The sequence below is a fragment of the Salinicoccus kekensis genome (genome assembly GCF_900220995.1).
GTDB classification, from domain to species: domain Bacteria; phylum Bacillota; class Bacilli; order Staphylococcales; family Salinicoccaceae; genus Lacicoccus; species Lacicoccus kekensis.
Window position 1 is genome coordinate 1 of sequence record NZ_OBQF01000007.1, and the last position, 115,343, is coordinate 115,343.

Below are 115,343 nucleotides of genomic sequence, written 5' to 3' on the forward strand. Positions count from 1 at the left end.
AAACGGCTGCAGCGATATTGGACCGCATGGTCCACCATGTAAAGATTTTTAAAATCAAAGGTAAATCATACCGGATGAAACACACTTGAGCTTTCCTCCACAAATTACATTGCCAAAAACCTACATTTTTAGATTGCCGAAAACCTACAATTTTAAGTTGCCCTTGACAGTCATTAAGAAAGCACCTATTTATCTACCAAAAAAGTGAAATAATAGGTGCTTAAAACTATGTATTAAACTGATCCTTTACCGCTAATCACCTGAATGAATGTCATCCAAATTATTTTAAGATCTATCCAGAAGTTATGATTATCTACATACCATAAATCGTACTCAATTTTCTTGCCGTGGTTCATATCACTTCTGCCGTTCACTTGGGCCCAGCCTGTTATACCAGGCTTAACTTCCAAGCGTCTTTGCTGCTTCTGATCATAGTGTTGTGTAATCTGAATAATTTCTGGTCTCGGTCCGACTATACTCATATTGCCTTTAAGCACATTGAGTATTTGAGGCAACTCATCAATGGAATACTTTCTAATGACTTGCCCGATATTAGTTATATTCGGATTATTACCAGAGGCAGTCTTAAAAACAAAATCGTCCGGTACTCTTTCCTTCCAAGCCTCGTAAGGATTTTCATCATTATTAGCATGAGTGCCAATGACTTTATTATCAACTTTCATTGATCTGAACTTATACATCTCAAAAGGTTCATTATTTAAGCCACTTCTTTTTTGTTTAAACAATATAGGACCATTGTCTTCTTTTTTTATCTTATAGGAAGCATACACCAGAACAGGACTTACAGCTATTAGTGCAACAGCGCCTACACTAACGTCCAACACTCTTTTTGAAACTTTGTTCAATAGCTTCCTGAACGTTTTTGATTTTTTCTTTTTCTTCATCACTAAGCTCTGAGTCATTTTTGACACCTCCTATACCATTTGCAACACCTATCACTCTTGTAGGTTTCGAGATTCTGTCTATAATGATTTCTCCGTCCCGTCCCATGATGCCCCCAGCAACCACTATCTCACCATTAATAGTATCTGTTCCAATAATATTATCGAATTCAGAATTCAACCGAGAATTGATATAACCATCCATAATTTCCTGGGATTGCCGGACATCCAGTCTTCGGACCTCATGATTTGATTCTAGTGCTCTTTTTATAAACCCTTTGGAAAAATTACCAATGCCACCATCTAAACAAAGTGCATTATCATTCAATATTTCTAAATAAGATTTCCCAATCACTTTTTCTGAAGAAACAAATGAGACAAGGCAGTCCACTCTTGAATCACTGTCTCCATAGCAAATAAGATCAGGCTCGAAAGTGATTTGCTTCAATGCTTCAACACACACACTTATTTTTTTAGGATTACGACCAAACATATAAACTTTAGCACTTCTCTCAGAAAGCCTCAAAGCAAGTTTAGATGCTATATTACCTGTCCCATAAATTGCTATTGATTTACCTCTTAAATCCCTTTTGAAGTAATTCAAGATGGCTAAATCAGCTGCCTCCATAGTTAAATCATTAGGTTTATAGTCAAGAACAGTGAACGAGGTATCAAGGGCCTCATTGTACAGGGAGACCCCTTGTTTGCTTTCACAATCCGCTATGATTATTTCATCTTTGTCCAAACCGCTTAAAAATTCATCAAGCTTCATTTTAGAAGATATGAGAAAGTTGGAACTTTGATTACTTAAAATAATGCGATCAGGTAGTTGTAGGAATTCTGTATTATGTTTAGCAGTAGTACTAAGTACAGTAAATTTCAATTATGCCACCCTTTCGCTCTTTATTTAAATACTCTGTTTCTATATTATTTCCATAGTTAAATCATCAGGTCTATAATCAATTTTATTTTAATATCAATTCCATCATATTTTGAAGTTGTATCGAGAAAAGTAGAGTGTATTTCTAGTCACTCTGGCTAAGTGGATACATGCCAACCATTTTATCTTTATTTGATATTTGATATTTTCTTTTCATAAAATTGATCCATACTTTCCCAAATTAACTCATTAGAAAAGTTTTCTTTCACATACTTTCTACCTTTTTCTCCCATTTTTTGTTGAACATGAGTATTGTTGTAAAGATAGAGTGTCTTCTCTATCACATCATTAAGGTCGCCTTTTTCCACAATGAATCCTGTTTCATTATTGATTACTGTATCCCTAGCGCCAGTTACATTATAAGTTATAACTGGTGTTTTAGCTGCTTGAGCTTCTATACTGACATTGCCAAACCCTTCTCTAGCAGTCAGAAATAAAAAAACATCTATTAAATAATAATATTTACTCGTGTTCTCAACATGTTCTAGATAAATTATATTTTCATCGTTTAAAATAGCATTATAAGATTCAAGAGTAATAGGATCACCATCCTCAATACTTCCTACTAAAACCAATTGACAATCTATTCCTTGATTTCTTAAATGATTGAAGACATCTATTATATCATCTATACCTTTATCTCTGACAATTCTTCCTATATAACCAAGAGTAAATTTATTTTCATCGTAATTTTTTATACGAATACTGCTTTTATTTAAAGTTGAAGGAAAATCATTTAAATTAATACCGTTACTGCTACCATTCCCTAAAACAACTGTCTTATCTTTTTTTGCTAACTTTAGGTCGATCATTTCTTGTCTGATGCTTGGAGAAATACATAGTACATCAGTAGCTAGGGTGCAACATACTTTTTCCATTAACCATAGAATACTATATTTAAAACCTTTACTTGTTTGTAATTTTAAACCTCTCATAGTATATATTCTTATAGGAACACCGGTAAGGAAAGCAGCTGTTATACCTAAGAGACCAGCTTTAGGTGTGCCACTATTAACAATTAAAGGTTTTTTTTCTTTAAAAAGACCTATTATATTGCTTAAAGAAAGGAAATCTTTTTTTAAACTTATCTCTCTATTCATATCAATACGATATATTCTTTTAGTTTCATTATAATTATCGAGTTCTTTCCCATCACTAGTAAGTATGGAAGCCTTATAACCTCTTTTTATTAAATATTTAATTTGCCCTCTTAATAAAACTAAACTTTTAGGAACTGTCACTAAATGGATAACTTCTGTACGGTTAGTCGAACTCAATTCGTCACCTCTTTTAATAAGGCTTCAATAGTTAACATATTAATACACCAATATTTGTACTGAGATAATAACATGTCAATATATACTCCCTATGTAGTTATAATCTCCAGACAGATTGCCCAGTTTTTAATTCCTTATCTTCAATAATTCCTTTGATATCAAAGACTATTCCATTATCACTTAACAAACTTAAATATTCTTCTTTATTTTCTAAATAATCGTTGTGGGAAACTGCAAATACAAGAACATCACACTCTTCTAGCTGCTCTCTCTCTTTTAATTCAATTCCATAGAAACTCTTTGCTTCTTTAGGATCAGCTTCAACATCATTCACATTTACATTTATGCCGTATTCAAAGAGCTCTTTTATAATTTCAATCACTTTAGTATTTCTCAAATCCGGCGTATTTTCTTTAAAAGTAAGACCCAGAACATTTACTACTGATTCACTATCTAAAATGCCTTTCTTCAGCATTTTCTTTATAATTGTTGAGGCGACAAAAGTACTCATACCATCATTAATCCTTCTACCTGATAAAATGACTTCTGGATGATGTCCAAGCTCTTGTGCTTTATGAGTCAAATAATAAGGATCTACTCCAATGCAATGACCACCCACTAATCCAGGGGAAAATCTTAAGAAGTTCCATTTAGTGCCTGCAGCTTCGAGGACATCTTTCGTATTGATACCTGCTTTATCAAAAATCAAAGCAAGCTCATTCATTAAAGCAATATTGACATCTCGTTGAGTATTCTCAATTACTTTCGCTGCCTCAGCCACTTCTATTGTAGGAGCTTTATGCACACCTGCCTGAACAACAGAACTATAAACATCTGCCACAATATCTAAGACTTCAGGCGTTTGGCCGCTTACTACTTTAGTTATTGTTTCAAATGTATGTATTTTATCACCTGGATTAATACGTTCAGGAGAATACCCTACAAAGAAATCTTCTCCACTCTTTAAGCCAGAGAACTTCTCTAGCACTGGAACGCATTTTTCCATCGTTGCGCCTGGAAAAACGGTTGATTCATATACTACTATCGTATCTCTATTCATAGCGGAGCCGACTGACTCACTTGCTTTAATTAAAGGTGTTAAATCAGGTTGTTTATTCTCATTAATAGGTGTTGGAACTGCAACAATTATAAAGTCCGCTCTCTTTAAATCATTATTATCAGAGGTAAACGTTATATTTGTGTTCATTAGCTTCTCTGATGTCACCTCATTAGTGCGATCATAATGCTCTTTTAATTCATTTATCCGATGCTCATTTATGTCAAAGCCAATAACTTCATGATGATTCCCGAAAGAAACTGCCACCGGTAAACCCACATATCCCAGACCAACTACTGCAATTTTTCTATTCACTGCTCATTCCACCTTTATTTACAATTTAATATTATAATATTCTAGATACCAATCTATAAAATTATCTACACCATCCTGAATATTAGTTTCTGGTTTAAAATTAATATTATTGTACAAGTCCTCAACATTAGCATATGTTTCAGGTACATCACCAGGTTGCAAGTCCATGAAATTTTTCTTTGACTTTTTTCCTAGTCTTTTTTCAATAGCTTCTATAAACTCCATCAGTCTTACTGGAGCATTATTTCCTATATTATAAACTTTGTAAGGCGCATAACTGGAAGATGGGTCAGGGTTAGCACCCGTCCACTCTGGATTCGATTGAGCAGGTTTATCCACTAATTTAGTTATTGCCTCCACGATATCTTCTACGTAAGTGAAATCTCTCATCATATTACCGTGATTGTATACGTCGATAGGTTCATCATTGACAATCGCTTTAGTAAATTTGAATAAAGCCATATCCGGTCTTCCCCAAGGTCCATAAACTGTAAAAAATCTCAATCCAGTTGTAGGTAAGTTATACAGATGGCTGTATGTGTGCGCCATTAATTCATTAGCTTTTTTGGTTGCTGCATAAAGACTTAAAGGATGATCAATATTATCTGAAGTAGAAAATGGTTTTGTCGTATTTGCTCCATATACTGAACTGGAAGAAGCGTAAATTAACTGCTTTACATTATAATGCCTACATCCTTCCAAAATACTTGTAAAACCATTTATATTACTTGAAATATATGCGTGTGGATTTTCTAAACTATATCTTACCCCAGCTTGTGCTGCCAAGTTGATTACTATATCAGGGTTTTCCTTTTTAAATACTTTGTCTATTTCTTCTGAATCTTCTAAATTAATTCGATAATTTATAATCTCATTGTTTAAAAAATATTTCAATCTATCTTCTTTTAACTTTACTGAATAATAGTCATTCATATTATCTATTCCGACTATTTCATGATTCTTTCTTTTGAGACTTTTTGCCAAATGAGAACCGATAAAACCACCTAGCCCTGTTATTAAAATCTTCATATACTTCTACCACCATTCTTTTTCTTTTTTAATAGATAAAAAGCTATGTAACCTATAGGAAACATGAGTATATTTTGAAGTCTTTGAGAACAACTATCTGCTTCTAATTGAGGATGATTTTTCGACATGATTTTTGTAATATTATAGTGTATTGAGTTTTTCAATTTTAGGTGAAGTTTAGGTATCATGTTATGAATCATCTTACGATAATAAGTATAATTCTCAGGAGCATTAAAATATTTGCTTCTTATATTAAAACTGATTCCATCAGGTAAATATTCTACGATTTTTATTGGCTCATTTATACAATAGAAATCATAATCTTGACTGAGAATATAATGTTGATAAGTCGGTGGCATATGTTTATTATTTTTAAAAGTAATAAAAGGATGCTCCTGTATGATATCAGTTTTAAATATAAAACACTTATCCCCTTTTATTTTGTCCCGATATATTAAATCAATCCAGTTTTTTATTTCCTGATGCGGAAGCTCAGTACCTAAAATTTCACCTTTATCATTTTGATCTGTAAATATAATCCCGCACAATTTCTGATTGTTCATAACTCTTTCATAGTATGCGGAAATTTGTTCCAATGCATTAGGCGCCAGCCAATCATCACTATCCAAACACATAAATAGCTTTTTGGTCGCAATATCTTGGCCTTTATTTAAAGCTATGTGTTTCCCTTGATTCTCTTGGTATATATATTTAATAGGAAATTTATTCTCTTTTTTAAATTCTTCTACCAATTCTTTTGTATTATCAGTAGAACCATCATCTACAATAATCCACTCAAAATCTTCATGCTCCTGCCTAACTAGAGAACAATACACACGATTCAACGTATAACCTCTATTAAATGTAGGTGTACATATACTGATCATTTTGATGCTCCTCTTATTGCAGTTATAAATTCTTGATAAACGTCTCGTTTTTCTACACTTTGCTTTTCTTTTTCTAGATTTTTACTTAAATTACTTCTTAATTCTTGGTTGTTTAAAAGCTTGTATATGCCATTTGCTAGAGATTCCGCATTTAAATCTGTTATTATTCCTGTCACTCCTTGATGAAGCTGTTCTTGAACTGTTGGAAAATTGGTACTCACAATGGGTACTTGGTAATATTTCGCTTCATCTAAAGTATTAGATTTACCTTCGAACTTTGATGGATGAACTAGAGCATCACTATTCCTTAATATTTCACCTGTGTTAAAAACAAAACCTTTTAGTAAAATATATTTATCAAGCTTATATTTTTTTATTTCTTTAGCAATGTAATTTTTCATAGGTCCTTCTCCATAAATAAACCATGTAAAATCCACATTTTTCTCTTTAAGTATCCTTGCTGCTCCAATCAAAAGGTCAAAGCCTTTGTCCTTATCTAATCTACTTATAGTCACTAAAATATACTCATCTTTTTTTTCAAAATAATGAAATTTATTTTTTATATTGCTATACATTTTAAACGGCAAAGCATTGTAAAAAGTTATACATTTAAAGGCTTGTTCTGGAAATAATTCTGAAAATTTTTCAGTACATTTATTTGATACTGATAAAACTCTATTTAATTCATTAAAATAATATTCATCAATCTGTAAATTTCTTCTTAAATTTTGATATTCAGTTCTTACCCATCCAACCTTATATTTTGACCTAACAAAATCAACTATATACATCATTGAATGACCACCTGAAGCCCCAACCGCCAAATCATATTTATCAGAACATTCCTGTTTCAAAGAATCTTTATTTTGTTTCCAAAATTCTTGCTTTACCGTAGTAAATGATTTTCTTTTTAAAATAGTTTTGATAATTGTAGAGATAGCCCGGTAAGAAAGCTTAGGATTTTTTAAGAAAGTTTTAACAATATTTGATAATACTCCTCTTTTTTCCATCATGAGTAAGTTTACTTCGGTGCTTCCCGTTCTCAAATTTACATTTTTAGGTAAATATTTTTTAAGTGGAGTTTGTCCGTTTAGTACTAATAAATCTATTTCACTATCTTCTGGGAAATTATGTAATAGTGAAAGTAAACTTTTTTGAGGACCTCCTATGTTAAAGTTATTTAATACAAATAAAATTTTCATAATTAAATCACACAGCTTTCTTCGCTCTTAATCTTAAATTTACAAGAATGTTCTATTAGCTTTGTTTAATAATTTTAGCAGGGTTTCCTGCCACTACTGAATTGGTCTTTACATCATGAATAACTAAAGAACCTGCCCCAATTATAGCGTTATCTCCTACTTCTACGCCTCCTATTACTGTAGCATTAGCTCCAATAAATACATTATTACCGATTTGAGGAGTACCACTTTCCCCTCGCCCTCCAATAGTAACACCTTGATAGATCCTACAATAACTACCAATTTTAGCATTAGGATGTACTACAACACCTAGTCCACTATGAACAAAAACTGTGTCCTTTCCTATACTTACATTCTTCGGTATATCACAGGAAAATATTATTCTATTAACTTTATTTATAACATCAGGTAAAATAGGAATTTTTAATAAATGTAGCTTAAACATTAAATTAACCATTTTGTTCATCAAAGTTTTCTTCATAGTTTTATACCCCTTTTAAATCTTTTATGACTACTCTTGGCCAATACCAATTATTAAATATTAATTGGACGAAAAGTATTGGAAATATTATTGAATATATTGAAGGATTTATATTTAGTAATACAATTTGAATTAATACCGTCACTAATGCACTTATTAAAAAGGATTTATAGTAAGGCAAAGTATTCTTAGTAGAAAGTAATGTAACAAATATATTTTGGTTATTATATAAAAATCTATACATTATTATGATAATTAGAATATGCAAAGGTAACAATTCTTGGTTAGATGCAATGACACCTAATATCATGTCACCAAATATTAAGAAACTGATAAAAGCTAATATATTTATAAAGTAATTAATAGCTACTGACTTCTTGAAGAGATTCAATATTTCCTTATTTTGTCCTTTGACTCTATAATAATTAAATTTAGAAAGATAGGTATTATAGTAACTATTAGAAATAGTTAGTATTAAAGTTATAATTTGACTAACTAAACCGAATTTACCACTAAATTCTAAACTTAAAAAATAAGAAGATAATAAAATTGGGAAATTTAAAATAAGATAGTTAGATACCGACACTACTCCAGCTTTGAAAGTATTAGGTAATAAAGATCGAATAATATTTTTTTGGAATTTAGGTTTAATTTTGCCTTTCAAAATTGAAGTTCTTTTATGAAACTTATAAAAGAACTTTGACAGTATTATTCTGTTAACTATAACCGAAATAAAGTATGCAATTGAAACTCCTAAAATTCCATAGCCTAAGAATAAAAATAAGATGGATAATAATAATTGTGTGAATTTTGCTATAATCAGCGTTTGATTATAATATTTAATAGCTCCTATCCCTTTTAAAAATGAATTCCAAAATGAGAAAGCAATATTTAATATTATTGCAGTCATATACAATGTCCAAGATATTAAAACGATTAATATATCCAACTCATCTATAGAAACTTTGACAATATAAAACGTACCAATAGTAGATAAAACTATTAGAATTATAATACCCATAATATAATAAATAAATTTAATGTTCGAGAGAAGTTTTATAAAAAAACTTTCATTAAATGAATTTTCCTCTTTTACTACATCATAGCCTAAAGACTTAACAGTATCAGCCCCTGACCAAACATAACTTACATGTCTGGAAACAGTGCTCTGAAACCCAAAATCGATTAGCATCGCTAATCCATATAGAGCCGTAAAAGTGTACCACAAGCCTAATTCATTCGGAGTAAGAAAAAAAAGAACAAAAGGTAGCAAGATAGCATTAATCCCTTGAACTAATATATGACTAACATACCCCCAAATTACATCTTTCCTTCCAATATTCATTTTCTCATTCTCCCTTTATTAACTATTAAACTATTTATAAAAAATATCAACAGTAATATAAAGACTTGATTAGTAAGAAAAGCAAGTAAGTTTGTAAAGTTTACCATCATAAATAATCCAATTCTTAAAGTGGCAAATATGTATATATACTTTAAGAAGATGTTCTTTTCATTTTTAGATTTCTTATCTAAAACCATCATAATTAATAATATAATTAAACTAAATATTGGAGCCAGTATGAAACCAAAATACAAGTAGCCTTGACCTATCATTGGTAAGATTTGATCACGAGCTAATCCACCATTGTAAAAGACCACATTGAACATTTCTAAAGCACTTATATCGCTATCGAAAAAAGAATTTATTAACACTACACTGCGAAATATATCATTCATAATTGAATCAATTTTAAATGATGGGTAAAAATCACTTGTTTGTACAGCTATGGCTACATTAGTGATACCTGAAAAGTATAATTGTAGGTTCATATTTAAATCACCTAAGATATCAGTGACAGTACTAGCCTCAGATGCAAAAGTTCTGTCTTTTAATAAAGTTGATATAATTAAGAATAATGTGATAGCAATTGTAGATAAAGTACTTACTATCTTGCGGTGATTTTTATATAATACGTAAACTATAAACAAGCCAGAAATCAAAGGTAAAATAGTACTAAATCTACTTGTACCAACTATAAAAGAAGATATAAAAATAACTATTAATAGCGAATAAAAAAGATATAATGAGCTGTTTGTTTTTTGATATTTTTTATAAAAAACGTTTATAAATGATATAATTACAACTAGTGACCCCAATTGTAATAAAAGCGGAACTATTGATAAGACCTCAATACCCATATCCTTGCTCTCTAATTGGTCTGCAGTAAAGACAAAAGTATATCTGTTTAATAATTCGGGATAAATCATTATTAATCCAAAACAAAATAATAGGTACATCCACCCTGTCACATTATAACTTATCTCTATATTAGGTGTGTTTTTACTTGAATAAAAGTATCGATTAAAAAGTGAAAAGAATATGAATATTAGAACCATCTCATATAACATGAGATTTACGGCAATGCTATAGTTGTTGACATTAGCCAGCATATTCGTGGCCACATTAGTTCCGTCAATTGTTGTGAAAAATGGAGATAGTACGTACCTAATAAACATACATATATTTAATGCTAAAACACCTAAGTAACCAAATATATACTTGGTTATAGAGGGGAAAAAAGCTATTAAAATCCCATAAATTAGTGGTATTAAAAACAATGTATAAGGGACACTATTATTATTTAAAAAAACTATTACTGAGGTAATCACCCCGCATAAAAAAAGAACTATTCTTATAAGTGAGTTAACTTTTATTTGCATAGAGTATTAAATCCTTTTTATCGAAATTGTTGAGCAAACTTTCTACTAAATCATCTATCTCTGCTTTTTCAATTAAAATAGTTTTCCCCCGGTAAATTTTTTCATACGCTTGTTCTGGATGGATCTCATCTTCACCCAAGAGTTCTTCATATAACTTTTCTCCTGGTCTAATACCTGTAAATTTTATTCCTATTTCATCTTCTCTAAAACCACTAAATTTAATCATATTACGAGCTAAATCTACTATCTTAATTGGTTCTCCCATGTCTAATACAAATACTTCTCCGCCTTGGGCCAACGTCCCTGCTTGAATCACAAGTCTTGAAGCTTCAGGGATAGTCATAAAATACCTTGTCATTCTTTCATCTGTTACAGTAATTGGCCCGCCAGCTTCTATCTGCTTTCTAAACTTTGGGATTACTGATCCACGGCTCCCAAGTACATTTCCAAACCTCACCGCAACTAAAGTAGTGTCCTGATTTTCGCCATTTAACGCTTGGATCATCATTTCCGCAAGCCGCTTTGTTGCTCCCATGACATTCGGAGGATTTACCGCCTTATCCGTAGATATCAAGACAAATTTTTCTGATTTAAACTCAACTGCTGCTTCAGCAGTATTCTTTGTTCCGATGATATTGTTCTTCACAGCTTCCTGTGGGTTATACTCCATCAAAGGTACATGCTTATGTGCAGCTGCATGATATACAACGTGCGGCTTATACTCTTCAAACACTTCAAATATTCTTTCACGGTCCTGTACATCCGCTATGATGGGTACGTACTCAACGCTGTTTTTATAAGATTTAACCTCTTCGAGAATCGTGTAAATACTGTTCTCACCATGTCCGACAAGTACAACTTTCCTCGGCTGGAACTTCGTTATCTGTCTGACGATTTCAGAACCGATACTTCCACCTGCTCCAGTGACAAGTATGACTTTATCCTGAACCTGATCTTCAATGCCTTTCGTATCCAGTTCCACTGGTTCCCGTCCGAGCAAGTCTTCCACTTCGACTTTTTTCAAGTCGTTCACTTCCACACTGCCCGACATCACATCATCAATATTCGGCATAATCATCACTTCCACACCTTCAGCTGCAGACAAGTTATGGATATCGTTCAACTCGCTCTTACTTAATGAAGGAATTGCGATGACCACTTTTTCTACTTCATATTTTTTTATTAAACGTTGGATATCATTTCTGTCACCTTCGACCCTTACCCTAGGCGCGAGTTCCATCCTTTGTTTCGCCGGTTCATCATCCACTGCTACAATCGGAATCATATCCATTTGAGGCGTATCCAGCATCTGTTTCACCAACATGGCTCCGCCACGTCCAGCGCCTACAATCATCGTTCGTTTTTTATTCTTATATCTATCTTTTTCTTCTTTGCCGACTATATTACTTCTAGCCACACGCCATGATAGCCTTGAACCGCCTATCAACAGAAGATGCATCATCCATGTGATAATCATTAACCTTGTAAACGACGTCTGGAAAAATATCATCGTCAATATGTATGTAACTATTATTGACGCCGTCACTGCTTTCGCAATCGACATCAGTTCCCTGACACTCGCATACTCCCACGCTCTATGATATAAGTTGAAAACATAAGCAAAGACATGATGACTGATAAGGAGAGTAATGGAGACACCGACAAGCACCGGCCATGTATACTCCAGGAAAAACGGGGCCAAAATATAGTAGCCTAAAAATACGGAAAAAGTCACTATCAGCGAGTCAATCACCAACAGTAATATGTAACGTCCTCTTGCACCCAATCCACAAACCTTCTTTCTAGAATCTTCGAATAATATTACCATCCAGTAGTTTTAATTCATTTTTTCATTTAGCTTATACTATAACATAATATTTGTAAGATATTGCCGGATTCTTAAAATTTTATCACACTCTTAACATTAGAATTTTCTTAAAACGCTTCCACATCTTATCTATATTATATAAATAACTATCTATTCAGAACATGGCTTTTCAAAAATGAAAATGGTACAGTCCTTTTTGACTGTACCATATATACTACTTCTCATTAAACACTAGAATGGGAAGCTATTCAAATTAATATCGTAAACCACCGGCAGAGCCAGATAGGTGAAACCGACAATGATGATCAATGCAATGATATTCAAGCCGAAGCCGGCCTTCGCCATCTCCTGGATTGATATCTTACCCGTACCGAAGACGATGGCGTTCGGTGGTGTACCCACCGGCAACATGAACGCACAGTTCGCAGCCATCGCTGCAGGAAGCATCAGCGCCAGTGGATGGACATCCACAGCCATAGCAAGACCTGCCAGCACCGGAAGGATCATCGTTGCGGTTGCTGTATTCGACGTGAATTCCGTCAGGAACAGGATCATCAGTGCGACGATTGCAATCATGAGTATAATCGGCATGCCTTCAATATTCGCAAGCAAGTCACCGAGCCACGCATCTACACCCGTCTCAACAATTGCCGCTGCAAGTGCCAGACCGCCACCGAAGAGCAGTAGCACACCCCAAGGCAGGTCTTTTGAAACCGACCAGTCGAGTATGCGGCCGTCCTTCCTTTTCGTCGGGATGAGGAACAGGAGCACAGCTGCAATCATCGCAATTGAACCGTCCGTCAGCATCTCCAGGAATGTAAAGTGTTCGAATACGAATCCGCGGAGTATCCACATAGATGCCGCGAAGAGGAATATCGCAAGTACCCATTTCTCCTCTTTCGTTGTCTTGCCGAGCGCTTCATACTCCTGATTGATGATTTTCTTGCCGCCAGGCAGTTCCTTCAAATCATGTTTAAATGCGAAATAAGTCATATAGACCCATGCAATCGCAAGCAGGATGATGACCGTCGGCACACCGATCAGCATATACTGTGCAAAGCTCATGTCATAGCCGAACAGTTCGTTCATCTGACCCGCAAGTATGATGAGCGGCGGCGTACCGATTAGTGTACCGAGACCCCCGATTGTGCCTGCGTAACCGATTCCAAGAACGAGCTGCTTTTCGAACTTCGTCACGTCACCGCCATGCTCCTCGGTCGTGAGCGCGTGCGCCTCCTTGATGATCGCAAGACCGATCGGAATCATGATCATCACCGCTGCAGTGTTCGATACGAACATTGAAAGTAGCGCTGTCGCAATCATAAAGCCAAGCATGATTGTGGCAGATGTCGTTCCGATCGCACGGATAATCGTAAGTGCGACCCTAGTATGTAAGTTCCATTTTTCCATCGCAACTGCGAGCAGGAAGCCGCCGAGGAACAAGAATATGATGTCGGCTCCGTACGCACCAGACACCGTACCGCTGTCCATCACGCCGCCCATAGGGAACAGGAACAACGGCAGAAGTGAAGTCGCCGGGATCGGTATGGCTTCGGTCATCCACCATGTCGCAATCCATAACGCAGATGCAACGACGAAGACGCCGCTCTGGTCCAGCCCTTCCGTATCGAGGAACAACAATGTCAATATGAACAACAGCGGACCGAGGATCAATCCGATCATCTGGAGTTTATTATATGAAGGGTAGCCGGAATACTCTTCCGGTTTGTTCTCCACCGCCTTCTTCATATCCTCCGAACTGAAGAACTTCAAAAGTGACTTCGTACGCCGGGATTCCCGCCATACATTGTCATAACTTTTCTTCACGAAAGACGAATCTTTTTCGCCGAATTTTCTGAAATTTGAATCATGTTTGCGCTTACTCAAAACCGTTTCCTCCCTTATCAATAAAAGTACAATGAGATGAATTTAACATATACAGAATATTTAAGCTATAGTCATTTTTACTCTTTTATATGCCTCTTTTACACCTTTGGAGTTTTGGGTATAGGAGTTGTATTAGCTGAAGGTTAATTCAATCTTTCACGTCAGTGCGGCATGCATGTTTCTTTTGTATATATCCATGCACAATCTGATAAAATGGCAGTGAGATTGAATTTGAAATCGTCCAAAATCAGGAGGTTGATTTTTAATGGAAACATTATTCAAAGCATTGGAAGAGGAATTCGATAATATGGTGGATTTCCGCCGGGATATGCATATGTATCCGGAGCTCTCCCACCATGAGGAAAAGACACCGGAGAAGATTGCACAGTTCTATAAGGATCTCGGTCTTGAAGATGTACGGACGAAAGTCGGCGGACGCGGTGTCGTTGCGACATTAGAAGGCGGCAAGCCCGGCAAGACGGTCGCGCTTCGTGCAGACTTCGATGCCCTGCCGATCCAGGACGCCAAAGATGTCGAGTACAAATCAAAAATTGACGGTGTGATGCACGCTTGCGGACACGACGTCCACACATCAACACTGCTCCACGTCGCAAAAGTGCTGTTCCAGAACAAGGAAGAAATGCCCGGCAAGGTCGTCTTCCTGCATCAGTTCGCGGAGGAAGTGATCCCGGGCGGCGCGAAATTCATGATCGAGGACGGCTGCCTTGACGGGGTTGACGCCGTATTCGGCGCACACGTCATCTCCACCATGCCGTTCGGCAAAGCCGGTGCACTGCCGGGTGCAGCCATGGCAAGCGGGGACACTTTTGAAATCACCGTGCAGGGCAAGGGCGGACATGCCGGCATGCCGCAGCACAACAAAGATCCGCTGACCGTTGCGACTACTTTGTTCCAAAGCTTGCAGACAATCGTGAGCCGTGACACAGATCCACTCAATTCAGGTGTAGTATCCGTTACGACATTCAACACCGGTCAGCCAAACTTCAACGTCATCCCGGACAAAGTCGAACTGAAGGGCACCGTACGTACGCTGGATGATGAGACGCGTGATAATGCAGAGGAACGAATCAAGCAGCTCACTAAAGGCATCGCCGATGCCTACGGCATGAGTGCGGAAGTAAATTATACGCGGGGCTACCCTGTCGTCGTAAATGACGATGATGAGACTGTCCGCATTTTGGAAGTGCAGCGTCAGGTCATGGGTGAAGAGAACGTCATCGACATCAAGCCGCAGACCAGCATGGAGGACTTCGGTTACTACCTGCAGGAGCGTCCGGGCTGTTTCTTCATCGTCGGTGGTACGATGGAAGACAAGGATGATGTCTATCCGCACCACCATCCGAACTTCGATGTGGATGAGCGCGCCATGATCAATATCGGCAAGATCTTTATCGCCACTGTGTTTGATTACAACGGTGAAGAAAAATAAGCTGGTAGAGACAATTTAAAAGATGAGGACAAAAGAAACCCGTGCGTCATACTCCTAGGGGAAAAGCATCTGCGCGAGACTCTCACCTCACGCGATGCCCCAGGAAAGATGACGCACGGGTTTCAGTTTAATTCATTTCTCTTTTTTCGAAAGCTTCCTTCAACAGTTCGAACGATTTGATCTTATCTTCAATGGAATACGTATTGGTGGAAATCATGATTTCATCGGCTTGAGCTTCACGTGCAAGGTCCCTCAACCTGGAGGCGACTTCGTCTCCTGTCCCGGTGAGCATGTTATCCAGTCGCTTCTCCACGTTTTCCTGCTCTTCAGCAGTAAGTTCAAAGTTTTTCGCACCTTCCACACTCGGAAGGCTGTCATTCTCGCTGCTTTCACCGAATGACCGTTCCTTTTCGATACCCCAGATGAGTGTGCTCATCGCAATATCTCTTGCCTGCTCATCACTTTTCGCAACGAATGCAGTGACGGTCACCATCACCAGCGGTTTCTGTCCTTCACTTCTCGGTTTGAAATTATACCTGTACGTATCAAGCACTTCCTGCATATCGCCGGCATTCGACATGAAATAGCCGAAGCAGTAGTTTATGCCAAGCTTCCCTGCCAGTTCTGCACTCTTTACACTCGTGCCGAGCATCCACACTTCAGGCGGAGGATCCGCAAGCGGACTCATCTTCAGCTTATTATCGTGGTTGTCGTGATGGATGTAGCCCATGAGCTCAGAAACACGCTCCTCATTCGCATACACATTCTTCAAGTACTCTTTATTCAGCGCCTCCGTTGCCTCGGCAGGACCACCCGGCGCACGTCCCAGACCGAGGTCTACCCGGCGGGGGAAAAGTGTTCCGAGCGTATGGTAATTCTCCGCCACCTTATACGGGCTGTAGTACGGGATGAGCGTCGCACCCGAGCCGATCCTGATTTCCTCCGTCCTGCTGCCGATGGCGGCAAGCGTCACTTCCGGGGTGCTTGAGGCGAAGCCCGTCATCGCATGGTGCTCGGCGAGCCAAAACCTCGAATAGCCGAGCCGCTCACCTTCCATGGCGAGCCGTATCGCATTCTGGAGGGCATCACTCGCCGTACTCCCTTTGGAGATGGGTGCCTGATCCAATATGCCGAGCTTCATATTATGCACCGATGTTCCCGACGTTTTTGAACGTCACCGTATATTCATCCGCCGTCTCATTGTCTTCCGCTTCATACAGATTCACGATGCCGCTGTAGAAGTTGATGATCTCACCGCGGAATGCGAGGTTCTTCTCCGGCACTTCCACATCGAGCGTCCCTTCATACAGAAGGCCCGCCGTCTCACTGTAGACATCCTTCGTCACATTGAACGACACCGTGATCTCCTCGACATCCCTTGCACCCGACTTCACACCTTCTGCGAAAATCGGTTTGTCCTTATAATCCGTCAGTTCAATCTCTTTGCCGTTCAGTCTTATCTTTTCTGCCATTTCCTCTTCACTCTCACTTATGATTGTCTGTTTTCGATTTCCTGGATGGATACGCTCGTGACAAGGTTCGGGTTGACCAGGAGCCTCTGCCCGCCCCCGAGATCCACGTTGATGAACTGCGAGTTGTCGATCGACCTTGAAAACACCCCGATCAAGCCTTCCACCGCTTCAGGATGTGCGATTTCCGTCGACTCACCGCCGACCATGTGCAAAGTCACCATTTTCTGCGTCATGATTATTCCTCCTTATATCTTCTTATACTATTCATAATACACTTTAAGAGGTCTTGTGAAACTTGAGGGGACTTATCATGTGGATAGGGTTTTTATTTTAATAATTATTAAGGGTTCATAAATTGGTATAGTTCGCGGCCTAATTTTTTATATGTGGAGTAAATATACTTTTTTTGGTATTTTCGTTAAGTTTTTTCACAATTGTTTTATTTGCATTACAGTTATGTTACAAGTGACTTTTTTCAAGTTATCTCTGTTAGTATAAGTCGTGTTGATAATTAATTGTGAATTCTTTCGATAATTCTAAAAACTAAACATAACTTCAGGAGGTACTCCCTTTTATGAAAAAGGTCATCACAGCATTAACAGCAACGGCAGCAATTTCCACTTATGGTCTGTCTCAGGACGCATCAGCGAACAACGGCAACGGGACTTACTCCATCCTCAACGGCGATACGCTTTGGAGCATCGCGCAGTCAAACGGCCTGACGGTCGATCAGCTGAAGGGCTACAATAATCTTTCTTCTGACTTGATCCGTACGGGCAGTGAGCTTAGCCTATCCGCACCTTCCACTCCATCTACATATACAGTGAAGGCTGGCGACACGCTCTGGGGCATCGGCAACAGGCATAATGTTTCCGTTGCGGATCTGAAGGAATGGAACAACTTGTCTTCAGACCTGATCCTGGTCAACCAGACGCTCTCTTTGAAAGGTGAAGTAGAGGAAGAGGTTGAAGTGGTCGAGGTTGAGGCAGAAACCGGGGCAGTTGAAGAGACTGAAGTTGTTGAAGTAGAAGTTGAAGACATCCAGACTAATGTAGATACATATACTGTGAAACCTGGGGATACACTTTACGGCGTCGCAAGCGAATTCGGCATGACATACCGTACTCTGATGTCGATCAATGGACTGGAGAGCTATATCATCTATCCGGGCGATGTCCTGAACGTCAGCGGCGAAGCGCAGGCGGTTGAGATTGAAGCGCCTGTTGAGGCGGAAGAAGCGTCTGTTGAAGAGGCAGCACCTGTTCAGGTAGAAGAAGTCGAAGCAGAAGAAGCTGCAGTTGAGGAAGCTTCTGTAGAAGAGGCAACTGTTGAAGCAGCAGAACCGGCAGCTGAAGTAGAAGTTGTTGAGGAGATTGTAGAAGCTCCAGTAGCTGAAGAAGCACCTGCTCAGGAAGAGGCTGTCGAAGAAGTTGCAGAGGAAGAGCCGGAAGTTGAAGCTGAACCTGTTCAAGAGGAAGAGGTCGAAGTAGAGGTTGCACCTGAACCTATAGTAGAAGAAGCACCTGTTCAGGAAGAAGAAATTGTAGAAGAAGAACCAGCAGTTGAAGAGGAGCCGGCTCAGGAAGAAGTCGTTGAAGAGACTCCTGTAGTTGAAGAAGCACCTGTCGAAGAAGTAGAGGTTGCTGAAGAAGAACCTGCGGTTGAAGCAGAGCCTGTTCAGGAGGAAGTCGCTGAAGAGGTTGAGGAAGCACCTGCAGTTGAAGAAGAGCCTGTGCAGGAAGATGTTGTTGAAGAGGAAGTAGAAGTCGTTGAGGAAGAGCCGGAAGCTCAGCCTGAACCTTCAAACATCACAGGTGATTCATACACAGTTCAGAGCGGCGACACTTTGGCAAGCATCGCAAAGAGAGCCGGCATGAGCTATAACGACATCATGGTATACAACGAAATGGACTCAGTACTGATCTACCCTGGCCTGACTCTTGACCTGGTGGACAACCGCCCGGCAGAACCGGTTCAGGAAGAAGTTGCAGCGCCGGTTCAGGAAGAAGCAGCAGTTGAAGAGACTGTAGAGGAAGTTCAGCCTGAACCGACTCCGGAACCTGTCCAGGAGACAGTCGTCGAGCCTGAACCAGAGCCGGTTGTAGAAGAAACACAGACGCCAGAAGTACAGGCGCCTGCAACTACGACTGCTTCATACGGCACGAACTGGTATCCGCATGGTGAATGTACATGGTACGCATTCGAGCGCCGCGTACAGCTCGGCAAGCCGGTCAGCGGCAGCTGGGGCAATGCATATAACTGGGCGAGCGCAGCACGCTCCCAGGGCCTCGCTGTTAACAACACACCTTCAGTCGGTGCCATCATCCAGTCGAATGCATGGCAGAACGGTGCATACAGCTTTGGACACGTTGGTGTCGTCGAGCAGGTGAATCCGGACGGATCAATCATGATCTCCGAAATGAACTGGAGCAACGGCCTGGGTGGCAAATCATTCAGAACGCTGTCCGCTTCACAGGCAGCAAGCCATAACTTCATTCACTAAGTGATCCACCCCCATAATATAGATGACCCCGCTTACTTCATTGTAAGCGGGGTTTTATTATGTTCAATCGATCGTCCTGATGCGCGCGATGAGCTGATAAGCTTCCAACGGACCATCCCGAGGCACGCGATGAGCTAATAGGCTTTCAACAGACCATCCCGATGTGCGCAATGAGCTGATAGGCTTCCAACAGACCGTCCCGGCGCACGCGATGAGCTAATAGGCTTCCAACAGACCATCCCGTGACTCACGATGAGCTGATAGACTTCCGATAGATTGTCCCGGCGCACGCGATGAGCTGATGAAACAAAGAACGGCCCGCCCCTTCATGAGGGACGGGCCGTTTATTCTCATTTCTATAATAATTCTTTCCTTGAGCTCTTGTTCATGAACCAGCGTATGGTGAGGCCGAGGCCGATCAGGAGTCCGAGGATGCCGAACGCCGGATAGACGATGCCGACCAGTTCCACGAAGCCGACGAAGCTCAGGAAGTAGCCGATGACGGCTGCGATAATCAGTATAATGTAATACTTTTTGGAGTACGGGATGCTGTAGCGTTTCAGGAACGGATACATGACCCCGACCGCCGTATTATAGATCACCAGCAGCATGACGACAGCTAAGATGAGCTGCAGTGCCGGGTGGATGTTATCGGCAAGCGACAGCGTCGGCAGTGCGATTTCATTCACCGTATCCATATTGGATATGAGTGCCGCGTTGATCAAAATCATCAAGATCGTGATGATCACTCCGCCGAGCAGTCCGCCGCGCGCAGCCGCCGTATGGCTCGATGAGTTCGCACCCATGATGGATAAGAAACTGAAGGCTGTCGCGAGTGTGAAGCCTGCATACATCGCCCCGTCCAGGAACCACAATCCGCTCGGTGTCCGTTCCGGCTGTGCCAGTGCGTTTACTTCTTCAAGCGGCACCTGCGGGTTGAAGATGTTGAACAGCGCAATGATGACGACGACCGCAATCAGGAACGGCGTCACCGCGCCGAGTGCCGCGACGATTTTATCGAAGTCGAGCATCAGTGTGATGACGACGAAGAAGACCATGATGAGCGTCCCGAGCCAGTACGGCACACCGAAGCTTTCATTGAATGCGGAACCTGCCCCTGCGAACATGATGACTGCGATGCCGTACAGGAAGAAGACGAACAGGTAGTCGATGATCGTGCCGGAAATTTTTCCGAACATCGTGAATATCGGCGTCTTGTGCGACTCCGCCTGGATGCGGTAGCCGAACTTCGTCGCCTGCCTTCCTATGAATAAGACGATCAGACCTGAAAGCAGTATTGCTATGTAGCTGTACAGGCCGTGGTTGGTAAAGAATTGAAGGATCTCCTGGCCGGTCGAGAACCCCGCGCCGACGATGACCCCGGTATATGCGAATGCTATTTTCCAAATTTCCCTATTCAATTTCATGAACCCCTTTTTGAAAAGATACTTTCCCATTATACCGAGTTTTCTGATTTATGTAAAATCAAGGATTGATATGCAGTAAAAAAAGCAGGCCAAAAGGCCTGCTTCATTTCATGACTGTTGCAAAGATGACCATGTCATCCGCGCCCGTATTTTCAACACCGTGGGAGCCGCCCCGCTCTATCAGGCAGAAATCCCCGGCGGTGACTTTGTGGCTGCCGTCGTCATCCTGGAAAATACCTTCACCTTCCATGATATAGTACCCTTCATAATCGTCATGGTGCGTATGGTAACCGATGCTTGCACCGGCCGGCACTGTCACTTTCACGACTGACTTAAAGGTGGCATGATCCGGGACATCACACTTTTCAATGGCGATGATGCCTCTGCCGCCGTGGAGGTTTTCGATATTGATGGTTTTATTCGTCTTATAAATCATATCATCACTCCCCTATCAGATTCGGCAGGAATGTCGAAATCGCCGGGAAGAAGATGATGAGCAGCACCATGATGCCGATGATGGCGAGGACATGCAGTATATACGGGAGCGTATCCTCGATGCCCATGCGCCTGTCGGTGATGCTGCACCCGGCGATGAGTGAGAGACCCACCGGCGGTGTGATGTTCGCTAACGCGAAGTTCATGATCATCACCATGCCGAAGTGTATCGGGTCGATGCCGTACTGCTGTGCGATCGGCATGAAGATCGGGCTGAGGAGCACAATCAGTGACGTCACTTCCGTGAGTGTACCGAGTATCAAAAGGATCAGTGACACGATCAGCAGGAACATGAGCGGCGAATCCGCGAACTCAAGGAAGAAGTTCGATATTTCCGCCGGAATCCTGTTGGCAGTCAGCACATAAGTGAACCCGCTTGCGAGCGAGATGATGATGAGAATTGTTGCCGATGTCACCGCCGACGACCGCATGATCTGACCGAATTTATTTATTGTAAGCTCCCTGTAGAACATGGCGAGCACAAATCCGTACGCCACGGCGATGACGGCCGCTTCTGTCGCGGTCGCAAATCCCGTGAATATACTTCCAAGTATGAATATCGGCGCAAGCAGCGGCAGCACCGCCTGCCTTGCGATCGTGAAGAATTCTTTTGCACTCACCTTTTCATGGTTTTCCGCACCGAAACCTTCCCTCTTTGCCATGAATGCGACATAGAAACACATGATGACAGTGAGTATTATCCCCGGGATGATGCCGGCGAGGAATAAGTTCCCGATGGAAATGTTCGCCGTGATGCCGAGTATGACCATGGTGATGCTTGGCGGGATGATCAGGCCGAGCACCCCTGCCGGCCCGATGACGCTTGCGATGAAGGAGTTGCTGTAGTTTTCTTCCTTCAATTTCGGCACCAATACAGACCCGACCGCATATGTCGTTGCGACGGTCGAGCCGGAAACCGCACCGAAGAGTGCAGTTGTCACAACAGTGGTCACCGCGGTGCCGCCGGGGAGTTTCCCGAGCAGGGCTTTTGCGAACCGCATGAGGCGAGTCGTAAGGCCGCCCTCGCCCATGATGTTCCCCGCAAGTATGAACAGCGGAATCGCGAGGTAGGAGAAGTTGTCAACCCCTGAAAACATGCGCTGGACGAGTATTTCATTCGATACACCGGTTGAAAACAGCGCGACCACGGTGACGATGCCGAGTATGTAAGCGATCGGCACACCGAGGAACAACAGAAGGAAGAAGGCAATCAGTATCATGATGATCATAAGGCTGCCCCCTCCTCATTCTCCACCGGGTTTTCATATATATCCGTAACGATGAAGAAGATTGCGAAAATGCCGCTGACCGGGATCGCCGAATAAAATGCCGTCATCGGAATCTGCAGTGTCGATGATGTCGAGCCCATCGCAGTCATGGACAGCTTGAAACCGTAATAGATGACGATGAGGTAAAATATGACGATCAGTATATTGACTGCTGCCTGCAGGTACTTCCTGCGTTCTTCCTTGAACCTGCGGACGAAGAATGTGACCGCGAGGTGCATCTTTTCATAAAATGCAAGACTGCTCCCGAGGAATGTCAGCCAGACGATCATCAGCCTTGAAAACTCCTCGGTCCCCGGCATTGAATAACCGACGGCCCTCGTGATGACCTGCAGCAGGACGGTGCCGGTCAGCAAAGTCATGATGATGACGACAACAACCGTCAAAAACCCTGCGATGATTTTCCTCAATTTCATAAAAATCCCCTCCTGAAAAAAGAAAGGGAAGAAATTAATCTTCCCATCCTGATGCCTCACGGTATATATTCATCAATTCTTCGCCGAAGACGTCCTCTTCCCACTCTTCGTATACAGGGAGCATCGCTTCACGGAATGCTTCGGTGTCGACATTGTCGTTGATTTCCATGCCGTTCTCTTCAAGCTCGGCCAGGTATTCATCTTCCATCGCATCATTTTCCGTCTGAACTTCCTCGGAGGCCGTTTCAAACTCCTCCAATATCACCTGCTGGTCCTCTTCGGAGATGCCGTCCCAAGTGTCAGTGTCGGCCACCACCATGACGGTGTTGTAGAAGTGGCCCGTCAATGAAAGATAATCCTGCACTTCATAGAACCTTGGTGCAAGGATGTTCGCAAGCGGGTTCTCCTGTGCATCAAGCGCACCCTGCTGGAGGGCACCGTACACTTCACTGAACGCCATGACCGTCGGCAGCGCGCCGACCTGTTCGAACGCATCCACACGCAGTGCCGTCTCGGCCACACGGATGTTCAGTCCCTGAAGATCTTCCGGCTCGACGATCGGCCCTTCATTGTTCGTGATGTGCCTGAAGCCCCACTCGAGATATCCGATCTGGGTCATTCCCTGCTCCGACATGATGTCGGCCAATGCCTCACCGAATTCCCCTCTGTATGCTTCACGTGCATTTTCAATGTCCGCCCACATATAAGGAAGGTCTTCAATCGCCATCTTCATATCCAGAGCCTGCATACTGCCGACCATGATTGCACCCGACTGCATCGACCCGACCTGGATTTGTTCCAGCATCTCGGTCTCTGAACCCAGCTGGCTGTCCGGATAGATGTCGAACTCGACACGCCCCTCGGTCCTCTCGGAAACATTTTCAGCCACCTGGTCAATCTGATCAGACGCCGGCGTACCCGGTGAGAGTGCGTGGCCGAGCTGCAGCGTGATACTCTCACCCGAACCGTTGTCCTCAGCAGTACCGTTATCCGCGCCTTCTTCACCGCCGTTGCCGCATGCCGCAAGCATCAAAGACATCGCACCGATCAATCCGTATTTTATAATCTTCATATAATAGCCCCCTATGTAATTTTCACGAAACTGTATAACAAAAGATACAGTATAATATTTTTACAGTCAATAGTATTTATGCTATTAAATGAATAAATATAAGTAGTGCCAATTTTTTGATGCAGAAAGTTTCATATAAAAAAACTGCACGCCGGTGATCGGCGTACAGTTCATAATCGTATTCGGTTTTATTCATTCAATAGTCTTTCGACCGCACCCAGCATGGCTTTAGCACCCGCTTCGATATCCTCATCCGAGGAGAATTCCGCCGGGTTGTGGCTGATGCCGTCCTTGCTCGGGATGAAGATCATGCCGGCATTCATCCTGCGGGACAGCGGATTCGCATCGTGGTTCGCCCCGCTCGTGAGCACCTCATATGAAAGGCCATTCTCCTCACATGACTCACGGATGTAGTCCATGATTTTCTCGGACATGTGCGCCGGCTCCTTCGGCGGGTTCTGGACGATGTCCACTTTGAAGTTCTCTTCTGCATACTGCCTGAACTCATTGATGATCTCCTTCAGCGTGGCCATATCGTCGCCCCTCAGATCAATGGAGAACTCGACTTTCCCCGGGATGACGGGTAGACCTGGAGTGTGCCGACCGTGCCGACGTTCGGTGCGCCGTAGGATTTCACGATGCGCTCGAATTCTGTAAGTATCTTCGCCGTATTCATCAGCGCATCATTCCGTTCCTCCATGCTGATGGTGCCCGCATGCCCCGCTTCACCGTGGACCGTCACGTTCATGCGGTTCAGGCTCGCGATGGAGTTCACGATGCCGATGTTTTTATTTTTCGTCTCAAGGTTTTTCCCCTGCTCGATATGGAGTTCCAAATAATCGGTGTAGGCCTCGTAGCCGATGGATTCATCCACCGTCGCTGCAGTCCTGTTGATATTTTTGAGCCAGTCTTCAAAACGCTCCGTCCGCTCGAGCAGGCCGGTGAAGACGCTGCTGCCGACGAGGCCGACTTCCTCTGCGCGGAAGGCGACGACGGTGACGGGTTTCTTAAGGGATACATTATTGTCGAGCAGCGTTGCCGCCACTTCGAGCGCGGTGATGACACCGAGGGCGCCGTCGAATTTACCCCCGTTGTTCACCGTATCGAGGTGCGAACCGATGAGGATGCCTTTGCCCTCTTTCGGGCCGATTGTAGCGAAGCTGTTGCCGAAGGCGTCCTGATGCGTGCGGAGGCCGAGTGCTTCACACTTTTTGATGAACCATTCGTGTGCCTGATCCTCGAAGTTTGAGAATGCCGGGCGCGTCATCCCCTCCCCTTCGTCCGTCACCGAATTCACTTCTTCGAGCATGCCGATCAGCCTTTTTAAATCAATTTTCATGAAAATTCCCCTTCCCTTGTCCTTATGGTGTTGTAACCGCTTTAAACCCCCGCAAATCGGGAATCCGTTTTGACAGCCCGGGTGGAAGTATGTTTAGAATGTTACTTGTGTAGTATTTTTCACAATACTTTTTCCTCAAATCCTCTGTAAGCTCCCAACCCTCATTCACCACAACACTTAAAATATTCTTGAAAATCAATTATAACAAAATTAATTAGGAGATGATCATTTTTGAGTTCCGGACAAAAAGAGGCGATTAAAATAGGATTTGCCTATGTCGGGGTCGTGCTTGGTGCAGGATTCTCGACGGGACAGGAAATCCTTCAATTTTTCACTAACTTTGGAATGATGAGTTTTGCGACGGTGATTCTATCAGCGCTCGTCATCATGTTCATAGGCAGACAGGCAGCCAAACTCGGGCACAGGATGGAGGCGGACTCCCACCTTGGGCCGATCAAACTGTTATTCGGGGAAAGGCTCGGTACTGTAGTGGATTATATTTTAATATTCTTTTTATATGGTGTGATGATCATCATGCTTGCAGGCGGCGGGTCTGCATTCAATGAAAGTTTCGGATTGCCGGCGTGGCTCGGTTCACTGCTTATGGCAATCGCTGTACTGATCACTTTGACGATGAACTTCAATAAGATTTTGACGACACTCGGTGCAGTGACACCTGCGCTGATCATCATCGTCATGGTGATTGCAGCCTACAGTATGTTCAACCCATCCGTACCTTTGAGTGAAGCCGTGCAATACACGGACATAGAAAAGACGCCGACGGGGATATGGTGGCTTGAGGCCATCACATACAGCGGCATCGTGCTCGCAATGGCATTCAGCATATTGTCCATCGTCGGATCACAGTCCACGATGAAGGTCGCAAAACGCGGCGGACTGTATGGCGGAATCATTTTACTTATACTCATGCTGCTGATGAACGGCGGGCTGCTGGCGAAGATTGATGTGACGTCAGCTGCTGATCTGCCGACTTTGATACTTGCAGCGGAGATCCATCCGTTACTGTCATTGGCGCTCACGATCGTGATGCTCCTCATCATTTATAATACGGCTGTGGGCATGCTTTACCCGTTCCTGTCCAGATTCTGGACGCCGTATACGAGGAAGTATAAGATCGCACTGGTTACAAGCGTCACCGTCGGTTATTTCCTGAGCCTGGTCGGCTTCGTCGACCTCGTGAACTTCTTCTACCCGATACTCGGTTACCTCGGCATTGCGATTGCCGTGCTGCTGAGTGCACTGTGGGTGAAGAGCAAGATCACGGGCGGTCTCGACATCAAGCCGCAGGTCAAGGTCAAAGGACCTAAACGGATATAATATAATAGTAGATTTTGAGGATTTGAGGGTGGCCACCAAGCCGAGGGTTTTGGTGGCTTTTTTCTATGCGCGGCGGAGGTGGAGTACTTCACGGGCGGCCGTCCATCGGAGTGATGGTTTTTATTCCACTGTTTCAATATAAAGATGAAGGGGAATACATAAGTTGATATATGTTATTGATAATGGAGGCTGAATATATGGGCAGAATAGAATCGTTTACTACTGAAAGGGTATTGATGGACAGGATCGGACAATTGAAATCTGATGGTCTGTCGGAGGACCGGATGACGGTCATTTCGAATTTCGGGCTTGAGGATACGCGGTCAAGATTTCCAGAGCTCGGGAATAAGACGACGGACGCCGATCCGTGGGAGAAGATCGTTGCATGGTTCCAGGGTGACGATCCGGACAATAAGGTGATCGACACGTTCGAGCTCACCGACCGGGAGAAGGAGGAGTACCGGAATCATCTGGAGGCCGGGCGTATGCTCCTCTACATCGACTATGATGATCATTCTTTCTACCGGTTCACGGAGAGTGATGATACGTATGATTATGATGATCCGGAACGTCCGCGCCGTCCGGTGAAGCTCGGCCACACCGTGGAGAATGACCTTGAGGCTAAGACGCGGGTGCCGGGCACCGATGAAGAGACGCTGCAGCTGCGTAAGGAAGAGGTCGTGGTCGACAAGGATACGCACCAGGTCGGCGAAGTCGTCGTGGACAAGTATACGGACTCTGAGGTCCAGGAGTTTGATGTGCCCGTCGACCGTGAGGAAGTGACGGTCGAGCGCCGGGAGATCGAGGGCGAGCCTTTGTTTGAGGAGTACAGCTATGATGATACAGGCGATGATGAAGGCACCATCCGCATCCCGATCACGAAGGAGCGCATCAAGATTGTAAAAGAGCATGTGGTGACCGAGGAAGTCATCATCCGGAAGCGGATCGTGACGGAGAATAAGCACATCTCGGAAGTCGTCCACCGTGAGAATATTGATGTGACCGAGAAGCGCAATCCGGGTGAAGTTTCTAGTGACTTGGATAAGCGGTTGTAGTTTTGAGTTGGAGTGCGAGGGGTTTTCCCTTCGTGCTCCTTTTTAATTGTGGCTAAAAACCGAAAATTGGGGGTTGAGGGGTTGTGCAGACCGTCATTTCAGGAATGATTCTGTTAAAATGAAATTATTGAAAATAGACTGCAGGAGGACGACATGGCTAAAATCGAATCGTTTCCAAGCCAAGCACTGTTGATAGAAAGAATCGAAAAGCACCTGGCAGAAGGTGTCCCCGAGGAACGGATGACGGTCATCGCCAATACCGACTTGAAGAAAGTGAGATCCGAGTATCCAGGCATCCGGAATGAATCGAAGGATATCGGCCCGTGGGAGAAGTTTATTTCGATCATGGCTGTGAAGAGCCGGGAGGAAAAGGAACTGGATAAGCTCGATGATCTGACCGAGCATGAAAAATACGTGTACCGGAAGGCACTGGAAGATAATCAGACGGTGCTGTATATCGGGGAATGAGAATGGGGCTCCTTCGGGGGGCCCTGTTTTTGTGTGGTGGAGAGTTTGAAGGCATGTGGCTGTTTAGTTAGCCTTGGAATTACATGTTAACTGAACACTTGAGGGGCGTTACTGTTTAGTTAGACTTGGAATCGCATGCTAAATGAACACTTGAGGGGCGTTACTGTTTAGTTAGACTTGGAATCGCATGCTAAGTGAACACTTGAGGGGCGTTACTATTTAGTTAGACTTGGAATCGCATGCTAAATGAACACTTGGAGGCTGGTGCTGCTCACTCGTGATGATATTTAGGGCTGAGTAAGCAAGATTTTGTCTTCCCTGCTCATTCGTGAGGATATCCAGACCTGAGTAAGCAGAATTTTGCTCTTCCTGCTCATTCGTGATGATTTTCAGGTCTGAGTAAGCAGAATTTTGCTCTTCCTGCTCATTCGTGATGATATTCAGGGCTGAGTAAGCAGAATTTTATCTTCCCTGCTCATTCGTGGTGATATTCATCCTCGAGTGAGCAGGTTTTTATATTTGAATGACCATGCCGGTTTCGGCGAGGGTTACATCTTTGAGGCCTGCGGATTTTGCAGTCTGGAGCAGCTCCTCGGTGTTCCCGTAATGCGGGAGATGTGAGAGTATGGTTCTTTTGGCCTGTGACTCTTCTGCAAGAAGGGCCGCTTCTTCTGCGTTCAAGTGGCCGAGACGCTTCGCATCCTCCCCTTCGTAGTGGCTGCATTCGGTGATGAGGACATCGGCGTTCTCTGCGAACTTGGAAAGGCTCTTCTTATAGCTCGTGTCCGCAGTGTAGACGAGTGTTTTCTCTTCGTCGTCAACGATCTTCATCGCATAGGTCTCCACCGGATGCGTGTTCTTGTGGAACGTCACTGTGAACGGGCCGACGTTGAAGGTGCTGTTTTTATTGTAGGCGTGGAATTTATTGAAGTTCGTGTCCTCCACCTGCCTTGCGATATCGTTGTCCGCGGGGCCGTATATATGAAGGCGCTCGTCGGCCTGGTCGATATATGTGCCGATCATGCGGCCGAACATGAATGCGCCGAGGTCGACGGAATGGTCGTAATGGTAATGCGACAGGAAGAGGTGGTTCAGTTCATTCAGCTCGATGTAGTTCTGGACATGCGCGGCCACCCCGCTTCCGGCATCCAGCAGTATCGCGAAACCGTCCTTTTCGACGAGGTATCCGGATGTGGGTTCATTCTTTTTCGGGAAACCGCCCCACATGCCGACGATTGTACATTTCATTGAAGACACTCCTCTACTCATAATGATTGATGTAAATTCATCATATCATGGTATCATTAAGGGATCGAAGTTTTTTATTCTAATAGGTTTGGCTGCGATGAAGTATGACGACTATTTTTAAAACGGAGTGTTGAACATGCAGGTGACTGAGAATTTCATCCGTTATTTACATACGGATACGATATATAAAAGAGGCAGGATGTACTATGTGGAGGGCCGGGTGAATAACCTCACGCACGATGCGGGTTCGGATACGTGGCGGGCGCAGGTCACAGGGAGCCGGACATATAATACGCGCATCGTGGTGCACAGTTCGTATGTCAGGAATTACTGCGACTGTCCGGCGTATGAAGGGAACAATAAATGCAAGCACACATGCGCGACGCTTTTTGCGGTGTCGGTGGCTCAAGCTGGGGCCAGGCATCCTGACACACCGCCCCGCCCTGTTGCCGATGCAGAGACGGACGGGCCGAAGTATCATCCGGCCGAAAACCTGATGCGGTTTTTGGGCGGCATCCGGACGGAGGCGCCGGAACCTTCCGGTTCCAAGGGGTTGCTTAAAGTTGAATTCACACTCAGGACGTATATGCCGGGGTATTATTTCCGGCTGAAGGAGACGTTCAATATACAGATGCGGGTCGGCGAGGAACGCCTGTATGTGGTGAAGGACATCCGTGATTTTCTGCATGCCATCACCCATAACAACGCCCTGATGTTCGGGAAGAACTTCACCTTCGATCCGGAGCTCCATCACTTTTCCGCTGAAGACCAGGTCGTGATCGATAAACTGCTGGAAATCAGGAAGACGGAGATCTTCTATGAGAACAGTGCAGATTATACCCCTGCGCGTAAAAAGGGGAAAGAGATGCTGATCCCTGCGAATATGGCGGATGATCTGATCATGAAGCTCCAGTACGTCGATTGCAAATTTGAAAATGAAGACTTCAAATACGGCCAGTTGAAGGTCGATGACGGCGATTTGCCGTTCACGTTTGCTTTGGACGGCGGGGAGGATGACCATTACCTGTTGAAGATTGCGGACCATTCGGCAGGGTTTCATTATGATGCCTACAGCTGGTATGTGTCGGACGGCACAATGTATAAATTGACCGAGGCACAGAACCGGGCACTCCAGCCATTCACCGAATACCTCGAGGAAGGCATGTCGCCGGATATTCCGATATCGTCCGAACAGATCGGCGATTTCATCTCGGGCACCCTGCCGAAACTGAAGGCCATCAGCAACGTCCGGTTATCCGAAAGCATCGCTGAAAATGTAGCGGATCCGGAGCTCGAGCCGCGTGTGTATGTCGACGGGACGGACTACAGCCTTGAGGTGCGGCTCGAGTACCATTATGATGCCGTCATCATCAATCCTTTCGCGGGCACGGTGGAAAACCATGATTCTGCGGATAAGATACTCATCCGCGATTCCGAACAGGAAGACCGCATCATGGGCATACTCGAAAACTCCGGACTCAAAGTGAGCGATGGCAGGCTGTATACAAATTATGACGATGAGCTGTTCGAGTTCCTGCATGAGACACTGCCGGTGCTTGAGGGTCTCGCTGAGATCTTTATCGCACCTGCCGTGAAATCCATGATACTGCCGGATGCGCCGAAAGGCACGGTCGAGGTGAATGCACCCGGCGGGAACTTCCTTGAAGTGAACTTTAATTTAGAAGGCATCAGTGCGGATGACATCACGGCAGTGCTTGAAGCGGTCAATGAGAAAAGGAAATATGTCCGGCTGCCGGGCGGTGCTTTCGTATCCCTCGAGGATGAGAGCCTGGAGGAAGTGGCGGAAGTCCACCGTTCAATCAAGGATAAATCGACTGTGGATGACGACGGCATGATGACGCTGCCGCTCTACCACGGCATGTTCGTGGAAAACCAGATGGCGGACCTTCAGTTCAACACGCCTGAATTCGGGAAGAATTTCAGGAACTTCATCGAAGCGGTGAAGCGGCCGGAGGAACAGCAGCTTTCGGTGCCTTCCGGGTTGCAAGCGGATCTCAGGGATTATCAGGAGACCGGCTTCAAATGGATGAAGTCGTTGTCCCGCTACGGCCTCGGCGGCATTTTGGCCGATGACATGGGGCTCGGGAAGACCGTCCAGTGCATCACGTATATACTGTCGGAAATTGATGAGGATGTTGGTGAGGATGTGCCCTTCCTGATCGTTGCGCCCGCGTCGCTTGTCTACAACTGGCGGAATGAGTTCCAGAAGTTTGCGCCCGGCTTGAATGTGGCAGTTGCTGCGGGAACGAAGCCTGAGCGCCGGGAAGTGCTTGAGGGGCCGGTGCCGGATGTGTATATCACTTCCTATCATACACTGCGTCAGGATCTGGAGTGGTACGAGGGACGCATGTTCCATACACTGATTCTCGATGAAGCCCAGGCGATCAAGAACTACCAGACCAAGATTTCAAAAGCCGTGAGGCAGATCCAGGCGCCGAAGCGGTTTGCACTCTCCGGCACCCCAGTCGAAAATTCGATGGATGAGCTGTGGGCCGTGTTCCAGTCGGTGATGCCGGGGTTTTTATTCGACCAGAAGACGTTCCGGGCACAGGAACCGGAGACGATCGCGCGGCTTGTTAAGCCCTTTATTCTAAGAAGGTTGAAGGAAGATGTATTGACGGAGCTGCCGGATAGGATCGAGAGCATCCATTATTCCGAGATGAATAAGGAGCAGAAGAAGCTGTATCTGGCGTATCTGAACAGGATTCAGGCGGAGGCGGCGGAATCGCTCGCGACGGAGGGGCTGCAGAAGGGCCGGCTGAAGATTTTAGCGGGGCTTACGCGGCTGAGGCAGCTGTGCTGCCACCCTTCGTTGTTTGTGGATGATTATGCGGGGGATTCCGGTAAGCTTGAGGCGCTGCGCGAGATCATTGAAAATGCGCGGGAAAACGGGCAGCGAATGTTGATATTTTCCCAGTTCCCGAGCATGCTTCGGATCATCCGTGAGAAATTGGAGGCTGCCGGACGGAGCAGCTATTACCTGGATGGACAGACGCCGGGTGCCGAGCGTGTGCGTCTGGTCGAGGCGTTCAATGAAGGCGCTGAGGATATCTTTTTGATTTCCTTGAAGGCCGGCGGTACGGGGCTGAATTTGACCGGTGCCGATACGGTTGTGCTGTATGACTTGTGGTGGAACCCGGCGATTGAGGAACAGGCCATCGGGCGCGCTCACCGCATGGGGCAGAAGAATGTCGTTCAGGTCATCCGGATGATTGCCCAGGGTACGATCGAGGAGAAGATCAACGAGATGCAGCAGGAGAAGAAGGAAATGATCGACAGCATCATCCAGCCCGGCGAGGCGAAATTGTCCTCGATGTCTGAGGAGGATATCCGGGAGATACTGTCGATATAGGTGGTTTGGGGGCTATCTATCGCTCAGTCGGCTTTCCCAGTGAGCGATGGAGAGGTTCTATCGCTCAATCAGCTCTCTCAGTGAGCGATGGGCGGCTTCTATCGCTCAAACGGCTTTCCGAGTGAGCGATGGAGTTAATATAAACAGAAGATAAATTAAAAAATTGCCGGGACTTCATAAACTGAGTCCCGGCAATTTTATTTTTATTATTTTTAGCGGGCGCCGCCGCCTCCACCACCGCCGGCACCGGCACCTCCGCCCATGCCTGTCGCGCCTCCTCCGCCTGAAGCGGCGGCTGAGGAGTTGGAGGATTGGAATCCGCCCTGGCCGAGGCCTTTCGACCAGGATTCGGATGCCAGGTGCGGTCCGTAGTAGTAATACATCATGTTCGGGTAAATCTGACTGCTGTCATCCGGGGTGAGTTTCGTGAGATGTTTCTGTACATCATCGCCCTCCCCGACCAGCACGCTCCAGATCATATGGGATTTGTATAAATCGTCATCCTGATAAATCCGGGTGTAGTCTTCTTTCAGGTAGTTCTTATACTGTGCGAGCTGATCCATCAACGCTTCACCCTTCTCCGTCGGTGCATCGATCGGTGCGGTGACGCCCCACACTTTATCCTCTGTGAAAGTGAAGTAGCCGTTTGCTTCGAGCCAGCGTTTCGAGTAGTACTCGAGTTCGTCAGCAAGCTTGCCGACTTCCTTCGCATGCTTCTTCGACCATTTCCGGAGCTGCTTTTCATCGATACGACCGCCCTCATCTGCCGCGTCAATCAGCATGCGCCAAAGCAGCGCGTCATAACCGGTTTCAAGCTCCTCTTCCTCGAGGTGTACGACCGTCTCCTTGAATGTATAGGAGTACCGGTCCTTCCAGGAAGCATAATCATGGATGGTGATTTCCGGCTTGCCTTTCGACAGTTTCTCACCCTGCTTCCGGTCGATCTCGATTGTGAGTCGCCCTTCATCCATCCACTTCATCAGGTAGGCCTGGAAAATCTCTTCGAAGTAGCTCATCCCCTGGTGCATCAGTACATATGAGATGCCCGCATAATCATCGACAGACGGCGGCGTCCCGGTTTCGAGACCTTTATTCCGCCGTTTCATGGTGGCCCCTGAATCCACATGCCCGCCTTTTGCCTGCCTTCTGGAATACTGGGTGAAAAAGGTGACGACTGCGGCAATAATCGCGCCGATGCCGCCGACGATTGCAGCAATCCATCCGGCACCGAGGCTGCCGTCGTCATAGATCGAGCCGTCCTGTGCTGCGGCCGCCTCGTCTTCCAAAGTCCCGTCATCGGTGACGTCCGTATTGTAGGTGCCTTCCGGGAAATGCATGAGCAGCACGACATCATTGTCGCTGGTCAGTGTATCCCCGGCCGTCCAGCGGATTGCGTCGCCGACCGACACGATATCCCCCTCGAAGCCGAAGCCCCAGAATCGGATTTCCTCATCATCGAGCGGAACGTCGGAAGTCACTTCCATCACGAAATTTTCCGTCGGGATTTCAGTGAACGTATCGAAATTCCAATAAAGCGACTGGCCGTCCTCAAGGTTGCGCACGACGTTCTCCAAAGTGTAGTTCACGACATACGTCTGCTCGCCGTACTCGCCGATGCCCCATACAAGCTCCGTACCCTCATCCGTGTCGAGCACGCCGTAACGGCCCGCCTTATCTTCAAGATCCGCATCCGTGTTCCAGTCCGGCTCCTCGGTGAACCCCTCTACGGAGAAATCCGTGATCTCCACTTCATCCATGTCCGAATCGTTGAACACGATATAATTCTCGGTGCCCTCGGACATATCCGCCTGGCGCGTCTCCGTCACGGTCACAGACCCGTCCTCATTGATCACCACATCCATCTGCATGCTGGTGATTTCGTTGGCCTGCACATTTAAACTGAGCATCAGCACCGCTGCGACAGTGAGCATCATCCCCAAAATATGTTTCATCATTCTTCCCCTTTCAAGATGCCTCTCTTCAGTTTAAATTTTACCATGAAATGAAGGAATACAGTTCCCAAGCTATAAAAATAAATTAACAAAGTATATTTTCATGATAAATATTTTACTCACAATACATTCATGGCCTAGCAGCTTCCTTCCTCCAGGATGTTGTTAAACCATGATTTAAAATGATAGCAATTTAATTTATGTTAGTTTACATAAATTAAAAGAAGAGATATAATTATATAAAGATACCATGGGCGGTGGCATATGTCTCGAAAAGAAAAAATGCTAGAGAAACTTAAAAATAATCCCAAGAATATCAGCGAGCATGAATTTAAGTCTGCTTTGAAGATGTATGGTTTTATATTAAATTCCAAAAAAAAGGAAAAGGTGGTCACCAAGTTTACCGTCACACAAAGCTTCCAACTTCAATTATTCCACAACGCACAGTCAATTTTACAAAACCGATGCGCCTTCATATTATAAAAAATTTGATTCAGGATATTGAGGAAGTGATAAATGATGAAAGCAGTCGATGACTACATGGACCTCAACTATAAATTGAGTGTCATTCCAAAGAAAGATTTTGATGGTACAGAATACTTTGTTGCGATGTATGAGGAATTGAAAGGTTTGGAAGGCGTAGGCGATACCAAAATAGAGGCTATTGAAGACCTGGATATCGCAAAAGAAATCTGGTTTCAGACCATGTTGGAAAATGAAGATGAAATACCTATGCCAAGGAATTATGAAGAACAGAAGCCTGTAAAAATGACGTACAGAATACCTGTTTCTCTTAATGATGAAATTGAAGCTTATATGAAACGTGAGGGTATTTCAAAAAATCAAGCGATTAACCTTTTGGTTTCTAAGTCCCTTTACGAAGAACATTCTCTTCATGAAGAACAAACTATCAAATAATTTAAACCTCTGCAGCTGGACTGAGGTGAACCCAAAAAGTTGAACTCCAAAATTCAATTTTATGGGGACACCCCAGAATGCTGTAGAGGTTTTCTCTTTTAACTGGTTTCAGTTTGGATTCATATAGAAAGCTAGTCTGCCTTCTATCCCTCACCACTTCTCTTCTTCCAGCATGTCCTCGAATGATTCATACGACTTTGAGCTCCGTGCTTCTTCGATAAGGTTGTCAACAGCCGATGCAATCATTACTTTTCTCTCTGCAAACTTCTTCTTCAATTCTTCGCCATAGTACCCTTCTTCGATAAGATCGGATAATATTTCTTCAGAGAAATCATGATGCTTTGTGTTTTTTCCTTGTTCATGCATAAGGCTCATCTCCTTCTTATTTATATTAATTTTACACCAATCATTAGATTATTTGTCGGTTTTAGTCACCGATTTTTTAGCTATTCTAGTTAAGACGATATATTTTATTGATATTCGATAAATATTAATCTGTAATCAATATGAAATTTAAAGAAGTGAGGTGTTTTTTATGAGACAGGTTTCAACGTTATTTTTAAAAGTTGCGGTCATTGCGCTGCGTCTTCCAGTTCTTGCCTTATATATATTCGTCCTTCCCCAGTTTTTCTCGACCGCAACCACGCATGCTGGCCAGGGTGAAACGCTCGGGTTTATCTTCCTTGGTATCTTGATTGTGATGTATATTACGATCATACCGTTCTTTTTTGCGCTGTATCAGACTCTGAAATTGCTGGGGTTTATTGAAAAAGATCAGGCTTTCTCCCGTCTTTCGGTGACTGCACTCAAGAAAATCAAGAACAGCGCCAAAGTGATCAGTATTTTATATTTGGTGATTCTGCCGCTCGTCTATATCGTAGCCGAGTGGGATGACGCGCCGGGTCTGGTACTGGTGGGAATGGTGATGGTCGGAGCTCCGTTCGCCATTGCCGTTTTTGCTTCCGTGCTGCAGAGATTGCTGCAGAGCGCCATTGATATGAAAGAAGAAAATGAACTGACGATTTGAGGTGAGAACGATGGCGATTATCGTAAATATCGATGTCATGCTGGCAAAGCGGAAAATGAGTGTGACGGAATTGTCCGAGAAGGTCGGCATCACCATGGCCAACATATCCGTATTGAAGAATGGGAAAGCAAAAGCCATCAGATTTTCAACGCTGGATGGCATATGCAAGGCGTTGGACTGCCAGCCGGGAGATATTTTGGAGTATAGAGATGAAGAAGAATAAACTATAAAAAATCCCCCTCCAGGACTTGTGTCTTGGAGGGGGATTCAGTCTTGCTGTAAAATTTAGTTCCTATAACTTTACATCAATACGCCAACAACTTCCCGGGTTCTTCAAGTACCCGCTTCAACTCATTCATCGCTTCCTGGGCCATGACGCCGTCTATCACCCTGTGGTCATAACTGAGTGACAACGCCATCCTCGGCTGGATTTCAATTTCGTCGTCATCTGTTGCGATGACTTTTTTCTCGATTCTGCCTATTCCGAGTATCGAGGACTGTGGTGGATTGATGATGGGCGTGAAGAAGGAACCCTGCGCCGACCCTACATTCGAAATCGTTGAAGTGCCATCAGTCATATCTTCAAGAGTGATACTGCCGTTCCTTGCTTTTTTCGCAAGCTCCTGAACTTTCTTTGCCACTTTAAATAATGACTGTTGGTCTGTATCTTTAATCACCGGTACAAGCAGCCCCTGCTCTGTATCTGCCGCAAAACCGATATGATAATGTTTCTTTAATATGATTTCTTCGCTTTTCTCATCAAAAGACGCATTTAAACATGGATATTCCTTGAGTACATTCGTGAGTGCTTTAATGACGAATGACATATATGTCAGTTTTACGCCTTCTGCCTCGAAATCCTTTTTCAGCAGCTCCCTGAGCTCGACCATTTTACTCACATTGACTTCATCAAAATGGGTCACATGTGGAATGGAACTTTTTGAATGGACCATCGTGTCCGCCACTGCTTTTCTGATCCCGTTCAATGGCACACGTCTGACTGTTTCATCCGCTTCGGTTGAAGATTCCCTGACCGCTCTCCCTGCATCCTCTTTCACTTCTGGAACATCTTGTGAGGACTCTTTGTGCTCAGCGAATTTCCTGATATCCTCTTCCGTCACTTTTCCATCATCTCTGGAAGGTGTCACTTCTCTCCAATCTACATCGAGTTCCCTGGCAATCTTCTTGACCCTGGGTGTTGCTCTATTTTCAGTCGCAGGCCTGCTCTGCTGTTTGCTTGCCTCCTTTTCTTCGCCGCCGGTATCCGCTTCATTCGACTCGGTCTGCTGTCCGCCTTCATCCAGAACTGCGAGCACCTCTCCAACCTTGACCGTATCTCCGCGATTTTTATTAATTTTATTAATCGTTCCCGATTCCGGTGCATGCACTTCCGTCACGGCTTTTTCAGTTTGAACTTCAACGATTGTCTCGCCCTTTTCCACCGAATCTCCTTCTGAAACATGCCAGAAAGTGATCAGGCTTTCATCCAGTTTTTCAGATTGGCGGGGTAATGTAATTTCTAAAGTCACAATGATGTCCTCCTTGTTATTGATCCCTCAGCTCAAGCGCTGCCTTAACAATTTTATCCGCCGTCGGTATGATGAACTGCTCCATCGGTCTGCTGTAAGGAATCGGCACATCCGGCAAAGCGAGCCTTTTGACCGGTGCCTCCAAATCGAATAAACCTTCTTCTGCAACGATTGCTGCGATTTCTGCAGATACACCGAACGATTTGTAATCCTCATCTACGATCATTATCCGTCCGGTCTTTTTAAGAGAATTTAAAATCGTTTCCTTGTCCAGAGGGACAATCGAGCGGAGATCGATCAGTTCAGCATCCACACCCTGCTCTTCCAGCTCTTTGACGGCCTGCATGCCGTAGTGGGTGGTCATTTGCATACCGATGATTGTCATATCGCTGCCTTCTTTTACGATATTCGCTTTTCCTAAAGGTACTGTGTATGCCTCTTCCGGCACATGTCCCTGAGAAGTATCCAACTGCTCCATCCAGCCGAGACCCTGCAAAGTTTTATGGAACATGAAGACCACCGGATTATCATCCCGTATGGCAGAAATCATCATGCCTTTCAGATCATAAGGCGTCGTCGGTGCAACCACCTTCATCCCGGGCATGTGACCGAATGTCGCATAAAGCGTCTGGGAATGCTGCGCCGCATCGTTATAACCGCCGCCCACAGCAGTCATCAGCACCATCGGCACCTTCACATTTCCTCCGGACATATATGGGATCTTCGCCATCTGATTGTAAATCTGATCCATCGCCACGCCGAAGAAATCGACGAACATCAGCTCCGCAATCGGCCGCATGCCTTCAGTTGCTGCGCCCACTGCCGCCCCGATCAAAGCTGTTTCTGAAATCGGCGTATCCATGATGCGTTCCGGACCGAATTCTTCAAGCAACCCTTCCGTTGAGCCGAATATACCTCCGTATGCACCGATATCCTCCCCAAGTACAAATACTTCATCATTGTTTTCCATTTCCTGACGAATGCCTTCCGCCATCGCTTTGTTACCTGTCAATAAACGTTTTTTAACTTCCTGCATAATTAATGCCGCCCCTTTTTAGTGATTTTTAAACGAATACATCTTCCAAAGCTTCTGACTCATCAGGATACTCGCTGTCTCTTGCAAATTGATAAGCTGCATCCACTTCTTCACGCACTTTTCCCTCTATTTCTGCAAGCTCATTTTCACTGACCTCATATTCTTTGATGATCATATCACGGTAGATGTTGACCTGGTCTTTGGCTCTGAGTTCCTTCACTTCATCTTCCGGACGGTATTGTTCAGCATCCCCCTGGAAATGGCCGAGATAACGGTATGTCTCAATCTCGATGATGGAAGGTCCTTCCCCTCTGCGTCCACGTTCCACTGCCTGCTTGGAAACGCGGTACATTTCCATCAGGTCGTTCCCTTCCACATAATGACCTTCGATGCCGTATGCACCTGCCCTCAAATCATTTGATGGCACTGCGGTGGAGTTGTCCCTTGGTACGGAAATGCCGTACTTGTTATTTTCAACCACAACTATGACAGGCAAGTCCCAAAGTGCCGCGAGGTTTAAGGATTCATGGAACGACCCCTGGTTCGCAGCGCCCTCACCGATGTAAGCCACTGCTACAGAGTCCTTCCCTCTCTTCTTCGCTGCAAGTGCTGCTCCTACTGCATGCGGCATACCTGCACCGACGATACCGCTGCAAGAAAAATGGACCTCTGGATCAAACAAATGCATATGCCCGCCTTTCCCCTTGCTGAGGCCGGTCTTCTTACCAAAGATTTCTGCAGTCATACGCTTCAAATCCACATCCTTTGCGATGGCATGATGATGTGGACGATGCGGCGATGTGACAATATCGTCCTTCCTCAAATGCACACTGATGCCTACAGCAGCCGGTTCCTGTCCGGTGGATAAGTGCATTTCACCTGGCACCGTCCCCGCCCCGATGTTAAAGACAGGTTGCTTCCCTTCCATATAAACCTCTTCCAGCTTGTCCTCGTAATAGCGGATTTTGTACATGTGCTCATACATCCAGCGCAGCTCTTCATTGGAAATTGACATCATTACTCCCCCTTGTGATATTCAGTCGCTTAAAGCATTAAAGCCGGTTTATAAAAGCGCTTACAATTATACTTTATCAATGAAAGAATATTCAGACAAGAGGAATGTCTCGAATATAAGATATTACCGGATACACGTCTTTAAAATGGAAAGAACCCTGGAATTTAAGTTCCAGGGTTCAATCTAAATCATTTATTTCTCTGTTGGTTTTCTTCTCTTCACAAGGAAGCCAAGGCCGAGTGCTGCAAGGATTGTAGCGAATATAGTGGTGCTCTGTTCCGCCACTCCTGTGTTCGGCAGCATTTCAGATTCTGATTCCTTTTGCTTTTCAGGATCAGCCTGTTCTGCCGCTTCAACATGCTTGTCTGCCTCATCTGGTGAAACCGTCTCTTCTTCCGTGTCTGCAGACGGATGTTTCACTGTGCCTGTTTCTACAGCTGAAGATTCGCTTTCATGATCAGCTGAACTTTCGTCGGTGACAGTGACTTTATTTCCTGAAACCGGTCTTTCATCTTCGGTAACAGGTGCCACAGCAGTGTTGTCTTCGCCTTCAACGCCGTAGACGACCGCATACTGGCTGAAATCTGCGACTTCAAATACCGCATAGCCATCCTCGACCGTGAACTCGACCGCTTCAAGCGTCTCGCCGATATCGCCCAGGTAGTAGACGTTGGAAACGAAACCGTTCGCCGGCAGGTAGACAGTTACAGGGTTCTCAAGGCTATAAATCGAACCATCCTCATCAAGGATCTGGATGTCGTACAAATCATGATCCGCGTCAATCGCATCGGATGGATTGAGCACAGTCACCACTGCGTTTTTGCCTTCAAGCTCATCCGTTTCGCTGAAGATCCTCACGCCTGTCGCAGGATCTTCCAGGGTCGAATAAACTTCCTCGACTTCAGTGATGCCCTCTTCCGGTATCACTTCACCTTCATTGGATTCGACATCCGGTGTGTCTGGGTCTGGAGTTTCATCCTCTGCTTGTTCTTCTGATTCACCTTCTGTGTCCTCTTCAGGAAGTTCCGGTTCTTCAGATTCAGTTGGTTCTTCCGGGGTTTCTGACTGTTCAGGTTCGGTCAGTTCTTCTTCAGAGTCATCTTCTACAGGTTCGTCTTCATCAACTTCATCGGAACCTTGATCAGAGTCCTCTCCTTCTTGTTCAACTGAGTCATCCTCGGTATCTCCGGTTTCCTCATCAGAACTTTCATCTGCAGGTTCTTCGGAGTCCTCACCAGATTTGTCTTCTGCATCTTCCTCAGGCTCCTCGTTATCTGAACCATCTTCTTCAGGTTCATCTGCATCACCTTCGTCGGAATCTTGGTCAGAATCTTCGTCCTCTTGTTCATCTGAGTCATCCTCAGCATCTTCTTCACGTGCATCTTCATCAGATTCTGTCGGCTCGTCTTCTGGATCTTCCTCTGGCTCGTCCTCATCAGAACCGTCTTCTACTGGCTGCTCTTCGTCACCTTCAGTGTCTCCCATTTCTTCATCAGAATCTTCATCTGTGTCATCTTCTGGTTCAGTCGGTTCTTCAGGTTCCTCGGACTCATCCTCAAGTTCTTCGGAGTCCTCATCAGATTCGTCGTCTATGTCATCCTCAGGCTCTTCGTCATCGGAAGCATCTTCTACAGGTTCTTCTGTATCACCTTCGTCGGAATCTTGTTCGGAATCTTCGTCTTCTTGTTCATCTGAATCGTCTTCAGTATCATTCGAGTTTCCATCAGACTCATCCTCTGTATCTTCCTCAGGTTCTTCGTCATCTGAACCATCTTCTACTGGTTCACCTTCATCCGAATCTTGATCAGAGTCCTCGTCTTCTTGCTCATCTGAGTCATCCTCAGTATCTTCAGAGTCCTCACCAGATTCGTCATCGGTGTCTTCTACAGGTTCATCTTCGTCATCTTCGTCGGAACCTTGATCGGAGTCATCGTCTGCTTGTTCGTCTGAATCGTCCCCACTATCTTGATTATCTTCATCAGAACCGTCGTCTGTGTCATCTTCTTCCGGTTCTGTAGGCTCATCTGGTTCTGTCGGTTCTTCAGGTTCTTCCAGCTCCGGTACAAATTCTGAAATCACCAGGTCGCCTTCATGCATCCAACCGAGCGCAATGCCTTCTTCTGTCTGGAGCAAGTAGTAATCGTCATAGTTGTATGTTGCAAGTCTGTTGACATGGAAAGTCTGACCAACCAGGTTGCTTGCATTCGACGTTCTTACGTCAGTGACGCTTGCATAGAGACCTCTGTTGTTTTCATCAACCTGTGCCAAAACATTGGTGGTACCTTGTTCAATCGGCATGGCGATGCTTGGTGTGGTGCGATGATAGTACATATCGTCATAACGCTGGCCGATCAGCTCGATAACATCGTCATATTCGTAGCCGAAGCGGTCGAAGTAATCGTACGGGTCTGGCGAATTTGTTCCTCCTAAATGCTCAGATACAGCAACGTGTGACCACAGTGTACCTTCCCCTGTGTCTTCTGCGCTGACTACAGGAAGCTTATATTTATACAGCAGATTTGCGATGTAATCTGCATAGTTGTTGATGGAGCGTGCAAAATCATGTGCATTATGATGTCTCACTAGTTCCACATGCATATGCATCTCGTTCGATACTGGTCCCGCACCATATGCCAAGTAATCTGTATCTGCGACCTGGATGATATTATTCGCATCTACAAAAGCATGCACAAATGCATTTTCTTGATTCCGAGTCATATAACTAATTTCCTGATGTATAGTCGAACTGTCATTCCCCACATCATGGAGCACGACCCCTTCAGGCTTGCCTACTACACCATTTTCAGGACTCCAGCCATAGTTGGAATAGTAAGCATATGTCGGAAGTCCTTCAATATAATCATACTGAATCGGCGCGACTTCAAAGTTATTCGCAGCGATGTATGCATTGATATCATCAATCGCGTGGGAGAGTGACATCGTGCTCATCGTGCTTGCTGAAAAGACTTCTGTTGCTTCAGCTTCAATGCCATAATCTTCAGCAATCGCGGTAGTCAGCTCATTCATCGTCTCTTCGTCGACCTCGATGTCATCCGCATTCTCTTCTAAAAATGCTGAACGTTTCTCATCGGAAAGGCTTTCAAGTTCCTGCTGGACGGAGTCGGAATCGTATTCGTATGTAGACTCCTCAGGTTCTTCTTCAGCTGCTTGTTCATTTTCTACAGGAGCGTCTTCCTCGATAGTTGCTTTTTCAGGAGCGGCATCTTCTGAAACGACTTCTTCCTCGGCTTCATTCAACTCTTCAGCTTCTTCTGCCGGTTCAGAGACTTCCTGCTCTTCTTCACCTGTTTCAGAAACTATGTTTTCAACTGTTTGTTCAACTTCAGCCTCTTCTGTTGCTTCATCCTCTGCAGAAACTTCTTCAGAGACTTCTTCCTCTACGTCCTCTTCTGCAGCTTCCGCTTCAGATACAGGATCCTCTTCGGCGGTTTCCTCTTGAACTTCAGATGCTTCTGGTTCTTCAGTGACTGCTTCACTGTCTTCTGGTCCTTCAGCCTCTTCCTCAGAAGCTTCCGATTCTTCTACTTCAACTGCAGAATCTTCATCTTCTGTCTCTTCTACATTTTCAACTTCGGCTTCTTCCTCAACAGCTCTCTGATCTGCTACGCTTTCTTCAGAAGCTGCTTCTTCATTCTCTTCCGCTTCCTCAGTCACTACTTCATTGTTTGCAGATTCTTCCTGAGCGGCATCCTCTTCTTCTACTTCAGCTTCAGAACTCTCTTCGAGAGCCTCTTCCTGAACTTCAGGTGCTTCGTCTATTTCTTCATCATCCGCGGTCTCTTCTTCTGTGTCATCTTCAGTTTCCGCATCTTCTTCTGTATTTTCAACTTCTTCTATGTCTTCTTCGGATTCTTCTTCATCAGTGTCCTCATCGGACGTTTCTTCGTCGTCTTTCTCATCTGCCGGAGGTTCTGATTCGTCTTCTTCATCGATGAAATCCAGTTCTGTATCCGGTGTCTCATCCGTTGAGTATTCTTCCGTGTTCTGGGTTGAATATTGTTCATCCTGCTCGATTTCTTCTGCATTCACCACAATCGTAGATGCAAGGAGTCCCGTCGAAACGAGTGTCGGAACGATTAAACGATTTTTGTATTTCATAGTTGATCTCCATTAAAAATTTATCCAATTTCATTGTAGTAGTTTTAAATAAAAAATTGTTGGAATTTACAAAATTTAATCTGATTGTAATATTTAATGGATTTCCACATGTTTAATCTGTTTTATAATATACATATGATTAATAACGCCACGTTTTAAAGGAGGTTTTCCGGTGAGTACTAGAGGCATATTGAATCTAAGTCTCATACTGTTGCTGATTGCAGCTGTGGGTCTCTTCATCATGTACTTCTACGTCCCTGTGTTCCAGACGGCAGGCTACTTGGTCTCAATATCTTTAGGTGTTGTCGTAATACTAATTATGCTGATATTGAACAATTGGAAAAGAAGTTGAATAATTTAACAATAAAAAAAGATGCTGCATATTGACTTTAATATGCAACATCCTTTTTACTTTTTGATGATTTCCTCGCCAATCTCCTGTATGACTTCATCGACCGGACGCTTCGAAAATTTCAGGCCGAGCATGACATGGTCGACTCCCATCTCCTCCAGTTCCTGAAGGTAACTTTTCAAATGGTTGATGCCGGTCTTGAAACCGAGGTGGACCTGCTGGGGTTTATAATCCGGGTCCTCATGGAGGTCGAGAGACAGCGACTGGATGAACGGCTTATGGATTTCACTCCCCTGCCGCCACCTGCCGATGAATATATCCTGCATATCACGAGCCCTCGGATAGGTCATCCACCCGTCGCCGTGTTCTGCGATCCATTCATGCGTCTGCCCGCTGCTGCCGGTGACGAAGACCGGTATATTCCGGAGTGTGGGTTTAGGCAGCATATCCCCGGTCCAGATGTTCACGTGTTCCGTTGAAATCCTCGGCTCATCCTCATTCCACAGCTGCTTGATGACGTGGAACGTCTCCCTGAAAATTTCCGCCCGCCTGGATTTATCCACCCTGTATGCATCGAATTCGAGCGGCCTGTCACCCGTGGCGAGCCCGAGCAGCAGCCGCGAGTCTGAAATCCTGTCGAGGGATGCAGCAGACTTCGCAATGTCGATCGGATGCCTAAACGTCGTGATGATGCTCCCCATGCCGAGCGCGATTTCCTCCGTATGTGCCGCAATATAGCTCTGGAATATCCAAGGGTCATACATCTGCCCGGCATCGCCGAAATTGACCGTATCATTCAGCGGGATGTCACGCGCCCAAAGAGCTGCGAAACCCATCTTTTCAGCAAGCTTTGCCCGCTCGACCTGCACCGCCATATCCATCTTCGGCACACTCTTCCTGTAACCTTCGAGCGGAAACGAAAGGCCGAGCGTCATCTTCCCATCCCCGAGCACTTTATTGAACCCAGGATGTTTTTCCAACTTATGCATACAAGACCTCCTTAGGAAAATAAAAACCGGTGGCTTTGGAAATCCCCACCGGATGTATGTTTAATGTCCTTCCTTCGCCGCGACCATGGATGTGATTTTTTCATCGTTGAATATCTTCCAGGCGTTCTCCTGCATTGCCTCGGCCTGCACTTCGCCGAATTCGCTCCTTACAACATCGAGTGCTGCGGGCATGCGGAACGGACGGTTCTCCGCGTGATGGGCATCGCTCGCCACCACGTGGATCAGGTTGTCCTCGATCATCTTGAGGCCGGTCTTTTGGAGTTCCGGACCGAAGTCACCGGTGATGGAACCTGCAGTCACCTGGGTGATGACGCCCTTTTGTACGAGCGTATGCAGTATCGCCGGATCCTTTGCGATCGGCCTGCAGCGCTCCGGATGCGCGATGATGGGCGTGTAGCCGTTGTCGATAAGCTCATCCAACACCGCTTCATAATACGGCGGCAGTGCATCGAACGGCAGCTCGATCAATATATAATCCGTGTCGTTCAAAGTCGTGCTGAGTCCGTCACGCAGCTCCTCCATGATATGTTCATTGATGCGGATTTCCTGTCCGTGATGGACATTGACGCTCAAGCCTTCCGCTTCAATGATGCCGTGAAGCGTTTCAATTTTAGAAAATACTTTGCCCTTCGGGGTGTAATGGAAGCCTGCGTGATGGTGCGGGGTGATCATGACGTCCGTGATCCCCTGCCCCTCCGCCTGCCTGAGCAGGTCACGTGCTTCCGTCTTTGAAGTTGGGCCGTCATCAGTGTTGATCAACAGATGGTTATGAATATCGATCATTAAATTCAGCTCCAATTTATTTTTTCATTCCCCTCAATGCTACCATGAAAGGTGAAATATTTCTTACGCCACCGCTCGGGTATAGTATATATTATGTATAATAATTCAAAATTTAGAGATAACTATGTTAAAATGGTAATTGTGTATTACATAAATGGAGGTCTGTATATGTGGCATGTGAAAAAGTACGATGAATTGGAGCTTGATGAACTGGAGGAAATCCTGAGCTTAAGGCAGGACACTTTCATACTCGAACAGGAAAGTTTCTTCCGGGATATAGACGGCAGGGACCAGGATGCACTGCACGTCTTCAAGAAAGAGGATGACCGGATCAAGGCATACTGCAGGATGGAAGACGAGGATGACCATACATATATCAGCCGTGTGATCGTCAACCCGGCATACAGGGGCCAGGGCTTCGGAAGGGAAATATTCCGCTACGGCACGGAACTCGCCAAGGAAAGGCACCCGGGCAAGATCATCCGCATTACAGCCATGTCCTACCTGCTCGATTTCTATAAGTCATTCGACTATGAACCCATCTCCGAAGAATACGACATCGCAGGACACAATCACATCGATATGGAGCTCACTCCGTAAAATGAAAATAACGAGAACCGATGAAGTGGCTACTCGCCCACTTACGGCTCTTGTTATTTTTATTTATCTGACTAAAAGCAGTACCGCAAAGAAGATGATCGCGATGATCAGGAATCTTTCCAGTAGCTTGTCCGGCAGCACGCTTGCGTACTTCCCGCCGAGGAAACCGCCGGTGGCAGATCCGATGGATAAGGCAATCGCAAAATCCCAGCTGATCAGGCCGTTCGCTATGAAGACGAATGTGGAGATCGATATGTAGATTGTCACAACGAGCACTTTAAGGCCGTGCATTTCCGCCATTGGGATCTGCGGCACGAGTGCGAGCAGCGTCAGCATGATGAAGAATCCGACACCCGCCTGGAGCGCCCCGCCGTAGATACCGATGAAGACGAAGACGATGAACAGCAGCACGAGTGCGACTTTCGGGTTGAACATGCCTTTCAAGTACCGCTGCGGTTTGATGATCAAAAGTACCGCGAAAATAATCATGAATGTCGCAAGCAGGTTGTCGAACGTGCTGTCGGCAATGTCCACGGCAAGCTGCGCCCCGTATATTGAAGCGATCGTCGTCGGCACCGCGAGTGCGAGCCCGAGCTTCCAGTTAAGATGGCCGTTCTTGTGGAACTGGTACATCGCAAATATGTTCTGGAACATGATTGCGATCCTGTTCGTCCCGTTCGCAACCGTCGACGGCAGCCCGAAAAATATGAGCAGCGGCAGCGTCAGCATCGAACCGCCGGCGGAGATGACGTTGATGAAACCGACGCCGATGCCGACAAGGAGCACTGCGATTAAAGGTATGAAGTCCATATGATTACTTCTTTCTATAATGTTTGTACTTAATCATACCAGTTTGATGTGCTGATTTCATCCGCATTTTGAAATGGAAAAACCCCGGCGCATTGCCGGGGCTGTCATGGTCTTTATTTTGTGAAGTCCACTGTTTCAGCTGGAGTATCCAGGTTCTCCTTGTCATTCATCACCTTGATGGATTCCGGTTCAATCTTCAATACGATGAAGTCCGGATCGTCCTTCGAATCGAAGTACGTCTTGTCCTGATTCTTCCACAGGTCGTCGAGCGTCTCCTGATCTTCTACGATTGAGACTTTGCCGTCGACTTCAAGGAAGCTGTCGTTCGACGTCTCCTCATAGCCAAGCAGCACATGCGTGTTCGGATTCTTCTCGATCTCATCCACTTTCAAAGTATCCTTCGACGTCTTCGTGTAAAGCGTATGGCCGTCATTGTAGAAAATCATATAACGGCTGTTCGGCTTATCGCCGGAAATCGTCGACATCACGCCGACCCTTGATACTTCCAGTATATTTTCAATTTCTTCAATCACTTTTTCTCGTTCCATCCAAAATCACCTCACAAAGAGTATTCCACTGAAGCGCAGATGGTAAACATATGAGGTGCGGGGGTGGAATAAAGACCGGTGGCGTATAAGTCTTCGGGATATCCGAAGTTATGCGAATATCGGCTCTGGATTCGGATAAGTCTGCAGAATATCAAGATTAATGCGATTTCGGCCTTCATATTCGTATAAGCCTACTGAATATCAGAAGTAATGCGATTTCCACTCCGCTATTCGTATAAGTCCTTCCATGATCGAAAGTTATACGAAACGCCCCCTGCTTAACTTCCCCAATTTTGTGGTAGAGGTTGGTATATCACAAATTTGGAGGTCATATAATTGGCATTGAGAGCTTTATTCCTGAATACGACTTTGAAGTACAGCGATGATACGTCGAACACCGAAGCGCTCGCTAATGAGGTTCTGGACATTTACCGTGAGAACGGGGTGGAGACTGAGAGTGTACGTATCACCGACTACAACGTCCTCTTTGGTATCAGCGACGATATGGGCGAAGGCGATGAATTTCCGCAGATTCTTGAGAAAGTCAAGGCCGCGGATATCGTCATCATCGGTACACCGATATGGCTCGGTGAGAAAAGCAGTGTGGCGAAGCTGCTGATCGAGCGGCTGTACGGCAGTTCGTCGCTCACCAACGATAAAGGTCAGTCGATATTCTACAATAAAGTCGGTGGCGTGGTCGTGACGGGGAACGAAGACGGGGCAAAGAATGCAGCCATGTCCGTCCTCTACTCGCTGTCCCATATCGGCTTCACCATCCCGCCGAACGTCGACACATACTGGGTCGGCGATGCCGGTCCGGGACCTTCCTATATGGAAGCCGGCACGGACAACGACTTCACGAAATCCCATGTGAAGATGCTTGCGTGGAACACGATGCACCTTGCGAAAATGTTCAAGGAAAATCCAATCCCAGCTGAAGGGAATAAGATGGAATAAAAAAATCCCGCAGTTATGCGGGATTTATCTCTTCTATCACTTTCCGAGCTTAATATTGTTTTCAACTGCCATAGATGTGCTGGTTTTAGGCTGTGTTGCCAGGCTCACGGTATACATGACAAGCATGCTTACGAGTACCGCGATTCCTGCTGCGCCGAATGGGTTGGTGAACCCTATGCCGATTGGAAGATAGACGATCCAGTATACGACGTTCCCAATCAATAGCGAAGATATGGCGCCGGTTTTCGTTCCTTTTTTCCACAGTGCACCCACAAGGATAGGGCCTGCAGTGGCAGCCATGATGCCCCCGATTCCGATCCATAGGAATACAGCCAGGGATTCAGGTGGATTCCAGGCGAAAACCACCGCTAAAACCATTACGACAATCGTACTGTATCTGCTGAGCAGCAATTCCCATTTCGCTGCTTTTTCGCTGGACATATTCGTTCTTGGTACAATCGTCTTTCTGAACAAATCATTAGCCACAATCTGTGACAGCGACACGATGAGTCCGTCTGAAGTGGACATGATTGCAGAAAGCACGGCAACTGCCAGGAATGCTGCAAGTACAGGCGGGAACAACTCACTGAACAACAGTGGGATGATCGAGTCCGGCCTTATATCTGCCCCTCCGCCAATTACCGCAATACCCATCATTCCGCCTAAAGCCATGACCGGAAGGAATGTTGCGAAAATGGTCGTATACATCAACAGTTTCTTCATGTCTTTTCCGTCTTTGACGGCCATGAATTTATTCCCTAAATGCGGTTGTATCGCAAATGGTAAATGGGCGATGAATAGCAGGCCGACCAGCCAGAACGCCCCATAAGTCATATCCCCTTCAGCGAACAGCGTATTGAAGTCTCCTTCAGGCCGTTCGGCAGAGATCTTATCCATCATTCCGCTGAAGCCGCCCTCGACGCCAAAGCCGGTTATGAAGGAAACGAAGACGATTAACGCCACGATAAGCATCAGGAAGCCTTGTATGGAGTCCGTGATGATATCGGAATGCGATCCGCCTAAAAAGACATAGAAGCCAAGGACTATGCCCGTGACGATCAGACCGGTTCCGTAATTCACGCCGAGCATCGTTTGAAACATCGTACCTGCTGCAACAAATTGAGAAATGACGTAAAAGATAAGTAAAATGGAGATGATACTGAGTGCAATACGCAGAAACTCACTCTTATATCTTTCACCGATAAATTCCGGAATCGTCCGTGTCCCAAATTCATCCCCATATTTTTTGATCACTTTGGCTACAAACAGCATACCGATGACCGTTGCGATCGGATATAAAAGAGGATACCAGAGAGACGGTGTCCCCATGCTGTAAGCGAGTCCCGGTATACCCATGAATGTGGAACCACTTGAAATGCCCGCCGCAATCACCAGCGCCATCGTCAAAGGTCCGTAACTGGACCTTGCGGTCGCAAAGTCATCGGCGTCTTTCGTCCTCTTCATGCCCACAAAACCGAGTGCGACCATGCCCCCTATGAATATCACTACAAATATCCATGAATACATAACAATTTCAGAATTCATATAATCCCCCTCATCCCCATTTAGTTTTTAATCTTCTTTATCGTCCAGCAGAGGTGTCTTGAAAATGACCAGACCGACACCAACCCAGGTGCACACCATCAGAATCACCGAAATTACAAGAAAGTTCATACTTTGACTTCCCCTTTCTCCAAAACAAAGTTTTTGATGACTTCATGTTTCTTCAAGTCCTCGTACATTTTTGACATCGGCTCATATAAGTAATACTTTGAATTTCCAAACTTGGACGTTCTTCTTTCCACCTGATAAGGCACATGGAAAGCGTCCACATAATCACACTCTATAATGGGCACTTTCCAGACCCTTCTTTTGTAAATAAAATACTTCCTTAAGGCTTCCTTGCTCTTTTCATAGAAATCATCACTCTCAATTTCTTCAGGGATGATTGATGCTTCATCCACTTCAAGAGGAGTGGCCTCGGGCACTTCATCGACTATGCCGACGTATCCCGTTACGCCATCACCGACTGTCATGACAAGTTCCCGCCGTGTACCGAATATGGTCCTGAATGTCACTTTCCACACTGCAATGTGTCTTGGATAATAATAAGTTTCCAACTCTGGCTTCAGTTCCGCACCAACGCTTCTGATCTCCATGGCCTAGCCCTCAAAAGTGATCGAAGCTCTGTTCACTTTCCTTGCCGCCGACTGATCCAAGGCTTCCTTAATGTTTTCAAAAGTGAACTCCCCGTCGATCATATCCTCAAATGGATATTTATCAATATTCTTTTCCAGGAAATCCAGTGACTTCTTCAAATACCACGGATGATATCTTACAATCGGATAGATTGTTATCGATTTTCTGGTCAAAAGTCCTGGATCGAATTCCGTCGTCTTGCCCGGGGATACATTTCCGATACTCACGTATCTTCCTCCGCCGGCCACAAGGTGGATGCCTTCCTGGAATGCGGCAGGTACACCGGATAACTCCATACCGACATCCGCACCTTCTCCACCAGTCAAAGCTTTCACCCTTTCCGCTCTTTCTTCCGGTGTTTTGTATTCATTCATATCGATGACATGGTCCGCACCGAATTTCTTCGCATTCTCAAGCCTCGGCGCCACGCCGTCGATGACGATGACTGTCGCACCCTTCTCCTTGGCGATGGCCGCCGCATTGAGACCAAGACCACCGGCACCCTGTATAACGACGGATTCACCGTACTTCAATTCCGCTCTATCAAGGCCAAAGTACACTTGAGATAGTGCACAGTTCGCACTGGCCGCCACTTTGTCAGGGATGTTGTCCGGCACTTTATAGAAATAAACATCCGGGTGCACATAATAATGAGAAGCAAAACTGCCATGGAAATGAGGTGCTTCCGCCGCCGGCTTGTTCCAGAATTCATAGGCATTCTCACATAGATTGAACTCGCCTTTTCTACACATCGCACACTTTCTGCATGTCTGGAAATATGTAGATGTGATGCGGTCCCCTTCCTTGATCTCTTCCCCGCTGAAATCAGTCACTGTGCCTTCACCAAGTTCTGCGATTTCCCCGACCATTTCATGACCGAGCACACCTTGTTTCTTCGTTGGGTGATGGCCTTTCCAAATATGAATTTCTGAACCGCATACATTTGTCCTCAACACTTTAAGCAGCATCGCTCCTTTTTCCGGTGTCGGCAAATCATAATTCTCAACTTCCATTGTTTCAGGCTGCTTCATTTCGGCTACTTTACCCTTCATTTTAAAACCCCTCTTAAATTATTTTTGTAGGCGCTTACAAATGACTTAAAGATCATTTGCTGATTTTTATGGCGACGTTCTTGACCTGCGTATAATGCTTGAGTGACTCGAGACCTTTTTCCCTGCCGAAGCCGCTCTTGCCCTGGCCGCCGAAAGGCATCTCGACACCACCGCCTGCGCCGTAATTATTCACGAACACCTGTCCCGACCTGACTCTTTGTGATAACCATAGTGCCTTGTTGATATTGCTTGTCCAAATACCGGTCACGAGTCCATACTCCGTGGAGTTCGCAAGTTCCAACGCTTCTTCAATCGTCTCAAATTCGAATGCTGCGACCACCGGCCCGAAAAGCTCCTCCTGTGCCAGTCTGCTGTCCTTCGATTTCGGGATGACCAGTGTCGGTTCAAAGAATAATCCGCTCGTCATATCTTCTCTCGCTTTTCCGCCTCTTATGATCTCGGTGCCCTCTTCATCAGCGACTTCCATATACTTTTTAAGATTTTCCATCTGCTTTTCAGAAACTACAGGCCCCATCTGTTTATCGTTGATTCCCGGTCCGATCGTCACCTCGTTCATGATTTCAGTGACCCTCTCCAGGAACTTGTCTTTTATACTTTTTTCAACCAATAACCTGCTGCCTGCCGTACATGTCTGGCCGCTGTTCTGGATGATGGTCTTAACGACCCAGTTTGCCGCTTCTTCCAGATCCGCATCAGCGAAGACGATGTTCGGTGATTTACCACCCAGCTCAAGCGTCAGTGATTTAATATGTTTTGCAGCATTCTTCATCACTGCAGATCCTGTAGGCACTGAACCCGTGAATGTAATATGATCAATGTCCGGGTGCTGCGAAAGTGCATCTCCCGCTTCATGGCCATAACCAGTCACCACGTTGAAGACACCTGCAGGCAAATCAGTCTGCTCAATCAGTTCCGCAATCTTCAAAGTTGTGATGGATGTATCTTCAGCAGGTTTGACCACTACAGTGTTCCCTGCTGCGAGAGCCGGTGCAACACTTCTCGCCGTCATCTGCAGTGGATAATTCCATGGCACGATGTGAGCGGTTACACCAAACGGTTCGCGAACGGTGTAATCGAGCATCTCACTGTTGATGGGTATCGTTTCCCCCAGGATTTTATCTGCCGCACCCCCGAAATATTCAAAATATCTCGCTGCGACTTCAACATCCGCATATGCCTGAGTCAAAGGTTTCCCCATATCCAGCGTTTCAAGTTTAGCCAGTTCATCCTTGTTCTCTCGGATCAGACCGGCTATCCTCAACAGAATTCTTGAGCGCTCCGCCGGCAGGATTTCCCTCCACTCGACTGACTTGAATGCCTCGCTTGCTGCCTGTACCGCTTTATCTATATCTTCGGTGCTGCCTCGCGGGAATTCCGCCAATACTTCCATATTCGCAGGATTTTTCGTTTGAATCGTTTCGCCGCTGCTGCCTTTTACCCACTGGTTGTCAATGAACATCTTCAAAGAATCCATCTTTTCCCCCTTGTTTAAAATGAATAATAAACCTTGTCAGGATATTGTATCCAATTTAAATATTATTGTATGCGATTCCATTTGTCAATGACTTATCTAACTATTCAAAAGATTTTTATTTTTGATAAGCGAGCATCTGGGACATTAGAGGAAATAATGACAGGACTGGATAGATTCATTTGATGTCAAAACTTGTTATCCCTGTGCACTACTACAGTATTTGACGTAATAAAAACCGCTGAAGATTCCATTCAGGATTTTCAGCGGTTCTGTCATAGAGTTCTTTATGAAAAGCAGATGTATCCTCATCAATCCGATTTCAAACGCACCTCCACAGGCCTTCAAATCGGAATTCAAGTACGAATCCGATCTCGACGCCCATTTTAGAGGTGGCAAATCGTTTTGCGCAATCAAATCCGAGCTCATGGCATACTTTAAAGCCTCCAAATCGGAATCCGGGTAAAAATCCGAGCTCATGAAGTATTTTGAGGCCCTGAGATCGGAATCTGCTTTTTACACATATTGTAGGTCTTAATATGCAGTATTTTTAGTCTTCAAACCACAAATCAGCAAGCAGCTCCATCGACTGCTTCCGCTTCTCCGGGTCGTGTGTGTATGTGACGACAATCAATTCGTCCACTCCGGTCTCTTCGACGAAGGATTCGAGCTTCTTCTTGACCGTCTCCGGGGAGCCGACGGCTTTCAAACTGAACATACCGTCCATCATGGCACGTTCTGCTTCGGTGCCGAGTTCTTCTGGATCGACAGGCGGCTGCAGCGGACGCTGTCTGCCGGTCTGCATATCCATAAGCATCTGTTGGGAAGTCGTCCACAGTTTTTCCGCTTCCTCATCCGTCGGCGCAACGATCACGTTGATGCCTGCCATGACGTAAGGGGCATCAATCTGTGCCGTCGGTGATTCGGTTGAGAATGCCGAGCGGTAGATGTCGATCTTCTCCTTATAGTTATCCGGCGTGAAGTGCGTCGCAATGGAGTAAGGCAGGCCGAGCTGGCCGGCGATGGAGGCACCGTTCACGCTTGAGCCGAGTACCCAAATCGGGATGTTCGTCCCTGTGCCCACCGTTGAAGTGACCGGGACGCTCTTGCCCATACCTTCATCGCTGAACCAGCCGATCATATCGTAAATCGAGTTCGCAAAGTTCTGCGCATCACTGCTCGAACGCGTGATGAGCTGGGAGGTTCTGCCGTCCGTCCCCGGTGCACGCCCGAGTCCGAGGTCGACCCTATCCGGATGCATCTGTGCGATCGTGCCGAAGTTTTCCGCCACCTGAAGCGGTGAATGGTTCGGCAGCATGATCCCTCCTGATCCTACGCGGATTTTCTCCGTCCGGTCCGCCGCCATGCCGATCAGCTGCGCCGTCGCCGCTGACGCCAGGCTCTTCGTATTATGGTGCTCTGCAAACCAGAGCCTTTTGAACCCGAGCTTATCCACAAGTTCCGCATTTTCCATCGCAGCCTCGATAGATTCCCTCACCGTCTGGCCTTCGGATATGCCGACAAGCTCCAGTAGATTGATTGGTACATGTTTCGTCATTTGATCCGTACTCCTTCATATATAGTTACATTTAATCATGATTGATAGAAAAGTTTTCCATAGAACACCGTATCATTATCAGGAAACTCCCTCAAATGATTGGCTCTTTAACAATTCGTAGTATCGTGCTGAATCTTCCAATTTCAGTCCACCCGAATCAATAAAAACCACTATTATTATTGTAATATTACCCAAATCCACCTCCCCATTCTTCAATTTTTATGTATAATATATGAAATAATCAACTATATCATTGCAGGAAACATAAAAGGGGTTAACTTATGGCTTGGTACATCGGATATTTCGTAATATATTTCATCTTCATGCTCGGCATCGCCTTCTGGTATTTCAGAAGGATAGAAACATATGAGGATTATCTGATCAGCGGATGGAACACCGGTTTCTGGAAAATCACCGGTACGGTCATCAGCACATTCTGCGGGGCCGCGGTGTTCATCGGCTGGATGGGGCTCGGTTTCACCGTCGGATTATCCGGCTACTGGAAGTTCGCGTTCGTTGCGATTTTATTCTCACTGATCCTCATCCTTGGATTCGCCAAGCCGCTTAGGCGCCAGAGGCTGATCACGCTTGCCGACCTGTTCACGGTGCGGTTCGGCGGCAGCGCTGGAATCATCCCGTCTGTGCTGTCCGCATTCATCTACTCGGTGCCGACGACGGCACTCCAGCTTGTCGGCATGTCGACGGTGTTCAACATCACATTGGATATCAGCGTCCCTGTCGGCATATTCATCTCATTTGCCGTCATACTGATATTCTCGGTCATCGGCGGACTGCCGGCGACAATACTTACAGATGCGATCCAGTCGATCATCATCATTATCGGTGTGGTTGTACTCGCAATCGTGACGATCAACCATGTCGGCGGACTCGGTACGCTGTTTGAAAACAGCGCATCTGAATACATCAACTTCACCGGGCCGGACGGCCTGAATGAAATACTGCTTTACGCATTATCCGTCGGCCCGTTCTACCTCGTCTGGCAGTCGACATGGCAGAGGATTTTTGCAGCGAAAGATGAAAAGACGGCGGTTCGTGCGAACTCTCTCGGCTTCATCATCGCGGGGCTCGTCGCATTCCTGCCATTCCTGATCGGTTTGGCTGCACGCCAGTTTGTGCCGCTCGACATGCATCCGGACCTCGTGTTCTCATATGTCACGGATACATTGATGGCAAGCCCGATCGGCGGCATCGTCTTCCTCGGGCTGCTTGCGGCACTCATGACCGGGGCAACGTCATTCATACTGCAGGGCTCGAGCAACCTGACAGTCGACATCTATAATAATTTCATCAATAAAAATGCAGGGCCTAAACGGATGCTCGCGGCATCGAGGATATCGGTCGTCATCATCATCAGTCTTGCATGCCTGTTCGCCTATACGATAGAAGATATCGCAACGACCTATCAGTGGGCGCTCAGACTGACGGCAACAATCATGGTCTTCCCATTCCTCGCCGTGATGTTCTGGAAGCGCGTGACAAAGGCAGGCATGCTCACCAGCATGATCGGTACGGCGGTCCTTGTACTCGCCTACCCGTTCCTGCCGATCGGCATGGATCATGCACTGTTCGGCTTCACCGTCTCATTCGTCCTGCTCGTCGGGGTCAGCCTCATGACGCAGCATGCGGAAAGTGAGACGGTGCAGGCGGCATATTTTGAAAAACTTGAAAATCCCAATTTGAAGGAGCGTTCATAATGGACAATATCAAGCTGATCATAAATGCAAAAGTACTTGATGTAATCAACGGCACACATGAATTATCATCAGTGGAAATAAAGGACGGAAGGATTGCGGCAATCGAACCGCAGAAAAATTACCGCGTGGATGAAGGGGAAGGGATACTCGACCTCACCGGCAAGTTCCTCTCACCCGGCTTCATCGACACGCACAGCCACCTTGTGATGTACTCGAACTTCAGGCGCCAGCTGAACTGTTCGCCTGAAAACGTCTCAAGCATTGAAGATATGGTTGAAAAATTCAAAGCGGAACAAGACGTGATACTACGAGACGGCTGGCTCAGGGGGTACGGCTACAATGAATTTGAACTGGCTGAACAACGCCATCCGAACCGCTTCGACCTGGACCGGATCTCAACGGAGATCCCGATCTATGTCCAGCACAGTTCCGCCCATATGGGGGCAGTGAACACGAAGGCGCTTGAACTCATGGGCGTGGGGCTTGATGACCCGGACCCGGAAGGCGGACGATTCGAGCGTGATGAGAGCGGTCAGGTGAATGGTGTTTTATTCGAATTCCCGGCACTGGATAAGGCGAAGGCCGTACTGCCGGAGATCGATGCAGGGGATCTTGCCAATGATATCGAGGGCGGCATCGCGGAGTACCAGTCACGCGGCATCACGAGTGCGACCGAAATGTGCGTCGGCCTCCTGAACGGCATCAACGACTGGCACGCAGCGATTGAATATTTGAAGCGCCCGCAGCACTTCAGGACGCGCTTTGTGATCGACTATAAGCTGCTTTTGAATGATCCGGCGTTCGAAGGTGAAACGGGGGACTCGCTCCGTGAGAAGCTGGAAAGTTTGAGTGAAGGATTCGCCACGCTCGGCGGCGCGAAGTTCTTCAATGACGGCTCGATCCAGATCCATACCGCGGCACTCCGCGAGGATTACTATGACGGCACGAAGTCGGATGACACGCAGTTCACGGAAGAAGAGCTCATAGAACTCTTCACCCACTTCCAGAAACTCGGCTATCCGCTCATCACCCATGCGAACGGCGACAAGGCGGCGGAAGCGGTCATCGATGCATATGTGAAGACTCGTGATCATAAGAGGACGAAGATACAAAACCGCGTGGAACACCTTCAGACGGTGAATAAGAAAGACATAAAGAAGATGGTCAATAATGACATCGGCGGCTCGTTCTTTATGAACCACATCTACTACTTCGGAGACGTGCATAAGGCGAAGTTCCTGGGACCGGAACGTGCGGAGAACCTTGAACCCGTCCGCTGGGCGGAGGATGCCGGCATGACGTTCACGATCCATTCCGACTGTCCGGTGACCGACATCTCCCCGCTCCACTCCATCGGCATCGCAGTGGATCGGAAGACGCGGAACGGTGATGTTCTCGGTGAGAAACAGAAGCTCACAAGGGTTGAAGCTTACCGTAAGATGACGTTGGACGCTGCAAAGCTGAACGGCACGGACGATGTCGAAGGCACGGTCGAAGTCGGCAAATACGCAGACTTCGCGGTGCTCAGCCACAACCCGTTTAAAGAATCGAATACACTGTCGGATGACCTCGTTCAGATGACGATTGTGGACGGCAGGATAGTGTACAAAAGATTTTAAGAGACGAAAAATTTCCGGTGCAAGTACTATTGCACCGGAAATTTTTTATGTTCTGGAAAACTATTCAAAGATGTCATTGGTGAATTTGAATCTTGATTCCACAAGCATACCAGCGAACTCTTTCCCCTCAATGATTTTAATCCTTTCCTCTTCTGCTTCTGGAGGTATGCCATTAACAACTATTTCCCCAGTGGTCACAAGCCACTTGATTGGTTGCAGATGTTTGAAATTCTCATCTTCTTCCTCATCATAGCTGATTAATTGGTGGAGACCTTCTTTAGGGTTCGTTTTTCCGTCATGCCGTTTAGCCTGAACATAGATGGAAAAACCAAGTGGAGTAAAGCTTGCTTTGACATCAATATCTGCCTTTTTGTCATTTTCATCGGATTTTGCATTTTTTCCAGGAATAACGACTTTGTCTGCTCCCATATCCTTCAAGTATGCTTGAATCAATTTTTCAAAATGACCAGGTTTTAATTTTTTAATATATTTATGGATGCTATCTATTATTTCTTCATTAGTCTTTTTGAAATCGTATACTTTAGTTTGCTCAGCGTGATTTTCAATAAGGATATCAATCATTTCTTGATCTTCTTCATTCAACACAAGATTTGTGCCACGATATTTCAACTTTGAACTTAAGCGCGCTCCTACATATTCTCTCCGGCTTATACTCCTGCTGATGATTTCAATAGGAACAACAAATCCTATATCTTCAGCTTTCGAATCAGCTTTCTCGTATACTATCGGTTTGCCCTTAACTTTGCATATCATCAATTCTCCGGGGAAAGGGACCACCACTCTCCACTCTTCATCTAAATTTAGAAAATTGTACAGAAACCTGCCCCTTCCACTGGTCATATGTTCTACACCAATATGTTTCCCAAATTCTTTAAAGTAACTCGCGAAGTCATTTTTATTTAAGTTTTTTGCTTGCTCCAGCATCTCATCGCCATGACCTCTCTCTACCAGGAACGCCCATCCGATAGGCAGCAGCCCCTCTTCTTCCAATAATCTATTTGAAGCTGTGCCATGATGACTCACACGATGCATTAGATACATAATAATTCCTCCTCATATATTTATCTATCTGTAAAGACGTTTAAGCAATGAGTTCAAGTCTGTATTTCACGCTCATTATCATGAATACGTTTTCAAAAGAATATAATAAAAAGGCGGGAAGCAATCTCCCGCCTTATATTCAATTCGATTTAAAACAACCCGAGAAATTTCTTTTTCTTCTTTTTTCTCTTCTTGCCTTCAGTGTAGTGTGATTCCATCGGTTTCGGCAGCTTCAGGATCATCTCTTCATCCTTCAGAAGCTTTTCGGCGTTCTTCTTGAGGCGCTCGGTGTATTCTTCACCGAGTTCTTCGGTGATGACGTCATACGCCTCTTTCAAGGCGAACGGCCGGGTTTCTGCGTTGTGTGCATCACTCGCCACGATGTGTGCAAGGTTGTTCTCGATCATCTTCAAGCTGGTCTTCTGCAGGTTTTCACCGAGGGCACCTGTGACGCATGTTGCGGTGACCTGTGAGATCGCACCCTTTTCGATGAGGTTGTGCAGTTTCTCCGGCTGCCTGATGATCGGCTTGCATCGCTCGGGATGTGCAATCAACGGTATGTAGCCGTTCATCTGAATATCAAACAGCAGCTGCTCGGTATAATGCGGAAGGTCCGTGAACGGGAATTCCACAAGTACGTAACGGCTCCGGTTCAATGTCAGGTTTTCACCCGTTTTCAGGTGATTGATCATCTCGCCGTAGATGCGGATTTCCTGGCCGGGATGGACGTTGATGTCGATTCCCTCTTCCTCTATGATCTGGTGCAGTTCTTCGAGTTTATCTTCAACAGTGCCTGCCGGGTTGGTGTAATTGGTCGTCTGGTGATGTGGTGTTGCGATGATGTCCGTGATTCCGCCGGCGACTGCCTGTTTCAAAAGAGCGACTGCGTCTTCCCGTGTCCCGGGTCCGTCATCCACGCCGATCAAAACGTGGTTATGGACATCAATCATCATCATTCACTCCCGTAGTAGTAATAATACTCGTCCTTGCTTCTGCCCATGTTCTTATTGTTCATCACGACACCTAAAATGTTCGCATCCGCTTTTTCAAGCAATGCCTTGGCATCCTGCAGATGTCCCCTGTTGTTTGCTTCCACGTTTGTGACGAGTATGACGCCATCCACGATTTTACTCAGCACCTGGGCATCTGTCACGGCCAGAAGCGGCGGTGTATCGATGAGCACTATATCGTAATCCATCGCGAACGTCTTCAGGAGCAGGCTGGTCTTCCTGGAGGCCAGAAGCTCTGACGGGTTCGGGGGAATCGGACCGGAAGTCATGATCTCGAGGTTTTCAATATTCGTCTCCTTGACGACATCCGCTGCAGGCATATCATTGATGATCACGGTCGACAGGCCGCGCTGATTGGTCGCTTCGAATGTGTAATGCGTCGTCGGACGGCGGAGGTCGGCATCGATCAGCAGCGTGCGTTTGCCCGACTGTGCGTAGGCGACCGCCACATTGGCTGCCATCGTGGACTTGCCGGCACCGGGGGAAGCTGAAGTGAAGAGCACTGTCTTTATTTCGGTATCAACGCTTGAGTACATGATGTTCGTTCTGATTGTACGGAATTGTTCACTGATCGGTGATTTCGGTTGTTTTTCGACTATGAGTTCTCTCGGTCCTGATGAGTAAGTATGTTTTTTATTTTTGCCAAACATGATTCAGTATCCTTCCTACTTTTCGAATTTCGCGATCGTACCCAGTACAGGCAGATCCAGATGCTTCTCAATCTCTTCTTCGGTCGTGATACGTTTATCGAGGAACGCCCTTAAAAATGCGATACCCACGCCAAGCAATGCGCCCAAAATCAGACCGATCGCAATATTGACCAGCGGCTGCGGTGATACAGGTGATGGATCTTCACCCATATCCGCTTCTGCGAGAATGGAGACGTTGTCCACATTCATGACGTCGGTGATCCTGTCCTGGAACACCAGGCCGACTTCATTGGCGATGATTTCCGCGTTCTCCGGATTTTCATCACTGACGGTCACTGTAATGACCTGCGACTGGTCCTGGTTGTTCACTGTAATCTGATTGGCCAGTGCACCTGTTGTCTGCTCCAGCCCCAGATTATCCACGACATCATCCAGCACCGTCGGGCTCAGGATGATGTCCCTATATGTATTGATCAACTGCAGACTTGCCTGTATGTCCTGATTGTTCACAGTATCTGCATTTTCCGACTGGCTGACCAGTATTTGCGTATTTGCTTCATATTGCGGTGTCATCAAAAGTGCTGTCGCAAAGGCGGCAATTGCTCCGAACAGCAGCATCAGACTGATGATCATCCACAGGTTCTTCTTGATGACTTCCAGAATATCCTCCAAGTTCAACGTCTCTTCCATAAAGACCTCCAAAATTATATGTATACTTTTTTAATTAATGCTTAAGTTTATACTATATCATTAAATCATGTATTTGAGGATAGTATATTTAAATATTAACAATGCTTTTACAATTTTACGGGACTTCCCGCTTTACTTATATCTCGGTTTCGTGATATGTTGTTCCGTCAATATTTCAAGCCGTGTCATCCCTGTTACATTATAGATGTTCACTTTATTGGTAGAAATTATATCTATAGATTGTAATTGCATCCAAAAGATTATAAAATAAATGATTGGTATACTCAATGTAAGCATTCATACTGTATTATAATTTATAATACACATTATGTCATTCCCGATAAAATTCATTTAAAGAAGGTTAATCATGAAAAAATTCCTTATTATTCTGTTCTCTGTGCTCCTCGTCATCCTTATCGGTGTCGGCGTGTACATCTACAGCGTCTTCAACACTTTCGAGCAGGGGGTGTCGGATTCCTACGAGGCGACGGACCGTGAACGTTCGGAGCTCAGAATCGACGAGGTCGACCCGAACCTCGACAGCTTCACCGTGCTGATCCTCGGTGTCGATGAGTCCGAGACGCGGAGTGAAAGCGAAGATCTGGATACCGGTGATTTCCGCACGGATACGGTCATCCTCGCAACGTTCGACAAGGATGAGGACGATGTGAAGCTCGTCAGCATCCCGAGGGATACGCTCACGTACTTCCCGGATGAAAACTACTATGATAAAATTACACACGCACACCGGAACGGCGGGCCTGAGAGTTCGATGCTCGCAGTGGAGAGCCTGTTGAACGTGCCGGTCGACTACTATGTCCGCGTCAGCATGCCGGCGGTCGTCGATGTCGTGGATGCGCTCGGCGGCGTCGAGTTCGATGTGCCGTTCGATATGGAGTCGCCGACTTCCATCGACCGGGGCACGATCGAGGTCGAGGAAGGCGAACAGATACTGGACGGTGAAGAGGCGCTCGCGGTCGTCCGGAACCGGGACGTCGACACGGACCTCGGCCGCGGCAACCGCCAGCTCGAGATGGTCCAGGCGATCATGCAGAGGGCGAAATCCACAGGTGCACTGACGAAGATCGATGATCTGATTGAAGTCGTCGCAGAAAACGTGCGGCATGATATGACATCTGAGACCGTCCGTGACCTTGCGACCTACTACGCTTTCAACTCGATCGAGTTCGACAATACACAGGTCGTCGGCACCGATTTCTGGTATCAACCGAACGGCGCCTATTTTTATCTCGCGGATCCGGAGCACCTACTTGCGATCTCCAACACCCTCCGGGAAATACTCGACCTCGAACCGACCGAGCCGAATGATCTGATCAACCTGCGTCTCCACGGCATTTACGAGCCTTATCAGTATCTGGATGACTACCTCCTTGAGGAGTTCACGCCAGAGACCGCGCATGCGGCGCATTCGGATGATTATGAGAATCCGTACGGCGACGGCTTCGACATCCCTGAATTCGACCATGAGGACCTCGGCGTCGAAGGCGAGGATGATCTGGAAGAGGAAAACGAAAATGGCAATGGTGATAACGGCAACGGCAATGGCAACAACGGCAATGGCGAAGATTTCCAGCAGGTGCCGGTCGAGCCGGAGTACAACGAACCTTACGAGGAGCCTGCATACGAAGAACCGGTATACAATGAGCCGGCGTATGAAGAGCCGAATTACAATGATCCGGGTTATAATGAGAACGAAGGATTCAACGAGCCTGCTGTGGACGAGTTCAACCAGGGGTATAATGATGACTACATCGAACCGGACCCTTACCATAATCAAAATGCAGCACCCGCAGAAGGTTATTACTGATCATTCGAGGAGGTTGTACCATGAGGAAGACTTATGACAAGGAGACGAACATCAACGAGATGTTCGACTTCCTGGAAGCGCAGATCAAAGACGGCCTGAAGCCGAAGATCGAAGATTCGTACCACTACTACAACCACACGCACAAGGAGTACTACTTATCCATCAGGGGCTACTTCAGCGAGGCACTGACGGATCCAGAAGTGGATGCGGCATGTTATATCATCGCCCTGCCGCAGATTTTCAACCAGGTGGATATATTCGAACTGATCCACCCGATCGAATGGGTGCGGAATGAGGACGGACGCTTAAGTGATGCGTTCAAGAACCTGAAACCGCATTACCAGTACATCGCCTTAGCCGCGGCCGAGGCGTCGAACATCCGCTTCAACACACAGCCGGCACTCTCACTCGGCCTTGAATACTGGAGCATCGAGCATCTTAAGATATTCTGGCAGTTCACGGCCATCCGGCGCAAAAATCAAATGTAGGTGATGTTATGGAAATAAAGACAGCAGACACAAAAGAATTATACGACCGTTGCCTCGACATACGCATGAAAGTGTTCGTCGAGGAGCAGGATGTCCCGGCCGACATTGAAGTCGATGAGCATGAGGACATATGCACGCATTTCGTGCTTTTCGATGATTCCGGGGATGCGGTCGGCACGGTCAGGTACCGTCCGCTCGAAGACGGCATGATCAAGATCGAAAGGATGGCTGTTCTGAAGCCGCACCGCGGCAGGGGCTACGGCTATGACCTGATGGAAGGCGTGCACCGCCACGCAAAGGAAGCGGGCTATAAGAGAGCCAAGCTCGGTGCCCAGGTCCACGCGATACCCTTCTATGAGAAGCTCGGCTATTCTGTCGCCTCGGATGAGTTCGATGATGCCGGAATCCCGCATAAATATATGATACGTGAATTATGATGAAGACCGGGACCCCGCTTGGGTGCCCGGTTTTTATTTACAAAAAAAAGACCCCAATGGGTCTCTGCACAATCAACGATGGATTTTTTCAAGGATTTGAGTCAGGTTTTTCACTTCGTCCTTAGACAAGTCTTTCAGCAGGTCATCCGTGATCTCGCATATCTCATCATGGAGATCGTCGATCAGGCGGAGGCCTTTGTCGCTGATCTTCAGATAGAATGCGCGCAGATCTTCACGGCTCTGTGTCTTGCTGATGAGATCGTTGTCGGCCATCCTCTGGATGGCGCGCGAAATGGCCGTCTGCTCCTTCTTCATCCTCGTTATCAGTTGTTTTTGTGTGATATTGGGCTCTTCTGCAATGATTTCAAGCATATAGACCTGCTCCCGCGATATGCGGCCGTCCTTCGTCTCAAAAGACGTCATATGGTCGACTTTGGCATTCAATAAGAATATATGTCTGCAGACATGCCGTGTATTGACATCGCTCATTTATACCACCCTGTTTCTATATTAGGATAATTTCATTATACACTGAAATATTTAGTGCACAACGTTTATCCGCAAAATATTACGAATAACTCACAAACAATTTACAATAAAATCCCGGGCATTTCACTATGATTTAATACCCTGCCGGGCGCCTTTCTCTTTGGGCCGGCATCACTCCGCTGCCCGTTCGAGTGCGAGCAGATTTGCGAGAATTTCCGTGCGTAGACTGACGAGCTCCGGATGCTCATACATCGCCCTCACCTTCGTATCCCGGACAAGCCCCGATTCCTCAGGGATTCCTCGGGTCACGAACATCGTGAATGCCACGGCATAGTCCTCTTTCGGATTCACCGCCTGGTACGGCACGTGGAAGTCGGTGATGTTGTTCGCAAAGAACGCATCCCGCTCAGCCTGTGATTTATAGCGGTTCTCGAGCCATTCCTCGCCGTAGCCGTCCCAGAACCTGCTGATGTAGTCATGCATCAGCGCATCCTCTTCAAGGCAGTCGAGCGACGTCACCGGATTGCACTCATCCGTGAAATCCTCTGCCGGCAGCGAGTGGATGTGTGCGAATTCATGGATGTGCGTCCTGTAGCGCGCGGCTTTGTGACCGTTGTCCCTGAAGTCCATCGCGAGTATCGTCTCGGCCTCGCTGATGTCGACATAGGCGAGCGTGTTCCCCTCCCCGTCTGAAAACAGCCTGAAGATGTCGATCTGATCCGTGTACTCATCCGGGAACAGCGCCTCGAACTCATCGTAATAGCCGAGGTAGTCCTCCGCCTCACCCGGCAGCTCCCGAACCTCTTCAATCAGCTCGGGTTCACCGCCGTCCACCGCGTAATCCTGGTACGTCCGCTGCGGCCGGTTCTCGAAGAAGACGTAAGGCTCCTGTGAAATGTCGATGTATTCGCCGAGCTCTTCCAGGTAGGCATCACCGAGGGCTGAGCATTCTTCGACCGTGCCGCAGTCCGGGTGGTCCACCGGCTGCTGCCAGTCGATGTCCGCCTCCCGGGTCTCGGGTGCGGAGAACCATTCGAAGAAGCTCATGATGAGGAAGATCAGGAGTGCCAGGCCGGTTGCGAAGATGACGAGCTGTGCGAGGAGCTTTGCGGGCTTTTTGAACGTCCCCTCATCCACCGGGTCTTTATTCTGCAGCCGGTTCGTGATGAGCGGCACGCCGCCGATTTTGACGTCAAGCAGCGCCTTGTGGATCTCGCGGAGGTGAATGTGGTACAGCGGGAGCCCGTCCGTTTCTTCAATCGGGATGATCACGTCATCCGGATGGGTCGGTGCGAGCCTGTATTCCCCGGCGGTGACGATGATGAGCGGGATGTCGTTGTTGTGGGCGTAACTCCTTAAATATCTGAAGTCCCTTTCATTGATGTCGGTCGTGATGATGAAGGCGCCGAAGTCCCGGAAGAACTTGTCGTTCCGCCTGTGGAGCCGCGCGCTCTCGAACACGTTCGAGAACGCGTGGATGCCGTCTTCGGTCAGTATGCCGAACGGCGCCGGCACTTTCTCGATGTACTCGGTGTTCACCGCATCGCGTCTGAGCGATTCCCGGTGGTTCTTCGTGAGCGTCTGCTCCTCACTGCTCAAATTCGTGTGGAGATGGATATCGTGTTCCGAATAACGCCCGAGGAGCCGCGCGATGACATGGCCGCCGACCATCGAGAACTGCTTATCGGTCCGCCTCATCTGGTTTTTATATGTGCCGCCGGCCACGAGTATGTTCACGCTGCTCCCCTCCCTACTTCAATTATGCTAGAGATTCCGTAATTTTAAAAGAGAATTGTTCAAATCATTCGAACTTTCCCTGTGCCGTGAAATAAAGTTCCGGGTGCCGCCTGATCTTCTGGACTTTATCGAGCACCGCCAGTGTCTTTTCGTACTGCTTTTCGCAGAATTTCGTATCGACATCGACATCCTTGAACGTCCCGTCGCTGAAGTGGATCCGGGTCGCGCGGCCGCTTTCTGTCTTCGGTGCACTGAAGCACAGGAGGCTGTCGGCGTTCAGCCAGAGGGCGTTTTTATGTACGCTCGATGTGAGCGGGAACATCACGAAGTTCGTGTGCTCGTCGATGATGATCGGGCCGAGCCGGTGGATGCCGTGGACGTATTTCAGGTGGTCGCGCCGCGCTTTTAAGTTTGTGCCGTACTGGTGGATCAGCAGCCGGTCGAGCCATGCGTCCGTCGTGAGCGTGGAAGGTTCGTGCCGGTCGGGATAGACTGCCTGGGAGAGGTGCTCCCGGTGGTATAGCGGTTCCAGATACTTGATGTCGTGCAGCAGATAAGCGAATGTTTTCAAATGCCGTACCCCTTTGATGTGTATTTTGTCAAACGTGTTTGATAAGTTTATTATACAATAACTTACGGTTATATTACATATATTTAACATTGATAACTTGATGTTAACTTTAAATGCGGGTTAGGGGTGTTTTTTAACGTGTTTTGGTGTTTTTTATTTGCGGCTTGACGGTGTAGAGTGAGGGCATCCGGAAAACCATGATTTATCGGTAAATCGATTGGAACAGTGTATGGAAAAACCAGATTTGAGTGCGGAAGCTTTGGTCGAGGCGAAGATACGGCAGTACGAGCCGATGGTTCATGCCGTCATGAATAAACTGAACATCCTCTATGATAAGGACGATTTCCTGCAGATCGGGCGCATTGCGGTATTCCAGGCGCTTGCGAGCTATGATCCGGCACGTGCGCGCGAGGCGACGGAGTCGCAGTTCGTCTACACCCGGATCTATCAGCGGCTGATCGATGAGATACGGAAGTGCGTGCGGGTGTCGAAGGGGCTTGAGCTCACCGAGTGGCTTGAAGATGACGGTGTGTGTGCGGTGCGGGAATCGTATGTGGATCTGTTGAATGCGGAGCTGGTTGATTTGCTGGATGCGCGCGAGATGAAGTGGTTGGAGTTGATGACGGACGGCTATTCGACTGCGGAGATTGCGCGGATACTTGGCGTCAGTATATCGACCGTCAAGGCGGTGCGCGTGAAAGTGCGGGCGAAAGTGAGGAAATTTGTCGGCGGCATGTAAATATTCGTGCTTATATGGTTACATTTATATGATTTTCTTGTATAATATATCTCAATGATTGTAGGAGGTTTATTCAATGGCAGATGAGAAAGAAGTGGAAATCATTCCGGCAAACGTCGGCGACATCGTGGCGTTCAACGATATGAAAGGCAAAGTCGAGAAGGTGAATGAAAACTCGGTGATAGTCGACATCACAATCAATGATGATTTTGACGAACACGAAATGTTTGAAAAAACAGTCGTTAACCATAAACGCTACAAGATCATATCAGATTCCTAAGTTTTATGGAGACCCCCGTTCCGGTGATGGAATGGGGGGTTTTTGTTTTTGGTTGGGGCTGCGGGTCAGCGGGTCAGCGGGTGTGGTTGGGGCGGAGGGTGTAGGTCGCATATCTCCCCTTGTTATTGAGCAGACAGAACTCGCCCATATAGCGCTTGATCGTTGAGTCGGAGATTTCGTTGTTCAGGAAATTCCTTACAGCGCGGATTTTTATTTTTTCGCCGGGGAATAATATATGGAAATCCTTGATTGCAGAATGAATATGATTTTTATTTGAATCCTTGTGACTGCAGTCTGTGCATAAGGTGAAATAGCGATGAGATTTCAAACTGAATGAACAGCATTTAGAACACTGCCTGCCGAGGGTTAGGCGCTCCGGATCAATGGTGGCTTCGTAGGCAGGTTCACTGACGATTTTATTTTTGATGATTTCAGTGATTCTCGCCGACCTGTCCCAGCTCTGGTGTTGATTCAGCCCTCTGAAATACTGCTTCATGACATCCCTTTTGATCACCTTCGTTCGGCACAGATCATCCTGGGTCGTGAGGATGAAATAGGGATCGGGACATATCACATTATAATCAGTTGTTATGTTGATTTTATTTTCAATGAAAAGTTTGACGAGTTTCGACACTGACCTTTTCGCCTGGATGAGCGGATCGTCCGAGATTTGCAGCTTACCGATTTTCCACATGTTCCCCTCATACTTATAGTGGCCGCTGTAGTTTTTGATTTCATTTATAAAGAGGATGTCATCGGTTATTATGAGCGTATCGATTTGGGTGAGGGATTTATCGGCTTTCAGCCATATATCCCTGAAAATATTGAGATTTTCATGACCGACTTCGTCAAAGATAGTATCATACAGTTTTTCACCTTCGTGTCCCCTTCTGAGTCTTTTCAGTGTCTTTTCTTCCTGTGCAGTTAAGGTTGCCCTCTTTGCTAATGCTTCCAGGTAAATGAGTTCGTTGGACTTGTTTCGTTCAGTTAAATACAAAATAAAAACCCCCTTTACTATATAAGGAGGAAAATGGCGTTTTTGATTTTTTTATGATTCAATTATAATTGTTTTATTACCTTTAATGAGTAATAAGTTTATTATTTTTTGTTTTCTGGTTGATGCGTTTAAAATTTTGGTCAGCGAGGGGGTCTAACGGACCGTCCCGGTGCGTGCGATGAGCTGTTGGGCGCTTAACAGACCGTCCCGGCGCGTGCCATGAGCTGTTGGACGTTTAACGGACCGTCCCGGGGCGCACGATGAGCTGTTGGGCGCTTAACGGACCGTCCCGGCGCGCTCGACGAGCTGTTGGACGTTTAACAGACCGTCCCGGCGCGCACGATGAGCTGTTGGGCGCTTAACGGACCGTCCCGGCGCGCTCGACGAGCTGTTGGGCGCTTAACAGACCGTCCCGGCGTGTGCGATGAGCTGTTGGGCGGATATCCCCACCCCCTTCCCCCTACAAATGATAATAAATCAGATCATTCAAATGAATATCGTCGGTCAGTTCGGATATTTCCTTATCCAGGTAGCCGATTGTGTGTCCTAGATATTCGAACGTGGTGGTGCGGCGCTTGAAGCGCAGGTCGATGGACATAACGAAGCCTTCGTGATGGTGGTGGTACATGGAAATCGGTGCGGAGTCCCCGGCCGTGTGCACTTCCCTGCCGGACAGGAGGCGGGGGCCGGAATCCCAGACAGCACCTTCCGCTTCCGGGTGCCGGTCGCCGATGTTCCGGGCGAACTGGCCGGGGCTGATGCTCGCGGCGAGGTCTTCGGCGGATTCTGCCGAGAAGCTGGCCGCGAGCTCCGAAGCGGCGTCGGCATCATGCTGCGGGTTGAACTCACCGCCGTACACTTCCGATGCGCCGGTGACGACGATGCCGACGCCTTCCAGTTCATCGACCATCTCCTGCATCGACTCATCCCAGTCGGAAACCGCAACAATCACATAATCGGGGTCTTTATTGTCATAAATATAACGGAGGGTGCGGCGGAGCGCTTCAGCGATGTCCGCCACCTCGAACAGATCATCCTCCTCCGCTTCAAACGGCCCCGCGTACCCGCTGACGTACGCAAGGCGCATGCCGTTGATGTCGATCATCTCGTACGGCTCCCCGAAAAACGGTTCCTTCGTGTTCGGATGGCCGATGTTGCAGTTCAGAAACGGATACCGCGCAAAGCCGACCGCGCGCCGCAGCTTCGAAATATTCGAAAGATCCCGGTGGTTCAGCACCGCAAAATCATATCCCATATAGTTCATCGCGGTGACCGCCGGATTCCGCCGCCCCCGCAGTTCCTGATCGATGCCGAGCGTGCCGCCGAGATCACCCAGCAGCACATGGAAATTATCGTCCGCATTGATGCTCGTCGCATAGCGCGACACTTTCGACAATGACACATCATCGCTCATGCCGAGCTTGCCGCCGAGATGCTGCGTCAAAATCAACTTCACTGTAAAAAACTCCTGCATGATGAAACCCCTCCTTGAATTTAACCTACCATGATCCGCTCTTCCGGAAATTCATATGAATGCATGTGCTGCCTGCCCCCGATGAACAATATGAAGGAAATAAAACCGATCCGCCCGATGAACATGAACGCGATGATGATCAGCTTGCTCACATTGGAAAGTTCACTGGTGATGCCGGTTGATATCCCCGCCGTCCCGAACGCACTCGTCACTTCAAATAATATATCAGCCACCTCGAATTTTCCATTCTCCAGGAACACGATGGACGTGACCCCTGCGAACACGAGGAAGACTGCGAGTGCGATGACGGCGAATGCACGGTCGATATCCGCACGCGCGATGTTGCGGTTGAATGCATGGATGTGCACACGTCCGCGGCTGAACGCAATCAAAAACAAGAGCAGTATCGCAAACGTCGTCGTCCGGATCCCGCCGCCCGCCGAACTCGGACTCGCCCCGATGAACATGAGCGCACTCATGAACAGCTGCGTCGACTCATCCAGCATATCGATCGGCACCGTCGTGAGCCCGCCGCTCCGGGAGGTGACCGATAGGAACATGCTGTTGAAGAGCGTGCCGATCACGCCGTACTCTTTAAAATAATCCTTCCATTCCATGATGAAGATGACGACGGCACCGACCACGAACAGGCCGCCGTATGTCGCCGTTGTGACTTTCGTGAATAAAGAAAACCGGAAATGGCGCCGGCGCCTCGACAGGAAGTTGCGCACCTCTATCAGGACGGGGTAGCCGATCGACCCGAGGACGATCTGCATCATCACCGGGATCTGCAGATGATATGCCGTATCGTAACCTGTAAGCGACCCGGAGAACAGGTCGAGCCCGCCGTTCGTCGTCGCAGAGATGGATAAGAACGTACTGTGGAGGAGCGCATAGTTCCAGTCGCCCGTCTCCGCGAGGAAGACGAAGAAATAATAGACTGCGCCGGCGAGCTCGATCAAAAGCATCAGGACGATGATGTCGATGACCATCCGGACGCCGCCCGATATTTTATACTGGTTCGTATCGACCCGGATCTGCATGCGTTCACGGAGGCCGATCTTCTGGCCGAGCAGCAGCCATATCATCGTGCCCATCGCCATGATCCCGACACCGCCGAGGTTCATGATGAACATGATGACGATGTAGCCCCAGAGGTTGAACGTCGAGGCGATATCCACACTGCTGAGGCCGGTGACGCTGAGCGCAGATGACGCGACGAACAGGATGTCGATGAATGCCATCTCCGAATAGTCCATGCGGTAGAACACCGGCAGTGACAGGAGCAGCGTCGCCACCACAATCGCGATGAAATAATATATGAAGATCAGCCGCTCGGGGCTGTTGTGCCTGAATTTCGCCAGCAGTTTTCTGAACACGCTGCAGGACTCCTCTCAATCGTTGTGATGGTTTTTATTGTACTATAATTTTAAAAAAAGACCGACTCAAAATTTGAGCCGGTCCGAATATTTACTGCAGGGTGACGGTGACGGACTGAGGTTCGCCATTGCGGTAGAAGTCGATCGTCATTTCGTCGCCCGGTTGTTTTTCATAGTACAGGTACTGCCTGAGTTCCATCATGTTCGCAACCTCGTTGCCGTCGAGTGCGGTGACGAGGTCGAGCTGCTGGAGGCCTGCGGATTCCGCAGGGGATCCCGGCTGGACGCTCGAGATGACGACGCCTGCGTTGACGTCTTCAGGCAGGTTCATCTCGCTCTGGATGATTTCAGGCGGGATGGTGTAGAGGTCCTGCAGTGTCACGCCGAGGAACGGGCGCTGCACTTCGCCGTTCGCCTCGATCTGTGTGACGACCTGCTGCACTTCGTTCGCCGGTATCGCGAATCCGATGCCCTCGACCATCGGCATGCTGATCTTCATCGAGTTGATGCCGATCAGGTTGCCGTTCGAGTCGATCAGTGCACCGCCGGAGTTGCCCGGGTTGATGGCGGCATCGGTCTGGATGACGTTCGCCTCCCAGTCGTAGCTGCCGTCGCCGTCAAGGTCCACCGGCACTGAACGGTCAAGTCCGGAAACGATGCCCTGGGAAACGGAGCCCGAGAATGCCTCGCCGAGCGGTGAGCCGATGGCGATGGCCGTCTGGCCGACCGTGAGCTCGTCGCTGTCGGCGAAGTCGAGCGTGCCGTCCACCGATTCGCTCGGGATCGTGAGCACCGCAAGGTCGGTCCAGATGTCGGTGCCGACGATTTCCGCGTTGAGGGATTCGCCGTTCTGCATGTTGATCTGGATTTCCTCGGCACCTTCGACGACGTGCTGGTTGGTGACGATGTAGGCCGTATCGCCGTCCACCCTGTAGATCACGCCGGATCCGATGCCCGCTTCTTCAGGCTCTTCCTGCTGGACTTCGGGCATTTCACCGAAGATTCCCGGAAGGAGTGAATCGATGCGCTGCAGGTTGATCACCGATACGACCGAATCACGCGAGCCATCGATTGCCGCCGTCGTCTCGTTCTCGGTCACATCATCCACTGCAGGGTCTTCCGCCTCCTGCTCCTCACCGGCCTCTTCCTCGTTGAGCGCCTCCCCGGTGTTGTTGTCCTGTCCGTCGAATGCATTGAACAATAAAAGTGCAATCAACGCACCCAACAGTCCTGCAAGAAGCGGCAGGAGGAATGAGCGGAAGAATCCGCCCCCGCCACCTCTGTTGCGGCGGTTGTTCCTGCCGTTTCCGCCGCCGCTGTTGCCTCCCGGCGGTACGGCACCGTAATAAACGGCGTCTTCACTTCTATGGTCACGGCCGTCCCGGGTTTCCGGGGTATTTTCGGCTGCAGGTGCGGTGCGGACAGACTCCCTGTCCACCGCCTCTTCAGTCTTACGGTCGCCCGGATAGTTGTAAGGGGCACCCGCGGTCGTCGATGCAGCATATGCCGCCCCGTCTGCTTCGCGGGTGCGTCCGTTGACGGCGGTGCCGTCCTCCTGTGCGCTGTTTTCAATACGCTCAGCCGATGCCTCCCCCGCTTCAGTTTCCGCCCGTGGTGTTTTTTCATCGGAAGCCGGTCCTGATGTATAGACATCCTGGTAGCCGGATTCATCAATCTCCTCTTCCGTCAGATCATTGTATCCATAGACCGGTTCGTGGGAACGCCCGCGGGACTCTTCGATCGAATCCCTTCTCGACTCCGCTGCCGATTTATCCTGTTGTTCTGCTTCATTATCGATGTCCGCGGTGCCTTCAGGTTCCGGAGGCCTCTCGTAAGGCGCGATCGGTTCCTGGCCTTCTTCTGTGAAGACACGGCGCCTGCGTCTGTAACGGTCTCTAGGAATGACGTGCTTTTTATCTTTATCCAATTGACTTCCTCCCAGCATCTCAAATTACTTAACCTTCATTATAAGATGTATCCGGTCAGACTTCCACTGATTCGCCGTCGTAGGGGGCTTTATTCTTGCTGCTGAACCAGCCCGTGACGATGATGATGAGCATCACAGACCAGAATATGAGTTTCCAGGTCGTCGAGTGCGGAAATTCGTGCGGGATGATGCCGACCGCGTCATGTGCGAGCGACAGGATGGCAAGTTTCACGCCGACCCAGCCGACGATGAGGAATGCCGCGACTTCAAGCCCCGGGCGCCGTGCGAGCACGCCGACGAACCATGTGGCGAAGAAACGCATGATGATGACGCCGATGAGGCCGCCGATCACCATGACCGTGTACTGGCCTGCGTTGACGCCGAAGAAATCCCCGCCGATTTCAGGCAGTGCGAGGGCGATTGCCGCTGCTGCAAGGATCGAGTCGATGGCGAATGCGATATCCGCGAGTTCCACTTTGAACACGGTCATCCAGAAACCGGAGCCCTTTTTGGGCGCCGCTTCCTTCGCTGCTTCGACTTTCTCCTGCTGCGGGTCTTTTTTATTATGCTTGAATATTGCGTAAAGGTGCGAGCCCGACACCCAGAAGAGATAAAGTGCACCAAGCGCCTGCATCCACCACCACTGGACGAGCCAGACGAGCAGTAAAATTGCGATCATACGGAAGACGAATGCGCCGACCAGGCCGTAGAACAGTGCTTTTTTACGTTCCTTCGGTTCAAGGTGACGTACGAGGACCGCGAGCACGACGGCGTTATCCGCCGCAAGCAGGCCCTCGAGAACGATAAGGACGATGAGCACCCAGCCATATTCCAAAAGTATAGCCATATCCATAATGTGTACCCCCAGATTTTTATTTTTCAATTTGCCGACAAAAAAAGAGACCCCTCGCAGAACGTACAGAAGTATTCTTCCGTACGTTTTGCCAAAGGTCTCACGGTACAGCGGATGTGGGTGGCCGAAGCCGGTTGTCCGCCGCTCATTACACCGGGTCCGATCGTGAAGTGATGCTTCAATCTGGAGCCGTAATGACGATGTAATGATAGTCGATCCTCTCGATACCCGGTGGTGTTCAACGGGTGAGCGATCACTATTGTTACTCCCCTTTTTCAAAACTAAATTTTAGTTATTGATAAGGATCTATTCAGTTGTGGTTTCATTGATAAATATAATATATCCGATTGGAAGCCCGTTGTAAAGCGGTTTTAACTATGAAAACGTTTTACAAATAAATTTCATTGTTTTGGTGGTTGGAGGAGGTGCGGGGCGGTGGTCTATCGGTCAAACCAGCGCCCACTTGGGTGATTCAAGTTCTAACGGACCGTCCCATCCCGCACGATGAGCCGTTAAACCTCCAACGGACCGTCCCGCTCCAATCGATGAGCCGTTAAACGCCCAACGGACCGTCCCGCTCCAATCGATGAGCCGTTAAACCCCCAACGGACCGTCCCGGCCCAAGCGACGAGCTGTTAAACCTCCAACGGACCGTCCCGCTCCAATCGATGAGCCGTTAAACCTCCAACGGACCGTCCCGGCCCAAGCGACGAGCTGTTAAACCTCCAACGGACCGTCCCGCTCCAATCGATGAGCCGTTAAACGCCCAACGGACCCGCCCGCCCATCACAACAAAAAACCCGTCCTCAAAGTAAGAACGGGCCGCACCCATTAAAGCAGGCTGTATAATTTTATTTCCGGGAATTTCTCGCTGAACCAGCGGGTTGCGAATTCGTTTTCGAACAGGAAGACGCGGTTGTCGTAGCGGTCGAGCACGAGGTTGGAGCGCGGAGAGTTCATGCTTTCCTTGATGTCCTCCTCGTTTTCGATCCATCTCGCGATCTTCTTGCCGATCGGCTCCATCACCACATCGGTGTTGTATTCGTTCTTCATGCGGTGTTCGAACACTTCGAACTGCAGCTGGCCGACCGCGCCCAAAATCGGCTGGTTGGTGTGCAGCGTCTTGTAGTACTGGATCGCGCCCTCCTGGACGAGCTGTTCGATGCCCTTGTAGAAGTGCTTCTGCTTCATGACGTTCTTCGCGGACACTTTCATGAACAGCTCCGGAGTGAACTGCGGCAGGTTTTCGAATTCGATCTTCCCGCCGCCCCCGCCGTACAACGTATCGCCGATCTGGTAGTTGCCGGTGTCGTAGAGGCCGATGATGTCGCCCGCATAGGCTTCCTCGACCGTCTCGGTGTCATCGGCCATGAACATCGTCGCCCGGGTCACCTTCTGCTTCTTCCCGGTGCGTGCGAGGACGGCGTCCATGCCGCGGGTGAATTTCCCGCTGACGACCCGCATGAATGCGAGCCGGTCGCGGTGTTTCGGGTCCATATTGGCCTGTATTTTGAAAATAAAGCCCGTGAACCCTTCGTCTGTCGGATCGACCGGGTCGCCGGCCTCAGTTTTCCGGGGTGTCGGCATCGGTGCGAAATCGACGTAAGTATCCAAAAATTCCTCGATGCCGAACGTAGATAATGCGGAACCGAAGAATACCGGGGTCAATTCACCGCCGGCGATCTTCTCCTCATCGAATGCATCGCCCGCTTCCTCGACGAGCATGAATTCCTCCACAGCCGTCTGGAAAGCTTCGTCCTCGCTGATCGGATGCGGCGTCTCCAGTTCGTAGTCGTCGTCAAGCTTCAGCATCTCCTCTTCGCGGAACGGGTTGATCTGCCTGTTCTTCCGGTTGATGATGCCGAAGAAGCTCTGGCCCATGCCGACCGGCCAAGTCATCGGATACGTCTCGATCTCAAGCGTCGATTCGATCTCCTCAAGCAGCTCGAACGGCTCCTTGCCCATACGGTCAAGCTTGTTTATGAACGTGAAGATCGGGATGCCGCGCATGCGGCACACTTTGAAGAGCTTCAGCGTCTGGGGCTCGATGCCTTTTGCCGCATCGATCACCATGACGGCGGAATCCACCGCCATCAGCGTCCGGTACGTATCTTCCGAGAAATCTTCGTGTCCCGGCGTATCCAGTATGTTGATCTTGTAGCCGTCGAAGTCGAACTGCATGACCGAACTCGTCACACTGATGCCCCGCTCCTGCTCGACCTTCATCCAGTCACTCGTCGCGAACTTGCCGCTCTTCTTGCCCTTGACCGTCCCTGCGGAACGGATCGCACCGCCGAATAATAACAGCTTCTCCGTGAGCGTCGTCTTGCCGGCATCGGGGTGCGAGATGATGGCAAACGTCTTGCGTCTTTTTATTTCATTTTCTAAAGTCATTGAAAATCTCCTTAATACATCATAAATATTCGTCCGGGCGGTACTTGCGGTAGGCGGCGTCGAGTGCGATGAGGTCATCGCGGTGCGGCACTTTGACGTAGTTTTCCATGATCTGGTACGGCTCGCGGCCCTTGCATGCGAGCACGATCGTATCCCCCGGTTCGCTGATTTCGACCGCATGGCGTATGCCTTCCTCGCGGTCGGTGAATGAACGGTAGTTGCCGGAACCGGCACCCGCTTCAAGCAGCTTGACGAGCATGGCGGGGTCGTCGTTCGCCGGGTTGTCCGGGGTGTAGATTGCGATGTCGGCACGCGAGGCGATCTCGCCCATCGCGTGCGCCTTCGTCGTGTCGCGCTCGCCGGTCATGCCGACCAGAAAGATCAGGCGGCCTTCCGCAAAAGGCTTCACCGTATCCATGATCTTCTCGAGCGCATCCGGCGTATGGGCGAAATCGATGATCAGGTTGACCGGCAGCGTCTTATCGAGCACTTCAAGCCGGCCCTCGACCGGATCCATGATCTTCACCGCTTCGATCACCTTTTCAAGATCGTACCCCTGCACCCATTCGCTGATGATCGCCGCCATCAGGTTCTGGATGTTGAACTCGCCGATGAACGGCGAATCGACATGGTACGCCCCTTCCGGCGTGTTCAACGTGAAGTTGAACCCTTCGAGGCTGCCGTCGATGTCCGTCGGATAAAAATCGCCCGACTCGTCCATCCCGTAGGTGACGACTTCATGCGGCGTCATGCGCCGGTATTTTTCGCTCCAAGGGTCGTCATTGTTCAAAATGACGTATTTCCGCTCTTTCATATTCTGGCCGAGCTGTGAGAATAAAAGCCCCTTCGTGAATCCGTAATCTTCCATCGTCGGATGGAAGTCCAAGTGATCCTGCGAGAGGTTCGTGAAAATCGCGATATCGAAGTTGATGCCGGAGACACGGCCGAGCTTCAGTCCGTGGGAGGACACTTCCATTGCGAACACTTCAGCACCCGCCTCTGCCGCCTCGTCCATCCTATGATGCAGGCGGATCGATTCCGGCGTGGTGTTCAGGCTGATCTGGCGGTCTTCATTGATCAGGAAGCCGTTCGTGCCGAGGTAGGCACTGTTCTTGCCCATGGCGCGGCTCAAAGAGTGGATCATCGTCGAGACGGTCGTCTTGCCGTTCGTCCCGGTGATTCCGACCATCGTCATCGCCTCGTGCGGGAAATCATATATATATTCTGCGAACAGCGATCCGACTTTCTCCGGATCCTTCACGACGAGTATCCCGGCATCATCGCCGGTGTCATAATATCTGTCGCTGATGATGAACCTGCATCCGGCATGGAGGGCATCCGGGATGAAGTCCTGACCATCGGCCTGATGGCCCTTTATTGCCACAAAGATGCTGTTGCGGTCGACTTCCCGGGAGTCTGTGGAAATATGTTCGACGGCGTCCGGGAAGTTGCCGTATGTTTTTTTAATCTTCAATAAAGAGAGCAGCGTTTTCGTATTCAAGTACCGTCCCACCTTTCAACCTTTATATTATACAATATTTTCCCTTATGCATAAAGGAAAGTATACACATATTTCATGCGGTTGTGATAAAATCATTTTTCAGATGGATAAGTGAGATGGTGAGTCTATTGACAAGAGAACACAGGAATTTATTCTGGAAATATGCAATCATATTATTTTTGACGGAACTCGTGCGGGGGATGTATGTGCTGAGCTATCTGCCGGCGCTTCCGTCGATCGAGGCGATCTCGCTGACGCTCGCGTCAATCGTGATCACCGTGCATTTCGTCTTCGATGCGGCGACGAATGCGTGGCTCGGCTTCGTCATGCGGAAGATCGGCGCCAGGTGGACGATGTTTGCGACATACGTATTGATGACCGCTGCGATGGGGATCATTTTATTCTCTCAGGATTTCTTCATCCTGCTGCTCGCTTCGGCGCTCCTCGGCATCGCGGTGTGTCCGATATGGATATTTGCGCTTGCAAATGTGGACGATGCGACGCGCGGCAAGGACATGGGGTTCATCTTCTTCAGCTGGCTTGCGGGTCTCGGCACCGGCATGGTGAGCATGAACTTCGTCATCGGCGCGATCGGGGATGATGCGGTCTATGTGATGATCGGCGCGGTCGCGCTGAACATCCTCGGCTACCTGTTCATCCCAGGGAAATTCAACGTCGGGGTGCGGAACGGCTCTTCGAGGAACCGCCGCCTGCCTTTGAAGGAAATTTTCGTAATTTTAAGGCGGCATATGCGGAACATTCCGGGAATCATGCTGCAGGCGCTCGGCGTCGGCATGCTGCTGCCGGTTTTGCCGACGTACATCACGGGACTGCTCGAACTGAGCTTCTTTGAGTACACGATCTTTATTCTTGTGATCTTCGCACTCGTCGGCTTCAGCATGACGATGCTCTCCCGCGGGCTCGACGAATATTCGGCCCGGTTCACGATGGTGATCATCTGCACCGGGTTCTTCGTCTATGCGGCGGGGATCATCTGGTTTTCGACGCTCGAGACGGTGTGGGTGATCTTCCTGATCGCGTGCTTCATCGGCCTGAGCTACGGCATCATGCTGCCCGCGTGGAATAAATATCTCGCCGGCACGATTCTGAAGGCGAAAAAAGAGGAGTCATGGGGGCTCATCAGCAGCCTCCAGGGCATGGGCGCCATGATCGGCCCCGTCGTCGGCGGACTCACTGCCGACATCTTCGGCAATGTTAAGGCGACACTCATCGCGAGCGGGCTGATCTTTCTGGTCCTCACGATCTACTATATCGTGATGTTCATGCGCACGCGGCGTACGAACCCGAAAACGAATTGAAGATGAATATGAATAAAGCTCACCCTCCGGCGCTTGTGCCGGGGAGTGAGCTTTTTTGTTGGGATTATAATGATTGGCGGGGTCTATCGCTCAAACAAGATGCCTAGTGAGCGATGGGCGGGGTCTATCGCTCAAACAAGATGCCTAGTGAGCGATGGGCGGACTCTATCGCTCAAACAAGATGCCCAGTGAGCGATGGGCGCATTCTATCGCTCAAACGAGATGCCCAGTGAGCGATGGGGAGCGTCTATCGCTCAAACGAGATGCACAGTGAGCGATGGGGAACGTCTATCGCTCAAACGAGATGCCCAGTGAGTGATGGGGAACGTCTATCGCTCAAACGAAATGCCCAGTGAGCGATGGGGAGCATCTATCGGTCAAACCAACGCTCACTTGGCCGATAGAGATGCCAAAAAACAAAAAAAGCGGCAGACAGACATCACCCGTCCATCTGCCACCCTCTTCAATTAAAATCACTTCAACTCTTCACGTTTCAACCGCTCGAGCGTGTTCTCCATGTATTCGATGACTTCATCGCGGTGCTCCGAGCGCAGTGCGTATTCGATCGTCGTCTTGACGAAGCCGCGCATATGGCCGACATCGTAGCGGTCGCCGGCAAAGTCGCATGCGTAGACGTCCTTGCCCTTATGGATCAGACTGGCGATCGCGTCGGTCAGCTGGATCTCGCCGCCGGCACCGATGACGCCCTTCCCGAGTTCATCGAAAATATCGGGCGTGAGCACATATCTCCCCATCACCGCAAGGCGCGAATCGGTTTCGGACGCATCCGGTTTCTCGTACAGGTCCGTCAGATGATAAAGGTCCTCCGAACAGTTGTCGTACTCGACGATGCCGTATCTTGATACGTCTTCCTCGGGTACGGTCTTCACGCCGATGATGCTCGAATCCGTCCGCTCGAACTCCTCGATCAGCTGGCCGATCGCAGGTGTGCCCTCGCCGTGGTCCACGATGTCATCGCCGAGCAGCACCGCAAACGGCTCATCGCCGATGAACTGGCGCGCGGTGTTTATTGCGTGACCCAGCCCCTTCGGTGCCTTCTGCCTGACATAGAATATGTTGGCAAGCCCGGTCGAATGCTCGACTTTTTCAAGTAATTCATATTTCCCTTTTTCCTTCAGCGCGAGCTCAAGCTCGACCTGATGATCGAAATGGTCCTCGATCGCACGTTTGTGACGCCCCGTGACGATGATGATGTCCTCGATGCCTGCCGCCACCGCCTCTTCCACAATGTACTGGATCGTTGGCTTATCGAGGATCGGGATCATCTCCTTCGGCATCGCCTTGGTCGCCGGCAAAAACCTCGTCCCGAGACCCGCCGCCGGTATGACTGCTTTTCTCACTTTCTGACTCAAAATACACGCCTCCTGCAATTCGCAAACTTTATTTTAGATATTAACATAGTATACCTCTAAACTTCCTCTTTCAAACGGTCCCGCTTCTCCTTGCGCTTAACCAGGAGGATGCTGAACTCATACAGGAGGATCATCGGCGTCAGTGTCAGGAGGTGTGAAAAGATATCCGGCGGCGCGATCAGCGCCGTGATCACAAGCAGTCCGAAATACGCAAATCTCCTCACGTTCCGCATCAGCTCCGAGTCCAGCAGTTCAAGATAATTCAGGAATAAAACCACCAGCGGCAATTGGAATACGAGCCCGAGCGGGATCGTCGTCACCAGCAGGAACGACATGTACTCATCCGCCGTGATCAGCACATCGAAATTCTGTTCGCCCATGCTGATGAGCGCAAAATAGCTGATCGGATGGACGACGAAATAGCCGAACAGGAGGCCGATTAAAAACAGGACGATCATCAGCGGGAGCATCGTATGCATGATCCGCGCATCTTTCGGGATCAGCCGCGGCTGCACGAACTGCCATAAGTAGAAGAGGATGAACGGTATCGAGAGGCCGATGCTGATTGCGCCCGAGGTGCGGAAATAAAACCGGATCACTTCGAACGGCCCCATGACGACGATGTCCGCACCCTTCCCGATGAAGCCGAACCACCAGCTGACGGTCATGAAGATGATGATGAATACGACTGCGATGGTGATGGCGGACTTGATCAGCACCGCACGGAGCGCTTCGAGATGGCCCGAGAAGGTGTCGACCGAATCGACGATGGCCTCCTCGGCCGGCTTCCGGTCTTTATTCTCCATTTTGTTTTCCTGTACGATACGATCACCCGCCTTTGATATCGAAATTTTCTAACTATTGGTTTTGTAATATGTTTTTATATAGTCTATAATAAGTATAAAATATATTCTATATCGAGGTGCATGGAAATGTCATTTTTTAAAATGTTGACTTGGGACAACGGACATATGGACTTGCGCTACACTGAAGATTCCTATGACGGTTCTGTGAAGATCACGAATGTTTACCGCGACAACAGAGCTTTGGATTACGAGGAAGTTAATGATAAGTACGCCCCGCAGATCAAATCGGCACAGGGGACGATCAAAACATACCGCATTGCGATGCTCATCCTTTTCATCGGCCTGGTGCTGCTGCCGGCCATCGTCGTCGGTGTCGTCCAGAGCAATATCCTGCTCGTCGGCGTCATCATCGTCTACTCCATCGTGGCCTATTTCCTGGTCGAGGCTTATAACCAGACCATCATCAACAGTGTACTATACGAGATGGATAAAGACCTGACCGGCGGACAGGGTACACCGCGGCAGAAGAAAAAATAATTTATGCGCGTCTGCAGGCTCCGGCCTGCAGGCGTTTTTTTATGGGGTTTTTATTTAACGGATGCTCGTTTCCACGACGAGCATCCGTTGGAGGTTTAACACCCGTTCATTTCCCCGACGAGCATCCGTTAACCCGTCCCATCCCGCAAAAAACCGGCTGCACTCATGCAGCCGGCCATCACCATCATCAGTCTTCAAGTCTTCCGCCGTCTTCGCTGTATGTTATGACACCTTCGGCGCAGCGGTATGCGAGTGCACCGACGGTGGATGTCGGGTTGTAGCCGCTGTTGTGCGGGAAGTTGCCCGCGCCGACGACGAACAGGTTGTCGCGGTCCCAGTGCTGCATCCAGTTGTTGACGACGCTTGTCTCGGGATCGTCACCCATCACGGTGCCGCCGGTGTTGTGCGTCGACTGGTACGGCACGATGTCATAATCGCCGATCTCCTCATCGACCACGATTTCATTGGCACCCATCTCCTCCAGTATCTCACCGCACCTGTCGGCCAGGTACTTCGTCCTCACCCTGTCGGAGTCCGTGAAGTTATAGGTCAGCTGGACGAGCGGCAGTCCGTATGCATCGGTGTAGTCCTCGTCGATGTCTAAGTAGTTGTCCTTGTGCGGTGTCGTTGCACACTGGCCCTGCACACGGATTGTCCGCGTGTAGTTCTCTATCGTCTCCTTCTTGAATTCGGCACCCCAGCTCGGCGTGTCCGGGCGGGTGATGTTCGTTGCGATCGGACGTGAGCCCGTCTGCGTCACCGCGATGTTCCCGCCGTGCAGGAAGTCGAGGTCCGAATGATCGAACTCATCCCCGTTGTAATCGTCGAGCCCCGCACCGAGTGCGCCTGCGCCCATGAACGTATTGAACTGGGTGTCGAAGAAGCCCCTCGCACCGCCGAATGTCTGGTAACCGTAGTTCCTGCCGAGCGTTCCCTCCTCGGTTTCCGGGTCGTACTGCTCGCCGATATCGGAAACGCGCAGCAGTTTATAGTTGTTGAATACATAACTGTTCAGGACGACGATGTCCGCCGGCTGGATGAATTCCTCGCCGCTCAGCGTATCGATGTAGCGCACGCCGCTGACCAGGCTGTCGTCATCCTCATCCGTCAGCACTTCCACGACGTTCGCCTGCGTCCTGATATCGAAGTTCCCCGTCTCGAGCGCCGTCGGGATGACGGTCGTCTCCGGTGATGACTTCGCATCGTACTCACATGCGAACCTTTCGCAGAATGCACAGTACTGGCACGGCTGCAGCGTCTGCCCGTCCGGGTTCGTGTACTGCTGGGTCATGTTCGCGGACGGCATCATGTGGGCATGCAGCCCCATGCCGTTCGCCGCGTCCTTGAAGAGCTTGAGCATCGGTGTCTCGATCATCGGCGGCGTCGGGAACGGTTCCGACCGGCTCCCGCCGAGCGGATTTTCCTCGCCTGCAAGGCCGATCGTCAAATCGAATTGGGTGAAGTATGGCTCCAGTTCATCGTATGTAATGCCCCAGTCCTGCCATCTGTACCCTTTGTCATCCCCAAGCTTGTCCTCCCCGTAACGCTCCTCCGTCAGTGAACGGATTTCAAAATCGTACGGCAGGAAACGCCACGTCTGCCCGTTCCAGTGCGTCCCCGCCCCGCCGACGTTCTCACCGAGCAGGAAGGAACCCATGCGCCGCATCGGCAGCGCCCGTTCATCCCGCGTGTTCCTGAAAGTGATCGTCTCCTTCGAAGTGTCCTGCATCAGTTCATATCTGATCGCATACCTGTACTCATCATGCACATGCTGGTAATCTTCCGTGCCGCGGTTCTTCCCGCGCTCCAGGCCGACGACCGACAGGCCCGCCTTTGCCGCTTCCGCAGCGACGATGCCGCCGGTCCAGCCGACCCCGACTGTCACGACATCCACTTTATCCAATGTTTCTGCCATAATTTTCTCCCCCGTCCTTAATGTCCTTCAGCGACCGACTGCGGATCTATTTCATGGAACTCCCCGTCGTCGATCTGTTCGATGTATGCCATCTGGTGGCCCGGGAAGTTCTTCATCTTCCAGCCTTCCATGCCGCGGTTGCCACGGTAGATCGGGTCGGAATAAACCCCCTCGAGCGTCGCGGTCCTGAGCAGCCCGAAAAATTCCGGCGCCGTCGCTGTATGGGCCGGCACCCCCATGTCCACTTCCCCTTCCTGGAAAAGCGTGAGGATCTCGTCCATCTGTTCCGGCTCGAGTGCCCTGAAGTCCGCATCATGCTCCTCGTTTGCCACCTCATTCAGCTTCAGTATGCCGAGCGTGAAATATTCGCGCCGGTTCAGCCTCGACTGGTACCCCTGTGTCGCAGATCCTTCATAGAAAGGACCCTGCATATATTCCTTTGTGTTGCTGCCGTAGTCGCCCGCAAGCTGGCCGTCCAGGAAATATGCCGCACCGAGTGCCGCAGCCCCCGGTCCGAGGTCATCCTCCGGGAATATGCGCTCCATCGCCGCTTCGATCGTCTCCCTGTCGGAGTGCTTCGTGAAGAAAAGGTAGCCGGTGTGGTGGTTATCACCGCCCGATGCCTCCTCACCGTGTTCAGCCGTCTCCGGTTCGGTGGCCGGCGGACTCTGGTCGAAGTTGTAGCCGATGAACCCGCCGAGCAGCGATCCGCCGAGTATGCCGCCCGTCGCAACGCCCGTCGTCTTCAGAAAATCACGCCTGGAAAAACGTTTCTCATCCTTGCTCATTTAACCCACTCCCCTGCATGTTTTACTATTCTGATAAATATAACTTTATTGTACACCATCTGCATATATTTAAAAGTGAAAATCGAAAGAATATTACTAATTTTATAGTAAATTTCCCCAAAGCGGCGTTTTCCTGAAAGCGCTGCCCGTTTTCCGCCGTCCCACTGCCATGAAACGGACTGCTTTTTTGTATCTCATCCTCACCCACCAGTAACCGTCTGCGGCATACAGCCGGTCGAAGTCGACCTCTGACCCCGCAGGCAATACGCCCGCACGCCCCGCCTGCAGATTCGGGAAGGTGCGCATGTTGATCCGCCGGTCCGTAACAAACTTTCCCTTTTCAGGCCATACATCATGGAGCACCAGTTTCAACGGATCGATGCCCGTGCAGACGAAATTCCGCTCGCCGCGGATGAAGCCGTAGTTCTGGAACTGGATATGCAGGTGCGAGTTCATATGGACGCCCTGGTTGTTCGTATTGGACTGATGCCCGACCGTCTGGCCGGCCCTCACCTTCTGGCCGACCCTGACGGGTAAGTTCCGTGCCAGATGACCGTATATCACCTGGATGCCGAGCTCTTTATTCGCAACGACCACGGTGCCGCCGAAGTTGCCGTATGCTTTCGTGCCTGCTGAAACGACGCCGTCGCACACCGAGGGGACGGGCGCCAGATGACGTTTCGACAAATCATAGGCGCGGTGGTAGCCGCCGCAGTAGCTGTCATAGTTGTGGCCGTTCACGGTGTAATCACGCTTCCCCCAGATTTTCGACGCATATTTCGTCGGATCGGACGTGACCCTGAAACCTTTTGATACGAGATAGTCGATCGGATTCATATAATCTCCCCTTTAAAAGTCATATTCCATATATCGTAGAAAATGTGAATAAAGTTATTGACCATAGTGGTCAACATGGGGTAATATGTAATTGACCATACCGGTCAATGAAGGAGGTCCAATATGAAGGAAGCGTTTAGGAAACTGGATCCCGCAAGGCAGGCGGAGATTTTGAATGCCGCGCTGAATGAGTTCGCGAACTACGGCTACAAGGATGCCTCGACCAACAGGATCGTGAAGGATGCCGGGATGTCGAAGGGGATGCTGTACTACTATTTCGAGAATAAGGAAGATGTTTATTACACGTGCACGGAATATACGCTGAAGAAAGTGCAGGAGGAGCTGCTCGACTGGGATCTGCCGCGTCAGGGGTTCATCGAGCGCTCGGCGGCGATTGCGGAGCGGAAGCATGCATATTATGAGAAGCATCCGGAAATTTCGATGTTCTTATCGCACGTCTATCTTGAGGACACCGTGCCGGAAAAGTACCGCGAGCTGCAGCAGAAGCTCGTCACTGAAGGCTACAAGGCGGCCTATGCAGACATCGACTACAGCTACTTCAGGGATGACATCGGCCATGAGACGTTGATGAAGCTCATCATGTGGACGTTCGACGGCTATTCGAAGTACATCGAGGACGATTCGACACGAGCTGCCGGTGATTTCAATAAATACTTCGAGGAGTTCGAAATCTATCTTGATGCGATGAAGAAACTCTATTACAAGGAGGAATATCAATGAGCATACTGACACTGGAGAACGTCTCCAAACATTTCGGGAAGGTCCGGGCGGCGGAGAACGTGTCCATCGACATCCGGGAAGGCGAAGTCTTCGGCTTCATCGGGCCGAACGGTGCAGGCAAGTCGACGACGATACGGATGATCATCGGCGCCTTGAAGGAGACGTCGGGGACGATCTATTTCAAGGGCGGGGACATAAAGAAAAGCAGGCGCTACATCGAAAACATCAGCTATGTACCGGGGGATGTCAACCTGTGGCCGAACCTCACCGGGATGGAAGTGATCAACTTCTTCATGAAGATGCGCGGGTTCAAGGATGTTGAAATGCGCGACCGGCTCATCGAAAAGTTCCGGCTCGATGCCCGCAAAAAGTGCAAGACATATTCGAAGGGGAACCGTCAGAAGGTCGCGCTGATCAGCGCGCTGCTGTCGGATGCGGACCTGTTGATATTCGATGAACCGACGACCGGGCTCGATCCGCTGATGGAGCGCGTGTTCCACCAGGAGATCCTTGCCGCACGCGATGCCGGCAAGAGCGTGCTGCTGTCGAGCCATATACTGTCAGAAGTCGAGAAGCTCGCGGACAGGATCGCCATCATACGCGAAGGAAAGATCATAGAGACCGGGAAGCTCGCAGACCTCAGCCATATTACACGGATCGAATATATACTGTCTTCGGAGGACGACCTCTCCTTCCTTGAAGGGAAGAACTATGCCCATGATTTCAGGTCCGAGGGGAAAAACACCCATCTGATGGTCGACAACGACAAGGTCGCGGACTTCATGTCGGACATAAGTGCGTGCAGGATCACCTACCTCGTCACCGAGCCACCCAAACTTGAAGACATATTCATGCGCTACTATGAGGATAAATCATGAGCCACTTCAAACTTCTGGCAAAGCAGGTCCGCTTCAGGGTGATCATGTGGCTCATCATCCTGTGCGGCATGTCTGTGGGCTTTGCCCCGGTCTTCGACGGCCTGTACTCAACAGAGGAGGAACTGCGCTCGATCGAAGCGACGCTTGACAACCCGGCGATGGTCGCACTCATCGGCCCGCTCCCGGATGCAGCGTATACGACCGCCGTTTCATTCAGCCATCAGATGCTGCTCTTCATGGCGCTTCTCCACGGGATCTTCGGCATACTGATCGCGAATTCCGTCGGCAGGAAGGCAGAGGATGACGGACTCACCGAATACCTCATCAGCGGCGGCGTCAGCAAGCGGACGCTCTACGCCAACCAGGTGATGCTCGGGGTGCTGATCAACCTGATTGCTTTTGTCATCAACTATGCAGGGCTCTCCCTCCTCGGCCTGGAGTCGTTCAATAATGAGGGGAACCTGCTCTACAGTGCGGGGCTTGCGCTGTTCGGCATGCTGTTCTATATGCTCACACTGTTCTTCGGCGCGATCCTTTCATCTGCCGACCTGACGTTCGGGATCTCGCTTTCGATACTTGTCATCATGTTCCTGTACCGTGCGGTCACGGATGTCGCCGATATGGCTTACTCCGTCATCTCGCCGTACAACTGGCTGACGCGGATGTATCCGTATGCCGAGAATGATTTCACATGGCTGCTTCCGTTCCTGCTGGTCGCCGTCTTCGCAGCGGCCGGATGGTTTTTATTCTCCCGGAGGGACCTCGGCGGCGCATACCTGAAAGGGCGCGGCGACAGGCGGACGCGGAACATCGGCTCGTATCCGGGGCTTGCGCTCCGCAACATGCGGACGATGATCATTTCGTGGCTCGCCGGCATGTTCGTGATCGGGCTGACGTACGGTTCGATTTTCGGGGATCTCGAGGAGATGATTTCCGGGAATGAAATGCTCTCGGCGGCCGTCGAAGCGGGCGCCATCGATGATCCGGTGATGTTCTTCGTCAATATGATACTGATCATCACGACGGTGATCACGGCGATTCCGGCCGTGATGATCATCGGCAGGGTGCTGCGCGAGGAGAATTCGGCCCGGCTTGAAGTGGTAGATTCCGGGACGCTTGAAAGCAGGTTTTCGCGTACACGGGTGCTCGTCACGCACTGGATGATCAGTCTCGCCGTCGCGCTCCTCGGCATGGTCTTGACGACGCTCGGCATGCATCTTGCGAGCATGAATGTGGATGATATCGGCGTGACGCTCGGTGATTATATGCTTGCGAGCCTGAACTACTTCACCGCCGTTGCAGCGGCCGTCGGCATCGGCGTCCTCTTACTCGGGCTGTCGAACGGATTGTTCAAGGTGATCTGGCTCTATGTCGGCTATATGTTCTTTGTGGCATACCTCGGGAACCTGGTCGAGCTGCCGGAGATACTCCATATGGCAACACCGTTCCATTACTTGGAGAATGTGCCGGTCAATGAGATGGACTGGGTTTCTGCGGGCGGTGTCTTCATCGCTGCGGTGCTTTTATTTGCCGCAGGGCTGTTTCTTTACAGGAAGCGTGACCTCGGCTGATTTTGAACATGAAAAACCCGGACCGCTGTTGCGGCCCGGGTTCTTTTTTCGTCAGTCATGCTTTTTCAAATGCGGCTGGACGTCCGTCAAGAGTGTGTTCTGGAGCGTCTTGCGGTAGCGCCAGATGTTCTGGATGCTTGTCTTGATCACGGCGTATGTCGGGATCGCGACGAGCATTCCGATGAAGCCCGCGATGTTCCCCGCAGCGAGCACCACGACGATTACGGTGAGCGGGTGCAGTTTGAGTGACTGCCCCATGACGTTCGGTGTGATCAGGTTGCTTTCGATCTGCTGGGCGATCAATGTGATGATTGCAACCCAGACGAACATGATCGGGCTCTGGATCAGGGCGAGTATCCCTGCCGGTGCGAATGCAAGCCACGGTCCAATGAACGGTATGACGTTCAGGAAGAGTGCGAGCATCCCGAGGAGCAGTGCATACTCGAGGCCGATGATCGTATAACCGATGTAGAGTATGACACCGAGTATGAAGCTGACCAGCACCTGCCCCTGTATGAATGAACGGAGCGTGCGGTCGACATCGTACAACCACTCGGTCAGGAACTGCTTCACAGCGCCTGAGAATGGCGACACCATCGCCGGGACGAATTTCTCATGATCTTTCAGCATGAAGAAATAAAAGAACGGCACAAGGACCAGTGTCAGTATCACGCTGACCGTACTCGTCAGGATGGAGATGGCGTTGCTTGCGATGTTGCTGACGATTTCACCACTCTGGTCGAGCAGATCCTGGGTGAACCCTTCAACATCCACCTCGAACGGCAGTTCCTCCCTCTGGGATGATAGGAATGCGAGTATGTTCTGGAACTCACGCTGCAGTGCCGGCATGCGCTGGACCAGGGTCTGGATCTGATCGGAAATGACCGGGACGATGACCATCACGAGTATATTGATCACGATCAGGACGACCAGGAATACCGCCAGGATCGCCGTCAGCCTGTTGGCTTTCCTCTTTTCCAAAAAGCTCTGGATCGGCTGTGTGATGTAGTACAGCAGCCCGCCAAGCAATACAGGGATGAAGATCGTTGCAATAATTGTGAACAGCGGCTCGAACACCACCTGCACCTGAATGACCAGCATTATGATCAACAGTGTGATGATGATTGCCGCGCCTGACTGAAACCATGCTTTATTCGCCATCTGCACTTCTCCTTAAACTAGTAAGTATTTTTATAAAGTGTATCATAAAATTTCGGTATTCAAAAAACATTTCCTCCCCTTTCCGTTTTGTTTAATGAAATAAAGGGGATAAACAATATTGTACCCCTATGTTCATCCGGGGTCGGAATTGTTACAATATTACATAAGGAGGGGTTAGCATGGATATGACAGCAGGAAAGATCCACACCGCGGAAGTCGAATCCGAGGTGTGCGGGGAAACGTTCGAAGTACAATATTATCTGCCGAAGAATTTCAGTGATCTGTACAGGTATAATGTGATCATCACATTCGATTCACAGGATTTCTTCAAGTACGGCCAGATCGAGCGGCTTTACCAGAAGCTGCGCGAAAATGAGGAGATCGACCGGTCGATCATCGTCGGGGTGCCCTATCCGGACGTCGAATGGCGGAACCATTATTTCAGTCCGAACGGGGAACATCATGAAAACATGGTGACCTTCGTCGGCCGTGAGCTGATCAAATGGATCGACAGCAATTTCAAGACTTTGGAGATGGCCAATTCGCGGGTGCTCATGGGGGAATCCCTCGCCGGCACATTCGCCTTCAGCGTGGCACTCCAGTATCCGACCACGTTCCCGAACGCGGTGGCATTCAGCCCGTTTGTGGATGATGACTTCATCGCACGCTTTGAAAACCAGCCGAATCTGATGCAGCTCAATCTCTATCATACCATCGGACTTGAAGAGGATGATTTTGAGACCATCATGGGTGAACAGGCCGATTTCCTCACACCGAACCGGAAGTTGAATGAACTTCTTGAAACGGAGCCGCTTGAATACGAATACCGTGAACTCGAGGGCGGCCATATATGGAAGACCTGGAAACCGGAGCTTGAGCAGGTGCTCAGGCATTACCTGGCCTAACTTCTGTATGAAATTTTTGAACAATCTGATATAATCGAAATAACCGAAGAAATGACATTGGGAGGAATTACCATGATATTTGGTGTAGCTTTATTTCCATCAAAGGAACTACAGGACAAAGTGAACAGTTACAGAAAAAGATATGACCCGCATTATGCGCTCATCCCGCCGCATATTACGCTGAAGGAGAAATTCGAAGCGGATGAAAGCGAAAAGGAAGAGATCGTCAAATATTTGAAGCAGGTCGCAAAAGAACATCAGCCGACTGAAATAGAAATCAAAAAAGTTTCAAGCTTCGCACCAACTTCACCGGTGATTTATTTCAAGGTCGAGCCGAACGAAACTTTGACTTCAATACATGATGCCCTGAACAGCGGCGACTTCTACGGCGAGAATAAACACTCCTTCGTCCCGCATTTCACACTCGCACAGGGTACGACTTCGCAGGAGTTCGAGGACACATTCAGCCACTTGAGCATGGCCGGCATCCATCATAAGGAAACGGTGAACAAAATCAGCCTCGCCTACCAGCTCGAAAACGGCATGTGGCAGGTTTCCGAGACATTCAGGCTCGGTGAAGGATAAATAGCGATCAGTTACGCCCGCAATCATGAAGATTGTGGGTTTTTTGCTTTTTGTGGGGGTGCGGGGGTTTATCGGACCGTCCCGGTGCGTGCGATGAGCTGTTGGGCACCCCCATCGGCCAAACCAGCACTCACTTGGCCGATGGGAAGCGTCTATCGGCCAAACCAGCACTCACTTGGCCGATGGGAGTCGTCTATCGACCAAACCAGCACTCACTTGGCCGATGGGGAGTATCTATCGGCCAAACCAGTATTCACTTGACCGATGGGAGTCGTCTATCGGTCAAACCAGTACTCACGTGACCGATGGGAGTCGTCTATCGCTCACCCAGGCAACCCAATGAGCGATGGAGGCCGCACGCACACCCAACCCCCCTGCAAAATCAAAAAAGCCGGTCCCCCGCTTCTCGCGAGGGTACCGGTTTTATTTTTCATTATTATGCCATGATGTTTGCGCCGGAATCGACGTGGACGATTTCGCCCGTAATGCCGGAAGCGAGGTCGCTCAACAGGAAGGCGACGGCGTTGCCGACTTCAAGCTGGTCGACGTTGCGCTTCAATGGTGCGCGCTGTTCGATCTCTTTTAAGATCGTCTTGAACTCGCCGACTGCGGAAGAGCTCAGTGTACGGATCGGGCCCGCGGACACTGCGTTCACGCGGTAGCCATCTGCACCGAGGTCGAGCGCCAGGTAGCGCACGCTCGCATCGAGTGCCGCTTTCGCAACGCCCATGACGTTGTAGTTCGGCATTGCGCGTTCGCCGCCGAGGTAAGTCATCGTCACAAGGCTCGCGCCCGGATTGAATGCCTTCTTCGCATGCTTCGCAACGATCGCAAGTGAGTATGCACTGATATCGAGCGCCAGCGCAAACCCTTCACGTGAAGTCTCGCTGTAGCCGCCCTGCAGCTCATCCTTGTTCGCATAAGCGATTGCGTGGAGGACACCGTCGACGCCGCCCGTCTTCTCCTTGATCTCGTCGAACGCACGCTCGACTTCCTCATCCTTCGACACATCGCACTCGACGATGACCTGGTGGTCGCCCTGAAGGTCTCCGAGAAGCTTGTCGAGTTCCCTGCGGAAACGCTCGTTCAGAATCGTGAATACGAGGTTCGCACCCATGCTGTCCAGTGCACGTGCTGCGCCCCATGCGATGCTGCGCTTGTTCGCAACACCCATGATGACATAAGTTTTGCCTTCTAAATTCATGGTCAAGTCTCCTTTATTGAAACGAATGTTTTTATCGCTTGTTATTAGTACCTACTGCTAATTTACTAATAATGACACTAAAATGCAACAGTTATCATGATCGCCCGCTTAAAAAAATAAAACCATCACAACCACGATCGCCCGCCCGTCAGGTGAGGAGCGATGCCATGAACATGTTCGCGAGCGCAAAATAGATGAGCAGGCTGATGATGTCGTTTGCCGTCGTGATGAACGGGCCGCTCGCGACCGCCGGGTCGATGCCGACCTTGTCCATGAAGAGCGGCACGATTGTGCCGATCAGCGTCGCCACCGTCATCGAGATGACGAGGCTTAAGCAGACGATGAGGCCAAGTGTCGGTGCCTGGTACATCATCAGTATGACGACGAAGATGACGAGGCCGCAGACGAGACCGGTGATGAAGCCGGATCCGATTTCGCGCCAGGCGATCTTCGCCTTACTCGATTCCTTTATCTCACCGGTTGAAATACCGCGCACGGCGACCGCGAGCGACTGTGTGCCGGTGTTCCCGGCCATCCCCGAAATGAGGGGGATGAACGCGGAAAGCAACACGACCTGGGCGAGGGTGTCTTCAAAAACCGACAGCATGGCTGCCGTGATCATGCCCATGAATGTGAGTCCGATCAGCCACGGCAGCCGCTTCTTCGCGGTCTCCACCGCCGTATCGGAGGTGGATTCGCTCTCGCTCATACCTGCAAGACGGGAGTAGTCCTCGCTTGCCTCTTCGTCGATGACGTCCATGATGTCATCGGCCGTGATGATGCCGACGAGGTGGTCCTGGTAATCCAGCACAGGCAGTGCGAGGAAGTCGTAGTCACGCATGATCTGTGCGACGCCTTCCTGGTCGTCCGACACGAGGACCGAGACGACACGCTCGTTCATGATGTCGCCGATGTACTCATCATCATCCGCGACGATCAGTTCCCTGAGGGACATGATGCCTGCGAGCTTCCGCCGCTCGTCGACGATGAACACATAGTAGATCGTCTCTGAGAACTTCGCGACTTCCTTCAGATGGCGCATGGCCTCCCGGACGGTCATCGTCGAGGCGAGGCTCACGAATTCCGTCGTCATGATACCGCCGGCCGTGTCTTCCTCATAGTTCAAAAGGCTGCGGATCTGTGCCGCATCCTCCCTGTCCATCAATGCAAGGAACGTCGTGACTTTCGACTTCGGCAATTCGTTCAAGATATCTGCGGCGTTGTCGTACTGCATCTTTCCGATCATCACCGCGGCATAGCGGGAATCCATCGTCTCAAACAGTGCGTCGTAGCTATCGTCATCATCGATTTCCATCGTATCGAAGAACATCGAGACTTCTTCCGGTGAGAGCATCTCGTACAGGAGGTCCCTGTCCGCTTCATCGAGGCCCAGGTAAAACTCGCTCTGCTCATACGCGTGCAGATCGAGGAAGTCTTCCCTGAAGCCGTCTATATCATTGTCCCGAAGCTGGGTGAGCAATGCATCATATTCAATTTCTATCTCTGTCATCTCTTCAATCTCCGGCATCCGGCCCACCCCCTAAAGTTAATTTCTGTCTGAAATGAATGAATCATGGACCCGTTTCCAGAACGGGAACGGCCTGAATCTTGCGAACTTCACCTTTTCATCCGCCACCCTGAACTGGATCTGGCGCACACCTTTATGTACCAGGTTGATGTGGTCGACGGTCATTTTGTACACTTCGCTGTTGACCGGGTGGACCTGGGTCGTATGGTGTTTCGGCAGCACGAGCGGCGAGCCGACGGTCCTGAACACGCTGTTGTTGATGGATGCGATCTCGGTCAGCTGCAGCGCCTCGATCGACGGATGTATGATCGCGCCGCCGAGGGCTTTATTGTATGCGGTCGAACCGGACGGGGTCGAGACACAGATGCCGTCCCCTCGGAAGCGTTCGAAGTGCTGGTTGCGTATATCGATGTCGCTGACGAGCGTCGTGCCGTCCTCGGTGCGGAGCGTCGACTCGTTCAGCGCGAGGTAGCGTGATTCCGTCCCGAAATTTTCGTATGTGATGATGATTTCGAGCAGCGGATATTCGATCAGCTGGTATTCGTCATTCTGGATCGATATGACCAGCCGCTCCACTTCATGCGGCAGCCAGTCCGCGTAGAATCCGAGGTGCCCGGTGTGCACGCCGACGAAGGACGCCGTATCGAGCAGGTGCTGGAAGCGGTGGAAGGCCTGCAGCAGGGTGCCGTCCCCGCCGACCGAGATCACCATTTCCGGATCCTTCTCATCATGCTCCATCCCCATATCGGCCATGTAGTGGAGCATCCGGTCTTTCAAGGCGTTCGATTTCGTGTCCCCTTTGGAGACGATGACAAATCTCATGAAATGCCCTCCTTTCATACTCTAAATGTTGCGTTTCTTGGAATAGTATTTTTGTGCATCCTGTATCTCTTCCCTGATCTCGGACATTTCCTGGTCCAGCAGATAGGCCGCTTCCGCAGCGTTCTGCAGGCGCCTTTTGATCTCGGGCGGGTATTCCCCGGAATATTTATAGTTCAGTGTATGCTCGATCGTCGCCCAGAAATTCATGGCGAGCGTCCTGATCTGGAGCTCTGCAAGTATATGGACCGGCCCGTCGATGCTTTCGACGCGGTACCTTATGATCAGGTGGTAGGAGCGGTAGCCGCTCTCCTTCGTGTTTTCCACATAATCCCTTTCCTCGACGACTTCCATGTCCTCGCGCAGACGGATCTGGCTGCAGATCATTTCGATGTCGTCGACGAACTGGCACATGATGCGGATGCCTGCAATGTCGTACATCTCTTCACGCAGCCTGTCGTAAGGGATGTTGCGGGTATTCGCTTTTTCAATGATGCTCTGCACCGGCTTCACCCGGGCGGTCACGAACTCGACCGGCGAGTATTGGCGGTTCAGCTGATAATCTTTGCGGATCCCCTTGAGCTTGATTTTAAGCTCTTCCACAGCTTGTTGATAGGGCGCAAGAAATTTATCCCATCCATCCATCTAAACGCCTCCATTTATATCTGGTCCGGATATTTGAATTTCAATGCTTCCAACAGAGGACATGCCGGCAAAGGCATGCCCGGGTCAAATCCAGTATAACATTTTGCAGTGCGCGCTTCACACTCCGCCCCGGGGGCGGGTGCGCACCCACTGTTGACGCTTTTAATTTTACCATATCGCCATCCTTTTGATAATGTCCTAAATCTGTTTGCTTTACAGCCGTTTTTAAATTTCGGATAATACTATATAAGGAGTGAGAGAATGCCGGAACTTGAGATTGAATTTAAAAATTTGCTGAACGAAAATGAATATAGTACGCTGTATGATACTTTCTTTGAAAATGTGGAGGGCCATTCGCTGGTCAACTATTACATAGATACCCCGGATCTTGAGCTGAGGCGCAATACGCTGCTGCTCAGGGTGCGTCTCACCTCCGGGAAGCAGGTCATGACACTGAAGGCACCGACGATAAAAGGTGTGCTCGAATTCCATGCGGAAGTAAATTATGATCTGGACAGCATGAAACATATCGGCGAGTCGGAAATCCCGGAAGTCATCGCCCATGAGATCGAAAAGCGCGGCATCCGGGTGGAGGACCTGAAAGTCTACGGGCGCCTCGCCACCGAGCGCCGTGAAACGGAGTATAAGGGCGGACTGCTCGTCCTTGATAAATGTTCATATCTCGATACGACCGACTATGAAATCGAATATGAAGTCAGCGATTACGATAAAGGTGAAACCATATTCAACCGGCTGATGGAAAAACACGACATCGACCGCCGGGATGAAGTGACGAAAAGCGAACGTTTCTACCGTGTTTTAAGAAAAGAGAAGGATGATGCAATATGGTGAAAAAGAACCCGCTCTCGAACCCATATAAAGCGATCGGCACCGAAAAGCTCTACGCCATGGTCGACCGCTTCTACTACTACGTCGAACGCGACGACCGCATCAACCACCTGTTCCCCGGCGATTTCAAGGAGACCGCCTTCAAGCAGAAACTGTTCCAGGTGCAGTTCCTCGGCGGGCCGAACCTCTACATCCAGGAATACGGCCATCCGATGATGAAGGCGCGCCATATGCCGTTCGTCATCACGCCGGCGGCCCGGGATGCGTGGCTTGAAAATATGTACCAGGCCATGCTTGATGTGGAGATCCCTGAAGATTTGAGGGAATTTTTATTCAAAAGGTATACGATGACTGCCAACCATATGGTCAATACACCCGACTGAGTTTTCGTATTAGTGAGATTTAAGGAGGAGCTTAGATGGACCGTGTGATACACCAATGGCCGGCGGTTGAGCCGCTCGACCAGAAGGTTGAAATATTTTACTTTTTCGACCCTTTTTCTGACGTCTGCCGTGAGATGGAACCCATCATCAATAAGCTGATTATTGAATACAGGGAATATGTCACCATACAAAAAATACTCGCACCGTCACTCACAGTTTTAACGAAGTGTCAGGCCCAGTCCACCTCTGATCAGGATAATCTTGCACTTGCCTACAAAGCTGCGGAAATACAAGGTCGAAATAAAGCCCGCGCATTCATGCGCTATATACTGAACCGCATCGTCCCGACGAAGAGCGTCTGCACATACGACCATATGCTGAAGAGTGCAGAGCTTGCCGGACTCGATGTGCAGAGCTTCTTTGAGGAAATAAACTCCAGCAACGTCAAGAGCATGCTGAAGCGGGATCTTGCGGTGTACCGCGAAATGGACATAGAGGAACTCCCCGCGATGGTCTTCTTCAGCGGCGACATCCATGAAGAGGGCATCAAAGTCGAAGGGCCCTACCCTTACCATATATTCACCTACATCATCAATGAACTGCTTGAATTCGAAGTGGAGAAGAAACCCCTGCCGGGCATCTATGATTACATCGAATCATTTGAAGTGGTCAGCTTCCATGAGCTGAAGGTCGTCTTCGAATGGCGCACGGGGCTGCTTTTGAACGAGCTGAAGAAGCTGAAGCTCAGGCGCCTGATCGAGGAAATCGAGACCGATGAGGCTACCTACTACCAGATCCGCGGCGGTACCGAAGTGCTGAATGCCAACTGAATTACATTCTTATTAATCATTTTATTTCCCTGCAGGGTGCATTCCGCACTTTGCAGGATTTTTTTATTATGCAGGGGTGGTATAGTGGATGGTGAAGGAGGTGAGCCGGTTGCTGAAAGAATACTTGTCATCGATGAAGATATTTGAAGCGCTGGATGATGAAGAAATTTCCGCCGTCGCGGGAATCGCACATCACAGGAATGTGGAGAGCGGGATTCATCTGTTCCATATGGGGGAGGAGATGATCAACTTCTACTTCGTGGTGAGCGGGAATGTGAAGATATACCGGATCGATGAAGAGGGACGCGAGCAGATCATCAACTTCTTCGGTAAAGGGGAGATGTTCCCGCACCATGCAGTCTTCAGGAAGGACCCCTACCCTGCCAGTGCGATCACCGCCGAAGATTCCGAAGTGATCTTCATAAGCAAGAAAGATTTCGAGGACGTCATAAGACGGGAACCCGAAATCGCGGTGAAGCTGTTCCATTACATAGGTGAACTCATCATCGACCTGCAGCACCGCCTCCAGGAGAAGATGCTGAAACCGACCGATGAACAGGTCCTCCTGCTGATCCGCCGGCTTGCATACGCACACGGACTTGTACTGAGGGACGGGCGGCGTGAAATCACTTTGAAACTGACGAAGCAGGAGATGGCGAACATGATCGGGCTCACCCGTGAAACGGTGAACCGCAACATTTCCATATTCCGGAAGCTCGGCATACTGGAAATCGGCAGCACAGGACTGATGATCGTCGACCTCGAGGCGCTTGAGGAGTATATTTAGATTTTTAGTGCGGGGCGCGCCGGAGCAGGCGCGTTTTTGTGATTTAACGGACCGTCCCGGGGCGCGCGACGAGCGGCTGGGCGCTTAACAGACCGTCCCGGGATGCGCGATGAGCGGTTGGACGTTTAGCGGACCGTCCCGGGGCGCGCGATGAGCGGTTGGGCGCTTAACAGACCGTCCCGGGGCGCGCGATGAGCAGTTGGGCGCTTAACAGACCGTCCCGGGGTGGGCGATGAGCGGTTGGGCGTTTATCAGACCGTCCTGGGGCGCGCGACGAACGGCTGGGCGCTTAACAGACCGTCCCGGGGTGGGCGACGAGCGGTTGGGGACAATTTATCGGCCAAACCAAACTCCACTTGGACGATGGCGGTGGTCTATCGCTCAATCAGCGACCCCAGTGAGCGATGGGGATAATTAGTCAGGAAAATAAAATCCCCGCACACCTCATTCAAAGGTATGCGGGGTTTATTTTATGATGTTTCGGAATCATCGCCGAAGTACTGGCTCTGGTCGGTGAATAGAACGAGCAGTATATACATGATGATGCACAGTGTGAAAAAGGCGAATCCCCAGCCGACGGTCTGCTGGTCGATCATGAGGTAGTTGTTGCACAATGTGCTTTCTGCGAATATATACAGGTAAGCCATGACCGCAAATATCACCATCAGCACCAGGAACAACACGACTTCGAAAGTTTTCGAGATCTTCTTCCAGCTGTCTCGGAGCGGCACGCCGGCAAGGAACGGCAGCGAGATGAATTTCCACAGCTCAACGTACCAGATTTCAAGTGCCTCGTCCATCGCCCGCGGCATCATCCAGTAGACCACGATGACGAGGAAGATCACGACGCCCGGCAGGCCGGTTTTATTGAAACTTTCGAATATATGGCCGAAGCGTTTCTGGAAGAACGGGGCCATCAAGAGCCCTGAGACGAATAAAAGCATCATCTGCATATGCATATGGAAGGCCATCACCGATTCGAGCAGCTCCCGGACCGGGGGCAACGCGAGGAACACGAGGAGCGCAAGGCCGTACCAGAATTGTTTCATCTCAGCCCCACCTCCCCGCCCGCTTCAACCGCACGCACAACCGTCTCCGCGGCATGGTCGACATCGCGGTAATCGAGCACCTCGCCGAGCCTCCCGTCCGGCTCTATCAGATAAAACGATGTGTTGTGCTGATAATCCGTATCACCTTCCGGGATGACCGTGACGCCGTACATCTCAAGGATGCCGGCTAAATCGTCCTCATCCGGCACCCTGAGCATCCGCCACGTCTCGCCATCTGCATCGAAGTATCCGGCATAACGGTCCAGCACTTCGGCCGTATCCCTTTCCGTATCGAATGAGATGCTGAGGAACACCAAATCATCCTGATACTGCCCCGCATCGATCATATCGTAGACATATTTCATGTTCGACGACATCTCGGGGCACGCGGTTGCACATGAAGTGTAGATGAAGGTCATCAGCATGTGTTTACCTTCGAATTCATCAAAGTTATAGGCGCGACCTTTATTGTCGACGACTTCAATATTCGGGAATTCAGGCAGCTGCTCCTTCAGTTCATTCAGCCTCTCCTGTTCGATCGTGAAGGCCGAAAAGCCGCTTGTCGAGAAAAATATGAGGAGGCCGCCCAGGAATAAAATGACTCCGCTGATTATGAGTTCTTTTTTCATCTGTCATGACCTCCTTTAATATTGATCTTTAAAACGTCCGGATTGGCGGCGACCCCGGCGGTGCATTGCCGATCAGGTCCACAAGCGGCACGACATAGCCCATGGAGATGATCAGCACCGCGACGATGACCCAGAGTCCCCAGTTCTCCGTCCACTTCGGTGTTTTATGCGCATCTTCCTCCTCCTCTTCGACGACCATGAACGGCGTATAGCCTTTCGGCGAGAGGAACATCAAGTGATAGACGATGTAGACCATCAGTACGACCCCGGCAAACAGGAGCGTTCCGCCGGCACCGACGAACAGCAGGTACGGATCCCATTCGAGCGCCGTGGCATTGCCGCCGTAAGTCGTATATTCCGTACGGCGCGGGGAGCCGAGCAGCCCGACATAGGACATCGACAGGGTCATGAATAGCATGCCGACCGTCCAGAGCATCGTCTGCCAGATGCCGAGGTTGTGGATCTTTTTGGTGAGCACCCTGCCCGACAAGTGCGGGATGAGCCAGTAGACCAGTCCGAAGAATGTCAGCACGACCGCGACCCCGACGGTCACGTGGAAGTGCCCGACCACCCACAGCGTATTATGGACGACCTGGTTCAGCTGGTTGTTGGTTTGTGCGATGCCGCCGGCACCGCCGAAGATGAATGAAATCATCGCAAGCATGATGGTGAGGAACCTCACGTCATGCCATGGCAGTTTCCAGAACCAGCCGAGCAGCCCCTTGCCGCCGCGCCGGCGGCCCGTCCGTTCAAGCACGGCGAACAGTGCGAAGGCGGTCAGAAGTGACGGCACGGCAATCGCAAGGCTCATGAACAGATGCATGAACTTCAAACCTTCCGAGAAAGCGGGATCCACGATCTGATGGTGGAAACCACCCGGCACGTTCAGTACGACGATCAGGATGACAACGGCCCTTGCAAGCGAGTCACTGAACAGCTTGCCGCCGATGACCCTCGGCACGACCATGTACCATGCCGACACTGCAACGAGGTACCAGACGTTGACGAGCGTATGTCCGAATGCCCAGAATAAAGTCCGCGTCAGCATCACGTTGATCGTATCGATCCAGCCGAACGTCCAGGGTATGATGTAGAACACTTCAGCAGCCACGAACAACGTCGCAAAAGTGATCAGGATGTATACGCCGACTGCGAAGAATGCGAACAGCGGCAGGTGGCGGCCTTTATTCCGCCGCTTCCAGCGGAACGCGCTGATGAACACGCCGAGGCCTGAAAGCCAGATGTTCAGTACGACGAAGACCAGTCCGATGTAGAACCACGGGCTTGCAGCCATCGGTGCGTAAAAAGTGTAAAGCACCGTCGCTTCACCCGCGAGCACCATGATGGTGACGAGCAGCGCACCGAACATGAACAGCCCGTAGGCGACCCAGCCCATCATCCGTATGCCTTTCGAGAGCCCGCCGAGGACATAGTCCGTCGCCGACCATAAGTAGCCGTTCATGAAAAGCGTCGTGAATGCGAGTATCAGGAAAATCCCGTGAAGCGTGAGCACTTCGTAATAGTTGATGCCGCCGACGATTTCAAGTACACCGGCACGGTTCAGTCCCTGGATGAGTCCGAGGAACCCCCCGACGAGGAGGAGCGCGAAGGCTGTCGCAAAGTTCGTCAATGCCAATTTGTTCGATGTGACGATTTTAAGTGGTTTATTCATCTCTTCACTCCTCCACCGTGATTGTTGCAGACATCGTCTGGTGGCCCACACCACAGTACTCGTTGCATACCATGATGTATTCGCCCGCTTCGTGGAATGTCTGCGTGATTTCCTGGATATATCCCGGCACGACCATCGTGTTCAAGTTTGTATGCGGCACGTTGACACCGTGGACGACATCTTTCGTCGCCATCCTGAATGTCACTTCCGCACCTTCCGGCACCGTGATCTCACCGGGTTCGAATTGGAATGCCTGCAGCGTCATGATCACTTCATACTGGTTATCTCCCGTCTCATAGACGCCGGGTTCGGAAAATTCCGGATGCTCCTCCACCGTCTGTGGATCGATGTGTTCCTTGTGCGAAGGCGGCGCCATGCCGAGGGCGAATGCCTGGTATCCCGTGATGCCCATCGCAATGATGATGATGCCGACTGCGATGATCATCCAAATTTCTTCCATCCTGTTCATTTTCATGATCTGTAAACCCCTTTCCCGTCCTTTTTAAAATCGCATGATGAACAAAACAAGCAGCACACCGGTCCACAGGACGATCGATCCGCCCACGAAGAATAGTGTGGAGAACAACGTTCCCTTCAGGGACATTTCGTCCTCAGTGCTTCTTTCAACCGGCTTTTCCTCTTCTCTCAGTCTCTCTTTCATGTATAATCCCTCCCATCGGTTCAAGTCTGTTCATTTAACTTGATTCAAGTATATAGCCGATTTAGGACTGGCACTGTGATCCTGGTCACATTAAAAAGGATTTCATGCGGGTTTTTAAATTTGGAATATTCAGTTAAATGAGGGCATAAAAAAGCAGCACACCTTCTATAGTGTGCTGCTCAAACAAAGGGGATGGGAGAAATTTTTCACTGTTTTAACAAAGGGGTATGTTTTTCAGTGATAAAATTTTCATGTATAAAATATAACATCCCGCAAGGCTTCAAGCAACATTTTGAACAGCTTTTCACAATTTGTTCATAATGTAAACGTATTCACATACTCACTTGTCTACAAAATATATACATGTAGTGATTTCTGCCTGTTTTACGCCTCTTCCAGCAGCCTTTCAAACTCATCCAGCTGGCTTTCAAAGACTTTCATCGCGTTCGTAATCGGTTCGGCCGTCGTCATATCGACACCCGCATTCTTCAGGATCTCGATCGGGTAATTTGATGAACCTTTCTTCAGGAATTCGTTGATGTAACGGTCACGTACTTCCTCCCCGCCTTCGAGCACCTGTTTCGACAGCGTCGCCGCAGCCGCATAGCCCGTCGCATACTGGTAGACGTAATAATTCATATAGAAGTGCGGGATGCGTGCCCACTCGACTTCGATATGCTCATCATAATCCACGGCCGGCCCATAATACTTCCTGTTCAGTTCCCCATAGACCTCACTCAGTTTGGACGCCGTGAGCGGCACGCCGCTTTCCTTCAATGTGTGCATTTCATGTTCGAACTCAGCGAACATCGTCTGACGGAATACGGTGCCCCTGAAACCTTCCAGCTGCTCGTTCAAGAGATACAGCTTCTTCTTCGTGTCATCCAATTTTTCATACATGTAGTCCGCAAGCAGCGCCTCATTGAATGTGCTCGCCACCTCAGCCACGAAGATCGAGTAGCCCGCCTGGTTTGAAGTCTGGTTTTTGCGGCTGTAGTAGCTGTGGACCGAATGCCCGAACTCATGCGCGAGCGTGAACAGATTGTCCACGTTATCCTGCCAGTTCATCAGAATAAAGGGATTGGTGCCGTAAGTGCCGGAGGAATACGCGCCGCTCCGTTTCCCTTTATTTTCGTAGATGTCCACCCAGCGGTTGTTCAGCCCTTCATCGAGTATGGACAGATAGTCCTCACCCATCGGGGACAGTCCGGATTTCAGCCAGTCCTTCGCCTCTTCGTAAGTCACCTCGAAGTCCACATCCCCGACGAGCGGCGTGTAGATGTCATACATTTTCAATTCATCAAGACCCAGAATCTTCTTGCGCAGTTCGGTGTAGCGGTGCAGCAGGTGCAGATTGTCATTGACCGTCTCCACAAGCTGGTCGTACACACTTTCAGGGATGTGATTGTTTGAGAGCGCCTGATGACGGCTCGACTCGTAGCCCCTCACGTTCGCACTGAAGATGTGCGTGTTGACGACGCCTGAGAGCGTCTGGCTCAAGGTATTTTTATATGCTTCATATGCCGTATACAGATTTTCGTAGGCAGATTTTCTGAGGGTGCGGTCCGGTGACTTCAACAGATCCACATACGTGCCCTGCGTGAGCGTGTGGGTGTTGCCTTCGGAGTCGACCGCCGGTTCGAATTCAAGGTCGGCGTTGTTGAACATGCCGAACACCGAGGACGGTGTGGACATGACCTCACCCGCCTGGGCGATCAGCTTCTCCTCCTTATCGCTCAATACATGCGGGCGTTCATTGTTCAGTATTTCAAGGTCGAACTTGAACTCCTTCAGACGATCGTCTTCCATGTATGCCTTCAGAGTCTCTTCGTCGAGCTTCAATATTTCAGGCACAAGGAAGCTCCATGCCGAATTGAATTTCACCGCAAGCGTGCGGGCACGGCTCTCCAGTGCACTGTACGTATCATTCGATGTATCCTGATCATGCTTCAGATGCGCATAGACGAACAATCGGCCGAGGCGTTCACCCAGCTCACGTTCGGTCTCGAGCGCTTCCAGCAGCGATTCCGCTGAATTTATATTGCCTTTGAATTTCTCTTCATCACCGAGATGCGCCTCAAGCTTTTCATACTCGGTCTCGAACGCCTCATCGCTTTCGAAGATCGTCGTGAGATCCCAAGTATTTTCAAGCTTTTGCTCATCTCTTGTAATAAGTTCCGCCATGTAAACCCCTCCAAATGTTTGATAGTCCAATTTTCTCAATTCCTATTGGAAATTTCAAGTTTCGAACCTTTATGTGAATTATATAACATTAAGTAGTCTTTGATCAGATCCTTCGCAAGCTGCTCCTTTGCGGACACGCCGTAAATCTGCCTGGGCTTCAGCATCTCCTTAAACAGTTCCATGTTGAACGTCCCACGGTCGAGATGATAGTAAATGAACAGCTTCCATTCAAGCGGCGGGTTCATGATCAGACGCTCGGCCGGCGTTGTATATTTCAAATAACCGGGCAGTGTGCCGACAGCGAGACCCGTATGATACAGGAACGTCAACGTCAGGTTCTGCACTGTGCGCCTGCTGCGCTCCCGGCTGACGATAGCTTCAAGCTCCTGGTTGGAAAGCCTGCGCGGAACGAGTTTTTCCATCGGGAAACGGCCGGCCAGTGATTTCACATCCAGTTTCTCCTTTTTGAAATAAAACCTGCCTCCGCCGACGTGGTGGCGGATGTGGAGGAGGAAGACCTGCTTCGATTTCGTGTCGATCGTGAATAGTTTCCCCTCCTTCTGCGCCGAAAGCTGAAAATGCGTCGGCCGGATGTAGGGGCCGGCAGTCCGGATTGCGGCATCATCAAGCAGCCAGATCACATCGATGCCGATCGAGGCATATCCTTCGGTGCGGTCGATGATCAGCTGCGGCGAAATCGTGGATAACTGGATTTCAAGTGCGAGTTTTTCGCCGATCAGAAGATCTGCAATCTGTTCTATATCCCGCAGGTAATATTCCATAGCGGCCGGGTAATGCGGTGTGAGTGCAAGATAAAGGTCATGCTTCAGTTCGAGATGCTCCACCGACTCCCTCTTGTAGAGGTATCTCATGCAGTCGAGTATATGATGGTGCGAAAAATGCGCAGTCTTCACCGGCCCCTGCTTCAAAGTGACACGTGAATCACAGACCGGACAGAAATAATGCCGGCCCTTTTCGGCGTTTTCGGCAAGCACCTGGCCGCCGTTTTCATCTACAGCTAATATCAAAATAAAAACCCCCTTTCCTATATATGCCGGAAAAGGGGGTTTTTGATTTATTTTATTGTCAGATAAATTATTTTTCTGGGAAAAATCTTCTTACTTGGCCACGGACGTTATGACTCATGATGATGTCACCATATTCTTCAATCAATGCCGGCGCGACTTCTGCCGGATTGCTGTACTCTGTCAATGATGCCATCACACCCTGGACTTCATCCCTCGACAGGCGGTGGTCGAAAATGATTTCATAGTAGTATTCACCGCTGTAAACATGCAGCAAATCTTCATATACCGTCTCATCCATTTCAATCTGGTGAGCATATTCGATCAATGTTTCAAAATCATCAAACTTGACCATAGCCGATTCCACCACAGGCTCACGCTTGTCTGTCCCGGTGGCGCCTTCGACCGCATCGTTTAAGAATGATTCAATATCATTATCATTAATGTTCATGTTGGATTGGTCCATAGCATAATCTTCCTCACCGTTTTGAGATTTTGATACAATCACTTCTATGCCCCGGTCATATGCATGAACTTGAATCCACAGCGGACCTTCCATTCCAAAGCCTTCCCCGTGCTCCACATTGACTTCATCCATTACAGACCAGAAAAACTCTTCGCCGCGCTTCCTGTTCATCCAGAGTTCATCCCTGTCGAAACCCCGCTTCTCGATGTCGGCGTAAGTCATAAAGAATTTGATCGTCGACTCGTTGACACGTTCTATCCTCATTGATTTCACTTCCTCTCACAAGAGACTTATTACTTATAGTATACCTTCATTTACAGGAATAAAACAAATACATTGTTCCGTTCAATAAAGTATAGTCAAAAAGCCTGTGGATTTCAAGAAATCCGCAGGCTCGTGTAGAATATATCAGTTTATATAAGGGGGAACAAACTGAATTTAATTGTGTTGATGGGTGATTACATCTCTGCAAGTCTTTTTGCTTCGAGAAGATGAAAGTTCCTCACTTTACGTGGAAGGAAACGACGGATCTCATCTTCGTTATAACCAACCTGCAGGCGTTTTTCATCCATTATGATCGGCCTTCTCAAAAGACCTGGATTTTCCATGATTAATGTGTATAATTCTTTCATAGGTAAAGATTCAATATCCACATTCAACTTTTGAAAAGTTTTTGAACGGGTTGAGATGATTTCATCCGTGCCATCTTCGGTCATTCTTAAGATTGCCTTGACCTCTTCCAATGTCAACGGCTCGGAGAATATATTTCTTTCAGTATAAGGAATTTCATTTTCTTGCAACCACGCTTTAGCTTTCCGGCAAGACGTGCAACTTGGAGAAGTAAACAATGTTACCATACAACTCACACTCCAATACTCAATAGATTTGTATCATTAGTATACCCCATGTGGGACACTTTGTAACCATCCTCAGGAATGATTCGAGTGCTTCTACTAACTTACAACTCATATTATATAGGTCGAACATTAAAATAAAATGAGAAAACGTTAATAATCACACAAAAATTTAGAAAATTTTATTTTTGTCAAATTTGACGGAAATGCGACTGTATTGCAGTTATCGGTGATTTTTATTATCATTGCAGTAATGGATCAGATTGATTAGTCAATAAGGAAGGTAGCTAAAATGAAAACATTATTCTCAGGCGTACAACCGAGCGGCATACCGACGATCGGAAATTACTTAGGTGCATACAAGCAGTTCACCGAACTCCAGCATGAATACGACTCCTACTTCTGCATCGTCGACCAGCACGCGATCACCGTGCCGCAGGACAGGTTGAAATTAAGGGAGAACACCAAGACACTCGCAGCGATTTATCTCGCATCAGGCCTCGATCCGGAAAAGATCACGCTTTTCGTCCAGAGTGAGGTTTCGGCGCATGCCAAAGCAGCATGGATGCTGCAGAGCGTCACGTATATCGGCGAACTCGAACGCATGACGCAGTACAAGGACAAGGCCAGGAAACAGAGTGCCAAGGAAGGCATCAATGCGGGACTTCTCACCTACCCGACCTTGATGGCTGCGGATATACTGCTTTACGGTGCAAGCATCGTGCCGGTCGGCGACGACCAGAACCAGCATCTGGAGCTCACGCGTACACTGGCCGAGCGGTTCAACAACCGCTACAACGATATCTTCACGGTTCCGGAAGTGAAGCTGCCTGAAGTCGGCGGCAGGATCATGAGCCTGAACGAACCGACGAAGAAGATGAGTAAAAGTGATGATAACGCGAAATCATACATCTCGCTCCTCGACAACCCGAAGACCGCTGCAAAGAAAATCCGCAGTGCCGTCACCGATTCCGGCTCCGAGATTCGTTTCGACAAGGAGAACAAGCCGGGGATTTCAAACCTCCTTGTAATCTACAGCGGCCTGACGGGCCAGAGCATCAAAGACCTCGAAGCCGAGTATGAAGGTAAGAGCTACGGTGAATTCAAGACCGCGCTCGGCGAAGTGGTCGAGTCGTTCCTGACCGACTTCCAGGAACGCGTCAATGAATACGTCGAATCCGGACGCATCGACGACATCCTGGATGAAGGGCGCGAGCGCGCGAGCCGCAAAGCCGATAAGATGGTCGAAAAAATGGAGCGTGCGATGGGGCTCGGCCGGAAAAGAAGATAAGTTTCTACTATATTATATATGTGGGACCGCACACCGGATGGTGTGCGGTTTTTTGTGCGTTGAGGATTGGGGGAGGAAGGTCAACGGACCATCCAGGCACGTGCGACGAGCCGTTGGAGCTTTATCGGACCGTCCCGACGTGTGCGATGAGCCGTTGGAGCTTTAACGGACCGTCCCGGCGTATGCGACGAGCTGTTGGGGGTTTAACGGACCGTCCCGACGTGTGCGATGAGCCGTTGGAGCTTTAACGGACCGTCCCGGCGTATGCGATGAGCTGTTCGGGGTTTAACGGACCGCCCCGGTGTGTGCGACGAGCTGTTGGAGCCTTATCGGACCGTCCCGACGCGTGCGATGAGCGGTTGGAGCTTTAACGGACCGTCCCGGCGTGTACGATGAGCCGATGGGGGCTTCTACCGGCCAAACGAATACCCACTTGGATGATGGGGGCGATCTATCAGCCAAACCAATCCTCACTGGGCCGATGGGAGGCGTCCATCAATCAAACCACATGCCCAGTGAGCGATGGAAGGCCTCTATCAATCAAACCGCGCGCCCAGTGAGCGATGGAAGGCCTCTATCAATCAAACCGCGCACCCAGAGAGCGATGGGAGGCGTCTATCGCTCAAACCACGTGCCCAATGAGGGATAAGGGGATCTTTATTAACCGGCAATAAAAAACCTCCTCCCGCAAAACGGGAGGAGGTCCTCATAATCAATTATTCGTATTTTTTGAATAGGAGTGATGCGTTGTGGCCGCCGAAGCCGAGGTTGTTGCTCAGCGCGTATTTGAAGTCGCCTTCTTCGACGCCGTCCGGTACGTAGTTCAAATCACATTCCGGATCCGGGTTGCGCAGGTTGATCGTCGGGTGCACTTTGCCGTTCTGCAGGCTCAGTGACGAGATGATCGCTTCGACTGCACCGGTTGCGCCGAGCAGGTGGCCGGTCATGGATTTCGTCGAGTTGACGAGCAGCTTATTCGCATGGTCGCCGAACACCGTCTTCAATGCGAGGGTCTCGTAAAGGTCGTTATACGCCGTGCTTGTGCCGTGGGCGTTGACGTAGTCGACTTCTTCAGGTTCGACCCCTGCATCTTTCAATGCTTCCTGTATCGCACGGGCACCGCCTTCGCCGTTTTCAGCCGGTGCGGTGATGTGGTATGCATCCCCCGTCATGCCGTAGCCGACGATTTCTGCATAGATGTTTGCACCGCGTGCGAGTGCGTGCTCCAATTCTTCAATCACAACAACGCCTGCACCCTCGCCCATGACGAAACCATCACGGTCTTTGGAGAAAGGTACGGATGCGTTATCCGGATCTTCCGAAGTTGAAAGTGCCCTGCTCGACTGGAATCCAGCCATGCCCATTTCAGTGATCGGTGCTTCTGTACCGCCTGTGATCATCGCGTCGGCCTGGCCGCGCTCAATGATCTTGAAAGCATCACCGATTGAGTTCGTGCCTGTCGCACAAGCCGTCACCGTCGCGCCATTCGGACCTTTTGCACCGTGGCGGATGGATACCTGGCCGCTTGCCATATCCGGTATCATCATCGGTACGAAGAACGGGCTCACCCTTCTCGGTCCTCTTTCATACAATACTTTAAAACCGTCCTGCAGTGCCTGGATGCCGCCGATGCCGGAACCGATCCATACACCGATGCGTTCTGCGTTACCATCATCTATCACAAGCCCGGAATCCTTGACCGCTTCGTCGGATGCCACGACCGCATACTGAGTAAAGCGGTCCATCCTCCTGGATTCTTTTTTATCGATGTAATCCCCGATATTGAAATCCTTCAACTCACCTGCAACATGAACATTGAACTCACTGTTGTCGAATCTGGTGAGCTTATCAATACCGTTCACACCTTTCAGTGCATTTTCCCATGTTTCTTTTGCTGTATTCCCGATCGGTGTCAATGCACCGATACCTGTTATTACGACTCTTCGCTTAGTCATGTGTCTCCTCCTTATTCTTACCCCAAGTTAAGCAAATTGCCCCCCATGTCAGTCCGCCGCCAAAACCGACCAGCACGAGGTTGTCTCCTGCCTTTATTTTACCATTTTTCAGCTCATGATGAATACTGAGAGGTATGGAAGCTGCAGAAGTATTTCCATATTTATCTATTGTACTGCTCATCCGTTCTTTTGGCATCTTCATCCGTTCCCTTGCAGCGTCCATGATGCGGATGTTTGCCTGATGCGGTACGAGCATATCGATGTCTTCGTTCGTAAAACCTGCCTTTTCAGTTACGTTCACGCTGGATTCGCCCATCTGACGCACAGCGAACTTGAATACTTCACGGCCATTCATGCGCAGCTTGCCGTCATCTTTATCATCGTAAAGATACTGTCCACCGCTGCCTTTGCTGCCGAGTTCGAATGATCTGATGCCGAAGCCTTCATCCACTTCGCCCATTACGGCAGCACCCGCCCCGTCACCGAAGAGGACGGCCGTAGAGCGGTCCGTGAAATCAGCGATTTTGGAAAGCTTATCGACGCCTACGACCAGTACGTTCTTATAAGTGCCTGCCTGGATGAACTGGCTCGCGGTGATCATGCTATAAATAAAACCCGTGCATGCTGCAAGCTGATCCATCGATGGTACATTGTTCAGACCCAATCTATCCTGGAGGATATTGGCAACTGCCGGGAAACGGTGGTCACCTGTTGAAGTCGCGACGATGACCAGATCTATGTCCTCTTTGCCGACGCCGGAATCTTCAAGTGCACGTTCTGCCGCAATCACCGCCATATCGGAAGTGTCCATATCATCTTCGGCAAACCTGCGTTCTTTTATGCCGGTCATCTCTGTAATCCATTCATCTGAGGTATCGAGAATTTTTTCGAAATCAAAGTTCGTGAACACTTTATCGGGGACATAAGTACCCAGTCCCAACACGCCTACATTCTTCATTTGACCACACCTTATTTATAATCTCATGTTATCACTAGGTACTAATTTATCATAAATTCACATTTTCCACAATAAAAAAAGCATCCACAATCAAGTGGATGCTCATGTATTCCGTTATTCAGAGAGACCTACCTGGTACAGGCCGCCACCGGATTTAGGGTTGAAGCCTTCAGGATCATGTCCAAATTCTTCGCTCCAGCCGACGACGTTTTCACGCACAGGCGTGACATACGCACGGTAAAGTGTCGGTGCAACCGGGATTTCCTCGACCATCAATTCCTGCCACTCGTGGTAGATTTCTGTACGGGTGTCAGTATCGAGCGCTTCCTCGGAGTTGCCTCTTTCAATCAGCTCAGTACTCTCCTCAGTATCATAGCGCGGATAGTTGAATGGCGCCTCAGGGCCATAAAGACCGCCAGGGTCAGCATCTGTTCCTACGCCCCATGCACCCTGGTAAATATCGATTGCAGGGTCGTCATTTTCAACCATGTCATAGAATGTGTTGAACTCGATCAGACGGCCGTTCGTCTTGACAACGTTCAGGCCGACTTCTCTCCATGACTGGATGTAGTAGTTTGCGAGCGGTTCAGCAACGTCGCCGCCGCTCATCGATGCCATCTGGATTTCAAGCGGCTCGCCGTTTGGATCTTCACGGAGTCCGTCGCCGTCGACATCTTCATATCCTGCTTCATCAAGGATCCGTTCCGCTTCTTCCGGATCGTATTCAGGTACGTCCAGATCGTCCTTATGGAATGCTGCGTGGTAAGGTGTGATCAATGATGTCGCTTTCCAGCGCAGACCGTTGTAGAACTGTTCGCCGACTGCATCGTTGTCCATTGCATGCCACATTGCACGGCGGAGTTCAACATCGCCCATCTTCATTTCTTCAGGCATGTAGTTCACCCTGTTTTCCTCTGCATCCCATTCACCGAGTTTGAACCCGATGTAGGTGTATGCTGCATCAAGCTGTCCCAGCCACTCTACACCTTCCATATCCGCAACATCCGGATACTGGTCAGTCGGGAATGATAATGCCACATCGATATTACCGGCTTCCACAGCATTGGCAATTGACGAAGGTGGAACGACTTCCACATTGATGCCGTCCAGTTGAGGCTCGCCTCTCCAGTAATCTTCAAACTTCGTCAGCACAATCGACTCACCCGGTGTGATGGACTCGACCTGATATGCGCCGATTCCGATCGGGTTTTCACGTGTCTGCTCTGCGTTCGGCATATCCGCCACTTCCACACCTTCATAGTGATGTTCCGGGAATGCATAAAACCAGAAACCACCGTTCGTCAGTGAAGGTGCAAGTTCTGTATAAGTGAATACCGCCGTTTGATCGTCGATGATCTCGATGCCTGAAATCTCATCCGCTTCACCGGCTTTGTATTCGTTGTAGCCTTCGATCAGTGTGAAACCATCCGTCGTACCGCGGACACCTTCATAATCCGGGTGACCGATCACTTCATAGGAAGCGACATAGTCGGAGATTTTCAAAGGTTCCCCGTCATGCCATGTCACGCCGTCCTGAACGGTGAACGTGACCGTACTGTCCTCTTCGTTCATTTCATAAGTGATCGCGCCGTCATTCGTCGCAATCTGGTTTTCATCGAATGTGAAGACCGATTCATCGAAGAACTCGATCATTTCAGCATCCGGTGCACCTGAGTAGAACGCCCAGTTCAGAGTACCTTCAAAAGGTGTATCGGAACTATAACCGACATTAAGCGTACCTTCCCCTGTCGGCTCGGAATCATTGGAAACAACCTGCGGGAAGTCTTCATAGTTGTAGACCTGGCTGCCGTCCGCCGATCCTTCATCCGCAGACTCGCCGTCCTCCCCTTCTTCAGTTCCCTCTTCAGCA

General features: G+C 48.8%; 105 protein-coding genes (1 of these 105 running past the window's edge). 31 read left to right on the forward strand and 74 right to left on the reverse strand.

Going from position 1 to position 115,343, the window contains the following annotated elements; genetic code table 11:
* Positions 1-17: 17 nt before the first annotated feature.
* Positions 18-89, forward strand: coding sequence for an ATP-binding protein (locus tag CRN96_RS13510; protein ID WP_425442529.1), 72 nt, complete (start codon positions 18-20; stop codon positions 87-89).
* A 144-nt stretch (positions 90-233) separates the two neighbouring features.
* Here the strand turns inward: CRN96_RS13510 and CRN96_RS12015 are convergent, their stop codons facing one another.
* The 12 genes from CRN96_RS12015 to CRN96_RS12070 all read right to left on the reverse strand — a co-directional run bounded on the left by CRN96_RS12015 (position 234) and on the right by CRN96_RS12070 (position 14,391).
* Entirely contained in the window at positions 234-866 is a 633-nt protein-coding gene (locus CRN96_RS12015; protein ID WP_097042797.1) for a sugar transferase, read from the reverse strand.
* Positions 832-1,785: a hypothetical protein gene (locus tag CRN96_RS12020; RefSeq protein ID WP_097042527.1), complete on the reverse strand. Its 954-nt coding sequence runs from the start codon at positions 1,783-1,785 to the stop codon at positions 832-834. Before CRN96_RS12020 ends, CRN96_RS12015 begins: the two co-directional genes overlap by 35 nt.
* 185 nt (positions 1,786-1,970) lie before the next feature.
* Positions 1,971-3,119, reverse strand: coding sequence for a glycosyltransferase family 4 protein (locus CRN96_RS12025; protein ID WP_097042529.1), 1,149 nt, complete (start codon positions 3,117-3,119; stop codon positions 1,971-1,973).
* 97 nt (positions 3,120-3,216) lie between these two features.
* Complete coding sequence (locus CRN96_RS12030; RefSeq protein ID WP_097042531.1) at positions 3,217-4,491, reverse strand: nucleotide sugar dehydrogenase; 1,275 nt, start codon at positions 4,489-4,491, stop codon at positions 3,217-3,219.
* Positions 4,492-4,509: 18 nt separating this feature from the next.
* On the reverse strand, positions 4,510-5,520 hold the full coding sequence (locus CRN96_RS12035; protein WP_097042533.1) for an NAD-dependent epimerase: 1,011 nt from the start codon (positions 5,518-5,520) through the stop codon (positions 4,510-4,512).
* Complete coding sequence (locus tag CRN96_RS12040; protein ID WP_097042535.1) at positions 5,517-6,407, reverse strand: glycosyltransferase family 2 protein; 891 nt, start codon at positions 6,405-6,407, stop codon at positions 5,517-5,519. Before CRN96_RS12040 ends, CRN96_RS12035 begins: the two co-directional genes overlap by 4 nt.
* Positions 6,404-7,609: a glycosyltransferase gene (locus CRN96_RS12045; protein WP_097042537.1), complete on the reverse strand. Its 1,206-nt coding sequence runs from the start codon at positions 7,607-7,609 to the stop codon at positions 6,404-6,406. The genes CRN96_RS12040 and CRN96_RS12045 overlap by 4 nt, the downstream gene beginning before the upstream one ends.
* A 55-nt stretch (positions 7,610-7,664) precedes the next feature.
* Positions 7,665-8,090, reverse strand: coding sequence for a serine O-acetyltransferase (locus CRN96_RS12050; RefSeq protein WP_097042539.1), 426 nt, complete (start codon positions 8,088-8,090; stop codon positions 7,665-7,667).
* Positions 8,091-8,094: 4 nt separating this feature from the next.
* Positions 8,095-9,435 carry an O-unit flippase-like protein gene (gene wzx, locus CRN96_RS12055; RefSeq protein WP_097042541.1) on the reverse strand — a complete coding sequence of 447 codons (1,341 nt, stop codon included), beginning with the start codon at positions 9,433-9,435 and terminating at the stop codon, positions 8,095-8,097.
* Complete coding sequence (locus CRN96_RS12060; protein ID WP_097042543.1) at positions 9,432-10,814, reverse strand: O-antigen polymerase; 1,383 nt, start codon at positions 10,812-10,814, stop codon at positions 9,432-9,434. The genes wzx and CRN96_RS12060 overlap by 4 nt, the downstream gene beginning before the upstream one ends.
* A complete protein-coding gene (locus CRN96_RS12065; RefSeq protein ID WP_179647217.1) occupies positions 10,798-12,642 on the reverse strand; it encodes a polysaccharide biosynthesis protein in 1,845 nt (614 codons plus the stop codon). Before CRN96_RS12065 ends, CRN96_RS12060 begins: the two co-directional genes overlap by 17 nt.
* Positions 12,643-12,873: 231 nt before the next feature.
* A complete protein-coding gene (locus tag CRN96_RS12070; protein WP_097042799.1) occupies positions 12,874-14,391 on the reverse strand; it encodes an SLC13 family permease in 1,518 nt (505 codons plus the stop codon).
* Positions 14,392-14,794: 403 nt separating this feature from the next.
* Here CRN96_RS12070 and CRN96_RS12075 point away from each other — a divergent pair, with 403 nt between their 5' ends.
* Positions 14,795-15,979, forward strand: coding sequence for an amidohydrolase (locus CRN96_RS12075; RefSeq protein WP_097042548.1), 1,185 nt, complete (start codon positions 14,795-14,797; stop codon positions 15,977-15,979).
* Positions 15,980-16,106: 127 nt separating this feature from the next.
* Here CRN96_RS12075 and CRN96_RS12080 read toward each other — a convergent pair whose 3' ends face one another.
* From CRN96_RS12080 to CRN96_RS12090, 3 genes are read right to left on the reverse strand one after another with little or no spacing between them, the layout of a single operon-like run.
* On the reverse strand, positions 16,107-17,120 hold the full coding sequence (locus tag CRN96_RS12080; RefSeq protein WP_097042550.1) for an LLM class flavin-dependent oxidoreductase: 1,014 nt from the start codon (positions 17,118-17,120) through the stop codon (positions 16,107-16,109).
* Between the two features lies 1 nt (position 17,121).
* Complete coding sequence (locus CRN96_RS12085) at positions 17,122-17,451, reverse strand: DUF3219 family protein (RefSeq protein WP_097042552.1); 330 nt, start codon at positions 17,449-17,451, stop codon at positions 17,122-17,124.
* A 17-nt stretch (positions 17,452-17,468) separates the two neighbouring features.
* Positions 17,469-17,684 (reverse strand): hypothetical protein, encoded by a 216-nt coding sequence (locus tag CRN96_RS12090; RefSeq protein WP_097042555.1) that lies wholly within the window; start codon positions 17,682-17,684, stop codon positions 17,469-17,471.
* 341 nt (positions 17,685-18,025) lie between these two features.
* On the opposite strand from CRN96_RS12090, the gene CRN96_RS13345 reads away from it, so the two are divergent.
* Positions 18,026-19,954 (forward strand): LysM peptidoglycan-binding domain-containing protein, encoded by a 1,929-nt coding sequence (locus tag CRN96_RS13345; RefSeq protein WP_097042558.1) that lies wholly within the window; start codon positions 18,026-18,028, stop codon positions 19,952-19,954.
* 356 nt (positions 19,955-20,310) lie between these two features.
* Here the strand turns inward: CRN96_RS13345 and CRN96_RS12100 are convergent, their stop codons facing one another.
* From CRN96_RS12100 to CRN96_RS12125, 7 genes are all read right to left on the reverse strand, one after another.
* The gene (locus CRN96_RS12100; protein WP_097042801.1) at positions 20,311-21,381 is read right to left on the reverse strand and encodes a YkvI family membrane protein; all 1,071 of its coding nucleotides are present in this window, start codon (positions 21,379-21,381) and stop codon (positions 20,311-20,313) included.
* 103 nt (positions 21,382-21,484) lie between these two features.
* Positions 21,485-21,817, reverse strand: coding sequence for a cupin domain-containing protein (locus tag CRN96_RS12105; RefSeq protein WP_097042561.1), 333 nt, complete (start codon positions 21,815-21,817; stop codon positions 21,485-21,487).
* Between the two features lie 4 nt (positions 21,818-21,821).
* Positions 21,822-23,105 (reverse strand): TRAP transporter large permease, encoded by a 1,284-nt coding sequence (locus CRN96_RS12110; protein ID WP_097042563.1) that lies wholly within the window; start codon positions 23,103-23,105, stop codon positions 21,822-21,824.
* The gene (locus tag CRN96_RS12115; RefSeq protein ID WP_097042565.1) at positions 23,102-23,578 is read right to left on the reverse strand and encodes a TRAP transporter small permease; all 477 of its coding nucleotides are present in this window, start codon (positions 23,576-23,578) and stop codon (positions 23,102-23,104) included. Before CRN96_RS12115 ends, CRN96_RS12110 begins: the two co-directional genes overlap by 4 nt.
* Positions 23,579-23,612: 34 nt before the next feature.
* Entirely contained in the window at positions 23,613-24,650 is a 1,038-nt protein-coding gene (locus tag CRN96_RS12120) for a DctP family TRAP transporter solute-binding subunit (protein WP_097042567.1), read from the reverse strand.
* Between the two features lie 188 nt (positions 24,651-24,838).
* The gene (locus CRN96_RS13420; protein ID WP_245844697.1) at positions 24,839-25,183 is read right to left on the reverse strand and encodes a M20/M25/M40 family metallo-hydrolase; all 345 of its coding nucleotides are present in this window, start codon (positions 25,181-25,183) and stop codon (positions 24,839-24,841) included.
* A gap of 11 nt (positions 25,184-25,194) precedes the next feature.
* Positions 25,195-25,989 (reverse strand): M20/M25/M40 family metallo-hydrolase, encoded by a 795-nt coding sequence (locus tag CRN96_RS12125; RefSeq protein ID WP_245844698.1) that lies wholly within the window; start codon positions 25,987-25,989, stop codon positions 25,195-25,197.
* Positions 25,990-26,220: 231 nt separating this feature from the next.
* Between CRN96_RS12125 and CRN96_RS12130 the strand changes: the two genes are divergently transcribed.
* The 3 genes from CRN96_RS12130 to CRN96_RS12140 all read left to right on the forward strand — a co-directional run bounded on the left by CRN96_RS12130 (position 26,221) and on the right by CRN96_RS12140 (position 28,850).
* Positions 26,221-27,327 (forward strand): YkvI family membrane protein, encoded by a 1,107-nt coding sequence (locus CRN96_RS12130; RefSeq protein WP_097042569.1) that lies wholly within the window; start codon positions 26,221-26,223, stop codon positions 27,325-27,327.
* 197 nt (positions 27,328-27,524) lie between these two features.
* Positions 27,525-28,382: a YsnF/AvaK domain-containing protein gene (locus CRN96_RS12135; RefSeq protein ID WP_179647218.1), complete on the forward strand. Its 858-nt coding sequence runs from the start codon at positions 27,525-27,527 to the stop codon at positions 28,380-28,382.
* A 153-nt stretch (positions 28,383-28,535) separates the two neighbouring features.
* Positions 28,536-28,850, forward strand: a complete 315-nt coding sequence (locus CRN96_RS12140) for a general stress protein (protein ID WP_097042573.1) — start codon at positions 28,536-28,538, stop codon at positions 28,848-28,850.
* A gap of 513 nt (positions 28,851-29,363) precedes the next feature.
* Here the strand turns inward: CRN96_RS12140 and CRN96_RS12145 are convergent.
* On the reverse strand, positions 29,364-30,098 hold the full coding sequence (locus CRN96_RS12145; RefSeq protein WP_179647219.1) for an MBL fold metallo-hydrolase: 735 nt from the start codon (positions 30,096-30,098) through the stop codon (positions 29,364-29,366).
* A gap of 136 nt (positions 30,099-30,234) precedes the next feature.
* On the opposite strand from CRN96_RS12145, the gene CRN96_RS12150 reads away from it, so the two are divergent.
* A complete protein-coding gene (locus CRN96_RS12150; RefSeq protein ID WP_097042578.1) occupies positions 30,235-33,471 on the forward strand; it encodes a DEAD/DEAH box helicase in 3,237 nt (1,078 codons plus the stop codon).
* Positions 33,472-33,683: 212 nt separating this feature from the next.
* On the opposite strand, the gene CRN96_RS12155 is transcribed toward CRN96_RS12150, so the two are convergent.
* The gene (locus CRN96_RS12155) at positions 33,684-35,423 is read right to left on the reverse strand and encodes a DUF2207 domain-containing protein (RefSeq protein WP_179647220.1); all 1,740 of its coding nucleotides are present in this window, start codon (positions 35,421-35,423) and stop codon (positions 33,684-33,686) included.
* Between the two features lie 519 nt (positions 35,424-35,942).
* On the opposite strand from CRN96_RS12155, the gene CRN96_RS12165 reads away from it, so the two are divergent.
* Positions 35,943-36,341 carry a type II toxin-antitoxin system HicB family antitoxin gene (locus tag CRN96_RS12165; RefSeq protein WP_143544320.1) on the forward strand — a complete coding sequence of 133 codons (399 nt, stop codon included), beginning with the start codon at positions 35,943-35,945 and terminating at the stop codon, positions 36,339-36,341.
* 150 nt (positions 36,342-36,491) lie between these two features.
* On the opposite strand, the gene CRN96_RS12170 is transcribed toward CRN96_RS12165, so the two are convergent.
* Entirely contained in the window at positions 36,492-36,707 is a 216-nt protein-coding gene (locus tag CRN96_RS12170) for a hypothetical protein (protein WP_097042587.1), read from the reverse strand.
* A gap of 169 nt (positions 36,708-36,876) precedes the next feature.
* Here CRN96_RS12170 and CRN96_RS12175 point away from each other — a divergent pair, with 169 nt between their 5' ends.
* Positions 36,877-37,368, forward strand: a complete 492-nt coding sequence (locus CRN96_RS12175) for a DUF2975 domain-containing protein (RefSeq protein WP_097042589.1) — start codon at positions 36,877-36,879, stop codon at positions 37,366-37,368.
* 10 nt (positions 37,369-37,378) lie between these two features.
* Positions 37,379-37,591, forward strand: coding sequence for a helix-turn-helix domain-containing protein (locus tag CRN96_RS12180; RefSeq protein ID WP_097042591.1), 213 nt, complete (start codon positions 37,379-37,381; stop codon positions 37,589-37,591).
* Between the two features lie 82 nt (positions 37,592-37,673).
* On the opposite strand, the gene CRN96_RS12185 is transcribed toward CRN96_RS12180, so the two are convergent.
* From CRN96_RS12185 to CRN96_RS12215, 6 genes are all read right to left on the reverse strand, one after another.
* On the reverse strand, positions 37,674-38,897 hold the full coding sequence (locus tag CRN96_RS12185) for a dihydrolipoamide acetyltransferase family protein (RefSeq protein ID WP_097042593.1): 1,224 nt from the start codon (positions 38,895-38,897) through the stop codon (positions 37,674-37,676).
* Between the two features lie 16 nt (positions 38,898-38,913).
* Complete coding sequence (locus CRN96_RS12190; protein ID WP_097042596.1) at positions 38,914-39,933, reverse strand: alpha-ketoacid dehydrogenase subunit beta; 1,020 nt, start codon at positions 39,931-39,933, stop codon at positions 38,914-38,916.
* A gap of 28 nt (positions 39,934-39,961) precedes the next feature.
* A complete protein-coding gene (locus CRN96_RS12195) occupies positions 39,962-40,948 on the reverse strand; it encodes a thiamine pyrophosphate-dependent dehydrogenase E1 component subunit alpha (RefSeq protein ID WP_097042598.1) in 987 nt (328 codons plus the stop codon).
* A gap of 192 nt (positions 40,949-41,140) precedes the next feature.
* Complete coding sequence (locus CRN96_RS12200; RefSeq protein ID WP_097042600.1) at positions 41,141-45,067, reverse strand: LPXTG cell wall anchor domain-containing protein; 3,927 nt, start codon at positions 45,065-45,067, stop codon at positions 41,141-41,143.
* Between the two features lie 408 nt (positions 45,068-45,475).
* The gene (locus CRN96_RS12210) at positions 45,476-46,408 is read right to left on the reverse strand and encodes an LLM class oxidoreductase (RefSeq protein ID WP_097042605.1); all 933 of its coding nucleotides are present in this window, start codon (positions 46,406-46,408) and stop codon (positions 45,476-45,478) included.
* Between the two features lie 60 nt (positions 46,409-46,468).
* Positions 46,469-47,212 (reverse strand): tyrosine-protein phosphatase, encoded by a 744-nt coding sequence (locus CRN96_RS12215; protein ID WP_097042607.1) that lies wholly within the window; start codon positions 47,210-47,212, stop codon positions 46,469-46,471.
* A 168-nt stretch (positions 47,213-47,380) separates the two neighbouring features.
* On the opposite strand from CRN96_RS12215, the gene CRN96_RS12220 reads away from it, so the two are divergent.
* The gene (locus CRN96_RS12220; RefSeq protein WP_179647222.1) at positions 47,381-47,812 is read left to right on the forward strand and encodes a GNAT family N-acetyltransferase; all 432 of its coding nucleotides are present in this window, start codon (positions 47,381-47,383) and stop codon (positions 47,810-47,812) included.
* A 63-nt stretch (positions 47,813-47,875) separates the two neighbouring features.
* On the opposite strand, the gene CRN96_RS12225 is transcribed toward CRN96_RS12220, so the two are convergent.
* Both CRN96_RS12225 and CRN96_RS12230 read right to left on the reverse strand, forming a co-directional pair.
* On the reverse strand, positions 47,876-48,622 hold the full coding sequence (locus CRN96_RS12225; RefSeq protein WP_097042611.1) for a sulfite exporter TauE/SafE family protein: 747 nt from the start codon (positions 48,620-48,622) through the stop codon (positions 47,876-47,878).
* A gap of 113 nt (positions 48,623-48,735) precedes the next feature.
* Complete coding sequence (locus CRN96_RS12230; RefSeq protein WP_097042614.1) at positions 48,736-49,170, reverse strand: pyridoxamine 5'-phosphate oxidase family protein; 435 nt, start codon at positions 49,168-49,170, stop codon at positions 48,736-48,738.
* A gap of 342 nt (positions 49,171-49,512) precedes the next feature.
* Here CRN96_RS12230 and CRN96_RS12235 point away from each other — a divergent pair, with 342 nt between their 5' ends.
* Entirely contained in the window at positions 49,513-50,127 is a 615-nt protein-coding gene (locus tag CRN96_RS12235) for a flavodoxin family protein (RefSeq protein WP_179647231.1), read from the forward strand.
* A gap of 36 nt (positions 50,128-50,163) precedes the next feature.
* Here the strand turns inward: CRN96_RS12235 and CRN96_RS12240 are convergent, their stop codons facing one another.
* From CRN96_RS12240 to CRN96_RS12265, 5 genes are all read right to left on the reverse strand, one after another.
* Positions 50,164-51,654 carry a sodium:solute symporter family protein gene (locus CRN96_RS12240; protein WP_245844699.1) on the reverse strand — a complete coding sequence of 497 codons (1,491 nt, stop codon included), beginning with the start codon at positions 51,652-51,654 and terminating at the stop codon, positions 50,164-50,166.
* Between the two features lie 143 nt (positions 51,655-51,797).
* On the reverse strand, positions 51,798-52,286 hold the full coding sequence (locus CRN96_RS12245) for a hypothetical protein (RefSeq protein WP_097042620.1): 489 nt from the start codon (positions 52,284-52,286) through the stop codon (positions 51,798-51,800).
* Between the two features lie 3 nt (positions 52,287-52,289).
* Positions 52,290-53,378, reverse strand: a complete 1,089-nt coding sequence (locus CRN96_RS12250; protein WP_097042621.1) for a zinc-binding dehydrogenase — start codon at positions 53,376-53,378, stop codon at positions 52,290-52,292.
* A 52-nt stretch (positions 53,379-53,430) separates the two neighbouring features.
* Positions 53,431-54,873: an aldehyde dehydrogenase family protein gene (locus tag CRN96_RS12255; RefSeq protein WP_097042623.1), complete on the reverse strand. Its 1,443-nt coding sequence runs from the start codon at positions 54,871-54,873 to the stop codon at positions 53,431-53,433.
* Positions 54,874-55,420: 547 nt separating this feature from the next.
* Entirely contained in the window at positions 55,421-56,428 is a 1,008-nt protein-coding gene (locus tag CRN96_RS12265) for an LLM class flavin-dependent oxidoreductase (RefSeq protein WP_097042628.1), read from the reverse strand.
* 281 nt (positions 56,429-56,709) lie between these two features.
* On the opposite strand from CRN96_RS12265, the gene CRN96_RS12270 reads away from it, so the two are divergent.
* A complete protein-coding gene (locus CRN96_RS12270) occupies positions 56,710-58,143 on the forward strand; it encodes a sodium:solute symporter family protein (RefSeq protein ID WP_097042630.1) in 1,434 nt (477 codons plus the stop codon).
* Positions 58,143-59,762: an amidohydrolase gene (locus CRN96_RS12275; RefSeq protein WP_097042632.1), complete on the forward strand. Its 1,620-nt coding sequence runs from the start codon at positions 58,143-58,145 to the stop codon at positions 59,760-59,762. Before CRN96_RS12270 ends, CRN96_RS12275 begins: the two co-directional genes overlap by 1 nt.
* Before the next feature lie 60 nt (positions 59,763-59,822).
* Here the strand turns inward: CRN96_RS12275 and CRN96_RS12280 are convergent, their stop codons facing one another.
* From CRN96_RS12280 to CRN96_RS12295, 4 genes are all read right to left on the reverse strand, one after another.
* On the reverse strand, positions 59,823-60,824 hold the full coding sequence (locus CRN96_RS12280) for a restriction endonuclease (RefSeq protein ID WP_097042634.1): 1,002 nt from the start codon (positions 60,822-60,824) through the stop codon (positions 59,823-59,825).
* A 149-nt stretch (positions 60,825-60,973) separates the two neighbouring features.
* Positions 60,974-61,774: a tyrosine-protein phosphatase gene (locus CRN96_RS12285; protein WP_097042637.1), complete on the reverse strand. Its 801-nt coding sequence runs from the start codon at positions 61,772-61,774 to the stop codon at positions 60,974-60,976.
* 2 nt (positions 61,775-61,776) lie between these two features.
* Complete coding sequence (locus CRN96_RS12290) at positions 61,777-62,484, reverse strand: CpsD/CapB family tyrosine-protein kinase (RefSeq protein ID WP_097042639.1); 708 nt, start codon at positions 62,482-62,484, stop codon at positions 61,777-61,779.
* A gap of 15 nt (positions 62,485-62,499) precedes the next feature.
* The gene (locus CRN96_RS12295; protein ID WP_097042641.1) at positions 62,500-63,174 is read right to left on the reverse strand and encodes a YveK family protein; all 675 of its coding nucleotides are present in this window, start codon (positions 63,172-63,174) and stop codon (positions 62,500-62,502) included.
* Between the two features lie 367 nt (positions 63,175-63,541).
* On the opposite strand from CRN96_RS12295, the gene CRN96_RS12300 reads away from it, so the two are divergent.
* Genes CRN96_RS12300 through CRN96_RS12310 form a run of 3 tightly spaced genes read left to right on the forward strand, consistent with a single transcriptional unit; the run spans position 63,542 to position 65,927 of the window.
* Complete coding sequence (locus CRN96_RS12300; RefSeq protein ID WP_097042643.1) at positions 63,542-65,002, forward strand: LCP family protein; 1,461 nt, start codon at positions 63,542-63,544, stop codon at positions 65,000-65,002.
* Between the two features lie 20 nt (positions 65,003-65,022).
* The gene (locus CRN96_RS12305) at positions 65,023-65,490 is read left to right on the forward strand and encodes a DUF2538 family protein (RefSeq protein WP_097042645.1); all 468 of its coding nucleotides are present in this window, start codon (positions 65,023-65,025) and stop codon (positions 65,488-65,490) included.
* Between the two features lie 8 nt (positions 65,491-65,498).
* Complete coding sequence (locus CRN96_RS12310; RefSeq protein WP_097042647.1) at positions 65,499-65,927, forward strand: GNAT family N-acetyltransferase; 429 nt, start codon at positions 65,499-65,501, stop codon at positions 65,925-65,927.
* Between the two features lie 72 nt (positions 65,928-65,999).
* On the opposite strand, the gene CRN96_RS12315 is transcribed toward CRN96_RS12310, so the two are convergent.
* The 3 genes from CRN96_RS12315 to CRN96_RS12325 form a co-directional block, all read right to left on the reverse strand.
* Positions 66,000-66,416 (reverse strand): MarR family winged helix-turn-helix transcriptional regulator, encoded by a 417-nt coding sequence (locus CRN96_RS12315; protein ID WP_097042649.1) that lies wholly within the window; start codon positions 66,414-66,416, stop codon positions 66,000-66,002.
* A gap of 171 nt (positions 66,417-66,587) precedes the next feature.
* A complete protein-coding gene (locus CRN96_RS12320) occupies positions 66,588-68,153 on the reverse strand; it encodes a hypothetical protein (protein WP_097042651.1) in 1,566 nt (521 codons plus the stop codon).
* Between the two features lie 64 nt (positions 68,154-68,217).
* Positions 68,218-68,724, reverse strand: a complete 507-nt coding sequence (locus tag CRN96_RS12325; protein ID WP_245844701.1) for a competence protein ComK — start codon at positions 68,722-68,724, stop codon at positions 68,218-68,220.
* 229 nt (positions 68,725-68,953) lie between these two features.
* On the opposite strand from CRN96_RS12325, the gene CRN96_RS12330 reads away from it, so the two are divergent.
* Together CRN96_RS12330 and CRN96_RS12335 are read left to right on the forward strand one after the other, a co-directional pair.
* Complete coding sequence (locus CRN96_RS12330) at positions 68,954-69,463, forward strand: sigma-70 family RNA polymerase sigma factor (RefSeq protein WP_097042655.1); 510 nt, start codon at positions 68,954-68,956, stop codon at positions 69,461-69,463.
* Between the two features lie 100 nt (positions 69,464-69,563).
* Positions 69,564-69,743 carry a YkvS family protein gene (locus tag CRN96_RS12335; RefSeq protein ID WP_097042803.1) on the forward strand — a complete coding sequence of 60 codons (180 nt, stop codon included), beginning with the start codon at positions 69,564-69,566 and terminating at the stop codon, positions 69,741-69,743.
* 73 nt (positions 69,744-69,816) lie between these two features.
* On the opposite strand, the gene CRN96_RS12340 is transcribed toward CRN96_RS12335, so the two are convergent.
* From CRN96_RS12340 to CRN96_RS12370, 7 genes are all read right to left on the reverse strand, one after another.
* Positions 69,817-70,740, reverse strand: a complete 924-nt coding sequence (locus CRN96_RS12340) for a nuclease-related domain-containing protein (protein ID WP_179647225.1) — start codon at positions 70,738-70,740, stop codon at positions 69,817-69,819.
* A gap of 460 nt (positions 70,741-71,200) precedes the next feature.
* Positions 71,201-72,214 (reverse strand): bifunctional UDP-sugar hydrolase/5'-nucleotidase, encoded by a 1,014-nt coding sequence (locus CRN96_RS12345; protein WP_097042659.1) that lies wholly within the window; start codon positions 72,212-72,214, stop codon positions 71,201-71,203.
* A 20-nt stretch (positions 72,215-72,234) separates the two neighbouring features.
* Positions 72,235-73,593, reverse strand: coding sequence for a TrkH family potassium uptake protein (locus tag CRN96_RS12350; protein WP_245844703.1), 1,359 nt, complete (start codon positions 73,591-73,593; stop codon positions 72,235-72,237).
* Positions 73,594-73,684: 91 nt separating this feature from the next.
* Positions 73,685-75,520: a S1C family serine protease gene (locus CRN96_RS12355; protein ID WP_245844705.1), complete on the reverse strand. Its 1,836-nt coding sequence runs from the start codon at positions 75,518-75,520 to the stop codon at positions 73,685-73,687.
* Between the two features lie 55 nt (positions 75,521-75,575).
* A complete protein-coding gene (locus tag CRN96_RS12360) occupies positions 75,576-76,373 on the reverse strand; it encodes a TerC family protein (RefSeq protein ID WP_097042663.1) in 798 nt (265 codons plus the stop codon).
* Positions 76,374-77,204: 831 nt separating this feature from the next.
* Entirely contained in the window at positions 77,205-78,767 is a 1,563-nt protein-coding gene (locus CRN96_RS12365; protein ID WP_097042665.1) for a peptide chain release factor 3, read from the reverse strand.
* 19 nt (positions 78,768-78,786) lie between these two features.
* Positions 78,787-80,268 carry a UDP-N-acetylmuramoyl-L-alanyl-D-glutamate--2,6-diaminopimelate ligase gene (locus CRN96_RS12370; protein WP_097042667.1) on the reverse strand — a complete coding sequence of 494 codons (1,482 nt, stop codon included), beginning with the start codon at positions 80,266-80,268 and terminating at the stop codon, positions 78,787-78,789.
* An 83-nt stretch (positions 80,269-80,351) separates the two neighbouring features.
* On the opposite strand from CRN96_RS12370, the gene CRN96_RS12375 reads away from it, so the two are divergent.
* Positions 80,352-81,587, forward strand: a complete 1,236-nt coding sequence (locus tag CRN96_RS12375; protein WP_245844707.1) for an MFS transporter — start codon at positions 80,352-80,354, stop codon at positions 81,585-81,587.
* 473 nt (positions 81,588-82,060) lie between these two features.
* Here the strand turns inward: CRN96_RS12375 and galU are convergent, their stop codons facing one another.
* Both galU and tatC read right to left on the reverse strand, forming a co-directional pair.
* Entirely contained in the window at positions 82,061-82,960 is a 900-nt protein-coding gene (galU, locus tag CRN96_RS12380) for a UTP--glucose-1-phosphate uridylyltransferase GalU (protein WP_097042671.1), read from the reverse strand.
* Positions 82,961-83,016: 56 nt separating this feature from the next.
* Positions 83,017-83,766 (reverse strand): twin-arginine translocase subunit TatC, encoded by a 750-nt coding sequence (gene tatC / locus CRN96_RS12385; protein ID WP_097042673.1) that lies wholly within the window; start codon positions 83,764-83,766, stop codon positions 83,017-83,019.
* A gap of 126 nt (positions 83,767-83,892) precedes the next feature.
* Here tatC and CRN96_RS12390 point away from each other — a divergent pair, with 126 nt between their 5' ends.
* Complete coding sequence (locus CRN96_RS12390) at positions 83,893-84,303, forward strand: hypothetical protein (protein ID WP_097042676.1); 411 nt, start codon at positions 83,893-83,895, stop codon at positions 84,301-84,303.
* A gap of 187 nt (positions 84,304-84,490) precedes the next feature.
* On the opposite strand, the gene CRN96_RS12395 is transcribed toward CRN96_RS12390, so the two are convergent.
* The 3 genes from CRN96_RS12395 to CRN96_RS12405 all read right to left on the reverse strand — a co-directional run bounded on the left by CRN96_RS12395 (position 84,491) and on the right by CRN96_RS12405 (position 87,843).
* Positions 84,491-86,218: a GMC family oxidoreductase gene (locus CRN96_RS12395; protein WP_097042678.1), complete on the reverse strand. Its 1,728-nt coding sequence runs from the start codon at positions 86,216-86,218 to the stop codon at positions 84,491-84,493.
* Positions 86,219-86,235: 17 nt separating this feature from the next.
* On the reverse strand, positions 86,236-87,006 hold the full coding sequence (locus tag CRN96_RS12400) for a gluconate 2-dehydrogenase subunit 3 family protein (protein ID WP_097042680.1): 771 nt from the start codon (positions 87,004-87,006) through the stop codon (positions 86,236-86,238).
* Between the two features lie 102 nt (positions 87,007-87,108).
* Positions 87,109-87,843 (reverse strand): peptidoglycan DD-metalloendopeptidase family protein, encoded by a 735-nt coding sequence (locus CRN96_RS12405; RefSeq protein ID WP_097042682.1) that lies wholly within the window; start codon positions 87,841-87,843, stop codon positions 87,109-87,111.
* A gap of 123 nt (positions 87,844-87,966) precedes the next feature.
* On the opposite strand from CRN96_RS12405, the gene CRN96_RS12410 reads away from it, so the two are divergent.
* From CRN96_RS12410 to CRN96_RS12420, 3 genes are read left to right on the forward strand one after another with little or no spacing between them, the layout of a single operon-like run.
* Complete coding sequence (locus CRN96_RS12410) at positions 87,967-88,584, forward strand: TetR/AcrR family transcriptional regulator (protein WP_097042684.1); 618 nt, start codon at positions 87,967-87,969, stop codon at positions 88,582-88,584.
* Entirely contained in the window at positions 88,581-89,462 is an 882-nt protein-coding gene (locus tag CRN96_RS12415; protein WP_097042686.1) for an ABC transporter ATP-binding protein, read from the forward strand. The genes CRN96_RS12410 and CRN96_RS12415 overlap by 4 nt, the downstream gene beginning before the upstream one ends.
* Positions 89,459-91,033 carry an ABC transporter permease gene (locus CRN96_RS12420; RefSeq protein WP_097042689.1) on the forward strand — a complete coding sequence of 525 codons (1,575 nt, stop codon included), beginning with the start codon at positions 89,459-89,461 and terminating at the stop codon, positions 91,031-91,033. Before CRN96_RS12415 ends, CRN96_RS12420 begins: the two co-directional genes overlap by 4 nt.
* A 51-nt stretch (positions 91,034-91,084) precedes the next feature.
* Here CRN96_RS12420 and CRN96_RS12425 read toward each other — a convergent pair whose 3' ends face one another.
* On the reverse strand, positions 91,085-92,194 hold the full coding sequence (locus CRN96_RS12425) for an AI-2E family transporter (protein WP_097042691.1): 1,110 nt from the start codon (positions 92,192-92,194) through the stop codon (positions 91,085-91,087).
* 179 nt (positions 92,195-92,373) lie between these two features.
* Here CRN96_RS12425 and CRN96_RS12430 point away from each other — a divergent pair, with 179 nt between their 5' ends.
* Positions 92,374-93,099, forward strand: a complete 726-nt coding sequence (locus CRN96_RS12430) for an alpha/beta hydrolase (protein WP_097042693.1) — start codon at positions 92,374-92,376, stop codon at positions 93,097-93,099.
* A gap of 72 nt (positions 93,100-93,171) precedes the next feature.
* Entirely contained in the window at positions 93,172-93,684 is a 513-nt protein-coding gene (locus CRN96_RS12435) for a YjcG family protein (protein ID WP_097042696.1), read from the forward strand.
* A 436-nt stretch (positions 93,685-94,120) separates the two neighbouring features.
* On the opposite strand, the gene fabI is transcribed toward CRN96_RS12435, so the two are convergent.
* The 4 genes from fabI to yjbM form a co-directional block, all read right to left on the reverse strand.
* Positions 94,121-94,894 carry an enoyl-ACP reductase FabI gene (gene fabI, locus CRN96_RS12440; protein ID WP_281254138.1) on the reverse strand — a complete coding sequence of 258 codons (774 nt, stop codon included), beginning with the start codon at positions 94,892-94,894 and terminating at the stop codon, positions 94,121-94,123.
* Between the two features lie 142 nt (positions 94,895-95,036).
* Entirely contained in the window at positions 95,037-96,416 is a 1,380-nt protein-coding gene (gene mgtE, locus CRN96_RS12445) for a magnesium transporter (RefSeq protein WP_097042700.1), read from the reverse strand.
* Between the two features lie 18 nt (positions 96,417-96,434).
* Complete coding sequence (locus tag CRN96_RS12450) at positions 96,435-97,238, reverse strand: NAD kinase (protein ID WP_097042702.1); 804 nt, start codon at positions 97,236-97,238, stop codon at positions 96,435-96,437.
* A 21-nt stretch (positions 97,239-97,259) separates the two neighbouring features.
* Entirely contained in the window at positions 97,260-97,880 is a 621-nt protein-coding gene (yjbM, locus tag CRN96_RS12455) for a GTP diphosphokinase (RefSeq protein ID WP_097042705.1), read from the reverse strand.
* A gap of 261 nt (positions 97,881-98,141) precedes the next feature.
* On the opposite strand from yjbM, the gene CRN96_RS12460 reads away from it, so the two are divergent.
* The 4 genes from CRN96_RS12460 to CRN96_RS12475 all read left to right on the forward strand — a co-directional run bounded on the left by CRN96_RS12460 (position 98,142) and on the right by CRN96_RS12475 (position 100,729).
* The gene (locus CRN96_RS12460) at positions 98,142-98,732 is read left to right on the forward strand and encodes a CYTH domain-containing protein (protein ID WP_097042708.1); all 591 of its coding nucleotides are present in this window, start codon (positions 98,142-98,144) and stop codon (positions 98,730-98,732) included.
* On the forward strand, positions 98,726-99,112 hold the full coding sequence (locus CRN96_RS12465) for a globin domain-containing protein (RefSeq protein ID WP_097042709.1): 387 nt from the start codon (positions 98,726-98,728) through the stop codon (positions 99,110-99,112). The genes CRN96_RS12460 and CRN96_RS12465 overlap by 7 nt, the downstream gene beginning before the upstream one ends.
* Before the next feature lie 35 nt (positions 99,113-99,147).
* The gene (locus CRN96_RS12470) at positions 99,148-99,942 is read left to right on the forward strand and encodes a DsbA family protein (protein WP_097042711.1); all 795 of its coding nucleotides are present in this window, start codon (positions 99,148-99,150) and stop codon (positions 99,940-99,942) included.
* Positions 99,943-100,051: 109 nt separating this feature from the next.
* A complete protein-coding gene (locus CRN96_RS12475; protein WP_218839937.1) occupies positions 100,052-100,729 on the forward strand; it encodes a Crp/Fnr family transcriptional regulator in 678 nt (225 codons plus the stop codon).
* Positions 100,730-101,199: 470 nt separating this feature from the next.
* On the opposite strand, the gene CRN96_RS12480 is transcribed toward CRN96_RS12475, so the two are convergent.
* The 9 genes from CRN96_RS12480 to spxA form a co-directional block, all read right to left on the reverse strand.
* Complete coding sequence (locus CRN96_RS12480; RefSeq protein WP_097042714.1) at positions 101,200-101,778, reverse strand: hypothetical protein; 579 nt, start codon at positions 101,776-101,778, stop codon at positions 101,200-101,202.
* Complete coding sequence (locus CRN96_RS12485; protein ID WP_097042716.1) at positions 101,775-102,407, reverse strand: SCO family protein; 633 nt, start codon at positions 102,405-102,407, stop codon at positions 101,775-101,777. The genes CRN96_RS12480 and CRN96_RS12485 overlap by 4 nt, the downstream gene beginning before the upstream one ends.
* Positions 102,408-102,435: 28 nt before the next feature.
* Positions 102,436-104,079, reverse strand: a complete 1,644-nt coding sequence (locus CRN96_RS12490; RefSeq protein WP_097042719.1) for a cbb3-type cytochrome c oxidase subunit I — start codon at positions 104,077-104,079, stop codon at positions 102,436-102,438.
* Positions 104,080-104,083: 4 nt separating this feature from the next.
* Positions 104,084-104,554, reverse strand: coding sequence for a cytochrome c oxidase subunit II (locus CRN96_RS12495; protein WP_097042721.1), 471 nt, complete (start codon positions 104,552-104,554; stop codon positions 104,084-104,086).
* A gap of 27 nt (positions 104,555-104,581) precedes the next feature.
* A complete protein-coding gene (locus CRN96_RS13305) occupies positions 104,582-104,740 on the reverse strand; it encodes a hypothetical protein (RefSeq protein ID WP_179647226.1) in 159 nt (52 codons plus the stop codon).
* A gap of 384 nt (positions 104,741-105,124) precedes the next feature.
* Complete coding sequence (gene pepF / locus CRN96_RS12500; protein ID WP_097042723.1) at positions 105,125-106,924, reverse strand: oligoendopeptidase F; 1,800 nt, start codon at positions 106,922-106,924, stop codon at positions 105,125-105,127.
* A 35-nt stretch (positions 106,925-106,959) separates the two neighbouring features.
* Complete coding sequence (locus tag CRN96_RS12505) at positions 106,960-107,952, reverse strand: competence protein CoiA (protein ID WP_097042724.1); 993 nt, start codon at positions 107,950-107,952, stop codon at positions 106,960-106,962.
* A gap of 67 nt (positions 107,953-108,019) precedes the next feature.
* The gene (gene mecA, locus CRN96_RS12510; protein ID WP_097042727.1) at positions 108,020-108,679 is read right to left on the reverse strand and encodes an adaptor protein MecA; all 660 of its coding nucleotides are present in this window, start codon (positions 108,677-108,679) and stop codon (positions 108,020-108,022) included.
* 194 nt (positions 108,680-108,873) lie between these two features.
* Positions 108,874-109,272 (reverse strand): transcriptional regulator SpxA, encoded by a 399-nt coding sequence (gene spxA / locus CRN96_RS12515; RefSeq protein WP_097042729.1) that lies wholly within the window; start codon positions 109,270-109,272, stop codon positions 108,874-108,876.
* Between the two features lie 289 nt (positions 109,273-109,561).
* Here spxA and trpS point away from each other — a divergent pair, with 289 nt between their 5' ends.
* Entirely contained in the window at positions 109,562-110,560 is a 999-nt protein-coding gene (trpS, locus tag CRN96_RS12520) for a tryptophan--tRNA ligase (protein ID WP_097042731.1), read from the forward strand.
* 716 nt (positions 110,561-111,276) lie between these two features.
* On the opposite strand, the gene fabF is transcribed toward trpS, so the two are convergent.
* The 3 genes from fabF to CRN96_RS12535 all read right to left on the reverse strand — a co-directional run.
* A complete protein-coding gene (gene fabF, locus CRN96_RS12525; RefSeq protein ID WP_097042733.1) occupies positions 111,277-112,515 on the reverse strand; it encodes a beta-ketoacyl-ACP synthase II in 1,239 nt (412 codons plus the stop codon).
* Positions 112,508-113,473: a beta-ketoacyl-ACP synthase III gene (locus CRN96_RS12530; RefSeq protein ID WP_097042735.1), complete on the reverse strand. Its 966-nt coding sequence runs from the start codon at positions 113,471-113,473 to the stop codon at positions 112,508-112,510. Before CRN96_RS12530 ends, fabF begins: the two co-directional genes overlap by 8 nt.
* A gap of 114 nt (positions 113,474-113,587) precedes the next feature.
* Positions 113,588-115,343: the 3' portion of an oligopeptide ABC transporter substrate-binding protein gene (locus CRN96_RS12535; protein WP_097042738.1), read on the reverse strand. Its footprint extends 143 nt past the window's final position; the window shows 1,756 of its 1,899 coding nt (coding positions 144-1,899); its start codon lies beyond the right edge, outside the window; its stop codon occupies positions 113,588-113,590.

Bases quoted from the DNA above. Each gene is read 5' to 3' on its own strand.
- CRN96_RS12035 (WP_097042533.1), bottom strand. From the start codon at position 5,520: ATGAAGATTTTAATAACAGGGCTAGGTGGTTTTATCGGTTCTCATTTG.
- CRN96_RS12040 (WP_097042535.1), bottom strand. From the start codon at position 6,407: ATGATCAGTATATGTACACCTACATTTAATAGAGGTTATACGTTGAAT.
- CRN96_RS12045 (WP_097042537.1), bottom strand. From the start codon at position 7,609: ATGAAAATTTTATTTGTATTAAATAACTTTAACATAGGAGGTCCTCAA.
- CRN96_RS12050 (WP_097042539.1), bottom strand. From the start codon at position 8,090: ATGAAGAAAACTTTGATGAACAAAATGGTTAATTTAATGTTTAAGCTA.
- wzx (WP_097042541.1), bottom strand. From the start codon at position 9,435: ATGAATATTGGAAGGAAAGATGTAATTTGGGGGTATGTTAGTCATATA.
- CRN96_RS12060 (WP_097042543.1), bottom strand. From the start codon at position 10,814: ATGCAAATAAAAGTTAACTCACTTATAAGAATAGTTCTTTTTTTATGC.
- CRN96_RS12065 (WP_179647217.1), bottom strand. From the start codon at position 12,642: ATGGTAATATTATTCGAAGATTCTAGAAAGAAGGTTTGTGGATTGGGT.
- CRN96_RS12070 (WP_097042799.1), bottom strand. From the start codon at position 14,391: ATGAAGAAGGCGGTGGAGAACAAACCGGAAGAGTATTCCGGCTACCCT.
- CRN96_RS12075 (WP_097042548.1), top strand. From the start codon at position 14,795: ATGGAAACATTATTCAAAGCATTGGAAGAGGAATTCGATAATATGGTG.
- CRN96_RS12080 (WP_097042550.1), bottom strand. From the start codon at position 17,120: ATGAAGCTCGGCATATTGGATCAGGCACCCATCTCCAAAGGGAGTACG.
- CRN96_RS12085 (WP_097042552.1), bottom strand. From the start codon at position 17,451: ATGGCAGAAAAGATAAGACTGAACGGCAAAGAGATTGAACTGACGGAT.
- CRN96_RS12090 (WP_097042555.1), bottom strand. From the start codon at position 17,684: ATGACGCAGAAAATGGTGACTTTGCACATGGTCGGCGGTGAGTCGACG.
- CRN96_RS13345 (WP_097042558.1), top strand. From the start codon at position 18,026: ATGAAAAAGGTCATCACAGCATTAACAGCAACGGCAGCAATTTCCACT.
- CRN96_RS12100 (WP_097042801.1), bottom strand. From the start codon at position 21,381: ATGAAATTGAATAGGGAAATTTGGAAAATAGCATTCGCATATACCGGG.
- CRN96_RS12105 (WP_097042561.1), bottom strand. From the start codon at position 21,817: ATGATTTATAAGACGAATAAAACCATCAATATCGAAAACCTCCACGGC.
- CRN96_RS12110 (WP_097042563.1), bottom strand. From the start codon at position 23,105: ATGATCATCATGATACTGATTGCCTTCTTCCTTCTGTTGTTCCTCGGT.
- CRN96_RS12115 (WP_097042565.1), bottom strand. From the start codon at position 23,578: ATGAAATTGAGGAAAATCATCGCAGGGTTTTTGACGGTTGTTGTCGTC.
- CRN96_RS12120 (WP_097042567.1), bottom strand. From the start codon at position 24,650: ATGAAGATTATAAAATACGGATTGATCGGTGCGATGTCTTTGATGCTT.
- CRN96_RS13420 (WP_245844697.1), bottom strand. From the start codon at position 25,183: ATGGCCACGCTGAAGGAGATCATCAATGAGTTCAGGCAGTATGCAGAA.
- CRN96_RS12125 (WP_245844698.1), bottom strand. From the start codon at position 25,989: ATGAAAATTGATTTAAAAAGGCTGATCGGCATGCTCGAAGAAGTGAAT.
- CRN96_RS12135 (WP_179647218.1), top strand. From the start codon at position 27,525: ATGGGCAGAATAGAATCGTTTACTACTGAAAGGGTATTGATGGACAGG.
- CRN96_RS12140 (WP_097042573.1), top strand. From the start codon at position 28,536: ATGGCTAAAATCGAATCGTTTCCAAGCCAAGCACTGTTGATAGAAAGA.
- CRN96_RS12145 (WP_179647219.1), bottom strand. From the start codon at position 30,098: ATGAAATGTACAATCGTCGGCATGTGGGGCGGTTTCCCGAAAAAGAAT.
- CRN96_RS12150 (WP_097042578.1), top strand. From the start codon at position 30,235: ATGCAGGTGACTGAGAATTTCATCCGTTATTTACATACGGATACGATA.
- CRN96_RS12155 (WP_179647220.1), bottom strand. From the start codon at position 35,423: ATGAAACATATTTTGGGGATGATGCTCACTGTCGCAGCGGTGCTGATG.
- CRN96_RS12165 (WP_143544320.1), top strand. From the start codon at position 35,943: ATGAAAGCAGTCGATGACTACATGGACCTCAACTATAAATTGAGTGTC.
- CRN96_RS12170 (WP_097042587.1), bottom strand. From the start codon at position 36,707: ATGCATGAACAAGGAAAAAACACAAAGCATCATGATTTCTCTGAAGAA.
- CRN96_RS12175 (WP_097042589.1), top strand. From the start codon at position 36,877: ATGAGACAGGTTTCAACGTTATTTTTAAAAGTTGCGGTCATTGCGCTG.
- CRN96_RS12180 (WP_097042591.1), top strand. From the start codon at position 37,379: ATGGCGATTATCGTAAATATCGATGTCATGCTGGCAAAGCGGAAAATG.
- CRN96_RS12190 (WP_097042596.1), bottom strand. From the start codon at position 39,933: ATGCAGGAAGTTAAAAAACGTTTATTGACAGGTAACAAAGCGATGGCG.
- CRN96_RS12195 (WP_097042598.1), bottom strand. From the start codon at position 40,948: ATGTCAATTTCCAATGAAGAGCTGCGCTGGATGTATGAGCACATGTAC.
- CRN96_RS12200 (WP_097042600.1), bottom strand. From the start codon at position 45,067: ATGAAATACAAAAATCGTTTAATCGTTCCGACACTCGTTTCGACGGGA.
- CRN96_RS12210 (WP_097042605.1), bottom strand. From the start codon at position 46,408: ATGCATAAGTTGGAAAAACATCCTGGGTTCAATAAAGTGCTCGGGGAT.
- CRN96_RS12215 (WP_097042607.1), bottom strand. From the start codon at position 47,212: ATGATCGATATTCATAACCATCTGTTGATCAACACTGATGACGGCCCA.
- CRN96_RS12220 (WP_179647222.1), top strand. From the start codon at position 47,381: ATGTGGCATGTGAAAAAGTACGATGAATTGGAGCTTGATGAACTGGAG.
- CRN96_RS12225 (WP_097042611.1), bottom strand. From the start codon at position 48,622: ATGGACTTCATACCTTTAATCGCAGTGCTCCTTGTCGGCATCGGCGTC.
- CRN96_RS12230 (WP_097042614.1), bottom strand. From the start codon at position 49,170: ATGGAACGAGAAAAAGTGATTGAAGAAATTGAAAATATACTGGAAGTA.
- CRN96_RS12240 (WP_245844699.1), bottom strand. From the start codon at position 51,654: ATGTATTCATGGATATTTGTAGTGATATTCATAGGGGGCATGGTCGCA.
- CRN96_RS12245 (WP_097042620.1), bottom strand. From the start codon at position 52,286: ATGGAGATCAGAAGCGTTGGTGCGGAACTGAAGCCAGAGTTGGAAACT.
- CRN96_RS12250 (WP_097042621.1), bottom strand. From the start codon at position 53,378: ATGAAGGGTAAAGTAGCCGAAATGAAGCAGCCTGAAACAATGGAAGTT.
- CRN96_RS12255 (WP_097042623.1), bottom strand. From the start codon at position 54,873: ATGGATTCTTTGAAGATGTTCATTGACAACCAGTGGGTAAAAGGCAGC.
- CRN96_RS12265 (WP_097042628.1), bottom strand. From the start codon at position 56,428: ATGACGAAACATGTACCAATCAATCTACTGGAGCTTGTCGGCATATCC.
- CRN96_RS12270 (WP_097042630.1), top strand. From the start codon at position 56,710: ATGGCTTGGTACATCGGATATTTCGTAATATATTTCATCTTCATGCTC.
- CRN96_RS12275 (WP_097042632.1), top strand. From the start codon at position 58,143: ATGGACAATATCAAGCTGATCATAAATGCAAAAGTACTTGATGTAATC.
- CRN96_RS12280 (WP_097042634.1), bottom strand. From the start codon at position 60,824: ATGTATCTAATGCATCGTGTGAGTCATCATGGCACAGCTTCAAATAGA.
- CRN96_RS12285 (WP_097042637.1), bottom strand. From the start codon at position 61,774: ATGATTGATGTCCATAACCACGTTTTGATCGGCGTGGATGACGGACCC.
- CRN96_RS12290 (WP_097042639.1), bottom strand. From the start codon at position 62,484: ATGTTTGGCAAAAATAAAAAACATACTTACTCATCAGGACCGAGAGAA.
- CRN96_RS12295 (WP_097042641.1), bottom strand. From the start codon at position 63,174: ATGGAAGAGACGTTGAACTTGGAGGATATTCTGGAAGTCATCAAGAAG.
- CRN96_RS12300 (WP_097042643.1), top strand. From the start codon at position 63,542: ATGAAAAAATTCCTTATTATTCTGTTCTCTGTGCTCCTCGTCATCCTT.
- CRN96_RS12305 (WP_097042645.1), top strand. From the start codon at position 65,023: ATGAGGAAGACTTATGACAAGGAGACGAACATCAACGAGATGTTCGAC.
- CRN96_RS12310 (WP_097042647.1), top strand. From the start codon at position 65,499: ATGGAAATAAAGACAGCAGACACAAAAGAATTATACGACCGTTGCCTC.
- CRN96_RS12315 (WP_097042649.1), bottom strand. From the start codon at position 66,416: ATGAGCGATGTCAATACACGGCATGTCTGCAGACATATATTCTTATTG.
- CRN96_RS12330 (WP_097042655.1), top strand. From the start codon at position 68,954: ATGGAAAAACCAGATTTGAGTGCGGAAGCTTTGGTCGAGGCGAAGATA.
- CRN96_RS12345 (WP_097042659.1), bottom strand. From the start codon at position 72,214: ATGCAGGAGTTTTTTACAGTGAAGTTGATTTTGACGCAGCATCTCGGC.
- CRN96_RS12360 (WP_097042663.1), bottom strand. From the start codon at position 76,373: ATGGATATGGCTATACTTTTGGAATATGGCTGGGTGCTCATCGTCCTT.
- CRN96_RS12365 (WP_097042665.1), bottom strand. From the start codon at position 78,767: ATGACTTTAGAAAATGAAATAAAAAGACGCAAGACGTTTGCCATCATC.
- tatC (WP_097042673.1), bottom strand. From the start codon at position 83,766: ATGGAGAATAAAGACCGGAAGCCGGCCGAGGAGGCCATCGTCGATTCG.
- CRN96_RS12390 (WP_097042676.1), top strand. From the start codon at position 83,893: ATGTCATTTTTTAAAATGTTGACTTGGGACAACGGACATATGGACTTG.
- CRN96_RS12395 (WP_097042678.1), bottom strand. From the start codon at position 86,218: ATGGCAGAAACATTGGATAAAGTGGATGTCGTGACAGTCGGGGTCGGC.
- CRN96_RS12400 (WP_097042680.1), bottom strand. From the start codon at position 87,006: ATGAGCAAGGATGAGAAACGTTTTTCCAGGCGTGATTTTCTGAAGACG.
- CRN96_RS12405 (WP_097042682.1), bottom strand. From the start codon at position 87,843: ATGAATCCGATCGACTATCTCGTATCAAAAGGTTTCAGGGTCACGTCC.
- CRN96_RS12410 (WP_097042684.1), top strand. From the start codon at position 87,967: ATGAAGGAAGCGTTTAGGAAACTGGATCCCGCAAGGCAGGCGGAGATT.
- CRN96_RS12415 (WP_097042686.1), top strand. From the start codon at position 88,581: ATGAGCATACTGACACTGGAGAACGTCTCCAAACATTTCGGGAAGGTC.
- CRN96_RS12420 (WP_097042689.1), top strand. From the start codon at position 89,459: ATGAGCCACTTCAAACTTCTGGCAAAGCAGGTCCGCTTCAGGGTGATC.
- CRN96_RS12425 (WP_097042691.1), bottom strand. From the start codon at position 92,194: ATGGCGAATAAAGCATGGTTTCAGTCAGGCGCGGCAATCATCATCACA.
- CRN96_RS12430 (WP_097042693.1), top strand. From the start codon at position 92,374: ATGGATATGACAGCAGGAAAGATCCACACCGCGGAAGTCGAATCCGAG.
- CRN96_RS12435 (WP_097042696.1), top strand. From the start codon at position 93,172: ATGATATTTGGTGTAGCTTTATTTCCATCAAAGGAACTACAGGACAAA.
- mgtE (WP_097042700.1), bottom strand. From the start codon at position 96,416: ATGCCGGAGATTGAAGAGATGACAGAGATAGAAATTGAATATGATGCA.
- CRN96_RS12450 (WP_097042702.1), bottom strand. From the start codon at position 97,238: ATGAGATTTGTCATCGTCTCCAAAGGGGACACGAAATCGAACGCCTTG.
- yjbM (WP_097042705.1), bottom strand. From the start codon at position 97,880: ATGGATGGATGGGATAAATTTCTTGCGCCCTATCAACAAGCTGTGGAA.
- CRN96_RS12460 (WP_097042708.1), top strand. From the start codon at position 98,142: ATGCCGGAACTTGAGATTGAATTTAAAAATTTGCTGAACGAAAATGAA.
- CRN96_RS12465 (WP_097042709.1), top strand. From the start codon at position 98,726: ATGGTGAAAAAGAACCCGCTCTCGAACCCATATAAAGCGATCGGCACC.
- CRN96_RS12470 (WP_097042711.1), top strand. From the start codon at position 99,148: ATGGACCGTGTGATACACCAATGGCCGGCGGTTGAGCCGCTCGACCAG.
- CRN96_RS12480 (WP_097042714.1), bottom strand. From the start codon at position 101,778: ATGAAACAATTCTGGTACGGCCTTGCGCTCCTCGTGTTCCTCGCGTTG.
- CRN96_RS12485 (WP_097042716.1), bottom strand. From the start codon at position 102,407: ATGAAAAAAGAACTCATAATCAGCGGAGTCATTTTATTCCTGGGCGGC.
- CRN96_RS12490 (WP_097042719.1), bottom strand. From the start codon at position 104,079: ATGAATAAACCACTTAAAATCGTCACATCGAACAAATTGGCATTGACG.
- CRN96_RS12495 (WP_097042721.1), bottom strand. From the start codon at position 104,554: ATGAAAATGAACAGGATGGAAGAAATTTGGATGATCATCGCAGTCGGC.
- CRN96_RS13305 (WP_179647226.1), bottom strand. From the start codon at position 104,740: ATGAAAGAGAGACTGAGAGAAGAGGAAAAGCCGGTTGAAAGAAGCACT.
- pepF (WP_097042723.1), bottom strand. From the start codon at position 106,924: ATGGCGGAACTTATTACAAGAGATGAGCAAAAGCTTGAAAATACTTGG.
- mecA (WP_097042727.1), bottom strand. From the start codon at position 108,679: ATGAGGATAGAACGTGTCAACGAGTCGACGATCAAATTCTTTATGACT.
- spxA (WP_097042729.1), bottom strand. From the start codon at position 109,272: ATGGTAACATTGTTTACTTCTCCAAGTTGCACGTCTTGCCGGAAAGCT.
- trpS (WP_097042731.1), top strand. From the start codon at position 109,562: ATGAAAACATTATTCTCAGGCGTACAACCGAGCGGCATACCGACGATC.
- fabF (WP_097042733.1), bottom strand. From the start codon at position 112,515: ATGACTAAGCGAAGAGTCGTAATAACAGGTATCGGTGCATTGACACCG.
- CRN96_RS12530 (WP_097042735.1), bottom strand. From the start codon at position 113,473: ATGAAGAATGTAGGCGTGTTGGGACTGGGTACTTATGTCCCCGATAAA.